This window comes from Stenotrophomonas veracruzanensis (genome assembly GCF_032911525.1).
GTDB classification, from domain to species: domain Bacteria; phylum Pseudomonadota; class Gammaproteobacteria; order Xanthomonadales; family Xanthomonadaceae; genus Stenotrophomonas; species Stenotrophomonas africana.
The window spans coordinates 110845-197816 of sequence record NZ_JAWJTI010000004.1; the positions used below are offsets into that span (position 1 = coordinate 110845).

At 65.2% G+C, this 86972-nt stretch carries 77 protein-coding genes, 1 tRNA gene and 3 pseudogenes (1 of these 81 running past the window's edge); 43 read left to right on the plus strand and 38 right to left on the minus strand.

Annotated elements, in window-relative coordinates; translation table 11 throughout:
• From R1H25_RS05405 to R1H25_RS05425, 5 genes and pseudogenes are all read left to right on the plus strand, one after another.
• Window positions 1–497: the 3' portion of a chloride channel protein gene (locus R1H25_RS05405; protein WP_317222965.1), read on the plus strand. The gene continues 847 nt to the left of window position 1, outside the view; only the last 497 of its 1344 coding nucleotides appear in the window; its start codon lies beyond the left edge, outside the window; the stop codon is at window positions 495–497.
• Window positions 494–1156 (plus strand): hypothetical protein, encoded by a 663-nt coding sequence (locus R1H25_RS05410; RefSeq protein ID WP_317222966.1) that lies wholly within the window; start codon window positions 494–496, stop codon window positions 1154–1156. Before R1H25_RS05405 ends, R1H25_RS05410 begins: the two co-directional genes overlap by 4 nt.
• Before the next feature lie 97 nt (window positions 1157–1253).
• Window positions 1254–1949 (plus strand): ComF family protein, encoded by a 696-nt coding sequence (locus R1H25_RS05415; protein ID WP_317222967.1) that lies wholly within the window; start codon window positions 1254–1256, stop codon window positions 1947–1949.
• 58 nt (window positions 1950–2007) lie between these two features.
• The gene (locus R1H25_RS05420; protein WP_317222968.1) at window positions 2008–2559 is read left to right on the plus strand and encodes an HdeD family acid-resistance protein; all 552 of its coding nucleotides are present in this window, start codon (window positions 2008–2010) and stop codon (window positions 2557–2559) included.
• Window positions 2556–3022, plus strand: a pseudogene (locus R1H25_RS05425) (hypothetical protein). Before R1H25_RS05420 ends, R1H25_RS05425 begins: the two are co-directional and overlap by 4 nt.
• 52 nt (window positions 3023–3074) lie before the next feature.
• On the opposite strand, the gene R1H25_RS05430 reads toward R1H25_RS05425, so the two are convergent.
• From R1H25_RS05430 to R1H25_RS05455, 6 genes are all read right to left on the minus strand, one after another.
• Window positions 3075–4877 carry an MFS transporter gene (locus R1H25_RS05430; protein WP_317222969.1) on the minus strand — a complete coding sequence of 601 codons (1803 nt, stop codon included), beginning with the start codon at window positions 4875–4877 and terminating at the stop codon, window positions 3075–3077.
• Between the two features lie 193 nt (window positions 4878–5070).
• Window positions 5071–6186, minus strand: coding sequence for an N-acetylglucosamine-6-phosphate deacetylase (gene nagA / locus R1H25_RS05435; protein WP_317222970.1), 1116 nt, complete (start codon window positions 6184–6186; stop codon window positions 5071–5073).
• Window positions 6183–6959 carry a DeoR family transcriptional regulator gene (locus R1H25_RS05440; RefSeq protein WP_049444377.1) on the minus strand — a complete coding sequence of 259 codons (777 nt, stop codon included), beginning with the start codon at window positions 6957–6959 and terminating at the stop codon, window positions 6183–6185. Before R1H25_RS05440 ends, nagA begins: the two co-directional genes overlap by 4 nt.
• A gap of 33 nt (window positions 6960–6992) precedes the next feature.
• A complete protein-coding gene (locus R1H25_RS05445) occupies window positions 6993–8333 on the minus strand; it encodes a D-tagatose-bisphosphate aldolase, class II, non-catalytic subunit (protein WP_317222971.1) in 1341 nt (446 codons plus the stop codon).
• 16 nt (window positions 8334–8349) lie between these two features.
• Window positions 8350–9288: an ROK family protein gene (locus R1H25_RS05450; protein WP_317222972.1), complete on the minus strand. Its 939-nt coding sequence runs from the start codon at window positions 9286–9288 to the stop codon at window positions 8350–8352.
• A complete protein-coding gene (locus R1H25_RS05455) occupies window positions 9281–10435 on the minus strand; it encodes an SIS domain-containing protein (RefSeq protein ID WP_317222973.1) in 1155 nt (384 codons plus the stop codon). Before R1H25_RS05455 ends, R1H25_RS05450 begins: the two co-directional genes overlap by 8 nt.
• Before the next feature lie 322 nt (window positions 10436–10757).
• On the opposite strand from R1H25_RS05455, the gene R1H25_RS05460 reads away from it, so the two are divergent.
• The 4 genes from R1H25_RS05460 to R1H25_RS05475 all read left to right on the plus strand — a co-directional run bounded on the left by R1H25_RS05460 (window position 10758) and on the right by R1H25_RS05475 (window position 19210).
• Entirely contained in the window at window positions 10758–14117 is a 3360-nt protein-coding gene (locus R1H25_RS05460) for a TIM-barrel domain-containing protein (RefSeq protein WP_317222974.1), read from the plus strand.
• Between the two features lie 132 nt (window positions 14118–14249).
• Window positions 14250–17225: a TonB-dependent receptor gene (locus tag R1H25_RS05465; RefSeq protein WP_099589022.1), complete on the plus strand. Its 2976-nt coding sequence runs from the start codon at window positions 14250–14252 to the stop codon at window positions 17223–17225.
• Between the two features lie 65 nt (window positions 17226–17290).
• Entirely contained in the window at window positions 17291–18646 is a 1356-nt protein-coding gene (locus tag R1H25_RS05470) for a Gfo/Idh/MocA family oxidoreductase (protein ID WP_317222975.1), read from the plus strand.
• Window positions 18647–18802: 156 nt separating this feature from the next.
• On the plus strand, window positions 18803–19210 hold the full coding sequence (locus tag R1H25_RS05475) for a hypothetical protein (RefSeq protein ID WP_317222976.1): 408 nt from the start codon (window positions 18803–18805) through the stop codon (window positions 19208–19210).
• Between the two features lie 43 nt (window positions 19211–19253).
• Here the strand turns inward: R1H25_RS05475 and R1H25_RS05480 are convergent, their stop codons facing one another.
• From R1H25_RS05480 to R1H25_RS05490, 3 genes are all read right to left on the minus strand, one after another.
• Window positions 19254–21131, minus strand: coding sequence for an aspartyl protease family protein (locus R1H25_RS05480; protein ID WP_317222977.1), 1878 nt, complete (start codon window positions 21129–21131; stop codon window positions 19254–19256).
• Window positions 21132–21213: 82 nt separating this feature from the next.
• Window positions 21214–22407 (minus strand): helix-turn-helix domain-containing protein, encoded by a 1194-nt coding sequence (locus tag R1H25_RS05485; protein WP_317222978.1) that lies wholly within the window; start codon window positions 22405–22407, stop codon window positions 21214–21216.
• Window positions 22408–22417: 10 nt separating this feature from the next.
• Window positions 22418–22494 (minus strand) — tRNA-Arg (locus R1H25_RS05490).
• Between the two features lie 149 nt (window positions 22495–22643).
• Between R1H25_RS05490 and ubiA the strand changes: the two genes are divergently transcribed.
• The 3 genes from ubiA to R1H25_RS05505 all read left to right on the plus strand — a co-directional run bounded on the left by ubiA (window position 22644) and on the right by R1H25_RS05505 (window position 25565).
• Window positions 22644–23537 carry a 4-hydroxybenzoate octaprenyltransferase gene (ubiA, locus tag R1H25_RS05495; RefSeq protein ID WP_197583055.1) on the plus strand — a complete coding sequence of 298 codons (894 nt, stop codon included), beginning with the start codon at window positions 22644–22646 and terminating at the stop codon, window positions 23535–23537.
• A 168-nt stretch (window positions 23538–23705) separates the two neighbouring features.
• Entirely contained in the window at window positions 23706–25130 is a 1425-nt protein-coding gene (locus tag R1H25_RS05500; RefSeq protein WP_317222979.1) for a TIGR00366 family protein, read from the plus strand.
• A 273-nt stretch (window positions 25131–25403) separates the two neighbouring features.
• Entirely contained in the window at window positions 25404–25565 is a 162-nt protein-coding gene (locus R1H25_RS05505) for a hypothetical protein (RefSeq protein ID WP_167796845.1), read from the plus strand.
• A gap of 54 nt (window positions 25566–25619) precedes the next feature.
• On the opposite strand, the gene R1H25_RS05510 is transcribed toward R1H25_RS05505, so the two are convergent.
• Window positions 25620–26246, minus strand: a complete 627-nt coding sequence (locus tag R1H25_RS05510; RefSeq protein WP_046984148.1) for a YiiX/YebB-like N1pC/P60 family cysteine hydrolase — start codon at window positions 26244–26246, stop codon at window positions 25620–25622.
• A gap of 81 nt (window positions 26247–26327) precedes the next feature.
• Between R1H25_RS05510 and R1H25_RS05515 the strand changes: the two genes are divergently transcribed.
• Together R1H25_RS05515 and R1H25_RS05520 are read left to right on the plus strand one after the other, a co-directional pair.
• Window positions 26328–26840 (plus strand): hypothetical protein, encoded by a 513-nt coding sequence (locus R1H25_RS05515; protein ID WP_317222980.1) that lies wholly within the window; start codon window positions 26328–26330, stop codon window positions 26838–26840.
• A 73-nt stretch (window positions 26841–26913) separates the two neighbouring features.
• A complete protein-coding gene (locus R1H25_RS05520) occupies window positions 26914–28761 on the plus strand; it encodes a M3 family metallopeptidase (RefSeq protein ID WP_100435400.1) in 1848 nt (615 codons plus the stop codon).
• 23 nt (window positions 28762–28784) lie between these two features.
• On the opposite strand, the gene R1H25_RS05525 is transcribed toward R1H25_RS05520, so the two are convergent.
• From R1H25_RS05525 to R1H25_RS05535, 3 genes are read right to left on the minus strand one after another with little or no spacing between them, the layout of a single operon-like run.
• The gene (locus R1H25_RS05525) at window positions 28785–29456 is read right to left on the minus strand and encodes a VOC family protein (RefSeq protein ID WP_317222981.1); all 672 of its coding nucleotides are present in this window, start codon (window positions 29454–29456) and stop codon (window positions 28785–28787) included.
• Between the two features lie 54 nt (window positions 29457–29510).
• Entirely contained in the window at window positions 29511–30590 is a 1080-nt protein-coding gene (locus R1H25_RS05530; protein WP_317222982.1) for an alpha/beta fold hydrolase, read from the minus strand.
• A 13-nt stretch (window positions 30591–30603) separates the two neighbouring features.
• Window positions 30604–31431 (minus strand): AraC family transcriptional regulator, encoded by an 828-nt coding sequence (locus tag R1H25_RS05535; protein ID WP_317222983.1) that lies wholly within the window; start codon window positions 31429–31431, stop codon window positions 30604–30606.
• A 183-nt stretch (window positions 31432–31614) separates the two neighbouring features.
• On the opposite strand from R1H25_RS05535, the gene R1H25_RS05540 reads away from it, so the two are divergent.
• The 3 genes and pseudogenes from R1H25_RS05540 to R1H25_RS05550 all read left to right on the plus strand — a co-directional run bounded on the left by R1H25_RS05540 (window position 31615) and on the right by R1H25_RS05550 (window position 35969).
• Window positions 31615–32001 (plus strand): hypothetical protein, encoded by a 387-nt coding sequence (locus tag R1H25_RS05540; protein ID WP_317222984.1) that lies wholly within the window; start codon window positions 31615–31617, stop codon window positions 31999–32001.
• Between the two features lie 265 nt (window positions 32002–32266).
• Window positions 32267–34669: a TonB-dependent receptor gene (locus R1H25_RS05545; protein WP_317222985.1), complete on the plus strand. Its 2403-nt coding sequence runs from the start codon at window positions 32267–32269 to the stop codon at window positions 34667–34669.
• Window positions 34669–35969 (plus strand): annotated as a pseudogene (locus R1H25_RS05550) (aminotransferase class V-fold PLP-dependent enzyme). The gene R1H25_RS05545 and the pseudogene R1H25_RS05550 overlap by 1 nt, the downstream one beginning before the upstream one ends.
• Window positions 35970–36206: 237 nt before the next feature.
• On the opposite strand, the gene R1H25_RS05555 reads toward R1H25_RS05550, so the two are convergent.
• Genes R1H25_RS05555 through R1H25_RS05570 form a run of 4 tightly spaced genes read right to left on the minus strand, consistent with a single transcriptional unit; the run spans window position 36207 to window position 40079 of the window.
• The gene (locus tag R1H25_RS05555) at window positions 36207–37721 is read right to left on the minus strand and encodes a PLP-dependent aminotransferase family protein (RefSeq protein WP_317222986.1); all 1515 of its coding nucleotides are present in this window, start codon (window positions 37719–37721) and stop codon (window positions 36207–36209) included.
• Between the two features lie 9 nt (window positions 37722–37730).
• Window positions 37731–38330, minus strand: a complete 600-nt coding sequence (locus R1H25_RS05560; protein WP_317222987.1) for a DUF6436 domain-containing protein — start codon at window positions 38328–38330, stop codon at window positions 37731–37733.
• On the minus strand, window positions 38330–38608 hold the full coding sequence (locus R1H25_RS05565; protein WP_317222988.1) for a hypothetical protein: 279 nt from the start codon (window positions 38606–38608) through the stop codon (window positions 38330–38332). The genes R1H25_RS05560 and R1H25_RS05565 overlap by 1 nt, the downstream gene beginning before the upstream one ends.
• Before the next feature lie 55 nt (window positions 38609–38663).
• The gene (locus R1H25_RS05570) at window positions 38664–40079 is read right to left on the minus strand and encodes a PLP-dependent aminotransferase family protein (protein WP_317222989.1); all 1416 of its coding nucleotides are present in this window, start codon (window positions 40077–40079) and stop codon (window positions 38664–38666) included.
• A gap of 183 nt (window positions 40080–40262) precedes the next feature.
• Between R1H25_RS05570 and cyoA the strand changes: the two genes are divergently transcribed.
• Genes cyoA through R1H25_RS05595 form a run of 5 tightly spaced genes read left to right on the plus strand, consistent with a single transcriptional unit; the run spans window position 40263 to window position 44808 of the window.
• Window positions 40263–41168 carry a ubiquinol oxidase subunit II gene (gene cyoA / locus R1H25_RS05575; protein WP_049435746.1) on the plus strand — a complete coding sequence of 302 codons (906 nt, stop codon included), beginning with the start codon at window positions 40263–40265 and terminating at the stop codon, window positions 41166–41168.
• 5 nt (window positions 41169–41173) lie between these two features.
• Window positions 41174–43150, plus strand: a complete 1977-nt coding sequence (gene cyoB / locus R1H25_RS05580; protein WP_057501790.1) for a cytochrome o ubiquinol oxidase subunit I — start codon at window positions 41174–41176, stop codon at window positions 43148–43150.
• Complete coding sequence (cyoC, locus tag R1H25_RS05585) at window positions 43147–43782, plus strand: cytochrome o ubiquinol oxidase subunit III (RefSeq protein ID WP_014648729.1); 636 nt, start codon at window positions 43147–43149, stop codon at window positions 43780–43782. The genes cyoB and cyoC overlap by 4 nt, the downstream gene beginning before the upstream one ends.
• A 1-nt stretch (window position 43783) precedes the next feature.
• Complete coding sequence (cyoD, locus tag R1H25_RS05590) at window positions 43784–44116, plus strand: cytochrome o ubiquinol oxidase subunit IV (protein ID WP_005411473.1); 333 nt, start codon at window positions 43784–43786, stop codon at window positions 44114–44116.
• Between the two features lie 11 nt (window positions 44117–44127).
• Window positions 44128–44808 (plus strand): SCO family protein, encoded by a 681-nt coding sequence (locus R1H25_RS05595; protein WP_317222990.1) that lies wholly within the window; start codon window positions 44128–44130, stop codon window positions 44806–44808.
• 104 nt (window positions 44809–44912) lie between these two features.
• Here the strand turns inward: R1H25_RS05595 and R1H25_RS05600 are convergent, their stop codons facing one another.
• Entirely contained in the window at window positions 44913–45491 is a 579-nt protein-coding gene (locus R1H25_RS05600) for a DNA breaking-rejoining protein (protein WP_099589003.1), read from the minus strand.
• Window positions 45491–47257 (minus strand): S8 family serine peptidase, encoded by a 1767-nt coding sequence (locus R1H25_RS05605; RefSeq protein WP_317222991.1) that lies wholly within the window; start codon window positions 47255–47257, stop codon window positions 45491–45493. Before R1H25_RS05605 ends, R1H25_RS05600 begins: the two co-directional genes overlap by 1 nt.
• A gap of 310 nt (window positions 47258–47567) precedes the next feature.
• On the opposite strand from R1H25_RS05605, the gene R1H25_RS05610 reads away from it, so the two are divergent.
• Both R1H25_RS05610 and R1H25_RS05615 read left to right on the plus strand, forming a co-directional pair.
• Window positions 47568–48008 carry a DUF2231 domain-containing protein gene (locus tag R1H25_RS05610; RefSeq protein ID WP_317222992.1) on the plus strand — a complete coding sequence of 147 codons (441 nt, stop codon included), beginning with the start codon at window positions 47568–47570 and terminating at the stop codon, window positions 48006–48008.
• Window positions 48001–49311, plus strand: a complete 1311-nt coding sequence (locus R1H25_RS05615; RefSeq protein WP_317222993.1) for a sorbosone dehydrogenase family protein — start codon at window positions 48001–48003, stop codon at window positions 49309–49311. The genes R1H25_RS05610 and R1H25_RS05615 overlap by 8 nt, the downstream gene beginning before the upstream one ends.
• Before the next feature lie 90 nt (window positions 49312–49401).
• On the opposite strand, the gene R1H25_RS05620 is transcribed toward R1H25_RS05615, so the two are convergent.
• Window positions 49402–50064 (minus strand): exopolysaccharide biosynthesis protein, encoded by a 663-nt coding sequence (locus R1H25_RS05620; RefSeq protein ID WP_049444347.1) that lies wholly within the window; start codon window positions 50062–50064, stop codon window positions 49402–49404.
• A 149-nt stretch (window positions 50065–50213) separates the two neighbouring features.
• Between R1H25_RS05620 and yidA the strand changes: the two genes are divergently transcribed.
• The 4 genes from yidA to R1H25_RS05640 all read left to right on the plus strand — a co-directional run bounded on the left by yidA (window position 50214) and on the right by R1H25_RS05640 (window position 54557).
• Window positions 50214–51047 (plus strand): sugar-phosphatase, encoded by an 834-nt coding sequence (yidA, locus tag R1H25_RS05625; protein WP_317222994.1) that lies wholly within the window; start codon window positions 50214–50216, stop codon window positions 51045–51047.
• Window positions 51048–51423: 376 nt separating this feature from the next.
• A complete protein-coding gene (locus R1H25_RS05630) occupies window positions 51424–53742 on the plus strand; it encodes a TonB-dependent receptor (RefSeq protein ID WP_317222995.1) in 2319 nt (772 codons plus the stop codon).
• 105 nt (window positions 53743–53847) lie between these two features.
• Window positions 53848–54237, plus strand: a complete 390-nt coding sequence (locus R1H25_RS05635; protein ID WP_317222996.1) for a hypothetical protein — start codon at window positions 53848–53850, stop codon at window positions 54235–54237.
• A 23-nt stretch (window positions 54238–54260) separates the two neighbouring features.
• A complete protein-coding gene (locus R1H25_RS05640) occupies window positions 54261–54557 on the plus strand; it encodes a hypothetical protein (RefSeq protein WP_317222997.1) in 297 nt (98 codons plus the stop codon).
• A 7-nt stretch (window positions 54558–54564) separates the two neighbouring features.
• Here the strand turns inward: R1H25_RS05640 and R1H25_RS05645 are convergent, their stop codons facing one another.
• Window positions 54565–56070: a YifB family Mg chelatase-like AAA ATPase gene (locus R1H25_RS05645; protein ID WP_317222998.1), complete on the minus strand. Its 1506-nt coding sequence runs from the start codon at window positions 56068–56070 to the stop codon at window positions 54565–54567.
• Between the two features lie 314 nt (window positions 56071–56384).
• Here R1H25_RS05645 and R1H25_RS05650 point away from each other — a divergent pair, with 314 nt between their 5' ends.
• Window positions 56385–57125, plus strand: coding sequence for a hypothetical protein (locus R1H25_RS05650; protein WP_317222999.1), 741 nt, complete (start codon window positions 56385–56387; stop codon window positions 57123–57125).
• Window positions 57126–57304: 179 nt separating this feature from the next.
• On the opposite strand, the gene R1H25_RS05655 is transcribed toward R1H25_RS05650, so the two are convergent.
• Together R1H25_RS05655 and R1H25_RS05660 are read right to left on the minus strand one after the other, a co-directional pair.
• A complete protein-coding gene (locus R1H25_RS05655; RefSeq protein ID WP_317223000.1) occupies window positions 57305–57793 on the minus strand; it encodes a cold-shock protein in 489 nt (162 codons plus the stop codon).
• Window positions 57794–58073: 280 nt separating this feature from the next.
• Window positions 58074–58838, minus strand: a complete 765-nt coding sequence (locus tag R1H25_RS05660; protein WP_317223001.1) for a hypothetical protein — start codon at window positions 58836–58838, stop codon at window positions 58074–58076.
• Window positions 58839–59540: 702 nt separating this feature from the next.
• Here R1H25_RS05660 and R1H25_RS05665 point away from each other — a divergent pair.
• Window positions 59541–60146 (plus strand): hypothetical protein, encoded by a 606-nt coding sequence (locus R1H25_RS05665; RefSeq protein ID WP_317223002.1) that lies wholly within the window; start codon window positions 59541–59543, stop codon window positions 60144–60146.
• Between the two features lie 111 nt (window positions 60147–60257).
• Here R1H25_RS05665 and R1H25_RS05670 read toward each other — a convergent pair whose 3' ends face one another.
• Together R1H25_RS05670 and R1H25_RS05675 are read right to left on the minus strand one after the other, a co-directional pair.
• Entirely contained in the window at window positions 60258–60782 is a 525-nt protein-coding gene (locus R1H25_RS05670; protein ID WP_317223003.1) for a cold-shock protein, read from the minus strand.
• A gap of 45 nt (window positions 60783–60827) precedes the next feature.
• Entirely contained in the window at window positions 60828–61184 is a 357-nt protein-coding gene (locus R1H25_RS05675; RefSeq protein WP_317223004.1) for a hypothetical protein, read from the minus strand.
• Window positions 61185–61828: 644 nt separating this feature from the next.
• On the opposite strand from R1H25_RS05675, the gene R1H25_RS05680 reads away from it, so the two are divergent.
• From R1H25_RS05680 to R1H25_RS05690, 3 genes are all read left to right on the plus strand, one after another.
• On the plus strand, window positions 61829–62413 hold the full coding sequence (locus R1H25_RS05680) for a DUF998 domain-containing protein (protein ID WP_317223005.1): 585 nt from the start codon (window positions 61829–61831) through the stop codon (window positions 62411–62413).
• A 73-nt stretch (window positions 62414–62486) separates the two neighbouring features.
• Window positions 62487–62852 (plus strand): hypothetical protein, encoded by a 366-nt coding sequence (locus R1H25_RS05685; protein WP_317223006.1) that lies wholly within the window; start codon window positions 62487–62489, stop codon window positions 62850–62852.
• Between the two features lie 290 nt (window positions 62853–63142).
• Window positions 63143–64150 carry a hypothetical protein gene (locus tag R1H25_RS05690; protein WP_312962302.1) on the plus strand — a complete coding sequence of 336 codons (1008 nt, stop codon included), beginning with the start codon at window positions 63143–63145 and terminating at the stop codon, window positions 64148–64150.
• Between the two features lie 148 nt (window positions 64151–64298).
• On the opposite strand, the gene R1H25_RS20355 is transcribed toward R1H25_RS05690, so the two are convergent.
• The gene (locus R1H25_RS20355; RefSeq protein WP_373695550.1) at window positions 64299–65111 is read right to left on the minus strand and encodes a Fic family protein; all 813 of its coding nucleotides are present in this window, start codon (window positions 65109–65111) and stop codon (window positions 64299–64301) included.
• A gap of 91 nt (window positions 65112–65202) precedes the next feature.
• Between R1H25_RS20355 and R1H25_RS05695 the strand changes: the two genes are divergently transcribed.
• The 3 genes and pseudogenes from R1H25_RS05695 to R1H25_RS05700 all read left to right on the plus strand — a co-directional run bounded on the left by R1H25_RS05695 (window position 65203) and on the right by R1H25_RS05700 (window position 68217).
• Entirely contained in the window at window positions 65203–65754 is a 552-nt protein-coding gene (locus tag R1H25_RS05695; RefSeq protein ID WP_317223007.1) for a hypothetical protein, read from the plus strand.
• A gap of 303 nt (window positions 65755–66057) precedes the next feature.
• A pseudogene (locus R1H25_RS20360) lies at window positions 66058–66432 on the plus strand (cysteine peptidase family C39 domain-containing protein); the annotation flags it as partial.
• An 87-nt stretch (window positions 66433–66519) separates the two neighbouring features.
• Complete coding sequence (locus tag R1H25_RS05700; RefSeq protein ID WP_317223008.1) at window positions 66520–68217, plus strand: peptidase domain-containing ABC transporter; 1698 nt, start codon at window positions 66520–66522, stop codon at window positions 68215–68217.
• On the opposite strand, the gene R1H25_RS05705 is transcribed toward R1H25_RS05700, so the two are convergent.
• From R1H25_RS05705 to R1H25_RS05715, 3 genes are all read right to left on the minus strand, one after another.
• Window positions 68144–69424 (minus strand): HlyD family efflux transporter periplasmic adaptor subunit, encoded by a 1281-nt coding sequence (locus tag R1H25_RS05705; protein WP_317223009.1) that lies wholly within the window; start codon window positions 69422–69424, stop codon window positions 68144–68146. The two genes, R1H25_RS05700 and R1H25_RS05705, sit on opposite strands and share 74 nt — an antisense overlap.
• A gap of 460 nt (window positions 69425–69884) precedes the next feature.
• Window positions 69885–70319, minus strand: a complete 435-nt coding sequence (gene arr / locus R1H25_RS05710) for an NAD(+)--rifampin ADP-ribosyltransferase (RefSeq protein WP_317223010.1) — start codon at window positions 70317–70319, stop codon at window positions 69885–69887.
• Window positions 70320–70446: 127 nt separating this feature from the next.
• Window positions 70447–70698, minus strand: coding sequence for an accessory factor UbiK family protein (locus tag R1H25_RS05715; protein WP_049456468.1), 252 nt, complete (start codon window positions 70696–70698; stop codon window positions 70447–70449).
• A gap of 155 nt (window positions 70699–70853) precedes the next feature.
• On the opposite strand from R1H25_RS05715, the gene R1H25_RS05720 reads away from it, so the two are divergent.
• Entirely contained in the window at window positions 70854–71192 is a 339-nt protein-coding gene (locus R1H25_RS05720) for a P-II family nitrogen regulator (protein WP_005411374.1), read from the plus strand.
• Window positions 71193–71357: 165 nt separating this feature from the next.
• Here R1H25_RS05720 and R1H25_RS05725 read toward each other — a convergent pair whose 3' ends face one another.
• Entirely contained in the window at window positions 71358–72017 is a 660-nt protein-coding gene (locus R1H25_RS05725) for an RIO1 family regulatory kinase/ATPase (RefSeq protein WP_317223011.1), read from the minus strand.
• Window positions 72018–72215: 198 nt separating this feature from the next.
• Window positions 72216–73253 carry an alpha/beta hydrolase gene (locus R1H25_RS05730; RefSeq protein ID WP_317223012.1) on the minus strand — a complete coding sequence of 346 codons (1038 nt, stop codon included), beginning with the start codon at window positions 73251–73253 and terminating at the stop codon, window positions 72216–72218.
• Window positions 73254–73391: 138 nt separating this feature from the next.
• Between R1H25_RS05730 and R1H25_RS05735 the strand changes: the two genes are divergently transcribed.
• Window positions 73392–74297: an aspartyl/asparaginyl beta-hydroxylase domain-containing protein gene (locus tag R1H25_RS05735; protein ID WP_024957655.1), complete on the plus strand. Its 906-nt coding sequence runs from the start codon at window positions 73392–73394 to the stop codon at window positions 74295–74297.
• 155 nt (window positions 74298–74452) lie between these two features.
• Here R1H25_RS05735 and speE read toward each other — a convergent pair whose 3' ends face one another.
• Complete coding sequence (gene speE / locus R1H25_RS05740) at window positions 74453–75304, minus strand: polyamine aminopropyltransferase (RefSeq protein ID WP_032127130.1); 852 nt, start codon at window positions 75302–75304, stop codon at window positions 74453–74455.
• Between the two features lie 191 nt (window positions 75305–75495).
• On the opposite strand from speE, the gene speA reads away from it, so the two are divergent.
• Both speA and R1H25_RS05750 read left to right on the plus strand, forming a co-directional pair.
• Window positions 75496–77385 carry an arginine decarboxylase gene (gene speA, locus R1H25_RS05745; RefSeq protein ID WP_012512349.1) on the plus strand — a complete coding sequence of 630 codons (1890 nt, stop codon included), beginning with the start codon at window positions 75496–75498 and terminating at the stop codon, window positions 77383–77385.
• Between the two features lie 43 nt (window positions 77386–77428).
• Window positions 77429–77749 (plus strand): DUF6122 family protein, encoded by a 321-nt coding sequence (locus R1H25_RS05750; RefSeq protein ID WP_005411369.1) that lies wholly within the window; start codon window positions 77429–77431, stop codon window positions 77747–77749.
• Between the two features lie 543 nt (window positions 77750–78292).
• Here the strand turns inward: R1H25_RS05750 and R1H25_RS05755 are convergent.
• The 3 genes from R1H25_RS05755 to R1H25_RS05765 are packed head-to-tail and all read right to left on the minus strand — an operon-like array spanning window position 78293 to window position 80558.
• The gene (locus R1H25_RS05755; protein ID WP_317223013.1) at window positions 78293–79612 is read right to left on the minus strand and encodes a HAMP domain-containing sensor histidine kinase; all 1320 of its coding nucleotides are present in this window, start codon (window positions 79610–79612) and stop codon (window positions 78293–78295) included.
• Window positions 79609–80268 (minus strand): response regulator transcription factor, encoded by a 660-nt coding sequence (locus R1H25_RS05760; protein WP_049445475.1) that lies wholly within the window; start codon window positions 80266–80268, stop codon window positions 79609–79611. The genes R1H25_RS05755 and R1H25_RS05760 overlap by 4 nt, the downstream gene beginning before the upstream one ends.
• Window positions 80268–80558: a PepSY domain-containing protein gene (locus R1H25_RS05765; protein ID WP_049445473.1), complete on the minus strand. Its 291-nt coding sequence runs from the start codon at window positions 80556–80558 to the stop codon at window positions 80268–80270. Before R1H25_RS05765 ends, R1H25_RS05760 begins: the two co-directional genes overlap by 1 nt.
• Window positions 80559–80708: 150 nt before the next feature.
• Between R1H25_RS05765 and R1H25_RS05770 the strand changes: the two genes are divergently transcribed.
• Window positions 80709–81143, plus strand: coding sequence for a PepSY domain-containing protein (locus tag R1H25_RS05770; protein WP_049445472.1), 435 nt, complete (start codon window positions 80709–80711; stop codon window positions 81141–81143).
• A 127-nt stretch (window positions 81144–81270) separates the two neighbouring features.
• On the opposite strand, the gene R1H25_RS05775 is transcribed toward R1H25_RS05770, so the two are convergent.
• The 3 genes from R1H25_RS05775 to R1H25_RS05785 form a co-directional block, all read right to left on the minus strand.
• Complete coding sequence (locus R1H25_RS05775; protein WP_057501825.1) at window positions 81271–81750, minus strand: hypothetical protein; 480 nt, start codon at window positions 81748–81750, stop codon at window positions 81271–81273.
• A gap of 126 nt (window positions 81751–81876) precedes the next feature.
• Complete coding sequence (locus R1H25_RS05780) at window positions 81877–83085, minus strand: FAD-dependent oxidoreductase (RefSeq protein WP_317223014.1); 1209 nt, start codon at window positions 83083–83085, stop codon at window positions 81877–81879.
• A gap of 13 nt (window positions 83086–83098) precedes the next feature.
• Entirely contained in the window at window positions 83099–83593 is a 495-nt protein-coding gene (locus R1H25_RS05785; RefSeq protein ID WP_317223015.1) for a lipocalin family protein, read from the minus strand.
• 182 nt (window positions 83594–83775) lie between these two features.
• On the opposite strand from R1H25_RS05785, the gene R1H25_RS05790 reads away from it, so the two are divergent.
• Together R1H25_RS05790 and R1H25_RS05795 are read left to right on the plus strand one after the other, a co-directional pair.
• The gene (locus R1H25_RS05790) at window positions 83776–84024 is read left to right on the plus strand and encodes a hypothetical protein (RefSeq protein ID WP_049422925.1); all 249 of its coding nucleotides are present in this window, start codon (window positions 83776–83778) and stop codon (window positions 84022–84024) included.
• Between the two features lie 373 nt (window positions 84025–84397).
• Window positions 84398–86827, plus strand: coding sequence for a DUF3772 domain-containing protein (locus R1H25_RS05795; protein ID WP_317223016.1), 2430 nt, complete (start codon window positions 84398–84400; stop codon window positions 86825–86827).
• Window positions 86828–86972 lie beyond the last annotated feature (145 nt).

Genomic DNA, 86972 nt, shown 5'->3' on the forward strand with positions numbered 1-86972 from the left:
GTCTGGTGGTGGTACTGCTCGCCCTGGTCTTCGGTGAAGGCGCGTTCGGCACCGGCTACGAGCAGGCGCGCAGCCTGGTGCAGGGGCAGGCGATGGTCGGCCATGAATTTGGTTTGATGAAGCTGCTGGCCAACCTCGCATCGTACGTGGCCGGAATTCCCGGCGGCCTGTTCTCGCCGGCGCTGGCGGTCGGTGCCGGCCTGGGCCACAACCTGGCGGTGTTGATGCCCGGCGTGGACCCGCGCGCGTTCGTGCTGCTGGGCATGTGTGCCTATCTCACCGGCGTCACCCAGGCACCGCTGACCTCGGCGGTGATTTCGCTGGAGCTGACCGACAGCGGCGATCTGCTGCTGCCGATCCTGGCCACGGTGCTGATCGCGCGCGGCGTGTCCGGGCTGGTATGCCGCGTGCCGATCTATCGTGGGTTGGCGGAGTTGTTGATGGTGCCCGCCGTCGCGCCACACTTGCCTTCCAGCGGAAAGGATTTCACGAAATGAGCTACACCATCGCCCCTGAACAGGTCATCGATTACCCGCCCGAGCGCTTGCGCGAGTTCCATGGCAGCGTGGTCGAGTACATCGACAACCGGGTGTTCATGCTGGATCCGGGGCAACTGGTCGGCGAGCCTGCCGCGCAGGCCTACCGGGAGATCGCAGGCGGGATGTTCACCGCCCTGGGCTGGCAGGGAGATGGCCGCATCGAGCTGTTGTGGCTGCCTGCCTTCGTTTTCCCGTTGTCGGAGCACATGGCGGATGTCGGAGTTGGCGTCTGGCACGTCAAGCAGGACGAAGACGGTATCTCCTACCTGTTATCGCCAGTGCCGATGCCGTTCGAGGCACTGCACAACACGCCACACTGGAAGGAGATCGGCCAGGCGGCAGACCGCAGGCGCGGTGCACTGGGCCGAGCGGTGGATGAAGTCCTGCACTATGTATGGGATCCAATAGACATCCAGGCCAATCCGGACTGCCGTGGCGAGTACGCCGCCTATGCAGATCGCATCGAGTCCCAGCTGCTGCGCGGTGTAGGCGAACAGGAACTGTGTATGGCCCTTGCCGGCATGGCGCGCAATGAGATGGGCGTCAATCCGGATGAGTACAGGACCCGGCGTGCCGCCGCCGCCCTGGTGGCCTGGCGGGCATCCCTGCGTGACTGACCCGATGAGACGGACGACGGCACTGCGTCCGCTTTCCTGACCGTCCGGTGTGGTTGCCGGCGATGGTTCCGGCATCGCTGCGCAGGCAGGTTGGGGTATGCCTCTTACCTACCTCCCTCTACCGGCGGATTGGCCCGCAGCGCTGCTTCGCCTGCTCCTGCCGTTGCGTTGCCTGGTCTGCGGCGACCCGGGCCACAATGAACTTGACCTGTGCCGCGCCTGCCTTGCCAACCTGCCGTGGTCCGGGCGCGCCTGCCTGCGCTGCGCATTACCGCTGCCCGACAACGCGCTGATCGTCTGTGGCAGCTGCCGCGAGGAAGCGCCACCGCAGGCCGCTACCCATGCAAGCCTGTTGTACCTGCCGCCGGTCGACCAGCTGCTGGTGCGCTATAAGTTCCATCAGGATCTCGCAGCGGGTCGCCTGCTCGCGCAGTTGATGCAGCGCGCACCGCCGCCCTGGTCATGCCCACCGCTGGTGCCGGTACCGCTGCACAACCGTCGCCTGCGCCAGCGCGGCTACAACCAGGCCGCGGAACTGTGCCGCCTGCTGCCGATGCCGGTCTGGCACGGGCTGTACCGGCGCCGTCATACCGCGCCGCAGTCCGAACGCACGGCCGAACAACGCAGGGAAAATCTGTTCGATGCGTTTGCTGTCCGTGGTCCGGTGCCCACGCGGCTGACCGTGGTCGATGACGTGATGACCACCGGCAGCACGGTGATGGAGGTCGCCGAGACGCTGCGCCTGGTCGGCGCTGCGGAGGTGCGCGTGTGGGTCTGCGCGCGGGCGCCGTGATCGCCCTCTTCATCCCCAGGGGCTAGGATGAGCCCGTTTCCGGATCGAAGGAGTGGCCATGAATTCCCCCTTGTCTCCCCTGTTGTCGGCAGTCGGCCGTAGCTGGTGGATTCTCCTCCTGTACGGCCTGGTTGCACTCGGCTTCGGCATCATCGCCATCGGCTGGCCGCTTTCGGCGGCCATGGCGTTGGCGTGGACGCTGGGCGTGATGGCCATCGTTGAAGGTGTCATCAGTCTGTTTGCACTGATCAGCGGTGGCAGTGGTGCTTCGCGCGGCTGGCTTGCGCTGTATGTCGTTGCTTCACTGGGCTTCGGCATCCTGGCGGTGATCAATCCGCTGGCCACCGCCAGCGTGCTGGTGCTGTTCCTGGCAGCGTGGCTGCTGGTGGCCGGCATCTATCGCATCGTGTTCGCGATCCGCGTGCGCAAGCAGATCCAGGGCGAGTGGCTGCTGATTCTCAGTGGCGTGCTGGCGGTGGTGCTGGGCCTGCTGTTCGTAGCCAATCCGTATGCGGGCGTAGCGGTGACCACGCTGTGGATCGGTATCGGCAGCCTGCTGTATGGGCTGCTGCAGGTGCTGGTGGCGTTCAAGCTGCGGAAGCTGAAGTGAGAGCAACGCTGCCGCTGCTGCTCGGCGCAGCGCTGGCCTTGGATGCATGCCGGGCGCAACGCCAGGTGCCTGGGCAGGCAAGGATCATGCGCCACGCCCCGGCGTCGATGTGCGCCTGAGCGCGGTCGATGCGGCCGGCAATGGCACGCCCGTGCAGTGGCAGGGCGAAACCCTGGCCCTGCGCGAGCCGCCGATTGCCGGCAGTGCCGACATCGCCGATGTGCGCTACGTACTGGACGAGGCCAAGCAGCCCGGCGTGCAGATCCGCTATCGGCCCGAAGCGCACCAGCGCATCCACGATGGCACGGCAGCACTGGTCGGCCAGCGTGCGGCGATCAGCGTGGATGGCAGCGTGCTGATGGTGGCGACCGTACAGGGGCCGTTCGGCGAATCGATGATGCTGAGCGGGTTGTCCAGCGTTGCCGAAGCGCGGGAGCTGGCCAGGCACATCACCGGAGAATGACGGGCGCGGCAACACCCGCGCGCTGCGCGCGGAGGTCGACCAAGGTCAACCGCTACCGGGCGAACCGCGCTTCGATCTCTTCCAGCGACTTGCCCTTGGTCTCCGGCAGCCAGAACGCGGCCACCAGGAAGAACACGAAGGTGCACGCCGCCCAGAACACGAACATGCTGGCATAGCCGTAGTGGCCCACCGTGGGCAGGAAGATCGCGGCAATGGTGGTCGACACGAACTGGTTGATCAGCAGCGCGATGCTCATGCCGTTGGAGCGGATGCGGTTCGGCATCAGCTCGGACAGCGCGAGCCACACGCAGACGCCGGGCCCAACCGCGAAGAACGCGACGAACACCAGGATGCAGGCGGCCACGGCCCAGCCGTGTGCCGGCGGCGGCACCGGGCCGATGCGGGCCTGTTCGATGCGCAGCGGCGCCTGCGCAGCAGCGGCCGGGTCGGCGAACGGGTTCAGGTGCAGTTTGCGGAAGAGCGCGCCGATCACGCTGTCCGGCTGCACGGTGCCGGCACGCTCGATGCGCAGCTCGCGGTCGGTCAGGTTGTCACTGCGCAGAGCGCGCACATTGGTGAAGTCGCCGTAGGCATACGACACGGTTAGCTGCAGCGGCCGGCCTTCGCTGTCGATGCCAGCGCCCAAGCGCTGCCACTGCGTATCGTCCAGTACCAGCTGCAGGCCATCGCCGCTGACCGCCGCCTGCAGCTGCGGCTGCACGTCGGTGCGACCGCGTTCGGCCTGGAAGAACAGCGTCGCCGCTGCCAGCAGGGCCACGCAGATGCCGCCACTGCCAAGCATCAGCAGGAACTTGCGGCCCTTGCGGTCGACCAGCAGAAGCGCGACCACGGTCATCACCGCGTTGAGCAGCTTGATCGCCACGTCGGCGCCGTTGGCGACCGAGCCGGACAGGCCGGCCTGGTTGAGGATGTTCACCGCGTAGGCCAGCACCGAGTTGATGCCGGTGGCCTGGGTGCAGGCCAGCACTACGCACGCGAGCAGGAACGGCACCACATAGCGGCGGCTGAGCAGCGGGTCGCGCTTTCCGCTGCTGCTGCTCGATTCCGGTGCCTGGATCTGTGCAAGCGTCGGCTCGACCTCCGAAGCGGGCAGTACACGCTGCAGGCTGCGGCGTGCATCATCGATGCGGCCGCGGCGCACCAGCCAGCGCGGTGACTCGGACAGCCAGAAGATGCCGGCGCAGAACAGCAGGCCCGGCGCCAGGCAGGTCCAGAAGATGGTGCGCCAGGCGTGGTCCTTCACCGTGAACAGCTCCTGCGCCTGCTGCGCCACAGGCAGTGAGCGCACGGCTTCAGCAGCGGCATCGACCGCGTGGGCATGGTACAGGCCGATCAATGCCGCCAGCACCAAGCCGATGGTCAGCAGCAGCTGGAACATCGCCGCGCCGCGGCCGCGCCGCTCCGGGCTGAGCACTTCGGCCAGGTACAGCGGAATCACCACGCCGATCAAGCCTCCGCTGATGCCCTGCAGCAGCCGACCGAGCAGCAAGGGCGTGTAGCCCGAGGCCAGCGCCATGATCGGAATCGAGGCGGTGAACAGCAGGCCGGCCAGCAGCATCGCGCCGCGGCGGCCGATCAGGTCGGCGACCATGCCGGCGAACAGCGAGGACAGCACGCTGCCCAGCAGTACCGCTGCCACCACGAAGCCGAGTTGCTGGCTGCTGAGCTGCCAGGCGTGGCTGGCGGTCGCTTCAAGATAGGGCAGGGCGCCGGCGATGATGCCGATGTCGATGCCATACAGCAGGCCGCCGAGGCCGCCGATGAAGAGCAGGTAGCGTACGGGCCAGCGCGGAGCGGTGGAAGCGGGTACGGCAGGTGCGGCGGCTGCGGTCATCGGCGTATTCCTGGAATAGCGGGGATGGTGCGTGGCTGAGGCATTGCGCTTGCGCGCTTCATGTAGAGCCGAGCCATGCTCGGCTGCTTTCCGTTCCGATATCGAGGTTCTCCATGCCGCGCTTCGCGCGGTGAGCCGAGCATGGCTCGGCTCTACAGGGAGCCCGCGCGGCGTCCGGGCCGCATCGCGTGCGTCAGGTCAAATCAACTACGCGCCCACCAACCACCACCTGCTGCAGGCGCAGTTCGGCATCCAGCACCACCAGGTCGGCGCGGGCGTCGGGCGCGATGCGGCCGCGATCGTCCAGGCCGAGATACGCGGCGGGGAAGGTGGAAACACGTTGCGAGGCATCGGCCAGGTCCAGGCCCACTTGCACCAGATTGCGCAGCGCCTGGTCCATGGTCAGTGCGCTGCCGGCCAGCGAACCGGTCGCCAGGCGCACGCAGCCGCCGCACTTGTGCACACGCTGCTCGCCCAGCGCGTACTCGCCATCGGGCATGCCGGTGGCGGCAGTCGCGTCGGTCACCGCATACAGGCGCGGAATCGCGCGCGCGGCCAGGCGGATCACGCCGGGATGGATGTGCTGCAGGTCGGGAATGATCTCGGCGTACTGCGCATGCGCCAGTGCCGCAGCCGCGATGCCCGGGCGATAGTGATCGACGCCGGTCATGCCGTTGAACAGATGGGTGAAGCCGGAGGCGCCGGCCTGCAGGGCAGCAACACCTTCTTCGTAGGTACCGGCGCTGTGGCCGAGCTGCACGCGGATGCCCATCGCCGAAAGCGCGGGAATCAGCGCGGTGTGTTCGCCGATTTCCGGGGCCAGTGTCATCACCCGGATCGGCGCCAGCGCGTGCAGCTGCTGCACCAGCGCCAGCGTCGCCTCGATCGTACGGTTGGGCTGTGCACCCAGTCGCTGCGGGCTGATGAACGGTCCTTCCAGATGCACGCCGACGATGCTGGCGGCGTCTGCATCGGGCGCGGCCATGGTGGCGGCCACGCCGTGCAGCGCGTGCTCGATCTCATCCAGGCCGGCGGTCATGGTGGTCGCCAGCAGTGTGGTGGTGCCGAAACGAAGATGGGTGCGGGCGATGGTGCGTGCCACGTCGCCGCCCTGCATCAGGTCCACGCCGGCCGCACCGTGCACGTGCAGGTCGATGAAGCCGGGCAGGATCACCGGCAGCTGCAGGTCATCGGCACCGCTGTGGTCGTCCACCTGCAGCTGGCGCACGTGCGAATCGAAGTGGACGTGGCCACGCCGCCAACCCAGCGGCGTCAGGATGCGGCCCTGCAGGGTGCGGGTGTCGGTCATGCGGCGGGCTCGGCGATGATCACTTCGATGCCCAGCCGCTGCAGCCCTTCACGGGTTGCGTCGTCGATGCCGGCGTCGGTGATGATGGCGTGGATCTGGTCGAGGCGGGCGATGCGGTGCAGGCTGACGCGGCCGAACTTGGAGGCATCGGTCAGCACCACGATGCGGCGCGCGCGCTCGACCATGCGGTGGTTGAGGCGGGCTTCGGCTTCGTCATGGGTGGTCAGCCCGAACTGCAGGTCCAGGCCATCCACGCCCAGGAACAGGGTGTCGAAGCTGTAGGAGTTGAGGCTGGCCTCGGCCTGGCTGCCCTGCAGTGACAGCGACTGCTGGCGCAGCAACCCCCCGGTCAGCAGTACGGTGATGCCCGCCGCATTGGCCAGTTCCCAGGCGATGTTCAGGCCGTTGGTCATCACCGTCACGTCGCGATGTGCGCGCAGATGGCGTGCCAGCGTCATCGTGGTCGAGCCGGAGTCGATGATGATGTTGTCGCCGGGCTGCACCAGGCGCGCGGCGCGCGCGCCGATCGATTCCTTCAGCGGAAGGTTCAGTGCATCCTTTTCATGGATGTCCTGTTCCTGCGGCGGCGTGCGCACCAGCGTGGCACCGCCATGGGTTCGGTTGGCCAGGCCCTGCGACTCGAAGTGGGTCAGGTCGGCACGGATCGTCACCGCCGACACGCCGAAGCGCTCGACCAGATCGGCCACCTGCACCGAGCCGTGCTCGATCAGCAGCTGCAGGATCTGTTGCCGGCGGGAGCGGGTGTTGCGCATGGCCATTCTCGGTTTCGCGGGAAAAGGTAGAGATTAGCCGTTCGCAGCAACGCCGGCAGCCGAGCCTGTGTTCCGCGTGCGGGTTCCGGCCTGGTTGGCGCTGCAGGCACGGGCGTACTCGCCCAGGCACAGGCCGATACGGTGCTGCACCAGTGCCGTGGGGGTGTTGGCCAGGGCGCCTTCGCGCACGGCGCGGTACTGCTCCGGCAGGTACTGGCTGAGCAGCACCAGCGGCGGCGCGTGCTGTTCCAGGTTGGCGAACAAGGTCTGCACCGCCTGTACCAGCGCCGGCTCGCCCCAGTAGTAGCGGCAGCGGTCGCTGAAGGAATAGCTGCGCAGCAGGCGCAGCGCGGCGTCATCGCCCTGGTAGTAGGACTGCCAGTACTTCGGCTGCGCCACCATCACTTCTTCCAGCACCTGCGGCAGGCGCGAGCACAGTGCGGCCGGCAACAGTTCAGCCTCGATCGCGGCCAGCGCGAACAGCGCTTCGCGGTAGGCGAAGGTCGCCGCCGGGCCGACCTTGAGGATGGCGAAGTGGTCGCGCACCAGCGCGTGCAGCCCGCTTTCGCGCTGGTAGTCGGTGGAATGCGCTTCGAACACGATGCGCGGCTGCTGTTCCAGGAAGTCGGCCAGCGTGCTGGCGGCGGCGGCGGCGGCGGCGTACTCGTGCACGCTGCTGTGGTCGAAGTCCACGCCTGGCTGCACCACCATCGCGATCACGCGCTGCCACGCATCGCGCAGTTGCGGCGTGTCGAACGCCTGCTGGTGGATGGCCAGGGTCTGCGCAGCGGCGGCCGGCGTGGTCACCTGCAGGCCCTCCGCCAGCGAAGCTTCGCCGCCGGGAATCGGCACTTCGGTACCGATCACGTAGACCGGCGGCGGCAGGCCATGTTCGGCGGCGGTGCGTTCGGCGATCTCGGCCAGCTCGGCCGAGCGCGCGGCAACGATGGCATCGGGCAGCGGCACCGGGTCATCGGCGCAGGACATGCTGCAATCCAGGTGGATCTTGTGGAAACCGGCGGCGACGTAGGCTTCGATCAGCACGCGTGCGTGGGTCATTGCTTCGCCGGCGGGGCGCTTCTGCCAGGCATTCGGGCCGAGGTGGTCGCCGCCCAGGATCAACCGCTCGCGCGGAAATCCTTCTTCATCGGCCAGGGCACCGACGTAATCGCGGTACTGCGGCGGGGTCATGCCGGTGTAGCCGCCGAACTGGTCGACCTGGTTGGAGGTGGCCTCGATCAGCAGCACGGTGCCATGCGCCAGCGCTACGTGCATGGCCGCGCGCAGCACCTGCTCGTTGCTGCAGCAGACGCTGTACAGGCCGACGTTGGCACCGGCGCGGTGGGAGGCAAGCAGGGTCTGCAGCGGGGACATGGTCAGGCTCCGGACATCAGGAAAACGAGGGTTGGCAGGCGAGCAGGGCGGCACCACGTGCGCCACCGGCATCGCCGAAGCGCGGCGGCACGATCGGCGGTACCTGCACGCCGTTGAACAGATGGGCGGCGATGGCTGCCGGCAGCTGCTGGTACAGCGGCGCATACTGTGAGAGGCCGCCGCCGAGCACGATCACATGCGGGTCCAGGGCCAGCACCAGCGCGGCCAGGCTGTGGCCAAGCAGATCACGATGGATGTCCAGCGCCTTGCGCGCACGCGCATCGCCGGCCTCGGCCAGTGCGATCACCGCGCTGGCATCGGTGGCGCTGCCACCGAGATGACGTTCGATCATCGCCACACCGCTGCCGGACACATAGCGCTCCACGCAGCCCTGCAGGCCGCAGCCGCAGTCCAGCAGCGGCAGGCCGTGGCGCTGCAGCAGATGGCCGGGCACGCTCCAGTGTCCCCATTCGCCGGCCAGACCGTTGAAGCCGGACAGCAGCCGGCCCTGCAGGCAGAAACCACCGCCGGCACCGGTGCCGAGGATGGCGCCGAACATGCTGGGGTAGCCGTCGGCGGCACCGCCATGGGCTTCCGACAGGGCAAAGCACTGCAGATCGTTGCCGAAGTGCAGCGGGCGTTGCAGGCGTGCCTGCAGATCCTGCGCCACGCATTGGCCGGTCAGTGCAGGCACGTTCGCGCTGAGCTGGCGGCCGCTACGGCGGTCACGCACGCCGGGCAGGGCAATGCCGATGGCCGCATCGCTGCGGCCAAGTGCAGCGTCCGCCTCGGCCACCAGCGCCACCACCGCCTGCAGGAAGCCGTCGTAGTCACCCTGTGGGGTGGCCACGCGGCGGCGCCAGGTGACCTGCATCGTCGCATCGCACGCCACCAGCTCGATCTTGGTGCCGCCGATGTCGATGCCGTAGCAGGCGTGGGCGATCAGCTCAGCCATGGTGGATGGTGACGCCCTTGACGACGCGGTTGACGGTGCCGTCCGGGAACGGGTTGTCCGGGGTCAGGCCCAGCGCGGCCGAGCGCTGCAGCGCGAACAGCTGCGCGAAGCCCAGCCACACCGGTGCCAGCCACGGATCGTCCAGCGATGGCACGGTGAGGGTGTATTCGTCATCGGCACCGATGTCCGAATGCGGACCGATCGCCAGGACCTGGCCAGCCACGCCGTCGCGGCGCAGTTCTTCCAGCAGGTCCTGTTCGTAGCGGCGCGCCAGCGGCTGCACGCTGCGCAGCACCACCACCAATGTGTTGCCGTCCAGGGTCGACTTCGGGCCGTGGCGGAAGCCCAGCGGCGTGTTGGCCAGTGCCAGCACGCGGCCGGCGGTCAGTTCCAGCACCTTCAGTGCGCACTCGCGTGCCAGCGCTTCCAGCGGGCCGCTGCCGAGGTAGATGATGCGGTTGAACGGGCGCTGCGCCAGCGCCGCCACCGGTGCATCCCATTGCGCCTGGCCTTCGCGGGCCAGCGCGGCGATCTGCTTCAGGCGCGCCACGCGCGCATCCCACGGCGAACGATCGAACACGGTCAATGCGGCCAACAGCATGCAGGTCAGGCTGCTGGTCATGGCGAAGGCACGGTCGCAGCTGGCCGACGGCATCAGCAGGGTGCAGGTATCGGCACGGCCGGCGCCACGACGGGCCAGTTCGCCATCGGCGTTGCAGGTGATGTCGAGGAAGCGCGCGTCATCCACGTCGCTGCGCACGCGGTCCACCGCCGCCACGCTTTCCGGGCTGGAGCCGCTGCGGCCGAACGAGACCAGCAGGGTCGGGCGGTCGCGCTGCAGGTACAGCGCCGGGTGGGTCAGCAGGCTGGTGGTGTGCACCACGCGCACATCAGCTGGCCACTGCGCGTTGATCGCATCGGCCACCATTTCGGCAATGAAGCCGGAGCTGCCGGCGCCGGTGAACAGCACGCGCTGGTTCGGATCGTTGAGGCTGTCGCCGAGGAAGGCCTGCAGGCGCTCGCGGGCTCGCGACAGGTCCTGTGCAAGGGCTTCCCACAGCGCAGGCTGCTGGGCGATTTCGGTAGCGGTATCGGCTCCGCCAAGGCGCTGCCAGGCGGACACATCGGAAAGCAGGGTGACGTCCATTCGGAGGTTCCAGTTGGGCCAGCGCACCATCTGTGTTTTCTTTCGAAATGTCAAATAGCGAAAGTAAAAAGAAAGAAAATGGAGCGATGACTTTTCCCGCTGCCGAGTGCCCGGGGAAACGAAAGATCGGGCCGAATGCCGTATCGCACAATGCTTAACAGGCACCTGCAAGCGCTTACACAAAGTATTGCAACGCAACAACTTTCGTTTCAATGGAATATATCTTCCTTTTTCCTTTCAATTTGTTGACATCTTTCGAATCGCTGCCCTAGAGTCGGCCCAACCGCTTTCGAAACGCCCGGTGAACGGGTTGGGAGTCCGTGTGGAAATCTGCGTTCGTCGCTCGCCGCTGATGCTGGCCCTGTTGCCGGCATTGATGCTGGCGTCCATGCCGGCCCGGGCCGAGTCGGTCGGCAACCTGCGTACGCTCAGCGCCAGCGCCAGCCACGATGGCGTGCAGGGCTGGGACCTGCAGACCGACAAGGGCGCACGCATCCGCATCGAACTGCCGGCCACCGACATCATCCGCGTGCAGGCCGGCCGCAACGGCACGCTGACCGGTGCCGGCGACAAGGCCGCACCGATCGTGCTGCCGCAGCCCAAGGCGAACGTGCAGGCGCAGCTGGAAGAAGACGCGCAGGAAATCCGCGTGCGCACCGATGCCCTGGTGCTGCATGTACAGCGGCAGCCACTGCGCATGCGCCTGGAACGCCTGGACAACGGCCAGACCACCGCGCTGTGGCAGGAACTGCAACCGCTGGACCTGGATGCCACGCAGAGCGTGCAGGTGCTGTCCTCGCAGGCCGATGAGGGCTACTTCGGCGGCGGCCAGCAGAACGGTCGCTACCAGTTCAAGGGTCGCGAGCTGGAGGTGTCCTACTCCGGCGGCTGGGAAGAGGGTGACCGCCCCAGCCCTGCACCGATGCTGCTGAGCAGCCGCGGCTGGGGCATGCTGCGCAACACGTGGAGCGACGGCAGCTACGATCTGCGCGAGGCCGACCAGGCCACGCTGCTGCACCGTGAAGACCGCTTCGATGCGTACTACTTCGTCGGCGCCGACCTGCCGAAGCTGATCGAGCGCTATACCCAGCTGACCGGCCGCCCGAACATGGTCGCGCGCTGGGCGCTGTCCTACGGCGATGCCGACTGCTACAACGATGGCGACAACAGCAAGAAGCCCGGCACCGTCCCCGAGGGCTGGAGTGACGGCCCGACCGGCACCACGCCGGATGTGATCGACAGCGTGGCCAAGCAGTACCGCGCCAACGACATGCCCGGTGGCTGGATCCTGCCCAATGATGGTTACGGTTGCGGCTACAAGCAGTTGCCGGAAACGGTGAAGGGCCTGGCCGGGTATGGTTTCCGTACCGGCCTGTGGACCGAGAACGGCGTCGACAAGATCGCCTGGGAAGTGGGCAAGGCCGGCAGCCGCGTGCAGAAGCTGGACGTGGCCTGGACCGGCAAGGGCTATCAGTTCGCGATGGACGCCAACCGCCAGGCCTTCAACGGCATCCTCGACAATTCCGATTCTCGCCCGTTCCTGTGGACAGTAATGGGCTGGGCCGGCATCCAGCGCTATGCGGTGGCCTGGACCGGCGACCAGAGCAGCAGCTGGGATTACATCCGCTGGCACGTGCCGACCCTGGTCGGTTCGGGCCTGTCCGGCATGGCCTACGCCAGTGGCGATGTGGATGCGATCTTCGGTGGCAGCGCCGAAACCTTCACCCGCGACCTGCAGTGGAAAGCCTTCACCCCGGTGCTGATGGGCATGAGCGGCTGGTCGTCGAACGCACGCAAGCACCCGTGGTGGTACGACGAGCCCTATCGCAGCATCAACCGCGATTACCTGAAGTTGAAGATGCGCCTGACCCCGTACATGTACGGGCTGGTGCACGAGGCCGCGCAGACCGGTGCACCGCCGGTGCGTGGGCTGATGTGGGACAACCCGCGCGACCCGCATGCGCAGGATGAAACCTACAAGTACCAGTTCCTGCTTGGCCGCGACCTGCTGGTGGCGCCGGTGTACCGCAGCCAGGCCGCCAGCCGTGGCTGGCGCCGCGACATCCACCTGCCGGCGGGGGGATGGATCGACTACTGGGACGGCCGCCGCGTGCAGGCCGCCGCCGATGGCCGCCAGCTCGACCGCCAGGTGGACCTGGCCACGCTGCCGGTGTTCGTGCGTGCCGGTGCCATCCTGCCGATGTACCCGTCGATGCTGTTCGACGGCGAAAAGCCGCTGGATGAAGTGACGTTCGACCTGTACCCGCAGGGTGATTCGCAGTACACGCTGTACGAAGACGATGGCAACACCCGCCGCTACCAGCAGGGCGAGTCGAGCACGCAGGTAATCCGCGTGCAGGCACCAGCGCAGGGCAGTGGCCCGGTGCAGGTGCAGATCGATCCGGTGCAGGGCCAGTACAACGGCCAGCTGGCGAAGCGTCGTTATGGCCTGCGCGTGCTCAGCCGCCAGGCGCCGCGTGCGGTGCAGGCCGGTGGCCGCGCGCTGCCGGCGCTGGCCGATGCGGCAGCGTTCAACAACGCCAGCGAAGGCTGGTACTTCGATGCCAAGGAGCGTCGCGGCACGCTGCATGTGCGTACCGCCACCCAGGACATCCGCCAGCCGCTGCAGCTGCAGCTGGACTTCGCGGTGGCTGCGGCGGTCGCAGACGACGCCTATCCGGCCGCGCCGGTGCTGGGCCGCGAACTGCCGGCCGACAGCCTGCTGGTGGTCAACCGCCCGGCCGAAGAACCTGGCCATGCGCTGGAAAATGCCTTCGACGACGATCCCAACACATGGTTCCGCAGCGTGCGCAACCAGGCCGTGCGCACCGGTGCCCACGAATGGGTGGTGGGCTTCGGCGAGCGCAGGATGATCGATGGCATCGACATCGCGCCACGCAACGACAAGAACTGGAAGCACGGTCAGGTACGCGACTACGAGGTCTACCTGGGCGACAGCAACGGCGAGTGGGGCGAGCCGATCGCCCGTGGCCGCCTGCAGCTGAAGGAAGGCGTGCAGCGGATCGACTTCCCGGCCCACGCCGGCCGCCTGCTGCGCTTCCGCGTGCTGAGCGTGCAGAACCCCGAAGGCGACGGCGCCAGCAGCACCGACCCGATGGTCACGGCCGCACAGGGCAGCGCCCGCGCGTTTGATGCACTGCAGCCGCGCGACGTAGGCCCGATCGCCTTGTCCACCTTCCACATCCTCGAACACCAGGAACCGGAGCGACCGGCCCGGCAGCGCTATCTCTCCGAGCTGCCGGTGCCGGCCGCGCTGGCCAGCCAGGTGCGCACCGACCAGTCCTTCCGTGGCGATGCCGGCATGCGCATGAATGGCCTGCAGTTCCGCCGTGGTCTGGGCGTCGGCGCCAACAGCCGCATCGATCTGCGTCTGCAGGGCGGCTGGCACCTGTTGCGTGCCGACCTCGGCATCGACGACGCCTGCCGCACCGCCGGTGGCCTGCAGTTCCAGGTCTGGGGTGACAACCGCCTGCTGTATGACAGCGGCCTGGTGAAGGCGCCCGGCGTGGTCAAGCCGGAGCTGGACATCCGAGGCCTTTCCACCCTGAGCCTGCGCACGCTGGGTGCGCAGGGCAGCCAACCCGCCCTGGTCTGCGCCAACTGGGCCAACGCCGTACTGATCGGCCAGGAGGGCGACTCCGCCAGCATCGTCGCCCCATGACCCCCTCGTAACACCGCTCCTCCCCCGCCCATTCCGACTACGGCCCTCGTGGCCGTGGCCCGGGAGCGTTTTGCCCGCCGAACGCCCACGCGCTCACCATTCGCGCCGCACCCCTGCCAGGAGAGAACCCCGATGTTGCCCGCCCGCCACCACCGCCCCCCCTGTCGCTCGATCGCACCGCTGTCGCTGGCCATTGCCGGCGTGCTGCTGTCGGTTGCCGTTCCTGCCTTCGCTCAGGAGAGCAAGGACAAGGCCACCGACCTGGCCCGCATCGAGGTCACCGGTTCCAACATCCGCCGCACCGACGTTGAAACCGCGTCGCCGGTGCAGGTGATCAGCAAGCAGGACATCCAGAACATGGGTGCGCGCACGCTGCTGCAGGTGCTCGACAACCTGCCGGCCGCTCGCCCGGCGCAGCAGGACGCGCGCTCGCTGTTTACCGGTTCCGACGGTGCTTCGCAGGCCAACCTGCGTGGCTTGGGCGCGCAGGGCACGCTGGTGCTGCTGAATGGTCGTCGCCTGTCGTACTACGGTGCACCAGCTGGCTTCCAGACCCAGTTCGTCAACATCGATGCGATTCCGGCCGCGGCCATCGAGCGCATGGAAGTGCTGACCGACGGCGCCTCGGCGGTGTACGGCACCGACGCGGTGGCCGGCGTGATCAACGTGATCACCAAGCGCAACTTCCAGGGTGCCGAGGTCAGCTTCACCAACGACACCTCTTCGCGCATCGACTCCTACGGCGAACGCCAGGCCAGCATCACCGCCGGCTTCGGCGACCTGGCCGAGAACCGCTTCAACATCTACGGCGCGGTGAACATGTACCGCCGCGACGCGATCCCGCTGAGCGATTTCTACGACAAGCGGCCCGACCAGTACTACGTCAACAATCCGAACTACCTCAACAACCTGCGCCTGGGCGTGGGCAGCAAGCCGGGTGAATTCAATCCGGGCACTTACTTCGCCTTCGATCCGGTCACCGGCCGCCGAGTGCAGGAAGCTGCGCCGGGTTGCAGGAACGTGCTGACCAGTGAAGCGGCCGGTCCGCGTTGCGTCTGGGAAACCTGGATGAACAACGAGATCGACGCCGGTGCCAAGTCCGAGCGCAACACCGCCTACCTCAACGGCACCTTCCTGGTCGGTGACAGCACCGAGATCTTCGCCGAGGCGACCTACACCGACATCGACCTGCGCGCCAACGGCGGCACGCCGCGCACCTACGGCACCACCACCGGCAACCCGACCAGCTGGTTCTCGCGCAACACCGGCAACACCGTCAACCAGTTCCTGTACCCGTTCCTGGGCCCGAACAACGAGTACAACCACGCCAGCCCGCAGATGAAGGCGATGATGGGCGGTGTGGTCGGCCTGAATTACCTGCTGCAGGATGCCGGCCCGAACTATTTCGGCCAGCGCAACACCGACAAGAGCTACCGCGTGCTGGCCGGTGCGCGTGGCAACCGGGGTGACTGGAACTGGGAGACTGCCTTCGCCAGTGCCGGCACCCACTCCACCACGTACCAGACGATCAACGTCAACATCAAGGGCTTCGAGAAGGCGTTCGGCCCGTACTCGGTCGATCCGACCACCGGCCGCGTGATCATTTCCGACCACCCGGCATACAAGTTCGGCGAGATCAGTGAAGCCAACGCCGCATTGATCCGTGAAGCGTTCCCGACCTTCGACATCCAGTCGTGGACCCGCCTGCATACCCTGGATGGCAAGATCGAAGGCCCGCTGTTCCAGCTGCCGGCCGGTGAGATGCGCGCCGCGTTCGGCTTCAACGCCAGCCGCGAAACCTTCTACACCCCGGGTAACGCCGATGCAGCCAACGGCCTGATCACCCAGCAGGGTGGTTCCTGGTTCGACGGCAAGCGCAACACCTACGCGCTGTTCGCCGAGACCGTGGCGCCGATCACCGACAAGCTGGAGCTGGATGCCGCAGTGCGCGTGGACAAGTACCCGAACTTCAGTGCCAACGTCGCGCCGAAGATCGGCTTCAAGTACCAGGCGTTCGACCAGCTGATGCTGCGCGGTACCTATTCCACCGGCTTCCGTGCTCCGAGCCTGGCCGAGTCCGGCAACGGCGGCGTGTTCGCGCAGCTGGGTGGCTACCGTGACGAGCTGCGCTGCAATGAGACCAACGCCATTGCCAACCTGCTGTTGAAGTCGCAGCGGGCGGGCGATGTCGACCTGGGCAAGACCCTGCTGAACGTCGATTGCAGCCGTACCGTCGCGCGCATGACCCAGCCGAACAAGGACCTGAAGCCGGAAAAGGCGAAGATCGCCACCCTTGGCTTCGTCTACGAGCCGGCGAACTGGCTGTCGGTGTCGGCCGACTACTGGTTCATCTACCGCGACAATGAAATCGTCGCGCCGGACTACCGCCGGATGGAAGACATCATCTCCTCGTCGCGTTCGCCGATTACCGACAGTGACCGTGCCAACCTGGCACAGCTGGCGGCAATGTGCGCCGATCCGGCCAGCGGCGTGAGCTGCCCGTCAGTGCTGCCGGGCTACTCCGCCGGCAACGTGGCCAGCGTGGTCGGCCAGTACAAGAACCGTGGCAAGACCCTGATCGACGGCTTCGACATTGATGCGCGCAGCCGCTTCTCGCTGGGCGACTGGGGCAACCTGAACATCGGCCTGGCCGCCACCATCGCCAACCGCAACCGTTTCTACATGGATGCGGAGAATGGCTGGTACTACGGCGACGTGGTGGGCTACTACAACAACCCGCGCCTGCGTGCCACGCTCAATGCCGACTGGACCTACAAGCAGGTCACCACCAGCATGTTCGTCAATTATGTCGGTGGCACCAAGTGGGCAACCGACCAGATCGACGAAGAGAGCAACAACAAGGAAACCTGCACCGGCGGCTACCTGGCCCTGCAGAAGAGCAAGTGCGATGGCGCGCCGTCGTGGTGGACCGCCAACATGAGCGTCACCTGGCGCCCGGATGATGCGTGGAACCTGAGCTTCACCGTCAAGAACCTGTTCAACCGCCTGCCGTTCTACGATCCGAACAGCTTCCTGGGTGACTCCAGTGACTACGCAACCATCTTCGGCCGTGGTTACAGTGTGACCATCGGCTACCGTTTCAAGTAATTCCGTTTGCGTGACCCGGCGGGCCGGCTACGGCCGGCTCGCTGCCAAGAGGAGAGATGTTTGCCATGAAGCGTAGGGAATTCATTGCGGCCAGTGCCGCTGTCGCCGCCAGCAGCCTGCTGCCGCAGACCCCGGCTTGGGCACGCGGACGCAAGGTGCGCCTGGCCATGATCGGCACCGGCATGCGTGGGCTGGTGCTGCTGAAAGAGCTGGTACGTCGCGACGATGTCGAGGTGGTCGCGCTGTGCGACATCGAACCGATCATGCTCGGCCGTGCCATGGACATGGTGGCCAAGGCCGGCAAGCCGGCACCCAAGACCTACGGCCAGGACCGTGACACCAACGCCTGGAAACGCCTGCTGGAACAGAAGGGCATTGATGGCGTGATCATCGCAACGCCGTGGGAGTACCACGCGCCGATGGCGATTGCGGCGATGCAGGCCGGCGTGGCCGTAGGCTGCGAAGTGGTGGCTGGCATCACCCTGCAGGACCACTGGGACGTGCTGAAGACCCAGCTGAGCACGGGCACCCCGTACATGCTGCTGGAGAACGTCTGTTACCGCCGCGACGTGATGGCCGCGCTGCAGATGGTGCGCCAGGGCCTGTTCGGCGAGCTGGTGCACCTGCAGGCCGGCTACCAGCACGACCTGCGCGGCGTGAAGTTCAATTCCGGCGACCCCAACCAGCCCTACGACAGCGGCGTGGAATTCGGCCCCAAGGGCTGGAGCGAAGCACGTTGGCGCACCGAGCATTCGGTGGAGCGCAACGGCGAGCTGTACCCCAGCCATGGCATCGGCCCGTGCGCGATGTACACCGGCATCAATCGCGGCAACCGCTTCACCCACATCAACGCCTTCGCGACCAAGGCGCGCGGCCTGCACGAGTACACCGTGGCCAAGAGTGGCGGCACCACCCATCCCAGCACCAAGGTGAAGTTCAAGCTGGGCGATATCGTCACCACCACGCTGGCCTGCGAGAACGGCGAGACCATCCTGCTGCAGCACGACACCTCGCTGCCGCGTCCGTACTCAATGGGCTTCCGCGTGCAGGGCACCAAGGGCCTGTGGATGGATGTGAACCATTCAATCCACATCGAAGGCCGCAGCCCACCGCACCAGTGGGAAGAGTTCAAGAAGTACCAGGACGAATACGAACACCCGCTGTGGAAGCAGAATGCCGAGACCGCTGCCAGCGCTGGTCATGGTGGCATGGACTGGTTCGTCATCCACGCGTTTGTCGAGGCGCTGAAGGCCAAGGCACCGATGCCGATCGATATTTATGACGCGGTGACCTGGAGTGCGATCACGCCGTTGAGCGAGCAGTCGATCGCCAACAGCTTCCAGACGCTGGAATTCCCGGATTTCACTGCAGGTGCGTGGAAGCAGCGCAAGCCGATTTTTGCGTTCGACGGCAAGTACTGATCTGCTCTGTGTAGAGTCGAGCCATGCTCGACTGGTTTTGAACACAACGCCGGGCATCGCCCGGCGTTGCTGTTTGTGGCGCCCCCCTGCCACGCCCATGCTAGGCTCGGCTTCGTGCCGGACAGTTGATGTCAATCGACAGAGAGGAGCTGCCTGATGCGCCTGCTGACCTTCACCTGTCCACTTTGCGGCGCTGCCGGGCAGCGGTTTCCGCTGCTTTCCGCATTGAGACGGCAGGCGAAGACGGCATGCAGGGGATGTGGCGTGGTGCTGCGCTCGGATCCCCGTTTGGGCCTGTATACGCTCTACCTGCTGTATACGCAGATCGTCGTGCTGCTGGCTGCATTGCCCATGATCTGGGCCTATGCCTCGGGTAGATGGTTCTGGTTGGCTGCGATCTGGGCCGTGGTGTTGGTGTTGTCCTGGTTCCCCGGCGTGATCAGGCACGCACGAAGTCCGATCGTGCGCGCCTGCCGGGATCCCGATTACAGCTATGCGCGCAGGCCGGGCGGACCATCCACCGGCGGCACCGCAGAACCGGCGCAGCGCAGCCGCATTCAATGATGGCTGTCGATGGATATTCCACGGTGTTCGCATCCGTCCTGGCTCAATCGGCAGGCCACCGCTCCTTCACCCGGTCCGCCAGCGCCAGCTCGGTATCCACCTGCCGGCTGTCGCGGAGATAGCGGATGCTCAAACGGGTTCCAACGGGACGCTCGCGCAGCAGCGCACGCCAGTCACCCAGTATCCGCGTGGCCACTGCCTCGCTGTCGATCATGATGATGCGGTCATCCTTGCGCAGCCCCGCACGCGCCCCGGCGCTGGTCGGCGCTACATCCGCTACCCGCAATGCGTCGTTCTCGGCCTGCAGCCACAACCCACTGCGGTCGAAGGCATCCGGCTGCGTACTTTCGGCATTGGGCACCAGATAGAGGCGCTTGGCGTCGTAATCGATGCCCATGGAGAATCGGCGCAGCACGCCACCGCCCAGGATCGCACCGTAGTCGGCCAGGGCCAGCGCGCCTTTGTCGGTGGTGGATAGATCACCGACCAGGCCGCTGACCTTGATGCTGCCCATGCCGAGCACACCGAGCCGGGCCGGTCGCGCGCGGCCCGGACCACCGATGCCCCACCCAAGGACCGCCTCCTCACTGGCGCGGTACTTCTCCAGCAGATGATGGGTGAGCACGAATGGGCTGCTCAGGCTCAGCGAGTTGCGTGAGCCGGTGTCCAGCCACAACCGCAGCGGGATGCCGTCCAGTTCGCCGTTCAATACCGGCGCGCGGTCGTCCTGCTCGAACGGCAGCACCACCGCGTTGGCAGGCGGCTGGTAGTGGCCCGGCCGGGTGAAGCTGAGCACGCGCGCGCCGTAGTCGAAGGTGGTGACGAAGCGCAGGAAGGTCTCGTAGCCGATGAAGCCATCGTGCGGCACGCCCATCGAGTTGATCTGCTGGCCGAGGTCGATGATGTGGAACACCGGGTTTGCAAGGTGCGCGCCACCGATGCGCAGGTGGCGGGCCTGTGCCAGGCCCAGGTCGCTGGCGTTGTCACCGGCACCATGCACGCTCAGGCGACCCGCCGTGGTCAGCCCCAGTCGCTTGGCGGCGGTCGGTGTCAGCAGGTTGATGGCGCCGGTATCCACCAGGAATCGCGCCGGCTGGCCGTCCACTTCGGCCTCGACGTAGACATGGTTGTTGATCAGGTCGAACGGGACGCGAGTGGTGCCTCTGGCATCCTCGATGTAGCTGTCGTCGGCCATCGCTGGTGGTGCATACAGCCCATCCGGCACAGGGAAATCCACCCGGTAGCGCTGCACCTGCACGTCGCTGCGCAATCGTGGATCGGCACGGCCTTGGGCATCGAGGGTGTCGGTGATGATGCGATGGGGCAGCAGCAGGCCATCGACCGCCCGGTAGTCTTCCAGCGTGGTGGCGGTGGGTGTGCGCGCGGAGGCGATGACCACCCGGCCGAGCAGGCCACTGCGGGTGTCGAACCAGAGTTCGATCGGGTCCGCGCCCTCCGGCTTCGTGGCCAGGACGGTATAGCGCCGGCCATTCAGAGCCTCGGTGCGGGGCGCGGCAAAGCGCGAGGCGGGATAGGCGCTGGACCAGTAGGCGCGGGTGGCCAGCCACGCCTGCGTGCGCGCGGTGCGGCGTGGCACGGTGCCGTCCAGCAGGCCGACCTCGCCGCCATAGTCACGCCGCCAGGACAGCTGGCCGTCGAACCCCTGGGCGACGGTGAAGGCTCCCAGCTGCGCCTGTTCGGCATAGCGACCGGCGCGCAGGTCCTGGTTGAGCTGCCAGCGCCCGTGCAAGCCACCGAGCGACTGCTCGCCCTCAGCCTGCAGGCGCTGTACCGACAGCCACGGCTCGCCGCCACTGGCTGCACGGGCCCGGGCCAGCACACCCGCCGCATCCCCCACCGCAGCCTGCACGGGAACCGCCAGCATCCACAGCAGGCCGAACATCATCCGTTGCCATCGCATCGCATCACCTTCTTCGTCGGGTCGAGCGCTGATGGCAACGCAGCGGCGGGCGTCGTTCGACCGGGCGTGAAGGATTGGACGTTCAGCCGGACGTGGCGCGGCTGCGGCGGTACTCGCTGGGCGTCTTCCCGGTGGCGCGCTTGAACGCACTGTTGAAGGTGGACTTGCTGCCGAAGCCGGCGGCAAGGCCGATGTCCAGCACGCTGCGTGGGTCAGCCGGGTCGGAGAGGAAGGACTTCGCGGCCGTGATGCGGAAACCGGTCACGAACTCGGAGAAGCTCTGGCCCAGACCTTGGTTGAGCGCCTGCGAGACCTGGTTGGGTGACCAGCCGCTGTGCTGGCTCAAGCCCTGGAGATCGAGTCCCGGGGCCTCATGCAGGCGTTCGCCCTGCATCAATGTGGTCAGCGCGCTGGCGATGGCCGCGCATTGCGCCGCGTCGATGCCCGAGCGCTCGTAGCGTGCGACAGCGACGTCTTCGATGGGCGCGGGGATGAGATTCCCCATGCCCGGTGCTGCGATGCTCATCGGTGCGCGCAGCTGCTGGCGCACTACGTGGCAGGCCAGCAGATACATGCCGGCGGTGGTCAGCAGACTGAGCCCGATGCTGGCCAGCAGTGGAGCGGCATCCGGCGGCCACCGGTTCATCGTGCTGGCAAGCCAGCAGCCCGCCATCACGATCGCCAGCCCGCGCAATCCGCTGTGTTGGATGGCGGTTCCGCGCGGAGACGAAGACGTGCGCAGTGACAGCCACAGCGTGGCCAGCAGGTAGGGCGCGCCCTGCAGCAGCCAGCCATGGAAGCTGAGCTGGAACAGCACCTTGCCCAAGGGCGAGGCCTCGAAAGGCGCAACAGCGTTCAATAGGGAAATGACGAACGCGAGCATTGCCGGCAGCAGATGCGCGAGCGGCAGCAACGATGCGCGGTCCGGCGCAGGCGCCAGCAGCGCACGCGCATGGCCGTACAGCAGCGGGCCCAGAAGATAGACCAGCGGCACTTCGATGACCCGCAACCAGCGTACGGCATCGGGTGAGAGCCAGGCCTGGCCACCCAACAGCACCAGTCCGAACAGGTTCGCGGCGGCGAAACAGGCGAAGAAGGTGGTGAGCAGGTAACTGCCACGCCGAGCGCGGCCGAAGCTCACTCCGGTGGACAACGCGGCCAGGCCGAGAATCGCAGCGCCTGCCGCCAGCTTCAGCAGATCCGGTGGCGTCATGCGCGCAGTGTTGATGAAGCACGCGGCATCGTCCAGCGCGGGCTGGCAGTGTGCAGGCAACAAGAGGGGAAGATGGCGCGCCCGGAGGGATTCGAACCCCCGACCAATGGCTTCGGAAGCCACTACTCTATCCGGCTGAGCTACGGGCGCGTTGTAGAACCGCCGCGCCACCGACCAGTGCCGGGGCGGGCATCGCAGCGCCATGAAGCGGTGCGGGACCGGCATTCTATCCAGTTTCGCGGAACAAATCTCCCCCCATGGGCAAAGCCCTGCAAGAGGGGCAGGAGTATCCTATCGCCATGGCTGATACCCCCCTCACTTCGCCGCAGTCGCCGGCGACGCCGCGTTGGCGGCATTACTGGAGTCTGATGCGCGCTGATCGCCCGATCGGCACGCTGCTGCTGCTGTGGCCCACCTGGTGGGCGTTGTGGTTGGCCGCAGGCGGCCTGCCGCCGCTGTGGACCCTGTTCGTGTTCACCGCCGGCGTGTGGCTGACCCGCTCGGCCGGTTGCGTCATCAACGACTATGCCGACCGCTGGCTCGACCCGCATGTGGAGCGCACCAAGGCGCGCCCGCTGGCCACCGGTGCGATCAGTGGCCGCGCTGCGCTGGCCTTGTTCGCCGTGCTGATGCTGGTGGCGTTCGGCCTGGTGTTGACGCTGAACGGCCTGACCATTGGCCTCAGCTTCATCGGTGTGTTCCTGGCCGCCAGCTACCCGTACCTGAAGCGCTACACCCATCTGCCGCAGGTCTACCTGGGCATGTCGTTCGGCTGGGGCATCCCGATGGCGTTCGCCGCCGTGCAGGGCGAGGTGCCGCTGCTGGGCTGGCTGCTGTATGCCGGCAACATCCTGTGGTCCACCGCCTACGACACCTGGTACGCCATGGTCGACCGCGAGGACGACCTGAAGATGGGCTCTCACTCCACCGCGATCCTGTTCGGTGACCTCGACCTGGTCATCCAGGGCGTGCTGTACGCGCTGTTCCTGGCCACCATGGCGCTGGTCGGCGTGCGTGGTGGGCTGGGTGGCTATTACCTGGTGGGCGTGGCCGTGGCCACCGCGCTGGTGGTGTACGAGTTCTGGATCTGCCGCAACCGCGAGCGCGGCCCGTGCTTCAAGGCGTTCCTGCACAACAACTGGGTGGGCGCCGCGCTGTTTGCCGGCATCGCCGTGGATCTGGCGCTGCGTTGAGCCCAAGGTGAGGTAGAGCCGGCCGCTGGCCGGCTGCACCCGTGCGTAATCCCGAGGTTGCCGGCCAGCGGCCGGCACTACCGCCACCGGCCACCTACGACCAATAGGTGGCTGACAGCCCGCATCCCACCGCCCAGAATCGAGCCATCGAACCTGGGAGGGTAGGCGATGGCCTCGACGGCAGCAGTACAGGACGGCTGGATGGCGCGCGCTGCGCTTCGCTCGGCCGCCTGGGCGGAAAAGTGGTTCCCCGATGCGTACGTGTTCGCGGTGCTGGGCGTGGTCATTGTCGCGCTGGCGGCGATGAGCTTCGGCTCCACCCCGCAGGCCACTGCCAGTGCCTTCGGCGACGGCTTCTGGAGCCTGATTCCCTTCACCATGCAGATGGCCTTCGTGGTCATCGGTGGCTACGCCGTGGCCACCGCGCCGGTGGTCGCACGCTTCATCGATTTCCTCGCCCGTGTGCCGCGCACCGGCCGTGGTGCGGTGGTGTACGTGGGCCTGGTCAGCATGCTCGCCTCGCTGCTCAGCTGGGGCTTCTCGCTGGTGTTCGGCGGCCTGCTGGTGCGCGCGCTGGCCCGCCGTACCGAGCTGCGCATGGACTACCGCGCCGCCGGTGCTTCGGCTTATCTCGGTCTGGGTGCGGTGTGGGCGATGGGATTGAGCTCGTCGGCCGCGCAGCTTCAGGCCAACCCGGCCAGCATGCCGCCGGGGCTGGTCGAGATCACCGGCGTCCTGCCGTTCACCGAAACCATTTTCCTGTGGCAGTCGATCGCACTGACCGCGGTGCTGATCCTGGTCTCGCTGCTGATCGCCTGGCTGACCGCACCGGCCGCCGGCAGCGCCCGTACCGCCGAGGAGTTCCCCGGCGCCGCGCAGGCCGAGCCGGAGCCGCTGCAGCAGCGCACGCGCCCGGGCGAATGGCTGGAGTACAGCCCGCTGCTGACCGTGCTGCTCTCGCTGCTGGCGTTCGGCTGGCTGTTCAACGAGTTCGCCAACAAGCCGCTGGTCACGGCCATCGCCAACCTCAATACCTACAACTTCCTGTTCATTTCGCTGGGCCTGCTGCTGCACTGGCGGCCGCGCAGCTTCCTCAACGCGGTGGCCAAGGCGGTACCGAGCACCACCGGTGTGCTGATCCAGTTCCCGCTGTACGGGGGTATCGCGATGATTCTCACCCACGCTGCCGGCGGCGATGGACAGACGCTGGCGCACCGGCTGTCGAGCTTGTTCGTGCACGTAGCCAGCACCGATACGTTCGCGCTGGTGATGGGCGTCTACTCGGCGGTGCTGGGCTTCTTCGTGCCCTCCGGTGGCGGCAAGTGGATCATCGAAGCGCCATACGTGATGCAGGCCGCCAACGAACTGAAGGCACACCTGGGCTGGGCGGTGCAGGTCTACAACGCGGCCGAAGCGCTGCCGAACCTGATCAACCCGTTCTGGATGCTGCCATTGCTGGGCGTGCTGGGCCTGAAGGCACGCGACATCGTCGGCTTCACCTTCATCCAGCTGCTGGTGCACATTCCGCTGGTGCTGGGCCTGCTGTGGCTGCTGGGCATGACCCTGGCGTATGTGCCGCCGGTGATGCCCTGAATGGAGGGTTGGCTTCCCTGCGTGCGTTGGGAAGCCAACCTCGTTCAGCGCGTGTTTCCGGCTGCGAACGCCATGAATGCGTGCACCGTTGACGATGGCATGAACACATGCCGAACCCGCATGAATCCTTCAGCCGCTTGTGCCACAAGGGCTTCTGCGTGTTCATTCACGGGCGTACACACAGATGTAGCCGCCCCCCCACGCGTGATTAACCATTTGCTGCAGACGATGGCCACGTCCACCGCATTCCGCGAGTGGCTTTGGAGATCGGACATGGCACAGCAGAACCAGAACCCGAACCAGAAACAACAGGGCCAGCAGAACCAGCAGGATCAGCAGCAAGGTCGTGGCCGTGACCAGCAGCAGCAACAGCAGCAGGAACAGCAGAAGCGCAATCAGAACCAGCAGCAGGGCGGCAACGACGAAGAAGAATGACCGCGCCGTGCATGCAGAGTGACCGGTGAAGCCCCGCCACGTGCGGGGCTTCGCTTATTCGAGCACGCCAATGCGCTGCAGCACCGGCGCCGCCGACATGTCGTTCGGATTGCTGCCGGGCTGATCCTGCGGCACCTCCATGCCCATGCCGCGATACAGGTCAATCCAGTGCTGGGAAATCTCCCCGGTCTGCGGGTTGCGGAAGTTCATCGGCTGCAGCGCAAACACGTGGTGCGCACGGAACGCACGTTCGATGAAGTCCGAGCAGTAGTAGCTGTCCTCGTTCAACACATACGACGTGTTGTACGGCTTGCCGAGCATCGTGCGCGCGGTGGCGATTGCATCCTTGATTGCCGCCTGCTGCGGTGCGCGCAGGCGATAGACCACGATCTGCCGCTGCTTTGCTCTCGCGTCCTGGCGGAACTCGGACAGCGATTGCCGCCGCGATCCCTTCTCGTCGGCATGCAATACCTCCCAGCCCTTCGGCGCGGAAGCGACCAGCGCGACATGATCGAAGCTGGGCGCGCCCTGCTTGCCGGTGGCATCGTCGATGGCGGCGCTGAGGCCGCTGCGGCCGGCGGTGACGAACAGCAGGTCGCCCTCGTGGACATCGACGGCCATCGCCACGGCCGGCCACAGGGCGGGCAACAGCAGGCCGATCAGGAGCAGGAGGCGGTGCATGGAATTCTCGGACAGGCGGAATGCCGGAATTGTAGGGTGCGCGGTAGCATGGAGCGACCGGACCGGATTCAGGATAAGCCCATGCGTCGATATCGTTTCCAGGCACTGCTGATGCTCGCCGTTGGCGTAGCGTTGGTCGCCTGCAGACCTGCGCCGCAGTCGACGCCCACGGAAACCGCACCTGCACGTCCCGCGCCGTCGTCCACGGCGGCAGCGATCCAGCCCGCACCGGTGCCTGCCAGCAGTGAATGCCCGTACCCGGACTTCGATGCGTTCCTGAAGCACTTCGGCAACGAGATCACCCTGCAGGAAAAGGCCACCGCCGATCCGCTGCTGGACAGCTACATCGATGCCGAGGCCGAGCCGGAACCGCGCAAGGTGGAAAGCCGGTTGGCGCTGGCCGATGTCGAGTGGCCGGTGATGCCCGATCCCGCCGCCTTGGCCGGGCAGGGCCGCGAAATGCAGGTCAGCACGCTGGCTGACGGGCAACGCCAGGTGCAGATCCGCACGCCGGACAGCAGCGACCAGCAGACCTATACCTTCGCGCAGTCGCCCTGCTGGCTGCTGGTCAAGCGTGAGGATGAGTCGATCTGAGGCCTGATCCGGCACAGGCACGGCGGGGCAGCGGCTGCTAGGCTCGAGGCCTGGTCCAGGCAGGGAGACGCCGATGCAGGCTTTCAGGAAGCACGCCACCACCACCGTCATCGCCGCTGTATTGGCGATGGCCCCCTTCAGCGGCACCCAGGCACAGTCGGTGCATGCCGACGATCGCGTCTACTTCGCCAACGCCGCGGCTGAACAGACCGCGCGTGATGCGCTGGGCAAGCGCGTCGAGGCCCTGCAGCACGCTTCCACCCTCGCGCCGGTGGAACGCTTCCAGCAGGCCGAGGTATTGGAAGCGCAGTGCCTGCGTCATCTCGCCTACCTGCATCTGCAGTCCGCCCGCAACGCACGTGATCATCGTCCGGCACAGGCGATGGAGCAGGCAATGGGGCTGTGCAGCCGCATCGCCCGCACTGGACGCGCCGCCCTGCGCGAGGCGCCTGCGGACGCGGCGTGGGCCGTGCCCTACCGTTTCCTGCGCGCGCGTGGGCTGAAGGAGGCTGCCGCTCCGGCCAATGCCGCGCTGGACGAGGCGGTGGATGCGCTGGCCGATCCGGCGTTGGACAGTTTCGCGCGCCTGCGTGGGCAGATCCTGCGAAGTGCCGAGTACCCGCAGATCGAGCGTGATGGTCGGCACTGGGATGCTGGGCGCGACAAGCGGGCACTGTCGCTGCAACCGGATCGCGCATTGCGCGAAGCGGGCTGGAAGGGCTACTGGCAGGGGCTGCAGTCGCGCCGCGAGCCAATGGCCTCGGTGATGTTGGGGCTGGTGCAGGTGAACGACGCCGCCGCACGCCTGCAGGGCGATGGTTCGGCGCCGGCACGTGGCTACCAGCGCATGGGCCTGGACACCGCCGCAGTGGATGCAACGCTGGTAGCGATCGAACATCACGCCGGCGACCGCCGCGCCTATCAGGACATGCTGCTGCACCACGCTGCGCGATCCGGCATCGACGCGCCGCAGATCTGGGACACCACGCTGCCCGATGCCGGCTATACGCCACCGGTGCTGACGCTGGCGCAGCTGCGCGACAACGCCGCCGATGCCATGCAGCATCTGGGGCCTGCGTACGTCGCCGAACTGCGCGCGCTGCTCGATCCGGCCAACCAGCGTATGGATCTGGCCACCGAACGCGGTGACCGCAGCCAGGACGCGTTCTCGGTGAGCGCTCCCGGTGTGCCGGCGATGTTGTTCGTTGGCGTGCGTAGCGGTGATCTGGAAAGCGATGTCGAGATCGCACATGAAGCCGGTCACGCCGTGCATGGTGAATGGATGCAGCGCGGTCATGCGTCGCCGCTGCAGCGCAATGGCAGCCAGTGGCTGACCGAGGCGTTCGCGATCTACAACGAGCTGCGCTTCCGCGACCAGCTTTACCAGCAGGCACAGGATCCGCGTGCCAAAGCTTATTATCTGAAGTCACTGCTGGACGACATGGTGCTGCAGCTGTTCACCTCTTCCGAGGAAGCGCAGCTGGAGCAGTCGATCTATCGCGGCGTTGCCGCAGGCACGTTGGGCACCGCCGATGACCTGGACGCGCTGACCGGGCAGGTGCTGGCGCGCTTCGGCCAGCAACCGGAGCGCTATCCGCAGCTGCGCAACAGTTGGATCGCCAAGCGCCTGATGTATGAAGACCCGAACTATCTGGTGAACTATCTGTATGCGGGGCTGCTGGCGGTGCAGCTGTACGTGCAGGACCAGCGCGACCCCGATGGGTTCCGCCAACGCTATCTCGGCGTGCTGGGCGAAGGCTTCGACCGCGCGCCGCAGGAACAGGTGGCACAGCTGCTGGGCCACGCACCGGATTGGCAGGCCCTGGTGGACGCGGATCTGCAGGTGTTCAACCAGACCGCCGCGCAGCTGCAAGCGCTGCATGCGCAGATCGAGGCGGGGCAGGGCACGCGCATGCAGTAGCGCGTCACGCTTGGCGCGTCGCCTCAGGTCGAAGTGACGCGCCAGCCCAGTGCGTCGTCGCAGAGTTCGCCGATGCCGGCGACATCCCCCACCCGCAGCTGCAGGCCCTGCGCATTGGGCAGGTCTTTCTGCTCGGGGAACCAGCGGCGATCGGCAGCGACCACGATCAGCAGGCCCTCGTCGTCGCCCATCGGCGCGAACTGCGGCGAGGCCGTGCTGATCGGTTCCAGACCGAAACGCTGTTGTGATTGTGCCCGCACGGCATCGACATCGTGGCTGGGCAGGCCGACTTCGCTCAGGCAGGTCAGCTCGCTGCCATGGAACGCGCCTTCGCGCGCGCTGGCCGGCAAACGGCGGCGGCCGATCAGTTCCAGGATCAGGCCGTCAGGGCCGGTGAAGTACACCGACTGCGACTGCCAGCTGCTCTCCAGCGCGAAGTAGTCCAGTCCCGCCGGATTGCGTTGCAGCGGCGTGCGCTCACGCAACCAGGTCATCGCCTCGCTGAAGCGGTTGTCCGGTACGTTGAAGGCCAGGTGCACGCCACCGACAGGGTGGTCACCCGCCGGCTGCAGTTCGATCGTGCTCCAGCCGATGTGCACATGATTGCCGACCACGCGCTGCTGCAGTACATCGTGGAAATACGCGGCGACGGTGGCGACGTCGGATACCGGCAGGGTGAGGTACAGCAGGCGCATGATCGATCCTCCGTGGACGCACCCACTGTAGCGCCGGGCCATGCCCGGCGGCCACTAGCGCAGGGACAGGCCAAAGAGCCGCAGCGCTGCGTCCACCGCCTGCCGATGGGTTTTCGTCCTGGGAACCGAAGTGATGCATAGCTCGGGCAGCCTCTGCACGCCGACCGCTGTACAGGCCGCCAGGAAGTCGTAGTGACCCACATCCGGCAGACGCTGCAGCGCAGCGCCCGGAATCAGTACCTGTGCAGCCTCGCCATTGCTCTGCGGTGGCGCAACCGTGTCAGCCTCGCCCAGCATGATCGACACCGGCTGCCGCAACGTAGAGAGCTGCTCTGGCGCAAACGCCTGCACGATTGCCGGGGCCAGCAGCAACACGGCGCGCACGCCGGGGATCGCACGAGATTCGTTGGCGTGTGAGATCCAGGGTGACAGCGCGGGTGAGCTTGCAGCGGCAACACGTGCCTCCATCGTGTGCATTGCGGCTTCCTGCTGGGGCCGGCAGACGCCGTCATCCGGATGCTCGTGGCAGAACGCCAGCAGCCGTTGCAGGTCGGGTCGTGCACCGGCGGCCAGCAGTGCGGTGTAACCACCGGCCGAGAAGCCGATAACGCCCAGCCGATCGGTATCAACGTGTGGGCCCAGCACCGGATCGGCCTGTACTGCAGCCAGTGCCGCGTGCAGGTCATCCGCACGCAACCAGCTCAATACGCTGCCGGGCAGGGTCATCTCGTCCGCGCCGTTGTTGCCCGGATGATCGACCGCGATCACCAGATAGCCGGCGCGTGCCAATGCCGTGCCGAGCCAGCCCATCGTGCGCGCGCTGCCGCCATTGCCGTGCGAGAGCAGCAGGGTAGGCAGGCGCTTGCCCGCGATCGGGGCATCCATGGCCGAGCGGCCGACGTCGAACAGCGGCGCATCGGGCGGACCGATGGTCAGGGCGGTTTCCGTGCTGCCAGCGGGCGCCGGATACCAGACCGTGTAGCGCAGGGCGTCGCGGTGTTGCGCATCGCGCACCGCGGCGCTGGCCACCGTGGTGGTGCCGTGGCGTTCGCCTGCCATCCAGAGCTCGCTGGCGTTGGCGACACCTACGGAGGCCATCAGGAACATTCCCAGCACAACGTCCATCATGCGCATCTTCAACTCCTTGTCAGTGAGGACGTTCGTCCACCGGCAGCCAGATCTCCACGCCACCGTTGCCGGTGTGCTCATCGAAGCGCGTGTCGTAGCGTTCCAGATCGGGTGCATCGGCCAGGTTGAGGCCGGAGCCGGGCAGGTAGCTGTCCAGCAGCCAGAACCAGGTCGAGCGGATGGTCGAGATATGCCCACCGTGCCACGCCACCAGGTAGCGACGCGCCGGTACGTCGATCCGCTGCCAATGCGCGGGCACGGTGGACAGCGCGCTGACCGGCAGCGCGGCGACGTAGTCGAAGCCGCCGTCGTCGTCGCTGTTGCAGCACACACCGAAGCTGATCGGCGCCGGCGTCGGCCATTCCCGGTTGAGCTGTGCCCACTGCCCGGGAATCGCACCGCCGCTATCGGGGGTATGCCGCATGCCGATGCCCACCACCTGGAAAGCGGGCGTGTCGAGCAGCCGCGGCGCTTCACCGCAGGGCACCGGCGCATCATCCACGCGGATCGCCTGTACCAGCGCCAGCCCATCGGTGCCCTGTTCGCGTACGCGCTCCGGCGTCTGCCCGAACTGTTCACTGAAGGCGCGGGTGAACGCGGCATGGGTGGTGTAGCCCGCGCCCAGTGCCACCTGCAGGATGTCGCCCGCCCCGTTGGCCAGCCGCTGCGCGGCAGCGGTCAGGCGCCGTCCCCGCAGATAACGCACCACCGAGGTGCCGGTACGGGCCTGGAACAGGCGTGACAGATGGAACGGCGAAAGCCCGGCCGCGGCAGCAATATCGGCCAGTGCCAATGGCCGGTCCGCATGGGTTTCGATGTACCACAACGCCTTGCCTGCCGCGCTCATCTGCCGTTCCCCGATTCCGATGCCGGGCACAGTAGCGGATCGGCAGGCTCGGCGTTTAGCAGTTCTTGCGCCGCGGGGGCTTTGCGTGTGCCTGCATACCGGCAACAATGCCCGCATCATGGATGAAGGGGGAAGGGGCGTGCGATCGATGACGTGGGATGCCAGGCCAGTGGAGCCGATCCGATGATAGACATGGTGGTTACCCAGTGGCTGTTACCCTGGCTGTTGACGCTGGCATTGCTGCTGCTGATGTGGCGCTGCGCGCCGTACTGGAAGGGCAATGCCTGGGTGTACCGCGCTGGCTTCGCGCTCCTGGCCGGGCTGCTGACACCGACGTTGCTGCTGGCCGGTCACGGCGTTCTGCCGGTTCCGACCGTAGGGGGAGTGGTTACGGTGTTGCAGCGGTTGGAGTGGATCGGCGATCTGGACTTCAACATCCTGGCGGTAGGCACCGACAACATCTGGTTCCTGTTCACACCGTTCCAGATGGTGTCCATTGGCATGCTGTTCTTTCCACTGCGGACGGCACGGCCGGCCCGCCTTGGCTTCGGCGGCAAAACCACGGGCTAGCCCCGGCACACGGTGATGAGGGTCGCCGGGCGCTGGTAGTCCTCATCCATGCATTGCGTCGATCTACTGCTCTGGTAGGTGCCAACCTTGGTTGGCGCATCATCACGCCATGCGTGGACGCCTTTCGCCCGACTCGCGATCGCGCATCAAGCTGTCGCATTGACGTCATGGCTCCTTCACACATCGCGCCGAGACTGCGCGCCTTGTCCAGGCCTGTTGTGTCCGCATCGGTGCTGGCCCTGTCGCGTCCTCCCGGAGCCCTGCCGTGCATCGTTCGAAGCTTTCGCGTTCCATCCTCCTTGCCCTTTCCATGGCCAGCGCAGGAGGCGCGATCGCAGCGGAGGCTGATGCGGTCGATGCCGCGGGCAGCAGCCGTGCGGCGCCCACCCAGCTCGACGCGATGCTGGTCACCGGCACCCGCGCCTCCAACCGCACCCAGTTCGAAGCGCTGGCGCCGGTGGACGTGTTCACCAAGGAAGACATCACGTCCGTTGAATCCACTGACCTGAAGGACGTGCTGGCGCAGCTGGTGCCATCGTTCGTGGGGCAGCGCCTGCCGATGGCGGACGGCCAGGTGTTCGTGCGCCCGGCGACCCTGCGCGGCCTGTCGCCCGACCAGACCCTGGTGCTGGTCAACGGTCGCCGCTTCCACCGCAGCGCGCTGCTTGGCAACCGCGGTGCACAGGCGGCCGATCTGGCACAGATTCCGACCAGTGCGATCAAGCGCATCGAAGTGCTGCGCGATGGTGCCTCGGCGCAGTACGGTTCGGACGCCATCGCCGGTGTCATCAACATCATTCTCGAAGATGGCCCCGGTACCGAGATTACTGCCGGCTACTCGCAGTACGCACAGGGCGATGGCGCCTCGCGCGACTTCAGTGCGCGCACCGGCTGGTCGCTGGGTGATTATGGCAGCCTGGTGCTGTTCGCCGAATCGTCGAACTCCGATGCCACCTCGCGCACCCGCCAGCGTCCGGATGCGATCGCGTTCCAGGCCGCGCATCCGGACCTGGACGTGCCCAACCCGGTACAGCGCTGGGGCCAGCCGGACCTTGAAAGCCGCCGCGTCGGCTTCAACGTGAAGGCCAACGCCAGCGACACGCTGGAGCTGTATGCGTTCGGCCTGTACAGCCACAGCGACGGCGTCAGCGATTTCAACTGGCGCAACCCCGATACCACCACCGGCGCGTACCGTACGACCAGCATCTTCCCGGGCTGGAACCTGCGCTCGATCTATCCAGTGGGCTTCAGCCCGCAGTACGGCAACGTCCAGAACGACCTGCAGCTGGTTGGTGGCCTGCGTGGCGAGATCACGCCCAAGCTGCGCTGGGATGTCAGCGCCTCGTACGGCCGCAACGCGATCGACTACAGCCTGAAAAACTCGATCAACGCCTCGCTCGGCCCGGCCAGCCCCACCGCATTCGATCTCGGCCGCCTGACCCAGACCGAGAAGAACGCCAACGCCGACTTCAACTACGAGTGGGACGTGGCTGGGCTGTCCAAGCCGATCAACGTCGCCTTTGGTGGTGAGTTCCGCCAGGAGACCTACCAGGTGCGTGCCGGTGATCCGGCCTCGTACGCGGTGGGCCCGGGCGCAGCGGCAGGCCTGGAGGCCAATTCCAACGGCGCGCCGGGCTTCTCGGCCAGCCAGGCCGGGCAGTGGAGCCAGCGCAGCAAGGCCGCCTACGTGGATATGGAAGTGCCGCTGGGCGAGCGCTGGAGTATCGGTGCGGCCAGCCGCTATGAAGACTTCTCCAGTTTCGGCAGCACGCTGGACGGCAAGCTCTCGGCGCGCTTCGCGATCACCCGGGACCTGGCCCTGCGTGGCACGGTGTCCACCGGCTTCCGTGCGCCGACACCCGCGCAGCTCAACACCACCAGCACCACCCAGGGCCTGGATACGCGCACGCTGCAGATCTTCACCAGTGGTCGTCTGTCGCCGAACGATCCGCTGGCGCAGCTGCTCGGCGCCAGGCCGCTGAAGCCGGAGGAATCGCGTACCGCGTCGCTGGGCTTGACCTGGCGCACCGACCTGGGCCTGTCCGGTTCGGTGGACGTCTACCAGATCAAGCTCTCCGACCGCTTCAGCCAGTCGGCCAGTTTCGCCATTCCGGCTGGTACTCCCAATCCGCTGGGCTATACCTCGGTGAACTACTTCACCAATGACTTCGATACCACCACCACCGGCGTGGACGTGGTCGGCAACTACCTGCGCGATCTCGGTGCCGGCCGTATGACGCTGACCCTGGCCTACAACTACAACCGTACGCGAGTGGACAACGGCAGCACCTCGGTGGCCACCAATGAGACCCAGCGCGTGTTGTTCGAAGATCGCCTGCCCGAGCACAAGGGCAGCCTCACCGGCAGCTGGGACATCGGTGCCTGGTCGTTGATGGCGCGCATGCGCTACTACGGTGCCTGGACCGACGCCAGCGGCAATGCGGTGGGCGATATCTACCAGCGCTTCGGCGCGATGAGCTTCCTCGACCTCGCCGTGGGCTATCGCATCAACGAGCACCATAGCCTGCGCGTCGGCGCCGACAACGTGCTCGACCGCTATCCGGATGAGGCGGTCTTCCAGGCCAGCCGTGGCCTGGTCTACTCGCGCAACGCGCCGTATGACACCGACGGTGCCAACCTGTACGCGCAGTACCGGCTGAGCTTCTGATGGACCGCATGCGCCGCTCCCTGTTGCGTGCCGGCACCCTGCTGCCGGCCGCCGCCGCCCTGTCTTCACTGCCGGCCACGGCTGCCACGCGCTACGCTGCGCCCATGCAGATTCCCGCAACGACCGTGGCGCCGGACGTGCTGGCCCGCGATGAAGGCTACTGGGCCGCTGTGGCCAGCCACTTCGACATCACCGATGAAGTGAACCACCTGGAAAACGGCTACTGGGGTGCGATGGGCCGTGAGACGCTGGCCAGCTACCAGCGCCACACCGCTGAAGTGAACCGTGGCAACGCCTGGTACGGCCGTCGTGAGTTCCCGGCGCAGTACATGGCGGTGCAGCGGCAGGTGGCCGAGCTGCTGGGTGTGGACGTTGATGAAATCGCACTGACCCGTGGTGCCACCGAGGCGATGCTGGCGCTGATTGGCGGCTACAACCGCCTGCAGCCCGGCGACCAGGTGCTGTATGCCGACATCGACTACGACAGCATGATCGGCGCGATGCGCTGGCTGCAGCAGCGTCGCGGCGTGCAGGTCGAACGCATCGCCCTGCCGGCCATGCCGGATCATGCGCAGATCCTGCAGGCCTACGAGACCGCATTCGCGCGGTTGCCGCGCCTGAAGCTGGTGCTGCTGACCCAGGTCAGTCATCGTCATGTCTGGTGCTGCCGGTGGCGGAGATCGCCGAGCGTGCGCGTGCGCGCGGCATTGATGTGATCGTTGATGCGGCTCATGGGTTTGGCCAGATCGACTACGCGGTGCCACAGCTCAAGGCTGATTTCGTTGGCATCAATCTGCACAAGTGGATCGGTGCGCCGGTCGGCGTCGGCGCGATGTACGTTCGCAGGGGCCGCGTTGCGGACCTGGACCCCTATATGGGCGAGACCGACGACGGCCGCGTGGGCAGCCGCGTGCACACCGGCACGGTCAACTTCGCCGCTTACCTGGCACTACCGGAGGCGATTGCCCTGCACCAGCGCATCGGCGCGGCCAACAAGCAGGCGCGCCTGCGCTACCTGCGCGAGCGCTGGACGCTGCCGGCACGGCAGATGGCGCACATCGAAGTGCTGTCTTCGCCCGAACCGGCGCTGGCCAGCGCATTGGCCAGCTTCCGCCTGCGCGGGCGCACCAGCGTGGCTGACAACCTCACGCTGCAGAAGCGCCTGCTGGATGAGCATGGCGTGTTCACCACCCATCGCGACGGGTTGGACTCCGGCGCCTGCGTGCGGGTGACACCGTCGGTGTTCACCCGGCCGGAGCAGATGGATGCGCTGGTGCAGGCGCTCTCTGCCCTGGCCTGACCCTGCTTTGGTAGGTGCCAACCTTGGTTGGCACATTCCAACCGCACCGGGAAATTTTCCGCCCCGGTGGGTGCCGACCGTGGGTCGGCACATCCCATCCACGATCTACCTCCGATCTGGTGGGTGCCAACCTTGGTTGGCACATTCCAACCGTGCCGGAGAATCTTCCGCCGGCCAGCGGCCGGCACTACCGATCAGGTGGGTGCCGACCGTGGGTCGGCACATCCCATTCCACGCCTACCGCTCGATCGCCGGCAACGCGTCCGACAACAACAACCGATCAATCCGCCGCAACGCGCTCTCCAGCTGCCCGCGATCCGCCGCCAGCCCCAACGACAGCCGCACGCCGTTCTGATGCTGCACCCCGGGCGGGCAGAACGCCGATGACGGTGCGATGGCCAGCCCCTGCAGTTGCGCGGTACGCACCAGGGTGGCGTCGGTCCATGGCGCTGGCACCCGGCACCAGGCATGCAGCCCTTCCGCGCGCTGCAGCAGCGACGGTGCCAGCAGGTAACGCGCCATGCGCATGCGTTCGCGTGCCTCGGTGCGTACCTGGACCAATAGTGATTGCGCCGAGCCATCCAGCAGCAGCTGGCTGGCCAACGCCGATACCAGCGGATGGCCCATCAACCGCGTTGCTCGCAGTGCGGCCGTCATCGCCTCGGCATGCGCCGCGCTCGGGCAACGCACGAAGGCGGTGCGCAGGCCGGGGCTGATCACCTTCGACAGTGTCGCCACGTAGAACACATGACGCGGTGCCAGCGTTGCCAGCGGTGTCGGTGCCTCTTCGGCGAGGTGCCAGTAAGGATCGTCCTCGATTGCCAGCAGGCCTTCGCTTTCCAGCACGCGCGCCAGCGCTTCGCGCCGTTGCAGCGGCAGGGTCAGTGCGGTCGGATTCTGGCAGGTGGGATTGAGATAGATCAGCCGCGCACCGCTTTCGCGTGCCAACCGCGCCAGCGCCTCGGGGCACATGCCGTGCTCGTCGCTGTCCACCGGCAGCAAGCGCCGCCCCAGTGCGGCGGCCGCCTGCAGCAGGCCCGGATAGACCAGCGCATCGCACAGGATCGCGTCGTCGTCGCGTCCCTGGCTGACCAGGATCGACGCCAGCGCCACCTGTGCACCTTCGGTCAGCAGAAGGCAGGCATCGTCCACCTTTCCCAGCATCGGCTGCAGCCAGCGCGCCGCTGCGTGGCGGTCGGTGGGGTTGCCGCCGCCCAGGTGATAGGTCATCAGGTTCGGTGCGTTGCTGCGTGCGAGTACGGCGGCCGCACCACGACGCAGCGTCTCGGCCAGCGCATCGGCGTCGGGCACTGGCGGTACGTTCATGCTCAGGTCCACCACCTGGTCGAAGCCAGCCTTGGGCGGTGCGATGAAACTGCCCTGCGGACCGCGCGCCTCGATCAGGCCGCGCTTGCGCGCTTCATCGAAGGCCCGCGTCACCGTGGTCAGGTCGATACCGAGCTGCTGCGCCAACGCGCGCTGCGAAGGTAGGCGCTGTCCCGGTGCGAGGCCACCGCGGCGCACTGTGCGTTCCAGCGAGTTGACGATGCGCAGGTAGATCGGGCCGCTATGTGCGAGTACGTCCTGCACCCACTCGCGGGCTGCGACATCCGGTCGCGGCATGTACGGAGCATGTCGGGGCGTATCGTTGCTTCCAACGGCGGGAGCCTGTCCATAACCATCGGTCGGTTCGGACAGGTGACCGCCGTTGTTGTTTGCGGCGGCCGCACCGGCCCGCGTCGGTGATGTCATTGCGCGTCCTCAGCGCTTGGCCTGCCAGGGGCAGTAGCAGCCCACGGCAAGCAGTCCTTTCGGGCGCACGGTTTCGCCGCGCACCAGTTTGTCCAGCAGTGGTTCGACGAAGCTGTTGGCCGAGTTGCAGACCATGCCGATGCTGTAAGGGCCGGCATAGGCCAGGTGGCCCTGCCGGTCCCAGATCGCCACGGCAGGGCTGGCCGGAATGTGCTCGATGCCGTCGATGGTCGGCAGGTTGATCACCTTGTTGCGCAGCGGCTCGGGCAGTTCGCCCTGGGTACCGGGGCGGCGGATCGCGTAGAAGTCGATGCCGGCGCGGCGGTACATGCTGATCAGGTAGCTCAGGTGCGCGCCGGTCTCGCGGTTGCAGACCGCACAGGCCGGGTCCCAGAAGTGCACCACGCGGATGCGGCCGGTATCTCCGGCCAGATTGGCCGGCAAGCGCAGCTGCGAGTCGTCGAAGACGATGGCCTGTTCGGTGAACGTGGACTGCGCGCTGTAGCCGAAGTACTGCCACAGCGCAGCCGCGACGCCGGCCATGAACAGGCAGGCGAGGGCGATCATCGTCGACAGCAGCCAGCGGCGACGCGGCGCGGTTGCGCCCATCAGGACGCGTCCCCGCCGAACTTGTGCACGTACTGCTTGCGCATCTCGCGGCAGGAATCAGCCTGCGCGCGGCGCTGGATCTCGCTACGCGACGGATCCTCGCTGCGCTGCATGCATTGCTCGATGGCGTGGCGTTCGGCGGCCTGCACATCCACGGTCTGCGGCTGCAGGCAGACCCAGGCCAGCGCGGCCAGCATCAACACCACAAAGCCACCACAGCCGGCCATCACCAGGTGGAACTTCAGTTTCTCGGCGCGCATCGATGCACGTCCCTTCATCCATACGTTACATACAAAATATCATCTTGTATGGATGTGGCGCCATGCGCCCGGTTCAGACGATGGCGTTATGCCTGGCCTCGGGGGCTTCAGACAGGATCTCGTTCAGCTTGGCCAGCGCCCCGGCCAGCGCGCTCTGGTCCACCGCGCCGCCCAGCGACAGGCGGATGGCGTTGCCCGGCGGCGGTTCTTCCACGCTGAAGGCGTCCGAGCTGGCGATGCCCAGCCCCTGTTCCTGCGCGGCCTGGATCAGCCGGTACTGGTCCAGCCGTGGCGGGAGCGGCAGCCATACGTGCAGGCCGGCCGGATGCGCCCGCGCGCGGGACGGCAGGTACTGCGCGGCAATCGCCTGGCGCTCGCGCAGCTCCTGCTGGAAGCGCCGCACCATGTCCTCGGCCTGGCCGTTGCGGATCCACTGCGAGGCCACTGCCACCATCGACTGGGTCGGCATCAACGCGATCGCACGCAGGGCGTCCAGCACCGGTTCCATCGGTTCGCCGGCCGGCACCACCAGGTAGGCGGTGCGCAGGCCCGGTGCCAGACACTTGGACAGGGTGGAGATGTAATAGACCGGGCAGCCGGCACCGCGCTGGGCGGCCAGCGGCGGTGCGGCGTCTCCGGCCAGCAACCAGTAGGGATCGTCTTCGATCACGGTCAGATCGTGGCGCTTCGCGACCGCCAGCAGGGCCTGCCGCCGTTGTGCCGACATCGTCGCCGTGGTCGGGTTCTGGATGGTCGGCACCAGGTACAGCAGGCGCGGGCGGCGCAGCTGGCAGGCCTCCTCCAGTGCGTCGGGGAGCATGCCTTCGGCGTCCATCGCCACTGGCACCACGCCCCGCTGCAGCACGCGCGCGGCGGCCAGCAGGCCCGGGTAGGTCAGCTGCTCGGCGGCGATCAGCTCGCCCGGCTGGGTGCGGGCCAGGATCAGCGCGCACAGTGCGGTCTGCGCACCGGGGCAGATCACCACCTGGTCGGCACCGACCGTCCCCAGCATCGGTGACAGCCACTGCACAGCGGCGGCGCGGTCCTCGCGGGTGCCGGCGCCGACGTGGTAGCTCATCAGTTCGCCCTGGCCCAGCTGCTGGCCCACGTGCTGGAAACCGGCCTCCATGCCCTGTGCGAACGGCGCGCTGCCCAGCAGCGGCGGGATGTTCATGCTCAGGTCCACCGAGGTGCTGCGGTTGCCGGCCGACAGCGCAATGAAGGTGCCGCCGGCGCCCTGCGCATCGAGCAGGCCGGCCTGGCGCAGCTCGGCAAAGGCACGGGTGACCGTGGTCAGGTCCACGCCCACCTGCTGGGCCAGGTCGCGCTGCGGCGGCAGGCGGTCGCCCGGGCGCAGCACGCCGTCATCCACCGCCTCGCGCACCTGCTGGGCAATCTGCAGGTACAGCGGGCCGGCGCCCTCGCGGAAAGGGCGAACCCAGGTGCGATTGGGGTGTTTCAGGCGGCGGCCGGCGGCAGGTGGCGTCATCGGTCAGGTTTTTCCATACGTGCAGGTGCACAAGTCCATACAATGATGTATCTTGTATGGGCTTGATTGGAGTGGTTCGCCCTCTTGTAGGCGACCTCGTACCCACAGTGTAGCCGCTCCACGCCCGGGCGCTGCGCGCAGGCGAGCCGGTCAAGCGCGCTTCTTCAACAGGGTTGACCTCCAATGAATATCTGCTGGAACCGCATCCGCCTGGCGCTGGTCGCCCTGGCCTGCGTCGGCCTGTCGGGCTGTGACTGGGTGCTGCTGGATTCGAAGGGCATGGTCGGGCTCGCCCAGCGCGACCTGATCCTGATCTGCATCGGCCTGATGCTGATCGTGGTGATACCGGCCATCGTGCTGACCTTCGTGTTCGCGTGGCGCTACCGCGCCGGCAACACCAAAGCCAAATACATGCCTGACTGGTCGCACTCCACCAAGGTGGAGATCGTGGTCTGGGGCGTGCCGCTGATCATCATCGCGGTGCTGGCGGTGATCGTGTGGAAGTCGACCCACGAGCTGGACCCGTACAAGCCGCTGGACGTGGCCGGTGAGCCGCTGCACGTGGACGTGATCGCCACCGACTGGAAATGGGTGTTCGTGTACCCGGACCTGGGCATCGCCACGGTCAACCAGCTCAACTTCCCGGCCAACCGCCCGCTGGCGTTCAACATCACCTCCAACTCGACGATGAATACCTTCTTCATCCCGCAGCTGGGTGGGCAGATCTACGCGATGGCCGGCATGCGCACGCAGCTGCACCTGATCGCCAACGAGCCCGGCCAGTTCCGCGGCATGTCCGGCAACTACAGCGGGCATGGCTTCTCGAACATGAAGTTCATCGCCACTGCCAGCAGCAACGAAGACTTCGAGCGCTGGGTGGCCGAGGTGCGCAGCGCGCCCGACGCGCTCAGCTTCACGCAGTTCAAGGCGCTGGCCGCACCGTCGAAGAACGCACCGGTGCAGCACTTCTCCAGTGTTGAACCGCTGCTGTTCAAGAAGGTCATCGACCAGTTCATCGGCGTCGGTGAGAACACCGCTGCTGCTACCCCGGCGGGCGCTGCCGGCGGTGCCCAGGTTTCCCAGGAGTAACGAACATGTTGGGTAAATTGACGTGGGAGGCCGTGCCACTGCACGAGCCGATCGTCGTGGTCACATTGGCGGCCATGGTGCTGGGCGGCCTCGCGCTGCTGGGCGCGGTGACGTATTTCAAGTTGTGGGGCCCGCTGTGGCGTGACTGGTTCACCACCGTGGACCACAAGAAGATCGGCATCATGTACGTGGTGGTGGCGCTGGTCATGCTGGTGCGTGGCTTTGCCGATGCGCTGATGATGCGCGCGCAGCTGGCGGCAGCCGGGCCGGGCAGTGATGGCTTCCTGCCACCGGAGCACTACGACCAGATCTTCACCGCACACGGCGTGATCATGATCTTCTTCGTGGCCACCCCGTTCGTGGTCGGCCTGATGAACATCATCGTGCCGCTGCAGATCGGCGCGCGCGACATGGCGTTCCCGTTCCTCAACGCCTTCAGCTTCTGGATCTTCGTGGTCGGCGCCGCGCTGATGATGATCTCGCTGGGCGTTGGCGAATTCGCCATGACCGGTTGGGTCGCCTATCCGCCGCTGTCGGGCATCGAGTTCAGTCCAGGCGTGGGTGTCGATTACTACATCTGGGCATTGCAGGCTTCGGGCATCGGCACATTGCTGACCGGCGTCAACCTGTTCATCACCATCCTGCGCATGCGTGCGCCGGGCATGACCCTGATGAAGATGCCGGTGTTCACCTGGACCGTGCTGGTCACCAGCGTGATCATCATCGCCGCCTTCCCGATCCTGACCGTGGCACTGGGTGCGCTCACCCTGGACCGCTACCTGGACTTCAACTTCTACACCAACACATTGGGTGGCAACCCGATGATGTACGTGAACCTGGTGTGGGCCTGGGGCCATCCGGAGGTGTACATCCTGGTGCTGCCGGCGTTCGGCATCTTCTCTGAAGTGACCGCCACGTTCGCGCGCAAGAAGCTGTTCGGCTACAAGTCGATGGTGGGCGCCACGCTGGCGATCGGCATCCTGTCGTTCATCGTCTGGCTGCACCACTTCTTCACCATGGGTTCCGGCGCCAGCGTCAATGCCTTCTTCGGCATCATGACGATGATCATCGCCATTCCCACCGGCGTGAAGATCTTTACCTGGCTGTTCACCATGTACGGCGGCCGCGTCGAGTTCAGCGTACCGATGCTGTGGACCATCGCCTTCCTGGTCACCTTCACCATCGGTGGCATGACCGGCGTGCTGCTGGCCATCCCGGGCGCGGACTTCCTGCTGCACAACAGCCTGTTCCTGGTCGCGCACTTCCACAACACCATCATCGGCGGAGCGCTGTTCGGCTACCTGGCCGGCTTCGCCTACTGGTTCCCGAAGGTGTTCGGCTTCACCCTCAACGAGCGCCTGGGCAAGTGGTCGTTCGCCTGCTGGGTGATCGGCTTCTACCTGGCCTTCATGCCGCTGTACATGCTCGGCTTCATGGGCATGACCCGCCGCATGAACCAGTACGACAACCCGGCGTGGACGCCGTACCTGATCGCTGCCTTCATCGGTGCACTGTTCGTGTTCGCGGGCATCATCCTGATGCTGGTGCAGATCTACGTAAGCGTGCGTGACCGCAAGCGCAATCTGGACCTGACCGGCGACCCGTGGAACGCACGTACGCTGGAATGGGCCACGCCGTCGCCGCCGCCGTTCTACAACTTCGCCGTGGTGCCCAAGGCCGATGAGCTGGACGCCTTCCACGAAGCGAAGAAGCGCGGCCTGCCGCCGCCGCCGAAGAAGTACGCACCGATCCACATGCCGAAGAACACCGGCGTGCCGCTGATCCTCAACATCTGGATCCTGGTGCTGTGCTTCGCCCTGGTCTGGCACATCTGGTGGATGGCCGCAGCCAGCTTCATCGCGATGATCGTGACCCTGATCGTGCGTTCCTACGACGAGGACGTGGACTACTACGTCAGTTCCGAAGAGGTGGCGCGCACCGAAGCGGCCAACCTTGCCAAGCTGAAGGAGGTAAGCGCATGAACCTGTTGACCCGCCCCGAGCTGGCCAGCGACACGCAGGCGCACGAGGACCACCACGAACACGACCATGGCCACGAGCAGGGCGGCATGAAGGTCTTCGGCATGTGGGTCTACCTCATGTCCGACCTGGTGCTGTTCGGTTCGCTGTTCGCCTCGTACGCGGTACTCAGCACCGCCTACGCCGGTGGCCCCACCGGCAAGGACCTGTTCTCGCTGCCGTTCGTGATGGCCGAGACCTTCCTGCTGCTGGTCTCCAGCATCACCTACGGCCAGGCCGTACTGGCGATGCATCGCCACGATGCCTCGGCGGTGCTGCGCTGGCTGGGCGTGACCTTCGTGCTCGGTGCCTCGTTCATCGGCATGGAGATCTACGAGTTCTCGCACCTGATCCACGAAGGCGCAGGCCCCAGCACCAGTGCCTACCTGTCGGCGTTCTTCGCGCTGGTCGCCACCCACGGCCTGCACGTGGCCAGCGGCCTGATCTGGATGGCCGTGGTCATGCATCAGGTCTACCGCCGTGGCCTGACCCCGACCAACATCACCCGCGTGTCGTGCCTGAGCCTGTTCTGGCACTTCCTGGACCTGGTGTGGATCTGCGTCTTCACCTTCGTCTACCTGATCGGAGCCTTCTGACATGGCCCACGTCGAAACTTCGCGCGCCGGCAATGCGCACGGCTCCACCAAGTCCTACCTGATCGGCTTCGTGCTGTGCGCGCTGCTGACCGTGGTGCCGTTCGCACTGGTGATGAACCCGGTGCTGTCGCGGCCGCTCACGCTGTTCCTGCTGGTCGGCTTCGCAGTGGCGCAGATCCTGGTGCAGCTGGTCTATTTCCTGCACATGGACCGCAAGTCCGAAGGTGGCTGGAACCTGGCCAGCTTCGTGTTCACCCTGGTGATCCTGTTCATCATCGTCGCGTTGTCGGTGTGGATCATCTGGAGCATGCACTACCACATGATGATCAACTGAGCCTGCGAACCGTGAAAGGCATTGCGTTCCCCCATCGCGGCCTGCGGCTGGCCGTAGGCCTGCTGCTCGGCCTGCTGGTCGGCTGCAGCGCGCAGTCGCGCATGGACTTCTACTCCAAGGACATCGCCTGCGAAGAACTTGGCCAGCAGTGGTCGATGCCCGACAGCCACGGCACCGTGCGTGGCCCGAAGGACCTGCAGGGGCAGGTGACCTATCTGTTCTTTGGTTTCACCAGCTGCCCGGACGTGTGCCCGACCACGATGGTCGAGCTGAGCCAGGTGAAGCACCTGATGGGCAAGGATGCCGACCAGCTGCAGGTGGTGTTCGTCAGCGTCGATCCCGCACGCGACACGCCCGAAGTCGCCCGCACCTATGTGGAAGCGTTCGACCCCAAGGCGATCGCGCTGGTCGGCAACGAAGCGCAGCTGGCGGCGATGGCCAGCGACTTCAAGGCGTTCTACGAGAAGGAGCCCGGCCAGGTACCGGATACCTACACGATGAGTCACATCGCCGGTGGCTACGTGTTCGACCGCCAGGGCCGCCTGCGCCTGTTCGCGCCGTACGGCACGCCGGTGGAAAAGCTGTTCTCGGACGTGCAGCGACTGCTGCTGGAGCCGGCCCACCCGGCCGCAGGCAATGACGCGCTGGCCAGCTGCAGCCTCAAGCACAGCGACACACTCGCCGCGCGCTGACGTCACCTCCACCGCGGTGGGTGCCGACCGTTGGTCGGCATACCCCCACGCACCCATCCCCGGCCGGCCAGGAGAGCCAACCGGCCGGGGCACCACTCAACGCCTTACTTGGTCTCTTCCCACTGCACCACGTCCGGCTCGGTGGCGCGGATACCGGCGGTGGACAGCAGCTTGGTGGTCGCATCCAGCGCCGCGTTCACTGACGGGTACTCCACGATGGCCTGGCCCGAAGCCTTCGACACCTTCACCACGGTGCCGCCGGTGGCGGTAGCCGCACGCTGGGCCGATGCTGCATCTGTGAAGAACACCTTGACCCGGGAGGTCGCCACCACCGGCGCTCCGTCACGGGAGACCGCCGCCGCGAACTTGCCGGCACCGGCATCAGCAGGCGCGGCCGCTGCGCCATCCAGCGAACGCTTGGTACGCGAGCTGGTGGTCGCTGCCGCCTGCGGGGTGATGGTGAACTGACCGCCACTGGCCTGCTTCACGGTGGTCGAGGGAGACAGCTGGAAGCGCGTGCCGCCCACATCGAACGAGCGGCCGGTGGCGGACGCCTTCAGTTCCTGCGCATCCACGGTCGACAGGGTCCTGGCTGGAGGGGTCTGCCCCGAGCTCTGTGCCCAGGCAGGGGAGGTCATCGCCGCGAAGGCGAGCGTGCTCAACAGAATGGTGGTCTTCATCATCAGTGCCCCAGAACGCGGATCTTGAAGAATTCGAGGTTGCCACGCGATGCAGCGGTCGCGGCCTGCCCCATGTCGGTCACTTCCAGCGTCCAGGTGCCGCTGGCATTCTCATCCAGGAAGGCATTGCTGGACAGCAGGTCCCAACTGGTGAAGTTGCTCTGCGCGCCGCCCGTGCCCGAACCGATCGCGGTGAACGCCGGTTGCACCACGCTGCGGGTGCCGCTGGGCGACACCAGCACGAACTGCAGCTGGCGCGTGTTGCGGTGGTTGACCCGGAAGCCCAGCTGCACGCTTTCGATGTTGCGCGCGCCATTGGCCAACTGGAAGGTCAGGCGTGCGGCGGCGGCCGAGGTGTTGCCGATGGCCACGGTGCGCGTGGTGTTGCGCCAGCCGCTGTCGACCAGCGGTCCCAGCGACTGGAAGTTCTCGGCGACCTGCACTGCACGCGCAGCGTTGACCACACCGAAGCCGTACCAGTTGCTGTAGGCGCGGTTGGCCGCATTCACCGTCCAGCCTGGCACCAGCGTGCGCCCATCGGCCAGCGTCACCGCCGGCTGGTTCGGGTGGTTGCGGGTGGCGGTGGTGGCCAGGATGTACTTCACATCGCGATAGGACAGGTTCGGATTGGCTTCCAGCACCAGTGCCGCCACGCCCGAGACCATCGGCGCTGACGCCGAGGTGCCGTTCATCTTGGCGGTGTAGTTGCAGGTGCTGTCGATGGCCGACAGGTTGCTGTCCAAGGTGTTCTGGCGGTTGGTGTTCTTGTTGCTGCCCTGCGCGCACCCGGTCACGTCGGTGGTGACGATGGCCGGGTCGTAGGCGCGCGCCACCAGGCCGGGGGCGTACTGTGCCTGCAGGCCGTACTCGCCGCCAAAGGCCGACACCCACAGGGCCGAGCCGGTGGAGGAGTACGACGAGCGCACGCCATCGGCGCGCACCGCGCCTACGGTGATCACGTTGAACAGGTTGTTGCGCGGATCGCGTCCGGCGGGGACGCAGCCGGTGTTGCGGTTCTTGGTGTCGGTGGTGCAGACATCCTGGGTCTGGCTGATCGAGGCATTGTTGAAGTTGTTGCCGGCCGACTTCACGTAGATGCCGCCGCGGCCACCACGCGTGCCCGACAGTGCCTGCTCGTACGAACGAATCGTGTTTTCGCTGTACGCCAGCGGCAGGTTCGGATTGCCCGGGCCGGCGCCCCAGCTGTTGTTGAACACCTGCACGTCGGCCGACTCCGCGCCGTCCCACCAGGCGTACTCGATGTTGCTCTGCTGGTTGCCCAGGGCTGAGCGCGAAATCGGGTTGAAGCCTTTCAGCGTTGCCGCCGGGGCCACACCGCGCACGCCCAGGTTGTTGGCACCCACCGCGCCGGCGATGCCACCGACCATGGTGCCGTGGTTGTCGACATCCGGGTTGGTCGGGGTGGGGTTGTTCGAGCCGTTGGTGAAGTTCTTGCCGGCTACAGCGGCCACGTTGGCCGCCAGGTCCGGATGGGCGATCTGCAGGCCATCATCGACGATGGCGATGGTGACGCCCTGGCCACGGATGCCATTGCGGAACAGACCATCCACGTTCAGGTCGTTGCCGGCCACCGGCAGTGTGTCAGCCGGGACCGTCTGCCCGGTGTTGAGCAGGTGCCACTGGATGCCCGCCAGCGGATCGGCCTGTTGGGCCTGGGCGGTGACGGCCAGGCTGCCCAGTACCAGCGCAGTGGCGAGGGCCAGGCGCGCGGAGCGCGGTGGCGCGTTGCGTTGCGTGTGTCGCTTCATACACGAATCCTTCTGTTGTGAATCGGCATGGCAGGACGGCGGGGCGGAACTGCCCCATCGCAACGAGCCAAACGCGACACAACGAAGAACTCCCTACCTCTTCACACAAGCAATCTGCAGATGTGCCAATTGCGTCACAAACGCTTATGCCGTGGGGTAATGACGGCTGCAGCGGCCCGCATCTGGTAGGTGCCAACCTTGGTTGGCACGCGTATCCACGCATGGCGCGAATCTACCCAGCATCATCGCGCGCCCTCACATCGCACTGTGCTACTACAGCCTGTGCACCCTTCCGTATCGGAGCACGATGATGGTCAACCCTCTGGCCCAGGCCCATCGCGGCCTCGGCACCACGCTGTTCAGCCTGTTGAACCCGATACCCTTCGGCTTCTTCGTCGGTGCCCTGACCTTCGACGCGATCTATCTCAACAGCGCCGAGGTGATGTGGGGCAAGGCCGCCGCCTGGCTGATCACCTTCGGCCTGCTGATCGCCATCGTGCCGCGCCTGATCAACCTGTTCGCGGTCTGGCGCCGCAACGGCACGGCCACCCGCATCGACCGCATCGACTTCTTCCTCAATCTGGTCGCCGTGGTGCTGGCCATCTGGAACGCCTTCGTGCACAGCCGCGATGCGTATGCCGTTGCTGTGCCGGGCACGATCCTGTCGGCGCTGACCGTGGCCCTGATCGCCCTGGGCCTGATCCTGCTGTCACTGCAGCCGCCGGTGCTGCAGGGAGGTCGTCATGGCTAAGCACATCCTGCCCACCGTGGCCGCGCTGGCACTGGCCGTCACCCTGTCGGCCTGCGCGGGCAAGGCCGAATACCACCCGGCCGACCAGTCGGGGCCGCAGCCGCCACTGCCCAAGCCGGCCAACTTCCTGATGCCGCCGATGCAGGTGCCCAAGGGCGTGGGCTGGGCCGACGGCCAGGCCCCCACGGTGGCCGAAGGCCTGAAGATCGAGCGCATCGCCGCCAACCTGCAGCATCCGCGGCGGCTGCTGACGCTGCCCAACGGCGATGTGCTGGTGGTGGAGGGCAATGGCCCCGGCGAAGAACCGGTCACCACGCCCAAGCAGTGGATCGCCGGCAAGGTGAAGGCGCGCTCGGGCAAGGCCGGCAAGGGCGGCAACCGGGTCACCCTGCTGCGCCGCACGCCGGGAACGAACACCTGGACCCAGCACGTCTACATTGAAGGCCTGCATTCGCCGTTCGGCATCCAGCTGATCGGTGACACGCTGTACGTGGCCAACACCGGCAACATCATGCAGTACCACTACGTGCCCGGCGAAACCCGCATGTCCGACAAGGGCCGCGAGTTCACCGACCTGCCCAGCACCGTCAACCACCACTGGACCAAGGAACTGCTGGCCAGCCGCGATGGCAGCAAGCTGTACGTGGGCGTCGGCTCCAACAGCAACATCACCGAAAATGGTTTGGCCGTTGAATACCGCCGTGCGGTCGTGCTGGAGGTGGACGTGGCCACCCGTGGCAGCCGTATCTTTGCGTCGGGCATCCGCAACCCGACCGGCCTGGACTGGGAGCCGAGCACCGGCACGTTGTGGGCGGTGGCGAACGAACGCGACGAGATCGGTGCCGACCTGGTGCCGGATTACCTCACCTCGGTGAAGGAAGATGGCTTCTACGGCTGGCCCTACAGCTACTACGGCCAGCACGTGGACGAACGCGTGCAGCCGCAGCGGCCGGACCTGGTGGCCAAGGCGATCGTACCGGACTACGCCATCGGCTCGCACGTGGCACCGCTGGGCCTGCTGTTCTACACCGGCCAGGCGCTGCCGGCGCAGTACCACGGTGGTGCCTTCATCGGCGAACACGGCAGCTGGGACCGCTCGCCGCTGAGTGGCTACGAAGTGGTCTATGTACCGTTCAAGGACGGCAAGCCGACCGGGCGGCCGCAGACCGTGGTCAGCGGCTTCGCCTCGAAGGACGAGAAGACCCTGATGGGCGCACCGGTGGGCATGGCGATGGATGCCGAGGGTGCATTACTGGTGGCCGACGACGTGGGCGACGTGGTGTGGCGGGTCTCAGCCAAGTAATTCTGTAGAGCCGAGCCCATGCTCGGCTTACGCGCGCAGCGCGGGGATTTCCGTGCACCGAACGAATGGCAGCCGAGCATGGGCTCGGCTCTACAGTTCGGCGGTACTGCTGCGGAACCCGCTGAACACCGACTCGGCAGCAAACCCCACGCCGCCCAGCAGTACGCCGAAATACACCACCGTGGCCACCACGAAGCCGTAACCGGCTGCCACCGCCGCACCATCGCGCTGGATGAAGCCAATCGCAAACGACATCAGCGCCAGCGCCGGCAATGTGTTGCTGAACGGAATCGGCCCAGCCGGCGCCATCAACAGCAGGGTCGCGAACACCAGCATCAGGTTGTTCAGGCGCATCATCTTCTTCGAGCGCACCATCACCGCCAGCCGCATCGGCCGCGACAGCCGCTCCATGCGGTGCACCCACTTCAGCGCACGGCCGAGGTTGGCCTTCAGCTTGTCGGTGGCGATCTCGCGGCGCGCCAGCTTCTGCGGTACCCACAGCGGGCGGTTGCGCACCCGGCTCAGGCCGATCAGCAGGATCGAGGCGCCGAACACAGTGCTGAGCCCGGGAATCGACACGGGAATGATGAAGATGGCCGAGAGCAGGATCACGATCAGCAGCAGGCCCTCATCGCCCAGCGCGCTGAGCAGGGTGCCGACGCTCACCTGGTCGCCGGGCAGCTCGTCGATCATCTGCTCGATCTGCTGGGCCAGGGGCGCGCTGTCGTTGGTTTCGGGGGCACGGTAGGTCATGCGTCGCAAGGTTCTCCAGGGAAGGGCGGTCAGCGGGCCGTCCTGCGGTGGGGGACGCACAGGCTCCTGCAGTATCCCGGCCAACGTGGGCAAAGAGGTGAACCGGGCATGAGGGGGTAAACTGGCGTGCCCCGCATGAGTTGAACGCAATGGACATGGGCCGCAGGCAATCGACCATCGAACTGGTCGCCATCGACATGGATGGCACCCTGCTGGACCCGTCGCACCAGCTCACCCCGCGCGCCAGGAAGGCCATCGCGCAGGCGCGCGCGCTGGGCGTGCACATCGTGCTGACCAGTGGCCGCCCGGTTCCCGGCCTGGCGCCGTACCTGCACGAGCTCGGCATCACCGGCAACGACGACTACTGCATCGCCTGCAATGGCGGCCTGGTGCAGCGCATCGGCACGCGCGAAACCGTGGTCGAGTATCCGCTCAGCTTCGACGACTTCCTGTTCTGCGAGCAGGTGGCCCGCGAAGTGGGCGTGCACTTCCAGGCGCTGGACAGCCAGCGCATGTACACGCCCAACCAGGACATCAGCTACTACACCGTGGCCGATTCGCATCTCTCGCGGATGCCGCTGTCCTATCGCCGCGTGGAAGACATGGACCCGTCGATGTCCTTCATCAAGCTGATGATGATCGACGAACCCGAGGTGCTGGATGCAGCCATCGCGCGCCTGCCCAGCGAACTGACCGAGCGCTTCGCAGTATTGAAGAGCGCGCCGTACTTCCTGGAAGTGTTCGACCACCGCGCCGGCAAGGGCCCGAGCCTGCAGAAGCTGGCCGAGCATCTGGGCATCGACCGCGCCAACGTGATGGCCATCGGCGACCAGGAGAACGACCTGACCATGCTGCAGTACGCCGGCACCAGCGTGGCGATGGGCAATGCCATCGACGCGGTGAAGCTGGTGGCGCGGTTTGAGACCAGCAGCAATGCCGACGAGGGCGTGGCGCGCGCGATCGAGCGTTTCGTCCTGCAGTAACCGCGCGCCCCTATGCCCCGGTAGGTGCCAGCCTCATCCGCCCCGGTGGGTGCCAACCTTGGTTGGCACACGAGTACCGACCAAGGTCGGCCCCCACCACGCCGAAGCTATACCCACGTATAGCCCACCCATCCCCATCGCCGTCTGCGCTGTACCACGGCGCAATGGCGGATGCGGCAGTGCGATGCAAGAATTCCGCACGTCGAAATCACCTCATCGAATCCCACGGCAGATGATCGTCTTCGTCTGCTGACCGGCGCGCACCGCGCCGTCACCCCTCAACGCAATCGCACCGCCAGCCAGGGCGCCGACACCGGTGCTGCAACGCGCTGGGCGTGCGCCTGCGCCGCTCTCTCCCTGCACTCTGGATCTGCCCATGAACACCCCACCCACGACGCGCCTCGCCCTGGCCATCATCGCGGCCATCACCGCACCTGCGTACGCCGCAGAAACGCACGATGCCGCGCACGACTCGCCCACCACGCTCAACGCCCTGCAGGTCATCGCCACACCGAGCGGCGCGGCCGTGGCACCGACCCAGGTGGTCGGCCCCAACCGCTACATCATCAAGGCAGAAGACCTCGACGCAATGGTCACCGGCAACAACGGCCTGGCCATGCTGAAGCAGGTGCCGGGCGCCAGCTACACCGCCACCGACGGGCTGGGCCTGGATATCTCGGCGACCAGCCTGTTCGTGCGCGGCTTCCGCATGAATGAAATGGGCATCACCTTCGAAGGCGTGCCGCTGAACGACAACGGCTTCCTGTCGCTCACCGGCACCAGCGTGGTCAACGTGGGCGTGCCCGATGGCATCGGTGCGATCACGGTCAGTCCCGGTGGCGCACCGGTCAGCGTGTTCTCCAGCAGCGTCAACGGCGGCAGCCTGGAGTACCGCCTGCACGAGCTGCAGGACACGCCCAGCCTGCGCGTGAAGCAGGGCGTGGGCAGCAACAACACGTTGGTCACCACCGTATCCGGGCAGAGCGGCCAGCTCGGCGAGCATGGCCCGAAAGTGCTAGTCGACCTGCAGCGCGTGTCCGCCGACAAGTACCAGGGCGAGGGCACCCAGAACTTCCTGCGCGGCGACCTGAAGCTGCAGCAGGACGTCGCCTGGGGCGATTTCACCGTGTTCCTGTCCGACAGCAAGGCCAAGGTCTGGGGCTACAACAACATCTCCTTCGACATGATCCGCAAGCTGGGCTGGAAGGCCGACATCTTCTATCCCGATTACGCGTGGGCCTGGTACGTGGCCTCGCCGGAGAACGCAGACAAATCCTGCGGCGCCTATACCTGCGGTGAGCTGTCCGAACTAATCCCGTACGACACCGGCCAGATCACCCGCGATCGCGTGTCCTCGATCAACCACCGCTTCCAGATCAGCCCGGCGCTGAGCGGCAACGTGCAGCTGTACAACGCCAACAGCCACACCCAGGCTACGCTCACCGACCCGACCGTGCCGTCGCCCAACGGCGCACCGTTCTCCGAACAGGTGCAGACGCCACGTGTGAATCGGCTGGGTGGCATGCTCAACCTGCAGTTCGAGATCGGCGCGCACACCTTCACTGCTGGCTTCTGGCAGGAGAAGAGCAAGGCCGCGGCCAAGACCGAGTGGTACCAGCAGCCGCTGCTGGGCGAGGGCCCGCCGTTGAAGGCGACGGGTCCGTTCGATGTGTACGGCCCCGCGTTCAAGACCGACAACGCATCGAACTGGGTGACCCGCTCGCGCCAGTTCTACCTGCAGGACGACATCGTGCTGAACGACACGCTGAAGCTGGGTGTCGGCTTCAAGGCCGTGGACTTCCGCACCAGCGGTGGCGGCCTGGGGGATGCCAAGGACCGGCCGGTGAACGGCACGCTGCGCGCGAAGAGCAACTTCCTGCCGCACGTCTCGCTGCTCTGGAGCCCGACGGAGTCCACCGATGCCTTCATCGACCTGGCCAACACCATGAACGGCTATCGCGTGGCCCAGCGCGGCAACATCGGCTACACCGCCTCGGCGTGGACCATCACCGACCAGGAAGAGTTCGACCGCGTGGCCGGCACGCTGCGCCCGGAGAAGAACTGGAACCTGACCGTGGGCGCATCGCATCGCTTCGACCGGCTGACGATCACCGGCGACGTGTTCTACAACGACATCCGCAACCGCCTGCTGTCGGCCGCCATCGGCACCCAGTTCGCGCAGATCAACACCGTGCGGCTGATGCCGAAGATGCACGTGATCGGCGCCGACCTCGGCATCACCGCCGACCTGACCGACCACCTGCAGTTCTACCAGGGCGTAGCCGTGGCCCGTTCGTACTACGACAGCGATTTCGTGGTGGGCGACACGGTATACCCGATCAAGGGCAACGCCCAGCCGGGCTACCCGCAGATCTCGCTGGTGAGTGACCTTTCCGCGCACTTCGGTGACTGGCGCTTCGGTGCCACCAGCACCTCGTACCTGCGCCAGCCCTTCACCTACGAGAACGACATCCGCGTGCCGACCTTCTGGCAGGTCAACACCTATGCCGCCTACCGCTTCGGTGCGGACAGCGTGATACCCGGCCTGGAGCTGCGGCTGGACGTGAGCAACCTGTTCAACCGCCACAACATCGGCACCGCCACCATCGCCGGCTCGTCGTTCTCGGGGGATTACCAGACCCTGCAGCGCAGCGCGCCACGGCAGCTGATGTTCAGTACCTCGATGACCTTCTAGGTAGATCCACGCCGTGCGTGGATGCACTTGGCGGCCCCCCAATCCCACCTGGCCCCCCTTGGGCAATCAACAGCGATTTTCCGGCAGCGACGCAAGGTTCCCACAATGTTGTTGGGTCATCCTGTTGGCATGGCTCAGTACAACCCGCGAACCCGGCTGTTCGGCATCCGGGGCCCAGGACGGCCCCGGCAGGCGCTGTCCGTGGCGCCGGCGATCGACCTGCGGGCCGAATACCAGTTCTGGCAGGTCTACGAACGCGTGGTCCGCCCGCTGCCTGGCGGGGGGCTGCGGCTGGCCTGGCTGGTGTGCCAGAAGGTGTACCGGGACCGGTGGCAGCACCCGGAGGACAGCGAGGCGGCGGGACTGTCACGAGTGCTGTTTGGCGGGAACATGACGGCTGACCGGGCGTCGGAGCTGGCGGAGCTGCACGCGCTGGTCAGCCGTCGGGTGGCGTTGCTGGCGAAGCGGGGTGTAATGTTCAGACGCGGCCGCTGACCGCGCATCTGCTGAGAATTCCGATGATTCTTCTTCCGGGGCAGTACCGCATCCTGGCGTATCGCGAATTCCATGACCTGCCGCGAATGATGCTGGTAACCGATAGCGCATCAAAGCGCTGGGTGCTTGACTGTCCGTTCGAGGCCGAACGGGATGACTACGCGCCGGTGTATCGCATTCATGCCGTGGATGCTGATATCGCGGGGCCTTCGGAGGTATGGGAGCGTCACACTCTTGGCCTACTGCCCGACATTGGCGTCCTTCCAGTGTATAGCTTGGAGTTTGACGAGACGCGGCGCGCCTCCTTCATCCTGATGTGATCTCTCGTCATACCCCTGGCTTTCCCCGATCCAACTGCCGGTAGCCGATCGCCTCAGCCAGATGCGCGGTCTGGATACCCTCGCAACCCGCCAGATCCGCAATCGTGCGCGCCACCCGCAGAATCCGGTGCATCGCACGTGCGGAAAGCTGCAGACGCTCGATGGCCTGCTCCAACAGATCCTGATCGGCCTCGCTCAGCTTCGTGCACGCCCGCAGCGCCGCCGGCGGTAGATGCGCATTGAGCCCGCCACGCGTCTGCTGCCGGGCATGGGCGGCTTCTACCCGTGCACGTACCGCAGCACTGGGCTCACCCAGTGGCGTGCTCTCCCGCAACTCTACCGCATCCATACGCGCCACACTGATATGCAGGTCGATGCGGTCCAGCAACGGACCTGACACCCGCGCGCGATAGCGGTTGACCCGTTCATCGCTGCACAGGCAGCGATTGCTGCGGTCACCGGCCCAGCCACACGGGCAGGGATTCATCGCGGCCACCAGTTGGAAGCGCGCCGGATACTGCACGCTGCGCGCCGCGCGGGCGATGCGGATGTGGCCGGACTCCAGCGGCTCTCGCAGAGTCTCCAAAGCACTGCGGTTCCACTCTGGAAGCTCATCGAGGAAAAGGACACCGTGATGGGCCAGCGAGATCTCGCCGGGGCAGGGCGGATTGCCGCCACCCACCAGCGCCGCCGCGCTCGCACTGTGGTGCGGCGCCCGGAAGGGACGCTGCCGCCAACGCCGTGGGTCCAGCCCTTCACCGCTCACCGAGGCGATAGCGGCCAGCTGCAAAGCCTCGGCTTCCTCGGTGTCCGGCAACAGGCTGGGCAGCCGCGAGGCCAACAGCGTCTTGCCGCAGCCAGGGCTGCCAATCAGCAGAAGGTGGTGACCACCCGCTGCGGCAACCTCCAATGCACGCCGCGCATGCGCCTGCCCGCGCACGTCGGCCAGATCGGGCAGTGGAAACGGTGTCGTGTCCACGCGTTCCACACGGGGCAGCAGGCGTGGATTGCCCAACCCGGCGCAGCACTCCAGCAGCGTGCGCGCCACACGCACATCGGCGTGTTCGGCCAACGCAGCCTCTGCGGCATTCCCCGGAGGCACCACCAGAATGCGCCCAGCCTCGGCTGCAGCGATCGCGGCCGGTAGTGCACCCGCCACCGGCCGCAGCTCGCCGGTCAGCCCCAGCTCGCCCAGAAACTCATACTGCAGCAACGACTGCGGATCGACCTGGCCGCTGGCCGCCAGAATGCCCAAGGCAATCGCCAGGTCGTAGCGACCACCTTCCTTGGGCAGGTCGGCAGGCGCGAGATTCAGGGTGATGCGTCGCTGCGGGAAGTCGAAGCGCGCGCAGAGCAGGGCGGCACGCACGCGCTCGCGGGATTCGCGCACGCTGGTTTCGGCCAGTCCCACGATCTGGGTGGCAGGCAGGCCGCCCGAGAGATGCACCTCCACCCGCACCAGTGGGGCATCGACCCCGGCGCGGGCACGGCTGTGGACCAGCGCCAGGCTCATGTGTGGTTTCCTGCAGAGGGATGCTCGATGGTGCGGCAGGCGTTCCGCAGGGAACCATCGGGTATTGCGGGTGAAACGGCTAGGGGGATTCTGGTCAAGGGTGGCCCGGCGTCTTGAATAGACATCGCGGTTCAGCGGCCCCCGGGTCTTTGACGCGTCCAAACCGCACCTGGATCCAGTGCGGCCTACTTAACTGACGGTATCCCGGTGATAAGCGATGGCGGGTTCGCGCCGGCGGCAGCATTGCGACGCGCATTTTCATCGCCTCCTTGCTAGAGTCGTGACAAAGCCGCGACCAAGGAGGGCATGACCAGATGCTTCACGAGAACAACGCACTTGGGCTGTTCCTGTATGCCTGGGGCTACAAAGACGCTGAGGTTGGTCGGGTCGGCGCGCGGTTGCTTGCAACAGCACAATCTTTCCTTGACCACCTCATCGGTGATTTGATCGGTCAGGGAGAGGAAGGTCGATGGTTTCTGATGGAGTTCAAGCGTGAAAGGCGCGGGTTCTTCGAGGAGGCCCATAAGAAGCCGGCTCGAAAGAATCTGATGGATGCACTATGGGCCAATCATGATCTCGCCGAGCTGTCTGCCTATGCGCACTTTGCGTGCTGGTTACAAGGTGACGACATCACAATCCAACAGTACGTGGTGGCCACTGACGATGCTCGAGTAGACGGTTATCCGCCCCACAGGATGCCCTTTGTCAGGGGCTCACTGGGCTTTGGCCGGGCGTACGAGTATCTCACCGAAGCCGATGCGACTCCTTTCCCGCACAGATCCGAAGACCTTTTCTCGCACGGAACAGGTGTAACCGGCGAGGGCATGCGGAAGTATCTGGCAGCGGTGCTTGCCGCGCACGATCACAACGTGGACCCCGGCGTAGAAGTCAACGCACTGTTGGGCTTTACTCCGAGCTCGGGTAAGCCCGTCGTCCTGGTGCCCACAAACTTTGGCGGCCTTCTAGAGGCTTTTGAGCGTGCCCTGCGGACTTCAGCTGCGGCTACAGGACATGAGCTTTCGAAGAGTCAGGCATCCGAGTCAAGTGAGGGTTAGACCGCAGCCCATGCCAGCGGCGCGGTGAGCAAGGTTACGGAGGCGAGGAATCCAAGTTCAGCATCATGCACAGGCGCCCTGTGGGCATCTACCTCGGATTGCTGGCGAAGTGGCTAAGGGAGTTCTGGCCAGTGACTGGTGGCAGTGTCCAGATTCGCAATCCGCAATAGTCTGCTTGCCTAGCGTCTCTTACTCGCCCCAAGCAGACACCGCTGCTCATCAGGCACCAACCCATTGAAGCGCCCAAACCGCGCCTCAATCCACGAAGGCCCCGCGCTTTCCACCAGCAACCGCCCCTGGCTCTGGTGCAGATCCAGCCAGCGCTCGAAGCTGCTGCGCAGGCGTTCGATATCTGGCGCCCGCCATCGTGCATCGGCAGGCATCCGGATCAGCACGCGCGAGGGCGCGTTCTCCACGTCCATCACCAGCACGCCCTTGCATCGGATCTCGAAGGACGTCGCCCCGGAATTGCGCGCGTGCAGTTCAAAGCCCTCGTATGCCTTTGCGGTAACGAAGCCGAGCGCATCACTGTGCAGCAGGCGGTAATCGGCCGGCTGCAGCTTCTGGTAGGCCCACACCTGATCGCCCGCTGGCTCGGGCCACTCCACCCACATCGCGCCGATCACCGCGTTGCGCACCGCGGCGGCGACAAGGCAGGGCTTCTTCATTCGTCACCCCGTACACAGGTGGAAAACTACGCGCCATAAGCGAGCTTAGTCCTTGGGGCGCATGGAAATGGGCAGCCAGCTGCCTATTTCCAGGTTTCCACTGAACAAGTTGGTGGGTTTACACACAACACGCCTTCCATGGCAGGCGTCGCATTCAGCGAATGACCCGCCGGCTGATGAACTTGCTAGAAGGAATTAGAAGCGTGAAAGCTGCAAGAGCTTGGTCAGAATTATGCCAGCAATGCTTTGGCGCGTTCGGCGTAGCCGAGCTTTCGATTGATTAGCTGGAGCTGGTGGTTGTTTGTGCTCGGGACATCACAACAATTGCCCCTGCAATATGGTGCTTTTTGCTGAGATCGATCTCGTCATATTCGATTCCGGGGATTACTTCGCCATGCTGCTCGAGGCTGATCCGTAGAATGATTACCTCGGCGCTAATCCCTGTCATTTCATCTACCTCCTTTAGGTAACTTTCATACTGTCTATTTAGTATATTTTCGCGATTGATGGCTTGTTTTAGCTTCGTCCGCTTGTATGAATAAAAGGCCGCAAACACAGCAAATTCGAGGACACTTTCGCCTGTGTCTCCCGAGGTCTTCAAGAAGGACAAATTGCGTCTGAGATCCTCGAGGACCAAGTCCTTGGCGGGATTGAAACCCTTGACCTCGATTGCGCACAACGGCTGATGGCCCCCGTAGCCGCTATTGAACTTCTCGGTGTAAACGGTGACGTCGATTCGTCCTTCTCGGCCTATATTTGGTCGGCTCCGCCTAAGAATCATCCTCTCGCCAAACTTCCTGTTCTTGTTGCGGGCGATTGGTTTGAGGCAATCCATGGCAAAGGTCCCGGCATCTCGTTCAACTCTGATGACATAGGGGTCGCCAGGCGGGCCATTGTGCTCAGCAATTGCCTTGGCTACTTCCACAGTAAAAAGATACTCTGCGGCTATTGGCTCAGCTATGGCGTCAGTGAATAACTCGGTCTGCCTGCAGGCGGACTTCATTGCCTGCTCGATCTTCTTAATAATTATGGTGCGATGGCCCATTCGTTTCCTCGTTGTTGCTCTAGTGCCTTCTTTGCGGGCATTTTACGAGTATCGTGCTTGCTTCCCAAGCGGAGACTGCAAGCCACCTCTCTTCTGGCTTGGAGACGCACATGTTCTAGACAGCCATCGGCATCCTCTTGACTTCGGATACATTCGCTAGAGTGGATGCTGGGGGCTTGACGGTTATGAATAAAGTTTCCCTTGAAGAACGATTGGCGCGCATGCGAGGGGGTGTGGGCTATGGTTGGGTTGCGAAATATTCAGCTCATTTCATCAGTGGTCGTTGGTAGCTGTGCGATGCCGAAATGGCTGATTCTTTGGGCGGAATTTAAAAGGGCTCGCTTGAGTGTCTGTCAAATATCGGGAAACGACTGCTTGATGAAGCCAGTCCTTCCAGCGTGCGAGAGATCGCCTCTCTGTTGGAGATGGATGGGGATGTGGGCCGTTTCTACGCTTCCAGGATGCTGGCGATGCTGGGGTGTCCATCTCGTCCAGTGCTACCGCTTCTGCATGATGCGCTGGACAAGAAGGCGCCCATTGAATCCAATCTCGGCCCGATGGTCCTGTCGCCAGCAGTAAGCCCCCGCGAAGAAGTCGCAAGGGCGATCAGAGCGATTGAAACTGCGCATCCGTGTAGAACGCAGTGGGAATGGTGTGCTGGCGTCGTCTGCTGGGCCGCTGCTTCCTTCGAGAGATCAACGCATGAGCGAACGTATCACCGCCTCGCAGCTGATGGACACGCTGATGTCCGATCCGGAGTTCGTACGGCGTGAGCAGGAAAGAGAAGCACAACGAATGAAAGCCGCTGGGATCCTCGCGGAAGCGGAGATCGGACTGGTCCGGGAGCTTCGCGGGGCCGGAATGAGTGTCGATTCCGTATGGGACCTTGTGGGTTGGAAGGGTGACAACGATGCGGCCCTGCGTGTGCTTCTCGCGCACGCACCGATCCTATATCCAGAGCGCGTTCGCGAGGGGATTCTGCGCGCCCTGGCCACACCCGGCGCACGAACGTGGTGGCCGCACCTGGTTGAAATGTATGAAAGTGACACGCTGGCGCTACCGCCACAGATCGACTATCTGACCGCTGGCGTCCTGTCCGCTGCAGCCGATGACACCGTCATTGATGATGTCATCAGGCTGGCGAGTGATCCCAACGCTGGCTTCAAGCGGGTGCTGCTGCTGTTCGCCCTGAAGAAGTCCCGCAACCCCAGGGCGAAGATGCTGCTGAGCGAGCTGCGATCCGACCCTGTGATAGGCAAGGAAGTAAAGCGGATGCGGCGGCTGGAGCGGCTGCAAGGCAAGGTGTGATGGCGTGTGGGATGTGCAGCCGGCTGATCTTTGTCGGTGGACCATCGCAGAGGAAAGAATCGGGCCTGGTGCGGCTGGACGAGCAGAAGTTGATCCCAGTCCGAGGGGCCATCATAGTCTGCTGGCGAAGCGGCCACGGGGATTCTGACGGGCGCTGAGCTGACCCCCAAAGTGACACCGCTGCTCATCAGGCATCAACCCAGTGAAGCGCCCAAACCGCGCCTCAACCCACGAAGGCCCCGCACTTTCCACCAGCAACTTTCCTTGGCTCTGGTGTAGATCCAGCCAGCGTTCGAAGCTGATGCGCAGCCGTTCGATGTCCGGCGCGCGCCACACTGCATCGGCGGGCATCCGTATCAGTACACGCGAGGGCGCGTTCTCCACGTCCATCACCACAACGCCCTTGCATCGGATCTCGAAGGACGTTGCCTTGGCATGGCGCGCGTGCAGTTCAAAACCCTCATCAGCCTTCGCGGTCACGAAGCCGCGCGCATCACTGTGCAGCAGGCGGTAATCGGCCGGCTGTAGCTTCTGGTAGGCCCACACTTGATCGCCCGCTGGCTCGGGCCACTCCACCCACATCGCGCCGATCACCCCGATGCACACCGCTGCAGCGGCAAGGCCGTGCATCTTCATTCGTCACCCCGCACACAGGCAGAAAGCTCCGCGCCACAAGCGCGCTCAGTCCTTGGGTCGCATCCGCTCGTGGATGAAGGCGGTCAGCGCGAGATCGGCCATCACCAGCCCCTCCATCACCCGGTCGCCCACGTACTGCTCGGGCTCACCGTTCTGGCGCGTGCGCTCGGCCGCCAGCAGGATCTCCTGCACGATGCGCTGGCCGGTGAGCGCGCAGTCGGCGTCGGACAACGCCATCTGCCGGCTGCGTAGATGGTGCCGCTCGGGCCAGGGCTGCCCGTCGGCCGCAGCGCCCGCGCCGATGGCGTGCAGGATGGCGATGAGGCTGTTGGGGTCCGAGGCCGGAGCGGCCAAGGGCGCTTCCTGGATCGGGCGCGGGGGAGGGTAGTGCGGCGTGGTCATGGCGGGCTCCGTGCATGCAGGCGGACGCCGCCACCGATAAAGGTGGCGGACAGGGCGTGGCTCGAAAACCGGATGTTGGGAACCGGCGGGTACAAGACCCCCACGCCCCGCCCGCCATAGCCGGCAGACGGATTGCCAGCCGGCACCACGCGCGGTGGTGCCGGCTGGCAAGCGCAAACTACTTCCCAACAAAACGGGCTTTCGAGTCCCGACCACCGATGCACGGTGGCGCAGTAACGATTACCTGCTGTTGTTCGGAATGCCAACGGGTTGGGGTCAATGCCGCCAAAACCCGAGACGCTTTTGGCATTGTCGCATAGCGCGGAAAGGGGCGAGAGCATTGGCGTGCTAGGTGAAACGGCGCTTCTGGAACGGAGTCGTCAGAACCTTCCGTCAGAGGTGTAAGGCGCGCCAAATGCGACAGAACTCGCCCATCGGGCATGTGTGATCGCTCATGCAACCGAACCGCTGCGACACCCGCTAGATGGTTTAAATGACTTCTTGCCTATTGAACCTACCGAGTGCCGCGCGCAATCTGACTACCGCTGTAGTCACGCGGGGCTGCCCTGCCCGCAGCAGGACGGTCTTGTAGCGTTTGAACGGATTCCACCCACTGGCGCAGGCCAATACAAGGATCACTGTACGTGTTACGCCGCAATCGACTTCTTCTGTCTGCGGGTCTGGTCCCGCTTCCGTGGTTCCTGTTCTGGACCAGCGTTGCCGCCGTGTTCGCGCCGGGCTACAACCCGCTTGCGCAGCACGCCAGCGAGCTGCTGCAGGCGCCAACGCTCGCAAGCATCTGCGGCAGGATCGCGGCTATCGGCTCCGGTATGGGCTTCGTGGCGTTCTCCATCGGGGTATGGCGAGAGTCCGGTCGCCGGATTGCAGTAGGTGCAATCTGCTGGTTGGTCTTTGGCATTTCCATGCTGACCAACGGGCTCTGGCCCATGGGCCATCCGATGCACGGCTTCTACACCATCGGCATCGCCAACATCATTGCACCGGCGATGTCGCACATCGAACTGAGTGCGTGGACTGCCAACCGAAGGGCGTACGCCGTGACCGCTGTGGTGAGCATCGCGGGCATCGTCTATCTCTGGTTGAACGTGGTGGGAGCGGACCCGGAGGGGTTCAGGGGACTTACCCAGCGCCTGTTCTCGTCGATCAACTCGCTGTGGCCATTCCTGGTGGCGCTGTACCTGCTGCGCAGGGGTTCAAGCGCGCTGTAGGCGCCGCAGGCGCTTTGATGGAAAGGCATGCAGGCACGTGGACGGCTATTGAGCGTGTGGAGTTGAGAAGGGGATGAGGATCTTTCGTCGTCAGCTGATCTACGTTCAAGTGCACCAGGACCACTTCGTTGCGCGCGTGGTGGGAGGAGACAGGAGCATCCGTCGCCAGTGTCATGCCCTTGGCAATCGCGCGGGTCCGATCAAGGACTTCTCTACTCTCCAACCCCAGCTCAAGGCGATCTTCTCGGAACTCATGCCTGGGTTCTCATTCCAAAAGCCGTGGGGGCTTCTGCATTTTGATCTGGTTGACTATCCGATCGCAAAGGAAGAACTGGCTGGGTTCCAGAAGGCTGCCATGCAAAGCGGCGTGAGTTTCTGCTTTCTCTCCACGTGGGAGCAGCGGCATGAAGACAAGGATCTGTTGGAGATGTTCAAGTAGTGCCAACCCGATACTTCGTTCTAGGCCAAGCAGATTCGTGGTTGGGCCTCTTCGAGCCACTGCTAGAGTCCGCTCTTGGCCGGAAGCGGACGCTGACCAAAACGGTGTAGCGGAATGCCGCTCAATGGTTGTCCGGCCCTCGGTATCAGTCATCCTTTTGACTTGCGACGCTACGGGATGCTTGGCGGGACGTCAGCCCACAGCCTAGTTGGTGCTTCCAGCAATGACGGTGTCTCTCGGAACTCAGATCATTGGAAGCAGTGTCAAGCTGTTGCGTCTAGCAAGCGATCTTGTTGACTTCCATTCAAGCTGCTTTCAACATCGTCCGCCGCGCTTCGGATCGCGCGGGACAAACGAACGACTTGAAAGGAAGAAACATGGCAACAGGAATGCGTGCCGCACGCGAACTCACCGCCGAAGAACTACTGCTGGTTTCGGGTGGCAGTCAGACGGACTTCCAGGCAGCCTCCAGCGGTGTTTGGGAAGGGGAGAGCGATCAAGGAATGGTCGAACACTACTTTGACGAGACCCGCTGGGATGGTCTGGAAAACGTCCAGTTCGACATCAGCGCCGCGGGGATGTTCGCACTCGCTGCAAAAGGCAGCTTCACTTCCGGCGTAACAAGTGAGCTGGATGAAGTTCTTAGCAACATCCCCGATGTCCAGCAGTCACTCAAGAACTACTTGGACAGCGGACTGTCCATCCAGTTCCGCGAGATGGGCGCGGCCAACGGATATGTTGAGCTGGGCAGCATCTATTTGAATCCGAACATCAAGGGTGATGCCCTACAGATGGCGAGGACTATCGCCCATGAGTTGGCCCACGTCGAGAATCGGGTGACTTGGGACCACACGCCAACGAGAGAGGAGTACATCGCCACCTACCTCAAGGAAGAGGGGCGCGGAGTTCTCGCAGCGATGAAAGCCAACGACGTCCTAGCAGCAAAGTACCCGGAAGCGGCCACCTACACTTGGGACTCTCGATTCATTGAGATCAAGAACAAGATTGGATCCGAGTACACGGTCGACCAAGCAATCAAGGCCATGGGCGACATCTACGGCGGCATGAGGCATCCCACCGATCCAAATAAGACCCAAGCTGATTACTTGGCCGAACCGTGGGATGAAACATTCGGGGCAAAGGGTGGTTCAGGAGCCGGAGGTTGGGGGGGCACTGGCGGAACTGGGGGCGCTCCCTGGACAGGTGGCAGTTGGACCTGGGGTAGCGGGGGCTGGACAATTGGCATAGGGGGCAGCGGCGGCAGTAACGGTGGTCGCGAATCATGGGAAGAAGAGTGATCTCATCAACGCACTGACACACGAGACTGCCAAGCTTAGACGAGGCTGACGATAGGGTAGAGGAAACATCGCTCTCCCTCAAAGCCAGCCAGAAGGTCGGGGGGAGAACTCCGCCTGACCTTCTTATCGATTCTCGAACCGAAGCGGATCAGGCTTTCTGACTTCCAATCTTCCACAGCGTCCAGACGGATCGCGTCCGCAGTGCCAATGCACTCAAGTGTGCGCTTAGAAGGTCATGCAGGAAGCTGATGATGTCTGACCAATCATCCGAGTTGGCCGCTCGACGCAGACAGATCTCCAAGCTCGAGCCGAGAGAGGCGCTAGCTTCATAGATTGGAAGATAGAAATCTTTGCCCTGCCAAAGCAGCGCGTTGAAAAGCACTCTAGCGGTTCGACCATTCCCATCCTGAAGTGGGTGGCAGTTAAGCAGGCCGACATAGAACCAAGTCGCGCGTACGAAGGGCGACCAGCCTCTGTCACGGTCACATGCAGTCAGCCAGTCAAGCCTCCTGGCAAGCAGTGGGTGTGGCATGTAGCCCCAGCGATTTCCCGCCTCATCGGCCGACGTGACGTTGGGGCCACAGCGCAGCTCGCCATCCACGCCAAGGCGGCCCGCGATGAGCTTGATAGCCGACTGCAGAGCAGCTGGCGCCGAAGTATCCAAAAGTGCCCTGCACTGATCAGCCACCTCGCAGAGCACTTCATGCTCGACACGCGAAGTGTGACAGCGTCTGAGACCTTCCCGGTGCGTCACATGTTCTGAGAGTGGATGGACGAGCTTAGATTGGTGTGCAGCCCAGAAGTGCAGGATCCCGTGGCATAGATCATCCGTGCTGACGACTGACCTCTGTTGCTGAAGTGCCGATCGCTTCGCCTCAATTGCGACAATCTCTCGAGCATGGCTAGCGACTCCCGCAACGAACGCGCTGTACGACACTGGCGAGACCAGATGGATCGCCATAGATTTCCTTGACTTTCATTCGGCACATGACGAACATTCCAGCCCGACCTTACAGGCCGGCTTAGTTCTAGATCAAGCGTAAGGAGATCGGATGTCGAATGGAATTCGCGTGCCCAGCTTCGGATGGGATACCTTTGCCGCCGCGTGCGCTCTCGCATGCTCGCTGGGCATCGTGCTGACTGCGCAGGCACATCAATCCGCCGAACTTGAGCCCTCTCCGTTGGCTGTCGAGGATCTGATTCAGTTCCAGCAACGACCTGATGACGCCAGCATCTTGCGCACGTTCGAGGTGACCGCGAACAGGATTGGCACCACCGGCAACGTGCGGTTCTCTGAACTTGAACCGAGGTCCGACTCCGCCATGGGTCCTGCTGTACTTATCCGCGATCGATTCTCGGGAAGCGTAAGACAGTTGACAGTGACGCAGAAAGCGACCATAGATAATGCGCACTGCTTGAAGCTGGCCGAGGTCAGTCATGCACTCGGTCTGTTTGTGCAACCGCCAGAACCGACTCCGGTATGGAAGACCGAAGGACAGCGGAAGCACGCTTTTCATGAGAATTCTCAAGTGAGCATCGATGCTATCGGCAGAGCTCCTGGAAGCGATTGCCTGGGAAGCGTTGTCTTCAAGTACAAGAACTAGCCGACAGCTGTTGAGGCGAGTCGAGGCGCACGCCCATCACCGCGCATGATGAATCCCTCTTGACGACTTCTAGTCATCGCACCTGACCAGGTGGACCTCTGTCAGAGAAGCCCGCTCTTGATCAGCGTGCGCATGGGAACGTGCAGGGCACGCGCCAAAGACCTGATCAGGCGTCAGTACGGAACCTCTACGTCTAGCAGTAAGGATCGCTTTCGCTCAGCGACCCGATAACAGGCGCGTGGCGATGAACTCCGCCGACGCACTTCGTATGGCGCGCCTAGAAGATGGAACGAGCAAGCAGCAATGTCACGGCAACACTTCCAGTATCAAAGTGAGCATTCCGAGTGTGGATTGGCCTGTGTGGCCACATGCGCCTCTCTGCTGGGAAGAGAGACAACTCTATCCTCTCTTCGAATTCGGCATCCTTCGTCCTCTCAAGGCACGAATGCGGCGGCGCTGATCTCAGCGTTCACCAGCCTCGGCATCCATGCTCGCGCGATCCGTTGCGAAGTGGACGATCTCCAGCACATTTCGTTGCCCGCGGTACTGCATTGGAAGCTTTCACACTTCGTTGTGCTTAGTAAGTGCTCACGCGGGCGATTCCACATCTTTGATCCCGCGTCCGGCCACATGAGACTAAGTGGAACGCAGGTTTCGGAATCTTTTACCGGAGTTGCGCTCGAGCTGACTCGGCTTCCAGGCTTCGTCGCTAGCAGAAGTGATCGTCAGTTTAGCATTCGGCGGTTTGCAACAATCACGTCCGAAGTGAAGCAGTCGCTGGGGCTAGGGGCCGTCTACTCCGTGTTCCTTCAGCTCTTCCTGGTTAGCTCGCCGTTCTTCATCCAGATATCGGTAGACGAGGCAGCAACCCATACAGACACAGACCTTCTGGTTCTCCTAGGGCTTGGCTTTGCACTGCTTGCGATCTTCAACTTCATAGCTGAGGTACTTCGTTCACGAGCAATGTCGAGGGCTGCTAGCACTTTGTCGTGGAATGCATCGCGCCGACTGTTCCGGCATATGATCCTCCTTCCACTGTCGTGGTTCGAACGGAGACGCCTTGCCGACGTCTCGTCGCGATTCGACACCATGGATTCTCTCAAGCAGGCGTTAACAGGCGGCCTTGTGTCCGCTGTTATGGACGGGATTCTATCGCTTCTACTTGTGGCGACAATGTTCTTCGTCTCACCGGTGCTTGCGCTTGTTGGCAGTTCGGCCGCGGCACTCTACTTGGGCCTTTCTTGGGCTTCATCGCCGGTGCGAAACAAGCTGGGCGGGGAGGCCTTTCAGGCATCACTGCGTGAGAAGACTGCCAGGATTGAGACGATTCGTTCAATCGCATCCATCAAGTCCGCCGGCGCCGAGCTGAATCGCGAGGCGGAATGGTCGGCCCGACTTGCAGACGCAACCAACGCAGGAAATCGACTGAATTCATTGCTAGCATCCTTGTCTGCTAGCCGCACCTTGCTGGACAATCTCGCGACGGCCGGCGCTGTCTACCTAGGCGTTCATTTGCTGCTGGATCAAGCACTGACGGTTGGCGCCCTATTTGCCTTCTTTGCACTCAAGCGCCAACTGTCCGCAAGAATCCATACGTTCGTCCAGCAGATCACCGCCTTCCGCCAGACTGTCCTTCACTCAGACCGATTGGCCGATATTGTTCTAAGCGAGAGCGAGCTGATGGGTCCTGAGGCAATGGATCACCCTCCGCTTGAGGGGCGCATATACGCCCAGAATGTGTACTATCGCTACGGTCAATCGGACGAATTTTCGGTAAAAGCACTCAATATCGCCGTTCATGCAGGAGACTTCGTACTCCTCAATGGTCCGTCCGGTTGTGGCAAGAGCACCATCATGAAGCTGCTCGCTGGTTTGTATCCCCCGCAGCAAGGTGAGATCCGGTATGACGGCACGGCATTATCTACGCCATTCTCGCGCTCCATAAGGTCGCAGATTGGCGTGGTAATGCAAGGGGACGAGCTGCTTGGAGGGAGCATCGGCGAGAACGTAGCGTTCTTTTCTGAGGATGCTGAGCCAGAGAGTATCTGGCGATGCCTGGCACTGGCTGGGCTCGCGACAGAGGTCAAAGCTATGCCGCTTCAGTTGCAGACGCGCATTGGTGAGATTGGAAGCTCATTGTCTGCAGGCCAGCGTCAGCGGCTCCTGATTGCTCGTGCCCTGTACCGCCGCCCCCGCGTTCTTCTTCTTGATGAGGCGACAGCGAACGTTGATCTAGATAAGGAAAGGGAAATTTTCCTCTCGCTGCGATCGATCGGCATCACGATCATTGCCGTTACTCATCGACCACAGATCGCGAGCCTGGCGACGCTGCTTGCCACATGTGCTGGCGGCTCAATAACAAGCGTGAAGCGTGTGACGCCTGAGCAGATCATTCCAGGCCGGAAAGTGCCGTCCTTGCAGGATCAAATAGCATCTCGAGAAGTGTTCTCCGCTCCATCATAAGATCCACATCGAACTTCATTCCGTCTCCGAGCATGGATGGATCAATCGTTTGATTGCGGGACGTCTCGTGATTGGTGGACGACAGGGAGATGGTGATTGCATACATCGCCTCGGATGCATTCAGATCTCTGGGCAAGTCTGCAACGGGCGTGGGCGCCTTGGCGACTTCCCGTACTGTTCCCGAGATCGTGCCAAACTTGCGATACGGGAACGCCGAGACCTTCAAACGCGCTTCACCTCCAAGCTTCAGAAATCCGATGGCTGATGATTTCACCCATGCACGCCCAATCGCAGGCTCGTCCGTCGCAGCGATGATCATGAGTGATGCACCGGGTTGGACTGATTCGCCCAAAGATGCAATCCGACTTGATACGCGCCCATCCATTGGAGCCGTCAGTGTCTCCGCGCTACTGGCTCGCAATGAGATCTCCTTCTCATCGAATGCGGCCGTCTCAGCCGTAATCATCGACTCGGATGAAGAGACTTGGTGCTCCAACTGGCGCCTCGAGCTTTCCGACGTTCCTATCTTGGCTAGCAGCTGGCCACGCTCTCGTTTGAGACCTACCAGTTGCTGCTGCTGATCCAAAAGCTCACCACGAGCGGCGCGGAACTGCAGTTCCGAGACGATCTTCTCCTTGGTGAGCTGCTCCATGGCCTCAACCGTCCGCTGCTTATCCGCGATCTGCATCTCTTTCAGAGCGACAAGCTCATTGAGGAATTCAACTTGCTCGCGGTTCTCTACCGACTCAAGCTCTACCTCAAGGATCTTCTGTCTGATGACTTCTGCCGTGTCTTCCAGTGAGTCCACGCGCGATAACATCTGCCTACGAGCAGCTTCGAGGCTACGATTTCCAATACTTATGCCGTCAACTGTCCGGTCGTAGGAAAGGCTCAGCAGACTCTGCCCCTTCCGAACTGCCTCATTCGGCTTGACGTGTATAGCCGAAACCACGCCCTGTCGGGTCGCAGTTACGCGCTTTGTTCCCATCTCGGTAGATATCTCCCCTTGGGCGCGTTCTTTCCTTGGAAAGCGTGCTGTAGCTGCGACAGCTAGGACTGCCCCGGCCAGCAGGAGAAAGAACAAGGCGGTCGAGCGCCAGCCAAAGCCTAGGCGGTCGAGCGGAGCGTTCTGGCGGCGCTGATGATCCAGCCTGACCGCCTCGCGAAAGAGCGCGGAAGATTGCTTTGCGGGGCGGCCAACGTCCATGTGGGAATTTTCATTCGGAAGCAGAAAATTATGGCATCTGGCGGCGCCATCAGTCATCAGGCGTCTGCCCCGAGCAGCCTCTGATAGCCTCGTGCGCACATCTGATCAACGTCGATGGAGAGACGATTGAACTGCATTGCGAGCTGCATAGGTTCGAAAGGAGCCGCAACCTGTTCCATGTGTGTTGTTCCGATCCGACAACGCGCCTGCTGCTCTTCACCCGGGAGCTCTCCTGCATCTCATTGGCAATACTCTGCAGCTGCTTCAACGGGCGGCCGAATCAGCTCCCGCACCACAGGAGAAATGACCATAGCTCCTGCCAAGGGTTCAGCTGTAGAGTCACCGGAAGAATTCCCAGAATGCTTGCACTACCAATGTCCGCTTCTGGCCGAAAGCGGACATCGTTCGACGACCTGCTGCATTGATCTTCCGTCAGCCAAAGCACGGGTCTCTCCTTCCATCAATTAATGATTTCCCCACTCCCCGAAGCAACAAACGCCTTCAACTGCCGAATAAACTCCGCGTCGTAGAGCTCCCACTCCACAATCTCCCCAACCACCCGCAACGGCTCCGCACTCCGATACGACCGCGTCGGATTCCCGGGAAATTTCTTGTTGGTCACATTCGGGTCGTCTTCAAACGGCCCGGTCGGCTCCACCACATACACGCGCGGCCGCCCTTCACCCCGGGCCATCTCCGCAGCCAGCCCGGCGCCCTTGGCAATGGTGGTGAAGTAGATGTGGTTCATCACCACGCTGTCGCGATAGTTGGAGCGGAAGCCCGCACTCAGCAACTCGCCCACCGCCAGATCAGCGCGGGTGCCGTGAAAGAACGGCCCGGCGACCTGGTCGCAGGTGTCATGCGAAACGGGTGTCCATTCGGTGTCCTGCGCCATAGGCACTGCCCCTGCGTGTCCTGCCGGATCGACAGGCCGGCGAGTCTAGGGCGCCCGGTGGGCCTTGCTGCAAGGCCCCATCCGGGAAATAATCTGTAAACGGGAGGCGCGGTGCGCCTCCTTTTTTTCATTCTGCGGCGCCGCGCCCTTCGAGCTCGCGCACGGCGGTTTCCAGTGCGTCCAGCTTTTCGCGGGTCTTCAGCAGCACGGCGCGCTGTACTTCGAACTCTTCGCGGGTGACCAGGTCGAGCTTGGCCAGGCCGGCCTGCAGCGCGCTCTTGAAGGTGGCCTGCAGTTCCTCGCGCGATTCGCGCAGGCCCGGCGGCACCAGGTCGCTGAGGCGACGGGCGAGGTCATCGATGTGGTTCAGGTCGATCATGGGGTGCTCCGTGGGGGTGGGCCCGTGCATCCGGCGCGGGCAGGCCATTCGGGCACAAGGATACTGCCGGCACCCACTGCCCGGACAGGCCGCAGCGGCTTCGCACGGGCCGCGTTCAGGCGCTATCCTCCACGCCGGAAGACAGGAGATAGACGATGAAGATGGTCATGGCGGTGATCAAGCCGTTCAAGCTCGACGACGTGCGCGAAGCGCTGGCCGAGCGTGGGGTTACCGGGATCACGGTGACGGAAGTGAAGGGCTTTGGTCGCCAGAAGGGCCATACCGAGCTGTACCGCGGCGCGGAGTATGTGGTCGATTTCCTGCCGAAGGTGAAGCTGGAAGTGGCGGTAACCGATGACCAGGTGGAGGCCGTGGTTGAGGCCATCGTGAAGGCCGCTGGCACCGGCAAGATTGGTGACGGCAAGGTGTTCGTGTACGACCTGGGCAGCGTGGTGCGTATTCGTACCGGTGAGTTGGACGCGGACGCGTTGTAACCCGTTCGGCGGGATGTTGTAGAGCCGAGCCGATGCTCGGCTTGCTCTTTGTAGAGTCGAGCTTGCTCGACTGCCCTGCGCTTCAGTCGAGCAAGCTCGACTCTACGAAACGGCAGCCGAGCATCGGCTCGGCTCTACAGAAAAGCGGTCGAGCGAGCTCGCCCCCTACCGGCGCTTGGCCCATTTGTAGAACCGCTTCCAGCCCTGCCGCACAGCCGCCACCCAACCCGGGTCGGCCACCAGTGCGGCCTGCGCGGCACTCGGCGCCTGGCCGGTCACGCGCTGGCGGATCTTCAGCAGGTTCTTCATGTCGCTGCGGCGCATCTGCCGGCTCAGCGGGCCGCGGCGCAGCCAGCGGGGTACGCGCCAGGCGGAGGTGAAGTCCAGCAGCACCGGCACGCCGGCGCTCACCACCACGTTGGTGCCATGCAGGTCGTTATGGGTGATGCCGGCGGCATGCAGGCGGCTGAGCGCGTGCTGCAGCTGCTCGAACACGTCGTTGCCAACGGCCTGCGCGGTGCTGAGGGTCTGGCCGGGGATGAACTCCATGCCCAGCGCCAGGCCGCCCAGGGTGCCGAGCAGTGCGGGGGCATGCTTCCAGCCGCCCAGGCGCTGCAGCATGCGTGCTTCACGGCGCACCATCAGCCGTGCAATCAGCGAAACGGGGGTGCCGCGGTAGCGGGAGTAGTCCTTGATGACCGCCTCGCGCCCGTCCAGGCAGGTGCGGTAGACATCGGGGGCCAGGAAACGCTCGCCGCGCTTGAGCAGCAGCGGCGCCGCGGCGTCATCGCCGCAGGAAGAGGGGGGAGTAGCAGGGAGGTACATTTCAGGGTCTCGGACGACCCGGTGGGCGGCGCTGAGCGTCAAGCGAACCGGTGGTGCGGGGGAAGTACTAATGTTTTGTTAATTTTAGTACTCGCCAGTTCGCTATTCCACGATTTGTCGGAGAAATGTCGGCGCCGTGGCTGGAACAGTTCGTCACACAGAATCGGACAATTATGTCTCACTTAGGGGATGTTTCTTCTAAGTCAATGGCTTGGGCGTAACGCCGGTGGCGATGCACTGGACGAACGGCAGCAATGCATCGCGCAGTTGGTCCAGGCCGGGCTGTTCGATGGGGAAGTGGCCGCAGCCGTCCAGCAGCACCCGTTGCTTCGGCGCGGTCAGTCGTTGGAAGAAGCGATCGCTGATGGACACCGGGGTCCAGTCGTCGCAGGCGGGATGCACCATCAACACAGGGCAGCGCTGGAACTGCTCCGGCTCCAGCGCCGGGGCGGTGTCGAACAGCGACGCCAGCAGACCGAGGGGGACGCGGTTGCCGCCACCCAGCGGGTCGGCGCAGACCAGCGCAGTCAATGCCGGATCGCGCGACATCCGCTGCATGTGGGTGAACCAGCGAACCGGCACGCGCACGTTGCGGGTTACGCGGCTCATTGGCCTCAGCATTGGCAGGAAGAGGCGCATCCACGATTGGCGGACCAGAGCAGCCTGCACTGCCCGGTCACGCGGATCGGCCAGGGTGGTGACCACGAGCCCCCTCACCCACGGTGATTCGGCAGCCACCAGATAGGCGAGGTAGCCGCCGATGCTCGCGCCGAGCAGTACGATCGGGCGTGCCCGTCGCTGCTGCTCGGCGTCGATCAGAATCAGCAGCGCCCGCTTCCAGGCGCCGTAGTCGACGTGCTCCCACGCTGCCGGGCTCAAGCCGTAGCCGGGCAGGTCAGGCGCCAGCACTTCATGCCCGGCAGCGGCCAGTCCCGCCGCCAGTGGCGCGAACATGCGGCCATAGCCTCCGGCGCCATGCACCAGAACGACGGTCACGCCCGCGTCGGGTGGCCCGTGGCGATCCACCCGCAGCATGCCGCTGCCCCAGCCGAAGCACTCGCTGTGCGGCGCAGCGGCAGGCTGGCCCGGGAAAAAGTCCGCGTAGCGGGCGCTCAATGCGGGGTAGGGGGCGGCATCGCATGCAGTCATCGCGCCAGTGTAGGCCAGCCGTTCAGGAACGCGTCCCTGAACAGGGTGCACGGGCAACTTGACCCCGACGCACGGCCTGCCGACCATAAGCTGTTAATTCGCGACATCGGCGGCCGCACCCTTCGGCACGTCCCCGTTCCCTGCCGCGTTCCTTACCGATGCTGGCCACCAGGCCGTGCATCGCCCCGATTCCCGTTCCGGCCGCGGCTGGAGGAAAGTGCTTTGATCATCAAAATCGTCATTGCAGCGCTGTTCGTCGCCTGCGTGCTGTACATCCACTTCCGTGGCAAGGTCCGCGCGCGCTGGTCGCGCCAGCTGCTGGACCATTCCAGTTTCATGGCCCCGATCAACGTGGTCATGTACATGTTCTCGAAGGTGCCGACCACGCCGTTCCTGGACCCGGCCAAGGAGTTCCCGCAGCTGGAGCCGCTGCGCCAGAACTGGCAGATGATCCGCGACGAGGCGCTGGCGCTGCGCGATGCACAGAAGATCGCTGCCTCCAGCACGTTCAATGATGCTGGCTTCAATTCGTTCTTCCGCCGTGGCTGGAAGCGCTTCTACCTGAAGTGGTACGGCCCGTCGCACCCGTCGGCCAAGGCGATGTGCCCCAAGACCACGGCGTTGCTGGAGTCGCTGCCGGACGTGCGTGCGGCGATGTTCGCGCAGCTGCCGTCGGGCAGCGAGCTGCGTCCGCACCGCGACCCGTTCGCCGGTTCGCTGCGCCTGCACCTGGGCCTGGCTACGCCGAACAACGACGGCTGCTACATCGAAGTGGACGGCATCAAGAAGAGCTGGCGCGATGGCGAGTGGATGATGTTCGACGAGACCTACATCCACCACGCACACAACGAGACGCCCGATGACCGCGTGATCCTGTTCTGCGATATCGCCCGCCCGCTGCGCTTCGGCCTGCCGGGGCTGTTCAACCGTGCGGTGGCGGCTACGCTGTTGGCCGGTGGTGCATCGCCGAACCTGCCGGGTGACCCGACCGGTGGCGTCAACAAGGCCTTCGGCAGCGTCTACAAGGTGCGCCTGAAAGCCAAGGCACTGCGCGAGCGCAGCGTGGTGGCCTACCAGCTGATCAAGTGGGGCCTGGTGGTGGCGGTGATCGCCGGTATCTGGGCGCTGTAACTGTAGAGCCGAGCCCATGCTCGGCTTGATCTATCGCAACCTGTCCGAAGAGCAGCCGAGCATGGCTCGGCTCTACAGAAAGCAGAAAACCCGCGCTGTCGCCAGCGCGGGTTTTTCTTTTGCATTGGTGGATGCCGACCGTTGGTCGGCCCGCCTTACTTCAATGCCGCCTGCACGAACGGCGGGGTCACCAGCACGCCGGTGTGCAGCGCGGCGGTGTAGTACAGGGTGTTGAAGGTCTTGGCGGCCGAGTCGGCCTGGCGGAAGTCGAAGCTGCTGTCGCCCTTGCGCGCCATGGTCACGCTCCACCAGCCGGTGGGGTAGCACGGCTGCGGGAACGGCAGGGTCTTGAACGAGCCGAAGCCGGCCTTGCCCATCTCGGTGCGCATTTCGTTGATCAGGTCCAGCTGCATCAGCGGCGACTCGGACTGCTGCACCAGGATGCCGTCGTCCTTCAGGGCCTTGAAGCAGCTCTCGTAGAAGGCTTTGTTGAACAGGCCTTCGCCCGGGCCGACCGGGTCGGTCGAATCCACGATCACCACGTCCACGCTGCCCGCCGGGCAGTTGGCCATGTAGGCCACGCCGTCGTCGAACAGCAGCTCGGCGCGGGCGTCGTCGTTGGAGTCGCACAGTTCCGGGAAGTGCTTGCGCGCCATCACCGTGACCTGCTCGTCGATGTCGCACTGGGTCACGCTCTCCACGCCGGTGTGCTTGAGCACTTCGCGCAGGGTGCCGCAGTCGCCGCCACCGATGATCACCACGCGCTTGGGCGCGGCGTGGGTGAACAGCACCGGGTGGCTGATCATCTCGTGGTAGAAGAAGTTGTCCTTGCTGGTCAGCATGATGGCCCCGTCGATGGTCATCAGGTTGCCCCAGTCGGTGGTCTGGAAGATCTCGATCTTCTGGAACGGCGACTGCACCTCGTCCAGCTTGCCGGTGATGCGGTAGCCGATGGCCGAGCCGGTGCGCTCGAAGTGCTCGATGTACCAGTTGTTGCTGTCAGTCATTTGAAAACAGTCCTGTTCGGAGAGGTGGAGCCGGGCTGGCGGGCGGGGCCGCGTGGCACAGATGCCACATCCGGACGGATCGGCCTGTTCAGGTTGGAACCTGTCACGGGCGCGGGCGCGCATGATAACGAACCTGTGGGCATATAGGCGTTATCATGCCCCCCCTTTTATTGCCAACAAGGCCGACTGAAATGACCGATTGGTCCCTCGACCAAGCCCGCAAGACCTACTCGATCCCGCATTGGGCGGACGGTTACTTCGACGTGGATCAGGCCGGGCACATGGTGGTGAGACCGACCGGGGCGGACGGCCCGGTGGTGTCGCTGCCCAAGGTGGTCGATGCGGCGCGCGCGGCCGGCGCCAAGCTGCCGCTGCTGGTGCGCTTCCCGGACATCCTCGGCCAGCGCCTGGGCAAGCTGCAGGCAGCCTTCGGCCAGGCCCAGCAGGACTGGGAGTACAGCGGCGGCTACACCGCCGTGTACCCGATCAAGGTCAATCAGACCCGCGGCGTGGCCGGCACCTTGGCCAGCCACCACGGCGAAGGCTTCGGCCTTGAAGCGGGCAGCAAGCCCGAGCTGATGGCCGTGCTGGCGCTGTCGCGCCCGGGTGGCCTGATCGTCTGCAACGGCTACAAGGACCGCGAGTACATCCGCCTGGCCCTGATCGGCCGCAAGCTGGGCCTGCAGACCTTCATCGTCATCGAGAAGCCGTCCGAGCTGAAGCTGGTGCTGGAAGAGTCCAAGGCGCTGGACGTGAAGCCGGGCCTGGGCGTGCGCATGCGCCTGGCCTCGCTGGGCGCCGGCAAGTGGCAGAACAGCGGTGGCGACAAGGCCAAGTTCGGCCTGTCGCCGCGCCAGCTGCTGGACCTGTGGAAGTCGCTGCGTGACACCGAGTACGCCGACTGCCTGAACCTGCTGCACTTCCACATGGGCTCGCAGATCTCCAACGTGCGCGACATCGCCAACGGCATGCGCGAAGCCACCCGCTACTTCGTGGAGCTGTCGCGCCTGGGCGCGAAGATCACCCACGTCGATGTGGGCGGTGGCCTGGGCGTGGACTATGAAGGCACCCGTTCGCGCAGCTTCTGCTCGATCAACTACGGCCTGCATTCCTACGCCAGCAACATCGTGCAGCCGCTGGCCAATGCCTGCGAAGAGTTCGGCCTGACCCCGCCGCGCATCGTGACCGAGTGCGGCCGCGCGATGACCGCGCACCACGCGGTGCTGATCGCCAACGTGTCGGAAGTGGAAGAAGCGCAGGAAGGGCGCGTGCCGGACCAGCACGACGACGAGCCGGCAGCGATCCGCCACCTGCGTGAGATCCACGACGAGCTGGACGTGCGCCCGGCGGTGGAACTGTTCCAGGAAGCGCAGCATTTCCACGCTGAAGGCCTGGCCAGCTACGCGCTGGGCCAGATCGACCTGCCGCAGCGTGCGCGCATCGACGATCTGTTCTACGCCATCGCCCACGGCGTGCGTGCGCGCCTGAGCTACGACGAGAAGAGCCACCGCCCGGTGCTGGACGAACTGAACGAGCGCCTGGTCGACAAGTACTTCGTCAACTTCAGCGTGTTCGAATCGATCCCGGACGTGTGGGCAATCGACCAGGTGTTCCCGATCGTGCCGATCGAGCGCCTGGACGAAACCCCGGACCGCCGCGGCATCATCGCCGACATGACCTGCGACTCGGACGGCATGGTGGAAACCTATGTCGAGAACGAGAGCCTGGACAGCTCGCTGCCGCTGCACAAGATGAAGCCGGGCGAGAGCTACCGCATCGGCTTCTTCATGGTCGGCGCCTACCAGGAAATCCTGGGCGACATCCACAACCTGTTCGGCGATACCGACGCGGTGGAAGTGCTGGCCGATGCCGATGGCTACGCCATCACCCAGCAGCGCCGTGGTGACACCACCGACGTGATGCTGGATTACGTGGGTTACCGCCTGGACGAGCTGCGTGCGACCTATGCGCAGCGCGTGGCCGAGGCGCAGCTGTCGCCGGAACGCGCGCAGGAGTTGTCGGAGGCGCTGGAAGCCGGCCTGACCGGTTATACCTACCTGTCCGACGAACCGCTGGTGTGAGGTCAACGGGAACGCCGGGCCTGGCCCGGCGCTACCGGCCCCGATGAGCGCGCGCGCGATCTTCCACCTGTTCCTGCATGCCGCCGTGCCAGCCCTGCTGGCATGGCTGTTCTGGCGCAAGCGCTTCGCCTCGGCGTGGCTGCTGATGCTGCTGGGCTGGATCATCGATCTGGACCACCTGCTGGCCGATCCGATCTATGCACCGAACCGCTGCAGTATCGGGTTCCATCCGCTGCACACTGCACCGGCCATCGCGGTCTATGCGGGGCTGTGCGTGCCGAAGAAAACGCGGTTGTTCGGCATCGGTTTGATCATCCACATCGTGCTGGACGCGATTGATTGCTGGTGGATGCATCACCGTTGATGCTGGGTGCGTGTCGACCAAGGTCGACACCTACCGGGAGCACGGCGACCGGTCGGGTTGGCGCTTGGTAGAGCCGGCCGCTGGCCGGCTTCCGCAGGGTGTTCCCGGTGATCACGTGGTTGCCGGCCAGCGGCCGGCACTACCCGCCGTTGGGTTGGCCAAGGTCGACACCTACCGGGTGCACGATGGCCGACGGAACCGATGCACTGCTTTGGTGGATGCCGACCTTGGTCGGCGCTTTTGATGCGTGTCGACCAAGGTCGACACCTACCGGGTGCACGGCGACCGGCGTTCCCGGTGATCACGTGGTTGCCGGCCAGCGGCCGGCACTACCCGCCGTTGGGTTGGCCAAGGTCGACACCTACCGGGGGCGCGATGGCCGACGGAATTGATGTACTGCTTTGGTAGATGCCGACCTTGGTCGGCGCTTTTGATGCGTGTCGACCAAGGTCGACACCTACCGGATGCACGGCGAACGGCGTTCCCGGTGACCACGTGGTTGCCGGCCAGCGGCCGGTACTACCCGCCGTCAGGTTGGCCGCCTCACGCCACCGGCAACCACAACGTGGCCCGCAATCCCGGCTGCGCATTCTCCAGCGCCAACCGCCCGCCGTAGCTGGCGGCGATATCGCCCACGATCGCCAACCCCAGCCCACTGCTGCCTTCGCGCTCATCCAGCCGCACGCCACGCTGCACCACCCGCGCCAGCGCCTCTGCCGCAAGACCGGGGCCGTCGTCACGCACGTCTATGCGCAGCTGCCCTTCATGGATGTCAGCGCCGACGCTGACCTGCTGCCGTGCCCATCGCCCGGCGTTGTCCAGCAGATTGCCCAGCATCTCTTCCAGATCCGCACTGGCACCGGCGAACTGCAGCGCCGGCTCGATGCCTTCCGCCGTGAACGCAATGCCGCGCTCGCCATGCACCCGTGCCATCAGCCGGCACAGCGCCTGCGCGACAGCGGCCACGTTGGTGCGCTGGCGATGGTCTGCGGCCAACCCTGCAGCCAGATAACGGTCGACACTGGCCTGCATGCGCGCACTCTGCTCGCGCACGGTGGCACGCCAGTGCGTGCCGTCGCTGTCAGCTTCGGTGGCCAATACGCTCAGCGGGGTCTTCAGCGCATGTGCCAGATCCTGCGCGCTGGTCCGCGCGCGCGCGACCATGCGTTGCTGGTGGTCCAGCAGCGCATTGAGTTCTTCACCCAGCGGTGCGACTTCCGCGCCCAGTTCCTGCGTCTCGATGCGCTGCGCGTCGCCGCGGCGCACCCGTTCCAGCTGTGCACCGAGGCGATGCAGCGGACGCAATCCGAAGTGCACCTGGCTGGCCAGTACCGCCAGCCACGCCGCGACCAGCAAGCCCAGGGCAATGGCGGTGCGCTTTCGGAACGCGGCCACATCCGCATCCAGCGCACTGCGGTCGGTGGCAACCACCGCCACGAATGGCTCACTGGCACGTGGCAGGCGCACCTGCTGCACGCGTGCGCGCAGGGATTGCTGCATCGGTCCGGGCAGATTGCGCGTGGCCGGCCCGGTAGCCGGCGCCGGCAGGGTTTCATCCCACAGCGAGCGCGACTGCAGCAGCACGCGGCCATCGGCACCGGCGATCTGCCAGTAGGCGCCGGAGAACACACGCTGGAAGCGCGCGTCATTCGGTTCCTGGCGCAGGCGCAGCTGTCCGTCCGCATCCACTTCGGCCTGCGCCAGCAGGGTCAGCATGTCCTGCTGCAGTTCGTGGTCGAGGCGGTCACGCGCGCTGCGCTTGAACAGTTCGCCCAGCAGCGCGCTGGCCAGCAGCGAGACCAGCAGCAGGCCGACGCAGCCGGCCAGCAGCAGTCGCCGCCGCAGCGAGCGTTGCCTGTTCATGGCGCGGCCAACCGCCAGCCTTGGCCGCGCACGGTTTGTATCAGATCGGTGCCGAGCTTGCGGCGCACGCGCCCGAGCAGCACGTCCAGCGCGTTGGAATCTGGGTCGTGGCCGCCCTCGAACACCTGTTCGCCCAGGCGATCGCGACCGATGACCTGGCCGCTGTGATGGATGAAGTAGCTGAGCAGGCGGAACTCCTGCGGACTGAGCGACAGCGCTTGGCCGTCCAGTTCGAAGCGGCCGGCGTTGACGTCCAGCTGCAGCGGCCCGCAGTGCAGGCGCGGGCTGGCATGGCCATGACTGCGGCGGATCAGGGCGCGCAGGCGCAGCACCAGCTCGTCGGCCTGGAACGGTTTGGTCAGGTAGTCGTCGGCGCCGGCATCGAAGCCAGCCAGCTTGTCGTGCCAGCGCCCGCGCGCGGTCAGCACCAGCACAGGAAAGCTGCGGCCGTTGCCGCGCCAGCGCTCGATCACGCTCAATCCGTCCAGCCCGGGCAGGCCCAGGTCGACGATGGCCGCCTGCAGGTCCTCGATCTGGCCGATTTCCTCGGCCTCGCGCCCGTCGGCAACCGCGTGCACCACGTAGCCGGCCTGTTCCAGCAGGGGCAACAGGCGCTGAGCCAGCGCGGCATCGTCTTCGGCCAACAGGATGCGCATCAGTCGTCCAGCTCCGTCTTCAGCAGCTTTCCGCTGCGCGCATCATAGTCCAGCTCCACCACCACGCCGTCGCCGCGCAGGATCTCCACTTCGTAGACGCCGTCGTCCAGCTCTACCTCCAGCAGCTGGCCGGGGTAGCGCTTGAGTGCATCGCGCACCACGCTTTCCAATGGCACGTAGCGGCCCTGCTGTACCGCGCGGCGCGCGACCTGCTGCGCCGGGTCCTGTGCGGACGCGGCGGCGGTCGGGGCGCTGGCCAGGGCCAGCAGCAGGGGCAGGGTGGAGAGCATCTGTGCACAGGGCGGGCTGTAGGAACAGGCGTGAGTGTGGCGGGGGTGACTAACAGCTGGCTAACAGTGGCGGCTAAGGCGCTGTTAACCACGGGGTGCATTGTGGCGTTGCCGGGATGGTCCGGCCACGAACACGAACGGAGAACCCCCATGTTGAAGTCGCTCACCCTCGCCACTGTTGCCCTGCTGGTCATCGCACCGACCGCCCAGGCGGCCCCGCTGGGCATGGCCCAGGTTGAACAGACCCTGCGCAAGGCTGGCTACACCCAGATCCACGAAATCGAACGCGATGATGGCCTGTGGGAGGCCGACGTGAGCCGCGCCGATGGCCGCTTCAGCGAGGTTTACGTGGACCCGAAAACCGGCGAGATCTTCGACGAGCACAGCAGCCGCGCGCTGTTGACCACCGAGCAGGTGCTGGCGCGGGCACAGGCGCATGGCCTGCGCGAGATCCATTCGCTGGAACGCGATGGTGCGACGTGGTCGCTGGAAGCCCGCAATGCCCGCAACCAGAAGGTGGACGTGCGCCTGAGCGGTTATGACGGCCGCATCCTGCACAGCGAGCGCGATGGCTGGCTGGATTGATTCGCGTTCCGGTAGGTGCCAGCCTTGGTCGGCATACGGGGAAGAAGCGTGTCGACCAAGGTCGACACCTACCAGGCGTACGCAGCGTTAGCGGCCGACCTTGGTCGGCCCAGGCCTGACGCGGGGCTTACCAGCCAAACGGCGGCGGGTAATCCCAGCCCGGGCCGCGGCCGTAATAGCCGCCATACGGGCCAAAGAAGCCCGGGCCCTTGCCTTCACTCACGTGGATGTTGACGTTGACCCCGTGGGTCTTGCCCTCATCGGTGGTGTAGTTCTTGCTCAGGTTCAGCGTGGCGGCGTTGTAGTGGCTGTTGCCGCCGTTCTTGGAGTAACCGATGCCGGTGGTGAAGCTGCCGGACACTTTGACCTTGTCGTCGGTCACGTCGGCGATCTTGGCGTCGTCGTGCACGCGCGGGCCGCTCTTGTCGCCGTAGTACGTGCCCGGCGGGTCCTGCTGCAGGGTCGGGTCATTCAGATAGCGCATGGGTGCCTGCGGCAGCGACAGATCCAGGCCGGTCGCCTGTGGCGCGGTCGCGCCGGCAGCGGACTGGGCCAGCACGGTTCCCGGCAGGGCCAGGCACAGCAGCAGGGTCAGGGGGCGGATCATGACAGCGCTCCAGCGGACAGGTGGCCACGCAACACGCGGCGGTACAGGCCGACGCTAGCAGGGGCTGCTTGAATGATGCCTGTCGGCGCCCGCACGAGGTAGAGCCAGGCCATGCTTGGCTGCAGGCTACAACCGCCCGAACCCGAACAGCCCCGCCAGCGGATGCGCCCGCCGCTCGATCCCGGCCCGCAGCAGCTTCGCGCCGATCATCGAGTAGGTGATGCCGTTGCCGCCGTAGGCCATGGCGAAGTGCACCCGCGGCCCCCACTGATCGTGCGGGCCGAAGAACGGCAGGCCGTCCGCCGTTTCGGCGAAGGTACCGGCCCAGGAGAAGGCGGGTATCGGATCAAGGCGCGGGAACCAGTGCCGCAGCTGTTTCATCAGCTTGTCGGCCTTGCCCTGAACGCGCCGGTCGCGGCGGGCGGGGATGTCGACGGCGTCGTCCAGCCCGCCCACCAGCAGGCGGCGCTCGCCGGTGGCGCGCAGGTACAGGTACGGGCGTGCGCTTTCCCACACCATCGTGCGCTGCAGGCGGCCCAGCACGTCTGCATCGATGGGATCGGTAATGAACGCGTAGCTGCTGCGGTTGCGCGCAACCCGCTGATCGAGCCAGCGCTGGTTGGCATAGCCCATGGCCAGCACCACGTGGCGGGCGCGGATGGTGGCACCGTCTTCGGTACGGGCGGTCACCCCACGCGCAGTGGCGTCGAGGCTGTGCAGCACCGTGCGGTCATGCACATGCCCGCCGCGCCGACGCAGGCGCTGCAGCAGCGCATAGGTCAGCCGATACGGATCGACCCGCGCCGCCTGGCGCGTGAGCAGGGCACCACCGGCGTCCACGTCGAAGCGCTCCTGCAGTGCCTCCGGGCCGAGCCAACGTGCGTCCAGGCCGATGCTGCGCCTGGCCTCACCCTCGGCCATCAGGCGCGGCACGTCGCGATGGCGGCTGGCCAGGTACAGGCTGTCCATGCGCTGGAAATCCACGTCCTTCAACCCGCGAGCGACCTCTCCCAGGGCCGGGATGGCCTCGGCACACGCCCGGTAGGCAAGCGCGGCGGCGTCCTGGCCGTAGCGCTGGGCCAGTTCCAGCAGATGGGTATCGATTTCGTACTGCAGCAGCGCCGTGCTGGCAGCCGTGCTGCCCCAGCCGATGTCGCGCTGCTCGATCAGGGCGACGTCGTGGCCATGCTGGGACAGTTCGTCGGCGATCAGCGCACCGGTGATGCCGCCGCCGACCACCAGCACGTCGCAGCGCAGGTCGTTTTCCAACGGTGGGAAGGCGTGGATCAATCCATTGCGTACCGCCCACCACGGGTAGCCACTCTTCAGGTCCATGGTCGTGCGGTGCTCAGGCGGTGGGGCGGCCGGTGTGCGGGGTCTGGATCAGTTCGGACAGATCGAAGCCCTGCAGGCGGGCGGTGGCCAGATAATGGTCCTGCACGGTGGCGTCCAGCTGCGGTTCGCGGGCCAGCAGCCACAGGTACTTGCGATCCGGGCTGCCGACCAGCGACACGCTGTAGTCCGGCGCGACCTGGATCACCCAGTAGTCGCCCTTGGCGAACGGCAACCAGCGCAGGCCCTTGGGCAGGAAACTCACCTCCAGGCGCGCGCTGTCGTTGTCGATGGCGCAGGCCTCGCCGGTGGCTTCCTCGACCTCGCCGCCCATACGGCAGCGGTTGGTGACGCCCACGTTGCCGTTGTCGAGCAGGCTGTAGTGCGCTGACACGTCGGTGCAGCCTTCCGGTTCATGGCGCATCGGCAGGCGTGCGATCTCGTACCAGGTGCCCAGGTAGCGGGGCAGCTTGAGGTCAGCGACGGTTTTCAGCGGCGGATGGTCGGTCATCGGTGATCGTGGCAGGGGTGGGCCTCCACGATGCCGATGGCCTCGCCATGGGCGGGTGAAGCCGGGGCGATGGCCGTGTCCAGAACGTTCCGTCGCCCCGGCGGAGCGCCCGTTGTTACCGGCGTGGCGGTATCCTGCAGCCAGCGCCGTGTTTTCCTGATCCAACCGAGGTGGAGGTGCCGATGTACCAGGTGATCCTGTTGAAGAGTGAATCCGCGTTCGCACGCGAACAGTGGCCGCAGGTCGATGACCTGGTCGACTATGAAGGCGTGGCCTACAGCCTGCGTGCCGGCCCGCGCCAGCCGTTGCCGACCGACCACGACTGGCACCCGGTGGCGGTGTACGCGCCCGATGAGATCACCGAGGAAGAGTTCCAGGACTGGTACGCGCTGCAGCAGCCGGCCGTGGAAGAGCTGCGCCTGAAGTACTGATTTCGCCGGCGTGGCGTGCGGGCGCGCGTGAACGCGGGCTGGGTGAATTGACCGGGCGAATCGACGGAGCAAACCGACGGGGTAGAGTCGACTGTTGGTCGACTGCTCTTCGCTGGACGCTGTGCAAAGCCCGCGCTGCGCGCGATAGTCGACTAACAGTCGACTCTACCCCGTCGATTCGCCCGGCAACGATCACCCCGCCGCAATCGCCAGGCCGTCATCGCCGAGTCGTGACCGCCCAGCGGCATCACCCCGCCGCCATTACCCCGTCGAAGCTCCCATCGCGGTGGGTGTGGTCCTCTGCGCCCCCATCCGCCCTTTACCGTCTCTGCCGTATAGTCGCGCGCAGGCGCGGTGGTCCGCGCGAACCGGTGTGGCTGGCGTGTCTTCTTTCCTGCGATCGATCCGTGCACGGGGGCCTTGGCTTGCCCTGCTGCTGTGCACTGCCTTCCTGCTGTCCGCGCCGGTGCTGGCACAGGATGAGGACCCCACGCCAAAGCAGCAGTTGGCGGATATCGATTCGAGACTGAAGGAGGTCGAGCGCAAGCGTGGCGATGCAGAGGCCATCGAGACGCTGGCCATGCTGTCCGAGAATGCCTCGCAGGCGCGGCGTGATGCTGAGGCGCTGGAAAAGGCGCTGCAGCCACAGCTGGTTCGCCTCGACGAACAGCTGGCGCAGCTGGGTACGCCTGCGGAAGGCACTGCCGAGCCGCCGGAACTGGCAGCGCAGCGACGCACCATCACCAAGCAGCGCGACGGCCTGGCCGCGTCGGTGGCGCAGGCCAAGACCAGTGCCGTGCGTGCCCAGCAGCTGGCAACCGACATCGACCAGCAACGCGCCGCGCAACGGACCGAGGAGCTGGGCCAGAAGGTAGCCTCGCCGTTGTCGCCTGCACTGTGGAGCAAGGTGGCCGAGCGCCTGCCGATCGATATCGCACGCGTCGCGCCGTTGGCCGAGCAGGGGCGCGACACGTTTGTCGCTGGTGTCCGGGCCAATGGCTGGGGCACACCATTGCTGGGCCTGATCGCTGCGCTGGTGATGATGTTCCCGCTTCGGCTGTGGCTGCGCCGGCTGGGCCGCGGGTTCGCAGCCTCCGAGCGTGCGCCGGACGGTCGCCTGCGCCGCTCCGGTTTGGCCATGTGGCTGTTGCTGGTGGGCACGCTGTTGCCCGGCTATGCCGTTGTGGTGCTGATGGCGGCGCTGGATGCCATCGATGCCATCGCGCCGCGCCTGCAGGTGGTGGCCGACGGCTTGGAGACTGCAACCTTCCGCGCCGCCTTCATCGCCGCACTCAGCGCCTGCATGCTGGTGCCCAAGCGCCCGTCATGGCGGTTGCTGAACCTGGATGACACCGCCGCACTCAAGTTGCGCAAGTACGCTTGGGGCGCGGCCGCGCTGGCCTGGCTGAGCACGGTGCTGGTCGCCCTCGATCAGGCCACGCGTACCAGCGACGTCACCACTGTGGCGCTGGACGGCTTGATTGCGCTGACCTACCTCGGCCTGATCATGGCCATGCTGGTAACCTTGGCGCGCCTGCATCGCCGGCAGACCGCCGAAGCCGAGGCCAAGCTGGAGGCGCAGGCCGATGGCGTGGGCGCGGCCACGCCGGTGCGCCGCAGCAGTTGGCTGGTATTGGCACGCGTGGCGGGCAATGTCGCAGTAGTGGCCGCCATCGTTGCAACGTTGCTGGGCTACCTGAATTTCGCCAAGTTCGTGAACCAGCAGCTGATCGGCGGCAGCATCGTAGTGCTGGCAGCGACACTGCTGTTCAAGTTCGTTGATGACCTGAGCACGTGGATGCTCAACGCGGACAGCAAGATGGGCCAGACCATCCTGCTCAGCACTGGCCTGAGCGTGTCGCGTCTGGAACAGGCCGGCGTGCTGCTGTCGGCGGCGCTGCGTACCATCGTTGTGCTGATCACGCTGCTGGCGCTGGTGGCACCGTTCGGCAACATCGGCGCGGTGGTGGAGCGGTTCTCGTCGTTGTTTACCTCTGGATTCGATGTAGGCGGAACCAAGCTGGAGCCGGTGCGCATCGTGCTGGCGGTGCTGGTTCTGCTGGCCGGTCTGGCGATCACCCAGCTGGTGCAGCGCTGGCTGACCGACACCTATCTGCCCAAGACAGAACTGGACCTGGGCGCACGCAATTCGGTCAGTACGGTTGCCCGCTATGTGGGCATCATCATCGCGGTGATCTGGGCGCTGTCGGCCATGGGCCTGCAGCTGAGCAAGCTCGCGTTGTTGGTCAGTGCGCTGTCGGTGGGTATTGGTTTCGGCCTGCAGGTGATCACCCAGAACTTCGTCTCCGGCCTGATCCTTCTGGCCGAGCGCCCGGTGAAGATCGGCGACTGGGTGAAGCTGGGGGATCAGGAGGGCGACATCCGCCGCATCAGCCTTCGCTCGACCGAGATCCAGGTGGGTGACAAGTCGACCCTGATCGTGCCCAACTCCGAGCTGGTCACCAAGACCGTGCGCAACATGACGATGGGCAACAACCAAGGTCGCATACAGATCCAGTTCGCGGTGCCGCCCAGCACCGACGTCGGCAATCTGCGGCAGGCGCTGCTGGATGCGTACACCGCGCACACCAACGTGCTGAAGCAGCCGGCGCCAACGGTCTACATCGACAGCATTGCCGGTGGCCAGATCACCATCAACAGTTTCGCGTACGTGGCCAGCCCGCGGCAGGTCTACGCCACCCGCAGCGATCTGTATTTCAGCCTGCTGCAGATACTGGCGGAGCGGAATATTCCGCTGTCGACCCCGACTGACATCCACATCACACGCGATCCGCAGGAGTAGGGGGTTTTTGCAGGGCTGCGCCCTGCACTCGCTACGAGCCGAAGCAACGGCAACGGCAACGGCAACGGCGGGCATTCCGTGTTTTGGCGAGGCGGTGTCGGAGTGCGGGGGCGCCGCAAGTACGTCCCTGTAGGCTTGGCAGCCG

Excerpts from the sequence above, each read along its gene's own strand:
- yidA (WP_317222994.1), top strand. The coding sequence starts at position 50,214 with ATGGACATGGGCCGCAGGCAATCGACCATCGAACTGGTCGCCATCGAC.
- R1H25_RS05470 (WP_317222975.1), top strand. The coding sequence starts at position 17,291 with ATGAAGCGTAGGGAATTCATTGCGGCCAGTGCCGCTGTCGCCGCCAGC.
- ubiA (WP_197583055.1), top strand. The coding sequence starts at position 22,644 with ATGGCTGATACCCCCCTCACTTCGCCGCAGTCGCCGGCGACGCCGCGT.
- cyoD (WP_005411473.1), top strand. The coding sequence starts at position 43,784 with ATGGCCCACGTCGAAACTTCGCGCGCCGGCAATGCGCACGGCTCCACC.
- R1H25_RS05410 (WP_317222966.1), top strand. The coding sequence starts at position 494 with ATGAGCTACACCATCGCCCCTGAACAGGTCATCGATTACCCGCCCGAG.
- R1H25_RS05725 (WP_317223011.1), bottom strand. The coding sequence starts at position 72,017 with ATGTACCTCCCTGCTACTCCCCCCTCTTCCTGCGGCGATGACGCCGCG.
- R1H25_RS05440 (WP_049444377.1), bottom strand. The coding sequence starts at position 6,959 with ATGCGCAACACCCGCTCCCGCCGGCAACAGATCCTGCAGCTGCTGATC.
- cyoC (WP_014648729.1), top strand. The coding sequence starts at position 43,147 with ATGAACCTGTTGACCCGCCCCGAGCTGGCCAGCGACACGCAGGCGCAC.
- R1H25_RS05505 (WP_167796845.1), top strand. The coding sequence starts at position 25,404 with ATGGCACAGCAGAACCAGAACCCGAACCAGAAACAACAGGGCCAGCAG.
- R1H25_RS05570 (WP_317222989.1), bottom strand. The coding sequence starts at position 40,079 with ATGACGCCACCTGCCGCCGGCCGCCGCCTGAAACACCCCAATCGCACC.
- R1H25_RS05415 (WP_317222967.1), top strand. The coding sequence starts at position 1,254 with ATGCCTCTTACCTACCTCCCTCTACCGGCGGATTGGCCCGCAGCGCTG.
- R1H25_RS05635 (WP_317222996.1), top strand. The coding sequence starts at position 53,848 with ATGTTGTTGGGTCATCCTGTTGGCATGGCTCAGTACAACCCGCGAACC.
- R1H25_RS05565 (WP_317222988.1), bottom strand. The coding sequence starts at position 38,608 with ATGAAGGGACGTGCATCGATGCGCGCCGAGAAACTGAAGTTCCACCTG.
- R1H25_RS05655 (WP_317223000.1), bottom strand. The coding sequence starts at position 57,793 with ATGAAGAAGCCCTGCCTTGTCGCCGCCGCGGTGCGCAACGCGGTGATC.
- R1H25_RS05445 (WP_317222971.1), bottom strand. The coding sequence starts at position 8,333 with ATGTCCCCGCTGCAGACCCTGCTTGCCTCCCACCGCGCCGGTGCCAAC.
- R1H25_RS05650 (WP_317222999.1), top strand. The coding sequence starts at position 56,385 with ATGCTTCACGAGAACAACGCACTTGGGCTGTTCCTGTATGCCTGGGGC.
- R1H25_RS05525 (WP_317222981.1), bottom strand. The coding sequence starts at position 29,456 with ATGCGCCTGCTGTACCTCACCCTGCCGGTATCCGACGTCGCCACCGTC.
- nagA (WP_317222970.1), bottom strand. The coding sequence starts at position 6,186 with ATGACCGACACCCGCACCCTGCAGGGCCGCATCCTGACGCCGCTGGGT.
- R1H25_RS05775 (WP_057501825.1), bottom strand. The coding sequence starts at position 81,750 with ATGATCCGCCCCCTGACCCTGCTGCTGTGCCTGGCCCTGCCGGGAACC.
- R1H25_RS05770 (WP_049445472.1), top strand. The coding sequence starts at position 80,709 with ATGTTGAAGTCGCTCACCCTCGCCACTGTTGCCCTGCTGGTCATCGCA.
- R1H25_RS05790 (WP_049422925.1), top strand. The coding sequence starts at position 83,776 with ATGTACCAGGTGATCCTGTTGAAGAGTGAATCCGCGTTCGCACGCGAA.
- R1H25_RS05660 (WP_317223001.1), bottom strand. The coding sequence starts at position 58,838 with ATGGGCCATCGCACCATAATTATTAAGAAGATCGAGCAGGCAATGAAG.
- R1H25_RS05705 (WP_317223009.1), bottom strand. The coding sequence starts at position 69,424 with ATGGACGTTGGCCGCCCCGCAAAGCAATCTTCCGCGCTCTTTCGCGAG.
- R1H25_RS05530 (WP_317222982.1), bottom strand. The coding sequence starts at position 30,590 with ATGCGCATGATGGACGTTGTGCTGGGAATGTTCCTGATGGCCTCCGTA.
- R1H25_RS05630 (WP_317222995.1), top strand. The coding sequence starts at position 51,424 with ATGAACACCCCACCCACGACGCGCCTCGCCCTGGCCATCATCGCGGCC.
- R1H25_RS05780 (WP_317223014.1), bottom strand. The coding sequence starts at position 83,085 with ATGGACCTGAAGAGTGGCTACCCGTGGTGGGCGGTACGCAATGGATTG.
- R1H25_RS05760 (WP_049445475.1), bottom strand. The coding sequence starts at position 80,268 with ATGCGCATCCTGTTGGCCGAAGACGATGCCGCGCTGGCTCAGCGCCTG.
- R1H25_RS05670 (WP_317223003.1), bottom strand. The coding sequence starts at position 60,782 with ATGAAGATGCACGGCCTTGCCGCTGCAGCGGTGTGCATCGGGGTGATC.
- R1H25_RS05560 (WP_317222987.1), bottom strand. The coding sequence starts at position 38,330 with ATGGGCGCAACCGCGCCGCGTCGCCGCTGGCTGCTGTCGACGATGATC.
- R1H25_RS05520 (WP_100435400.1), top strand. The coding sequence starts at position 26,914 with ATGCAGGCTTTCAGGAAGCACGCCACCACCACCGTCATCGCCGCTGTA.
- cyoA (WP_049435746.1), top strand. The coding sequence starts at position 40,263 with ATGAATATCTGCTGGAACCGCATCCGCCTGGCGCTGGTCGCCCTGGCC.
- R1H25_RS05420 (WP_317222968.1), top strand. The coding sequence starts at position 2,008 with ATGAATTCCCCCTTGTCTCCCCTGTTGTCGGCAGTCGGCCGTAGCTGG.
- R1H25_RS05430 (WP_317222969.1), bottom strand. The coding sequence starts at position 4,877 with ATGACCGCAGCCGCCGCACCTGCCGTACCCGCTTCCACCGCTCCGCGC.
- R1H25_RS05535 (WP_317222983.1), bottom strand. The coding sequence starts at position 31,431 with ATGAGCGCGGCAGGCAAGGCGTTGTGGTACATCGAAACCCATGCGGAC.
- R1H25_RS05665 (WP_317223002.1), top strand. The coding sequence starts at position 59,541 with ATGAGCGAACGTATCACCGCCTCGCAGCTGATGGACACGCTGATGTCC.
- R1H25_RS05750 (WP_005411369.1), top strand. The coding sequence starts at position 77,429 with ATGAGCGCGCGCGCGATCTTCCACCTGTTCCTGCATGCCGCCGTGCCA.
- R1H25_RS05620 (WP_049444347.1), bottom strand. The coding sequence starts at position 50,064 with ATGACCTACCGTGCCCCCGAAACCAACGACAGCGCGCCCCTGGCCCAG.
- R1H25_RS05755 (WP_317223013.1), bottom strand. The coding sequence starts at position 79,612 with ATGAACAGGCAACGCTCGCTGCGGCGGCGACTGCTGCTGGCCGGCTGC.
- R1H25_RS05450 (WP_317222972.1), bottom strand. The coding sequence starts at position 9,288 with ATGGCTGAGCTGATCGCCCACGCCTGCTACGGCATCGACATCGGCGGC.
- cyoB (WP_057501790.1), top strand. The coding sequence starts at position 41,174 with ATGTTGGGTAAATTGACGTGGGAGGCCGTGCCACTGCACGAGCCGATC.
- R1H25_RS05605 (WP_317222991.1), bottom strand. The coding sequence starts at position 47,257 with ATGAAGCGACACACGCAACGCAACGCGCCACCGCGCTCCGCGCGCCTG.
- R1H25_RS05510 (WP_046984148.1), bottom strand. The coding sequence starts at position 26,246 with ATGCACCGCCTCCTGCTCCTGATCGGCCTGCTGTTGCCCGCCCTGTGG.
- R1H25_RS05540 (WP_317222984.1), top strand. The coding sequence starts at position 31,615 with ATGATAGACATGGTGGTTACCCAGTGGCTGTTACCCTGGCTGTTGACG.
- R1H25_RS05515 (WP_317222980.1), top strand. The coding sequence starts at position 26,328 with ATGCGTCGATATCGTTTCCAGGCACTGCTGATGCTCGCCGTTGGCGTA.
- R1H25_RS05765 (WP_049445473.1), bottom strand. The coding sequence starts at position 80,558 with ATGCTCTCCACCCTGCCCCTGCTGCTGGCCCTGGCCAGCGCCCCGACC.
- R1H25_RS05465 (WP_099589022.1), top strand. The coding sequence starts at position 14,250 with ATGTTGCCCGCCCGCCACCACCGCCCCCCCTGTCGCTCGATCGCACCG.
- R1H25_RS05640 (WP_317222997.1), top strand. The coding sequence starts at position 54,261 with ATGATTCTTCTTCCGGGGCAGTACCGCATCCTGGCGTATCGCGAATTC.
- R1H25_RS05475 (WP_317222976.1), top strand. The coding sequence starts at position 18,803 with ATGCGCCTGCTGACCTTCACCTGTCCACTTTGCGGCGCTGCCGGGCAG.
- speA (WP_012512349.1), top strand. The coding sequence starts at position 75,496 with ATGACCGATTGGTCCCTCGACCAAGCCCGCAAGACCTACTCGATCCCG.
- R1H25_RS05685 (WP_317223006.1), top strand. The coding sequence starts at position 62,487 with ATGAGGATCTTTCGTCGTCAGCTGATCTACGTTCAAGTGCACCAGGAC.
- arr (WP_317223010.1), bottom strand. The coding sequence starts at position 70,319 with ATGGCGCAGGACACCGAATGGACACCCGTTTCGCATGACACCTGCGAC.
- R1H25_RS05600 (WP_099589003.1), bottom strand. The coding sequence starts at position 45,491 with ATGATGAAGACCACCATTCTGTTGAGCACGCTCGCCTTCGCGGCGATG.
- R1H25_RS05615 (WP_317222993.1), top strand. The coding sequence starts at position 48,001 with ATGGCTAAGCACATCCTGCCCACCGTGGCCGCGCTGGCACTGGCCGTC.
- R1H25_RS05555 (WP_317222986.1), bottom strand. The coding sequence starts at position 37,721 with ATGACATCACCGACGCGGGCCGGTGCGGCCGCCGCAAACAACAACGGC.
- R1H25_RS05500 (WP_317222979.1), top strand. The coding sequence starts at position 23,706 with ATGGCCTCGACGGCAGCAGTACAGGACGGCTGGATGGCGCGCGCTGCG.
- R1H25_RS20355 (WP_373695550.1), bottom strand. The coding sequence starts at position 65,111 with ATGGCGATCCATCTGGTCTCGCCAGTGTCGTACAGCGCGTTCGTTGCG.
- R1H25_RS05610 (WP_317222992.1), top strand. The coding sequence starts at position 47,568 with ATGGTCAACCCTCTGGCCCAGGCCCATCGCGGCCTCGGCACCACGCTG.
- speE (WP_032127130.1), bottom strand. The coding sequence starts at position 75,304 with ATGACTGACAGCAACAACTGGTACATCGAGCACTTCGAGCGCACCGGC.
- R1H25_RS05645 (WP_317222998.1), bottom strand. The coding sequence starts at position 56,070 with ATGAGCCTGGCGCTGGTCCACAGCCGTGCCCGCGCCGGGGTCGATGCC.
- R1H25_RS05715 (WP_049456468.1), bottom strand. The coding sequence starts at position 70,698 with ATGATCGACCTGAACCACATCGATGACCTCGCCCGTCGCCTCAGCGAC.
- R1H25_RS05675 (WP_317223004.1), bottom strand. The coding sequence starts at position 61,184 with ATGACCACGCCGCACTACCCTCCCCCGCGCCCGATCCAGGAAGCGCCC.
- R1H25_RS05730 (WP_317223012.1), bottom strand. The coding sequence starts at position 73,253 with ATGGTCGGCAGGCCGTGCGTCGGGGTCAAGTTGCCCGTGCACCCTGTT.
- R1H25_RS05480 (WP_317222977.1), bottom strand. The coding sequence starts at position 21,131 with ATGCGATGGCAACGGATGATGTTCGGCCTGCTGTGGATGCTGGCGGTT.
- R1H25_RS05785 (WP_317223015.1), bottom strand. The coding sequence starts at position 83,593 with ATGACCGACCATCCGCCGCTGAAAACCGTCGCTGACCTCAAGCTGCCC.
- R1H25_RS05720 (WP_005411374.1), top strand. The coding sequence starts at position 70,854 with ATGAAGATGGTCATGGCGGTGATCAAGCCGTTCAAGCTCGACGACGTG.
- R1H25_RS05695 (WP_317223007.1), top strand. The coding sequence starts at position 65,203 with ATGTCGAATGGAATTCGCGTGCCCAGCTTCGGATGGGATACCTTTGCC.
- R1H25_RS05455 (WP_317222973.1), bottom strand. The coding sequence starts at position 10,435 with ATGGACGTCACCCTGCTTTCCGATGTGTCCGCCTGGCAGCGCCTTGGC.